Raw genomic sequence first — 115,105 nt, forward strand, 5'->3', positions numbered from 1 at the left:
TCTGCGCTTGAATCCTTCGGTGTGAGAGCCTGGATTCTACCGGTGGCTGGCTCTCTGCCTCTCGTTTCAAGCGTTGCGCTTATTCTATGAATTCAGGGGTCTATTGGCGCCGCCATACCTTTCACAAACCAAATACATCCTTAAAACAATTCCCGCTAAAGCCCATACAAGTTCAGAACAAAACAATTCATATAATTACTTTGCGTTATCTAAAACATAACAAATCATTCTTAAAAACTGTTATTTCTTACAGCTGCAACATCACCAAAACCCTCCAAAATCAATAACAGCCCTGGCCAAACAAGCCATTGACCAGGACAAACCAAAAACCCGACATAACACTAAAGCCCAACAAAACGAAAAGGATATTAAAAATGGAAAAGCGGACAGGTAAAATCAAAAGTTTCAATATTGAATATTCCCCTGTAGGCTCCGAGTATACAGCCATTGTAACTCCAGACAGCGGAGGCTCGGACATAACAATAATAGGACACAACCTTAATGCATCATATAAGCCAGGAGATAACGTAACTTATCTCACCACGACCGACCCGCAGGGAAACCATTACTACACATTAAAATTTTGATGACTTAACGTGAAATTCAAACTGACGCACAGCATATTGCGTTACATACGCCACTGGAGGCCTGACGCGTTGTTGACGCAGCGTTCCAGCTTTAGAATACGATCTGAAAGACAACGATTAAGTGAGGATTTTCTGCTCCAGCCTGCCGCTCATTGGCATACATCGGGCAACCAGCGGCAAACTGTTTTTCGACTCACTTCCAGGCACCGGCCATACCAAAGGCCACTTCAAATGCGAGTTCGCAGAAAAGGGCATCCCTCCCTTTACCGCGACAGGAACCTTTGACGTGACGGGGCCCGTATACCAAAAGACACTCCCGCATGATGGCTGAACTCCCCTGGCCGGAGGTGAGTCGTCCCATGGACGCCTCACCTCCCAGGCCATAGCAACCGCTGGGCTCTAGCACGGGCTCTCCAGCACTGTTCAAAATCCAACAGCCGTTCAACACAGGTGTATTTTTTTGGCATAAGTGGCCCTTTGGTTAAAACCAAATCCCCCACAAAAACGCCCCGCTGCTCTTGGCATGCTTTCTGCTCTATCCCTGCCAGAGATTGACTATACGAATAGAAACTCGCCTCCACTCGTAGCCAATCACAGGGAATGCACAATTGAAGTTGATCTCAAGGCCTCTGCCTCCACTCGCCTCCCACTCGTTTAAAACCGCCAGCGCCCTGACCTTGATCCTCGCCACCCAATGGGCCCACGCCGAGGATTCACGCCTACAGACCGTGACGGTGCAAGCCAGCAAGATCACCGCCAGCGAAGAAGCCCAGCTCAAGCTCGACGAGGTGGCCGGCGGCGTCAGCCTGGTCAAGGCCGCCGAGGTCGAACGCGGCCGCTCGGCAACCCTGGAAGACACCCTCGCCTATCAGCCCGGCGTGTATGCGCAGTCGGCGGGTGGCAACGATGCAATCAAGATTTCCATCCGCGGCTCCGGGGCCAATACCTCGCCGGGGTATTTTCGCGAAGGCACCAAGTTCCTGTTCGACGGCCTGGCCCTGACCGGTTCCGGCGGTACGCCCTATGAGTTGCTGGAAACCCAGGGCCTGGACTACACCGAAGTGCTGCGCGGGGCCAATGCCTTCCAGTACGGCGCACTGTCGTTGGGGGGCGCGATCAATCTGGTGACCAACTCCGGCCTGACTGCGCCGGGCAATCACGCGCGCTTGGAGGCCGGCAGCTTTGGCTGGCGCAAGCAGCAACTGAGCACCGGCGGTGTGGTCGGCGATGGCGACTACTACGTCAGCCTGAGCAACTCCGAACGCGACGGTTACCAGGACTGGACCTTCACCAAGGCCAAGGGCGTGGTCACCAACTTCGGCTACCGCTTCAACCCCAAGTTGGAGACCCGCCTGTTCGTACGCTACCGCGAGGAATACCACGAAAGCTCCGGCACCCTGACCAAGGCCCAGCTCAAGCACAACTCGTCGCACACCAACCCGGTGGCCCTGGCCAGTCGCGATGATTCGACCAAGCGCGGCTCGACCTGGGTCGGCAGCAAGACCACCTATACCTTCGACGATGACGCTACCCTGGATTTTGGCCTGGTCTATCACAACTACCCGCAGGTGCTGTACCGCAAGAGCACGGTCAACCCCAACTACTGGGACTGGCGCGACCTGAACCTGTCGCTGACCTATAACCGCAGCGACCAGATCCAGGGCCATACCAGCAATACGTCCCTGAGCCTGACCAGCACCCAGCACCTGCAGGCCGGGGTCAAGACCTACAACGGCAACCCGGCCGCCAGCACCTACGGCGCCTTGCAGAAACAGGCGCGCTACACCGGCTCGTTCGACCGCGTGTTTGCCGCCGGCAATGACCTGCAACTGACCGACCGCCTGTGGCTGTCCACCGGCCTGTCGCTGAGCCAGATCAAGCGCGATATCGAGGTGCGCTACTCAGACCGCGCCAACACCTCGCCCTACCCCGACCACTATAACTACGACAGCTGGAACGTCGCGCCGCGCCTGGGCTTGCGCTACGAAATCACGCCGAACTTCCAGGTATTCGGCAACGTCAGCCGCTCTATCGACCCGCCCAGCAGTTGGTCGTCGTCGGGCTCCGGGGTGGCCAGCAACTACGCCAAGACCCTCACCGAGCAAAAGGCCAATACCGTGGAGTTTGGCGTGCGCGGCAAAGCTGGGATTTTCGACGGCAGCCTCGCGGTGTATCGCTCGTGGATCAAGGACGAACTGCTCACCGTCGAAGTGATTCCGGCCACCCGTACCACGGCGGCGGTCAACTCCACGTCCAACGCCAGCCCGACTATCCACCAGGGCATCGAAGCCGGCCTGGACACCCAGCTGTGGCAGAGCGCACGCGGTGAAACCGTCAACCTGCGCCAGGCCTATACCCTCAACGACTTCTACTACCGCAACGACGCGCGCTTTGGCGCCAACGAGCTGCCGGGGCTGCCCAAGCACGTGTACCAGGCCGAGCTGCAATACCGCCATCCCGACGGGTTCTATGCAGGGGTCAATGTGCGCTCGGTATCGAGTACCGCCGTGGACTACGCCAACACCCTGTATGCGCCCTCCTACACGATTTTCGGCGCCAAGCTGGGGTATGAGGCCCCGAGCAAGAAATGGCAGGTGTACCTGGACGTGAAAAACCTCACCGACCAGAACTACGTCACCGCCATCCAGCCGATCTATGACGCCCAGGGCAAGGACGTTGCCGCGCTGTATCCGGGGGACGGCTTTGGCGCCTTCACCGGTGTGGCGTTCAACTTCTAAGGTGGGAGCCTTGACGATGCCGATCAATCACTGGAGCAGGTTTGGCCTGCTCCTGGGGTTGCTGCTGGTGGGCGCCTGCTCGCCGGACACCCCACCGCCCAGCTCGGTGCAACGGGTGGACGGGCACCTGGACGCCCAGGGCCTGCTCAGCTACGACCCCAGCGACTACCACCAAACCCGCCAGGGCACGCCGGGAGGCACCCTGCGCATGTCAGCCGCGTTGGATACCGGCACCTTCGATGTGCATTCCAGCTACCACGGCAACGTGCAATGGCTGGCGCGCATCGTCTATGACTGCCTGCTGTATCAGGACGAGCACGGCAAAATCTCGCCCTGGCTGGCCAAGTCCTGGGACGTCTCGCAAGATGGCAAGACCTACACCTTCCACCTGCGTGACGACGTAACCTTCAGCGACGGCGAAAAATTCAATGCCGAGGCGCTGCGGGTCAACCTGGAGCATATGCGCGACCCGGCCACCAAATCACCGCTGGCGGCGGCGTACATCGCGCCCTACGTCGATGGCCGGATCATCGACGACTACACCTTTGAGGCGCACCTGCGCGAGCCTTACTCGCCGTTTTTGTATGTGCTGGCGCAGTCGTGGCTGAGCATGGTCTCGCCCAAACAGATCCGCGAAGCGCCCAGGAGCATCGCCGAGCACCCCATCGGATCCGGGCCGTTCGTACTGCAAAGCTATACCCGCGAACAAGGCGCGACCTTTAGCAAGCGCGCCGATTACCACTGGGCACCACCGGTCACCCGGCACGTCGGCCCGGCCTACCTGGACCGTATCGAGCTGAGCATCGTCCCCGAGGCCATGACCCGCTACAGCACCCTGCAATCCAAACGCTCGGACTTCACCCTGGATGCCCCGGCGCAGAATACGGCGGCGATGCGCGCCTCGCAGAACCTGGTGGTGCGCAATCGGATCCGCATGGCCAGCCCTTATCGCAGCCTCACCTTCAACACCCTGCGCTTTCCGTTCGACGATGTGCGGGTGCGCAAGGCCATCGCCCAGGCCATCGACCGTGACGGCCTGGCCTGGATCGCCGGGTTCGGTGAGTTCTTGCCCAAGAGCGACTACCTGGCGGTGAACACGCCGTTCTACGACCCGGCCTACCGCGATGTCTTGAAATACGACGTTGACGCCGCCAACCGCCAACTGGACGAAGCCGGCTGGACCCAGCGCGATGCCCAGGGCTATCGGCTCAAGGACGGCCGGCGCCTGGCGGCGCAACTGCTGGGCTTTGAAAGCCCGTCATTCCCCAGCAACGTCGCGGTTGCCGTGCAGGCGGACGTGAAGAAAGTCGGCATGCAACTGCTCATTCAGATGCTGCCCCTGGCCCAGCTCAGCGACCGCCGCACGGCGGGCAACTACGACTCCATCGGCGGCGGCTATTGGCACACCAACACCCCCGACGGCCTGTACATCCTGTACCACAGCGACTCGCGCGCCTCGCCAGGCAAAAGCGGCAACAACCTCAGCAACCTCAGCGACCCGCACCTGGACCAACTGCTCAGCGCCGCCCGCCGCGCCCATGACCCGGTGCAATTGCAGGCCCTGTACAGCGCCGCGCAACAACGCCTGACCGAAATGGTGCCGGCGGTGCCGGACTTCGAGAGCCAGGTGCTGATTGCCTATCGCACGGCGGTCAAGGGGCTGATCTTCGACACCGTGCACAACACCCCATTTTTTACCAGCGTCTGGCTGGACCAGGAGGCACCATGAAACGGCTTGCCGCTCGACTACTGGCCGGCCTGGGTGTGCTGTGGGGCGCGGCCACCCTGACCTTCGTCGCCATCCATTTCAGTGCCGGCGACCCGGTGCTGGCGATTCTCGGCGGGCCGGACGCCATCCCCACTGCGCAGCAATTGGCCCAAGTCCGCGAGGAATATGGCTTTGACCAACCGTTGTGGGTGCAATACGGGCGCTACGTGGGGCGGATCGCCCACGGTGATTTCGGTGAGTCGTACCGCTTGCGCATTCCCGTCACCGAGGCCATCGGCAAGCAAATCGGCGCCACCCTGCAACTGGCCCTGAGTGCGGCGCTGCTGGCCATCGGCCTGGCCCTGGCCAGCGCCGTGCTTACCGCCAAGCGCAATCCCTGGGTGCGCCGTGTGGCTTCGGCCAGCGAGCTGGTGTTGTCGTCATCGCCGTCATTCGTGCTGGGGATTTTGCTGTTGCTGGTGTTTTCGTTCCAGTGGCCGGTGCTGCCGCCGGCAGGCTCCAATGGCTGGCAAACCCTGGTCCTGCCGACCATCGCCCTGGCGCTGCCGATTGCCGGGATGCTCAGCCAGGTGCTGCGCCAGGAGCTGGAAGACATCCTCGAACAACCCTTTATCGCCATGGCCCGCGCCCGTGGTCTGTCGCAGACCGCCGTACGTCTGCGCCACGCGCTGCGCCATGCCCTGGTGCCGCTGGTGACCTTGTCTGGCTTCATCTTCGCCAGCCTGCTGGGCGGCGCGGTGGTCACCGAAATGCTGTTTGCCCGCCAGGGTATCGGGCGAATGATGCTCGATGCGGCCGTGGCCAAGGATGCGCCGGTGGTGCTGGGGATCACGTTGTTGGCGGCGCTGGTTTATGTGGTGGTGAACCTGGTGGTGGATGTGCTCAACGGGTTGATTGATCCACGGGTTAAATCGCGATGACGGCTGATTCACACAGGCTGTTTTATGTGGGAGTGGGCTTGTGTGGGAGTGGGCTTGCCCGCGATAGCGGAGGGTCAGTTGATAAATAGTTGACTGATACACCGTCATCGCGGGCAAGCCCTAATGCCAGTCAGTTAAGCGGATTCTGCTTTCTGTAGGAGCGAGCTTGCTCGCGAAGGACGTCAACGATAACGCGTGTTTGCTAGGTAAACGCGGCGCTCTCAAGTTCTTCGCGAGCAAGCTCGCTCCTACAAAAAGGCTTAACTGACTGGCATTAGGGCAAGCCCGCTCCCACAGGGGATCATCGACAGCTTTGAATCACTTATTTCAGATCAGGAACCGAACATGAGCCACTCCCATCTGCACACACGCTTCGCCCCGATTTTCCAGCGCATTGCCCAAGGCGCGGTGCAACGTGAGCAGGAGCGCACCCTGGCCTTCGACGCCGTCGATTGGCTGAAAACCGCAGGTTTCGGCGCCCTGCGCGTACCGCGCAGCCAGGGCGGCCTCGGCGCCAGCCTGCCGGAGCTGTTCGCCTTGCTGATTGAGCTGGGCAGCGCCGACTCAAACCTGCCACAAATCGTGCGCGCGCATTTTGGCTTCGTCGAGGGCCGGCTGGTGAGCCAGGACCCCGAGTCCCAGGCATACTGGTTGCCCAAGGTGGTCGCCGGGCAATTGTGGGGCGCGGCCATGGCCGAGCGCAGTGACACCACCAGCAACTCGGTAACCCTCAAACCCACCGCCGAAGGCTGGCAACTGGATGGCCAGAAGTATTACTGCACCGGCACCTTGTATGCCGACTGGATCGCCGTGGCCGCCGCCGACGGGGCCGACTTTATCAGCGTGGTGGTGCCCACCGATGCACCCGGCGTGACCCGCGTGGATGACTGGGACGGTTTTGGCCAGCGCCTAAGTGGCAGCGGTACTACACGCTTCGACCAGGTGACGGTGCTCGAACATCAGCTACTGCGCCGCTTCAAGCCCGACGAACTGCGGGCCGAGTCGTATATCTCGGCGTTCTACCAGTTGTTCCACCTGGCGACCCTGGCCGGGATCGCCCGCGCCGCGTTGCGCGATGCCGTCGAATTTGTCCAGGGCCGCACCCGCGCCTTCGGCATTCCCGGGCAATCCAGCCCGCGCCTGGATCCGTTGGTGCAACGGGTGATCGGCAAGCTGTCGAGCCTGTCCTATGCCGCCGACAGTCTGGTGCAGAGTACCGCGCAGGTGTTACAAACCACCCATGAGGCCGTGCTCGACGGCTCCATTAGCGAGGCACACTATGTCAACGCGGATGTGCGCACCTACCAGGCCCAGCAAGTGATCCTGCCCCTGGTGCTGGAAGCCACCAGCCTGCTGTTCGAGGTCGGCGGTGCCTCGGCCACCAGCCAGGTGCGGCGCCTCGACCGGCATTGGCGCAATGCCCGCACCCTGGCCTCGCACAACCCGGCGATCTATCGCGAACGGGCCCTGGGCGATTTCTACCTCAACGATATCAGCCCCGCTGCCGCCTGGCGCGCCGCCCAGGCACAGGCGGTGGCCGACCACCCCGAACAGGCCAGCGCTCGTGACGAAGCCAGCGCCGTCTAACTCAGGAACCTGCATGAAAAAGCATATGAGCATTGGCATGAACATCCTCGGTTTCGGCGCCCACGCGGCGGCCTGGCGGGTCGGCGAAGTACCGGCCAATGCCTACCTGGATGTGGAGTACTACCGCACTATCGCGCGCATCTGCGAACGGGGCTGCCTGGATGCGATCTTCCTCGCCGACGGCCCGGCCCTGGTGGGCGATGTGGCCACGCAACCGCTGGGCCGCCTGGAGCCGACTATCCTGCTGACCGCCGTGGCCCTGGCCACACAGCGCATCGGGGTGATCGCCACCGCCTCCAGCACCTATAACGACCCCTACAACCTGGCGCGGCGCTTTGCCTCCCTGGACCATATCAGCGGCGGCCGCGCCGCCTGGAATGTGGTGACCAACGCCACCGACGCCGCCGCGCAGAATTTCGGCCTGGCCAACCAGTTGCAGCACGAACAGCGCTATGCCCGCGCCGAAGAGTTTATCGACATCGCGTGCAAGCTCTGGGACAGCTGGGAGGACGACGCCGTCATCGGCGATGCCGTCAACGGGCGCTATGCCCACCCCGGCAAGATCCACCCCCAGGACTTTGTCGGCCAGCACTTTTCCATCAAGGGCCCGCTGAACCTGCCGCGCTCGCCCCAGGGCCGGCCGGTGCTGGTGCAGGCGGGCTCGTCGGAGGGCGGCAAGGCCCTGGGTTCGCGCTATGCCGATGCGATTTTCACCACCCAGACCAGCCTGGAAGATGGCCAGCACTTCTACCGCGACATGAAACAACGCGCCCAGCAATGGGGACGCAACCCCGAGCACCTGAAAATCATGCCGGGCCTGTCCACGGTGATCGGCAGCAGCGAGGCCGAAGCCCAGGCGCGCTTTGATCAACTCAATGCCTACCACGGCGAACAGGGCCTGATTCAACAAGTGGCCACGCGGATCGGCATTCCGGCCGAGGAACTGGCGCTGGATGCGCCACTGCCGTGGGCGCGGATCGGTGAGATCGGCACCTATGAGAAAGGCTCCCAGGGGTTTCTCGAAGCCCAGCTCAACCTGGCCCGCCGCGAAGGCCTGACCGTGCGCGAACTGTCGCGGCGCATCCTGGTCGGCCATCGCCTGCTGGTGGGCACCCCGGAACAGGTGGCCGACAGCCTGGAACACTGGTTTCTTGCAGGCGCCGCCGATGGCTTCAACATCATGCCGGACATGTTTCCTTCAGGGGTCGAGGTGTTTGTCGATGAAGTGGTGCCGCTGCTGCGCAAGCGCGGGGTATTTCGCCATGAGTACAGTGGCAGCACGTTGCGTGAGCACCTGGGGTTGCCGTACCCGCAGAGTCAGTATGCGAGGAGCCGGGCATGAGCACCTATGCAGCTCCCTGGCACTTTACCCTTGCCTTGCCGAACACCTTTCGCCCCGGCCTGTCACTGGCCTGGCTGTTCGTGCTCGGCTTGCTGATCGCGGCGCTCGTGCCGCACTGGCTGACCAGTACCGACCCACTGGCCGCCGCCGCCCGCAACGCCTACCTGCCGCCCGGCAGCAGCCATTGGCTGGGCACCGATGAAAACGGCCGCGATGTACTTGCCCGCTTGATCCACGGGGTGCGGCCTTCACTGTTGATGGGCCTGGTGTCCACGGCCATCGGCCTGGGCGCCGGGATCCTCCTCGGCCTGGCGGCCGGGCTGGGGCCGCGCCTGGTGGATGGCGCGATCATGCGCTTGATCGATGTGCTGCTGGCCTTTCCCGACTTGCTGCTGGCCCTGGTGATCATCACGTTCTGGGGCCAGGGCCTGTGGATCACCCTGATCGCGGTGGGCGTGGCAAGCATCCCACGTTTTGCACGGATGGTGCGCGCGCAGACCCTGGTGGTGCGCGATGCCCCCTACGTCGAAGCCGCCACCACCCTCGGTCGGCATCGCGCCGCCGTGGTGCTGCGGCATGTGCTGCCCAATGCGATCAAGCCGATCCTGATCCTCGCCACCATCGGTATCGGCCATAACATCATTACCGGCGCGGCATTGAGCTTTCTCGGCTTTGGCGCCTCACCGCCCGCGCCGGAATGGGGTTCGATGCTCGCCATGGGCCGCAACTACCTGGCCAATGCCTGGTGGCTGGTGGCCTGGCCGAGTGTGGCGATCATCCTGACGGTGGTGTCGATCACCGCCCTTGGCCGTGACTGGCTGGCGCGCAGCGAGGGTAAATCCCGATGAGTCCGTTAGTGGATGTACAAGACCTGCGGGTACAGTTTGGCCACACGCCGATTATCAAGGGCATCTCGTTCAGCCTGGCCGCCGGTGAATGCCTGGCGCTGGTGGGCGAGTCCGGCTCGGGCAAGACCGTCACCTCGCGCACCCTCAGCGGCCTGAGCGGCGCCGGCTCGCGGGTGCAGGCCGAGCGCCTGGCGTTTGCCGGCACCGACCTGCGCCAACTGGACGACCGCGCCTGGCAGACCCTGCGCGGTGCGCAGATCGGCTGTGTGATGCAGGACGCCCTTGGTTCCCTCGACCCGCTGCGCCCGGTAAGCCAGGAAATTGCCGAACCGCTGCGCCTGCACACGGCGCTGGACCGCCATGGGCGCCAGGCGCGGGTGATCGAGTTGCTACGCGCGGTCGGCGTGCCGCAGCCTGAGTTGCGCGCCTTGCAGTACCCCCATCAACTGTCGGGCGGCCTGCGCCAGCGCGCACTGATTGCCTCGGCGATTGCCGCCGGCCCGCGCCTGTTGATTGCCGATGAGCCGACCACGGCGCTGGACGCCACGGTGCAGGCCCAGGTCCTGGCCCTGCTGGAGTCCCTGCGCTCCCAGGCCATGGCGATGCTGGTGGTCAGCCATGACCTGGCGGTGGTGTCGCGCCTGGCCGACCGGGTGGCGGTGATGCATCACGGGGTGATTGTCGAGCAGGGTCCGGTGGAGGCGATCCTGCATGACCCGCAGCATCCCTACACCCAGTCGCTACTGCGTGCCGGGCGTGCGGTGCATTTCCAGCGCCCGGCCCTGGCGGTGCCGAAAGTGGCCAGCGTCGAGCGCTTCGACCTGCCGCTGATCGAGGCGCGCAACCTGCAAAAAACCTTTATCGGCCCCGACGGCCAGCCCCATGTCGCGGTGCACAACGCCAGCTTCAGCCTGCGGGCCGGGGAAACCCTGGGGATTGTCGGCGAGTCCGGCAGCGGCAAGACCACCCTCACCCGCATGCTGCTGGGGCTGGAACGCCCGGACGCCGGCGATGTGTGGCTTAACGGGCGGCCCTGGAGCGCACTCAACGATCAACAACGCCGCCAACTGCGCCAGCGCATCCAGGTGGTGTTCCAGGACCCGCAAAGCTCGTTCGACCCCCGCTACACCGTGGCCCGCGTGCTTAACGAGGCGTTGCAGGTGGCCGGCCTGCCACGCCGGGAATGGCCGGCGCGCACCCTGGAGTTGCTGGAGCTGGTGCGCCTGGATGCCAGCGTGCTCAACCGCCGCCCCCTGGAACTTTCCGGCGGCCAGCGCCAACGCATCGCCATTGCCCGCGCCCTGGCGCCCAACCCCCAGGTGCTGGTGTGTGACGAGCCGGTGTCGGCCCTGGATGTGTCGGTACAGGCGCAGATCCTCGCGCTGCTGGCCGACCTCAAGTCACGCCTGAAACTGGCCTGCCTGTTCATTTCCCACGACCTGGGGGTGATCAACCAGGTCAGCGAGCGGGTGCTGGTGATGAAGGACGGCGAAGTGGTGGAAAGCGGCCCTGTGCGCGAGGTGTTTGACCATCCCCAGCATGCCTACACCCGCGCCCTGCTCGATGCTATCCCGCAGATCGACCGCCCGGCCCCGGCGCCCGCACACCACTTCATTACTTACGCCATTGCCATATAAGGATGGTCATGCGCTTTTTGTCCGTGCCAGAGCTGTTCTAGCGCCTTGCTCTCTGGTATTGCATAGCAACTGTCTGCGCTTTTGAGGAGTTCACCATGATTTACCGCACACTGGGCCAGTCCGGGCTCAAGGTCAGCGCACTGACCCTGGGCACCATGATGTTTGGCGAACAGACCCACACCGAAGACTCGCTGCGCATCATCGACAAGGCCTGGGACCAGGGCATCAACTTTATCGACACCGCCGATGTCTACACCGGCGGGCGCTCGGAAGAGATTGTCGGCGAAGCCATCAGCCGCCATCGCGCCGACTGGGTCGTGGCCTCCAAAGTCGGCTTCGGCCCGCCGGACGGCCTGCCCAACCGCAGCGGCCTGAACCGCAAGCGCCTGTTCAACGCGCTGGAAGCCAGCCTCACCCGGCTCGACACCGACTACCTGGACATCTACTACCTGCACCGCGAAGACCACGACACCCCACTGGAGGTCACGGTTTCGGCGATCGGCGACCTGATCCGCCAGGGCAAGATCCGTTACTGGGGGCTGTCCAACTACCGCGGCTGGCGCATCGCCGAAGTGGTGCGCGTGGCCGAACGCCTGGGGGTCGACCGGCCAATCATCAGCCAGCCGCTGTACAACATCGTCAACCGCCAGGCCGAGGTGGAACAGATCACCGCCGCAGCCGCCTATGGCCTGGGCGTGGTGCCCTACAGCCCGCTGGCCCGTGGCGTGCTCAGTGGCAAGTACGCGCCGGACATCGCCCCCGAAGCCGGCAGCCGCGCCGCACGTCAGGACAAACGCATCCTGGAAACCGAATGGCGCGTTGAGTCGCTGCGCATTGCCCAGCAGATCCAGCAGTACACTCAGGGGCGTGGCGTGGGGATTGTGGAGTTTGCGATTGCCTGGGTTTTGAACAACCAGGCGGTCAGCTCGGCGATTGTCGGGCCGCGCACCGAAGCACAGTGGGACGCCTATACCGGCGCGCTCGGTGTGAAGATCAGTGCTGAGGATGAGGCGTTTATTGACTCACTGGTGACACCGGGGCATGCGTCGACAGCGGGGTTCAATGATGTGGGGCACTTTGTCTCCGGGCGCCTTCACCGCACCTGAGCCCCCGTGGGAGCTGGTTTGCCTGCTCCCACATCAACCCAGCGGCACATCCAGGCTGACCTTGACCCGGTCCATCACCACAATGCTGCGAAACCACTTGATATTGCGGTTCTCGTAGAACAGCGTGCGGGCCAGGGTTTCGTAGGCCTTCATGGTTTCCACCACGATCACCAGCATGAAATCCGCATCGCCGGTGACGTAGTAGCACTGCTGCACTTCAGGGATCGACATCTGCGCCTTGAGCACGTCGAGGTCTTCGATATGGGTGCGTTCGGCGTGCACCTCCACCAGGATGGTGATCGGTTTGCCCACCGCCTCCTGATTGACTACCGCCGTATTCGCGCTGATCGCCCCGCCCTGCTGCATGCGCTTGATGCGCCGCTGTACGGCGGCGGTCGACAGGTTGACCTGTTCGCCAATCACCCGCAGTGCGGTGGTGTTGTCACGCTGTAGGTGCTTGAGAATCGCGCGGTCGAAATCATCCAGGGGCGGCTGGGGGCTGGCGGGCATGCTGGAGAACCTTGGGCGTGAGAAAATTTCCCATAAGATGCCGTAAAACAGAGCAAACGTCTCACCTCAAAAGCAATATATTCCCACCTGAAATGCCCCCTCTTTTGTTTGAATCGGTTTGGCGAGGACTGTGTGTCTAAAGGTGTTGTTTTATCGGTAGCGGCCTCGGTGTTGTTTGCCGTGATGTATTACTTCACATCACTGCTCACGCCCTTGAGCGGCCTGGAAATTTTTGGTTGGCGCATGTTGCTGACCGTGCCGTGCATGACGGTGTTCATGGTGGTCAGTGGTGAGTGGCGCCAAGTGTGGGAATTGTTGCAATTGCTCGCGGGCAAGCCCCGGCTGATCGGTGGGATTGTGCTGTCGTCGGTGCTGCTGGGGGTGCAATTGTGGCTGTTTATGTGGGCGCCGCTCAATGGCCGCAGCCTGGATGTGTCCCTGGGCTACTTCCTGCTGCCGCTGACCATGGTCCTCACCGGGCGCCTGGTGTATGGCGAAAGGCTCTCGCGGCTGCAACTGATCGCGGTGGTGTTTGCGGCGATTGGCGTGCTCAATGAGCTGTACCAGGTGGGCGGTTTTTCCTGGGCGACGCTGCTGGTGATCATCGGCTACCCGATCTACTTCGTGCTGCGCAAACGCCTGGCGACCGACCACCTGGGCGGCCTATGGCTGGACATGGCGCTGATGCTGCCGGTGGCCCTGTGGTTTGTGCAAAGTGGCGAACAGGGCTTCGCCGTGCTGGATGCACACAAAGGGTTATATGGTTTGATCCCGATGCTCGGGCTGATCAGTGCTTCGGCGCTGGTGTGCTACATCATCGCCAGCCGGCTGTTGGCGTTCAGCCTGTTCGGCCTGCTCAGCTATGTGGAGCCGGTGCTGTTGCTGGGGGTGGCCTTGCTGCTGGGAGAAAGCATCGGGCCGGGTGAGTGGCTGACCTACATCCCGATCTGGCTGGCCGTGATGGTGCTGGTGTTCGAGGGGTTCAAGCACCTGGTGCGTCAACGCCGGGCTTGAGGGTACAGGAGCCGGCCAGCCAGCTCCTGTAGGGTGCGGGATCAGTCGGTGGTCAACACACCACGACGGACCTGGTCACGCTCGATGGACTCGAACAGGGCCTTGAAGTTGCCTTCGCCGAAGCCGTCATCCCCCTTGCGCTGGATAAACTCGAAGAACACCGGGCCCATCAGGGTTTCCGAGAAGATCTGCAGCAGCAGGCGCTTGTCGCCGGCCACGGACGAACCGTCCAGCAAAATACCCCGCGTCTGCAACTGCTCCACCGGTTCACCGTGGTTTGGCAGGCGGCCTTCGAGCATTTCGTAGTAGGTGTCGGGCGGCGCCGTCATAAAGCGCATGCCGATCTTCTTCAACGCGTCCCAGGTCTTGATCAGGTCGTCGGTGAGGAAGGCCACGTGCTGGATGCCTTCGCCGTTGAACTGCATCAGGAACTCTTCGATCTGGCCCGCGCCCTTGGACGACTCTTCGTTCAACGGGATGCGGATCATGCCATCGGGGGCGCTCATGGCCTTGGAGGTCAGGCCGGTGTATTCGCCCTTGATGTCGAAGTAACGCGCTTCACGGAAGTTGAACAGCTTCTCGTAGAAGTTGGCCCAATAGGCCATGCGCCCGCGGTAGACGTTGTGGGTCAGGTGGTCGATGACCTTCAGGCCGGCGCCCACCGGGTTGCGGTCCACGCCTTCGATAAACACGAAGTCGATATCGTAGATCGAGTTGCCTTCGCCGAAACGGTCGATCAGGTACAGCGGCGAGCCGCCGATGCCCTTGATGGCCGGCAGGTTCAGTTCCATCGGGCCGGTTTCGATATGGATCGGCTGGGCGCCGAGTTCCAGGGCACGGGTGTAGGCCTGCTGCGAATCCTTGACGCGGAACGCCATGCCACACACCGACGGACCGTGCTCGGCGGCAAAGTACGAAGCGATGCTGTGGGGTTCGTTGTTGAGGATCAGGTTGATCGCGCCCTGGCGGTACAGGTGCACGTTTTTCGAGCGGTGGCTCGCAACCTTGGTGAAGCCCATGATCTCGAAGATCGGCTCCAGGGTGCCCGGGGTCGGCGATGCGAATTCGATAAATTCAAAGCCCATCAGGCCCATTGGGTTTTCGTATAGATCTGCCATGATTTGGCGCCTCATCATCTTTTTAGAATTAAGTAAATTAATTGCCAGCAAGGATGAGGTAGGCCGGTGGCGCACAGGAAATGCCCCGCACGCTGCGGGCGAGGAAGTCACCGTAGATGAGTTGGAACCCGAGTAGCTTCATGGTTGGATCGGTCTCTTACGGGCGTCTCTGGCGGACGAGGCCTGCATGGAAACAGGCGCTTATTCTTGTATGCGTAAATTGATTCTACACAGCGTAAACCACTTTGTCCGTATTCCTTATCAAATCCCTATGCCCGGGCGGGCGCAAGGGGTTTGTTGCACAGGTAGATGCCCAGCAGGATCAGCACCGCGCCGCCGAACATCGGCGTGTTGAGTTGCTCGCCTAGCAGCAATGCGCCACAGACCACCGCCGTCAGTGGGTTGAGGGCAATAAACACCCCGGCCCGGGTCGCCCCGATACGCCGGATGCCGTCGTAATAACCGATGTAGGCCAGGGCCGAGCCCAGGACCCCGAGGTAAAGCAGACCCAGCAGATGGGGCCAGTGGATGGCCCCCAGCGCCTGCACCGTCAGCCTGCCCGTCACCACGGTGGCGAGGCACAGCATCAAGGTGCCCAGCAGCACCGACCAGGTCACCGTCTGCAAGGGGCCAAGGCTGTGGTTCAACTCACGGGAACCCAGGGAATACACGCCCCAACTCAGCACACAGCCGAAAATCAACAGGTCGCCGACCCATGCATCCGCCCTGCCCTGCAACAGCCACGGGTCGCGGCTGACAATCACGCCCGCAGCGCCAGCCAGGCACAGGACGATCCCCAGCAGCTTGCTGCGCCCCAGCCGCTCCTTGTACAGCCAACATGACGCCAGGCCGATCACCGCCGGGTTGAGGGCCACGATCAGCGAGGCGCGTGAAGCGTTGATAAAGTGCAGGCCATAGAAGAAACACAGGTTGTAGAAAAAGATCCCGAAAAACCCCAGCAGCAGCAACCGCGCCATCTGCGCAGGTGCGGGACAGGCCAGGGGGATACGCGCAAAGGCCATGAACAGCAGCAATGCCAGGCTGGCCAGGACAAAGCGCAGGCTCGCCGTCAGCAACGGATCCAGGTCCGCCGCGAGGAATCGGCCGGCAACAAAAGTACCGCCCCAGAGCATGGTCACGGCCGCCAGCTTGGCGTAGGTCAGGCGGTCGCCGGCAAGTACAAGGGTTGAGCTGGGCATAAGGATCCTGAGTATTGAAGAGGCGGTTTGGCGTATTCTTTTCCTAATGCCCAGTCATCGTAAAATGAGTAAAACCTCATGACCCTCACCCAATTGGAAATCTTTTCGCTGGTGGCGCAACTGCACGGGTTCACCAGCGCTGCCCAGCGCCTGGGCATCAGCCAGTCAGCGGTGTCCCACGCCATCAAGTCGCTGGAGCAGGAACTGGGGGTGGAACTGTTCCGCCGCCAGCAGTCACCGGTCGAACTCAGTGATATCGGCCAGCAACTGCTGCTGCGCGCGCGGGCAATGCTCGGGCTGGCCAACACCTTGCAACAGGAAGCGGCCGATGCCCGGGGCATGAAAAGCGGGACCTTGCGCATCGGCTCCTTCGGGCCAACCGCATCCATTCGCCTGTTGCCCAGGATCCTCGACCCCTTTCGCCAGGCCCATCCGGGGATCGAAGTGCATGTGGACGAGGGCCCTGATCGCCAGGTGCTGCAATGGCTCGACGAGCGGCGCATTGACGTGGGCTTTGTGGTGTTGGAACAGGAGCGCTTCGACACAGTTGCGCTGTTCGAGGACCAGATGGTCGCCCTGCTGCCCCTGGGCCATGCCCTCGCCCACCAGGCCAGCGTGACACTCAAGGAGCTGTGCCACGACCCGTTTATCCTGACCGAGGCGGGCTCTTCGGAGTTGGTGGAGCGGTTATTCCACAGCGCCCGGCTCAAGCCCAACGTGCGCTACCGCTGCTCGCAACTGCTCAGCACCCTGGACACCGTCAGCCGGGGCGCAGGCGTGAGTGTGGTGGCCCAGGCTTCGCTGCCGCAGGACAGCCAGCTGCGCTACGTGCAACGGCCCTTATCGCCCAACGTGCCACGGCAGATCGGCTTGGCGGTGCTGGACCGTCGCCAGTCCTCGCCGGCGACCCTGGCGTTTATCCAGATGGCGCAGCAACTCTCCCCTTTATAAAACCAACGCCTACTGGGGGCTGAGCGGCGCTTCATGGTTGCGGGCGTGGCCGTGATCGTCCAGGGTGGTGAAGTGCACCCGCGCCTCGCCCGGCCCACTGCCCGGCGCCCCATGCAGGGTCACGATAGCGCTGGATCGGGGAGCCAACATGGGCGGGTCATCATTGCGGTACTGACGCCCTTCGATCCCCAGTACAACGCTGGCCAGGCTCACATGATAGGCACTGGGGTTTTGCACCTGCAGGGTGACGTCCTTGAGCACACGCCACTGCAGGCCCTGGGCGGCGGCCTCCGCCCGCCCTGGCGACAGCGGCGGACGCAGGAACAGTTTGATCCGGCTGCGGAAAGCGAGCTGCAACGCATGGCTCGTGTCCGCTGCGGGCCGGATACCCAGCACGTTGAGCCAATACACCTGCTCCACATCCGACTGCGCCGCCGGCCCATGGTAGGCCACTCGCAGCGCCTGGCCTTGGCCGGCGTCCATGCGCAGGATCGGCGGGGTCACCGTGAACGGTACGTCACTGTCTTCAGGGCGGGCCCGGGGATCGCCCGCATCAATCCACACCTGCACCAGCCGTGGGCTGTCCGCCTCATTTGTCAGGTTGACCGTGACCTGCTCCGAGGTGGCCGGGTAAATGATACGGGTCCGGTCAATCACGATTTCACCCCGTGCGCCCCACGCCAGGCCTACACCCAGTATTGCCAGCGCCAGACGCATCCAGGCGCTGCTCATCGGTAGCTCAAGGTGAAGGTAGCCAGGCCATTGGCCGTGCCAGGGCGTACGGCGGGTTCGGTCTGGATGTAACGGGCCGTCAGCGGAATCAGGAAACTGCCATTGCCCGTGCTGCCGGCCTGCCACTGGTTGGGGTTGCCGATGGCGTTGGCGTCCGCGCCATAGCTCACTACGGTGCTGCCGTGGAGCAGTTGCAAGGCGATGCCGGAGGCGGTGGAATCCCCGGTCAGGGTCAGACGGTCACTGCGGTTGGCCGGCTGGGTCTGGTCGGTCACTGTCACCAGTACATCCTGCTGGCCCCCTGTCCCGCCCGCGCACTGCAGTTGAATATCGCGGGTGGCGCTGCCGGCGATACTGCCCACTCCCCCCCTGAACTCGGTCACGGCCACAGGGCCCAGATTGATCGGGACCGAGGGCGTGGCGACCGAGCAGGTGGGTTTCAGGGGTGGCCCGACAGCGATCGTGCCGAAGGTGAATAAATGCGCTGCATTGAAATCGGGGTGAACTCTGAACTGCGCGAACGGCCGCGAGAATATCGGCCCACCCTGGACCGCGCCGGTCACGAAGAACACCACGCGCACGCGTACGCCCCAGGTGGCAAGGCCAGGGCGCATCGGCCCGCGCAGGTTCGAGATGCCCTGGTTGATAAACTTCCACTCCCCGCCGTCACGGTCCTGTGCCATCACGCCAAATCCCACGCCTGGCGTGCCCGTGGCAAAAATCGGCAGCGATAACCCGGAATGGCCAAAGTACTTGCCGGTAAAACCCATGTTATTGGGCACGCTCATGTACGACCAATGATCAGAAAGAACGCCAACCCCGTAGGAGCAACTCAGGGCGTTGGGGGAGTCGAGCACATACCCCTGGGGGTTGCCCAACACCTGCCCCATCTGCGGGTTGGCCGGCACACTGATGGGCTCAATGGAAAGCACCACGGGAGGTGCCGGGCTACACCGGGCATTGGCTTGTACGTCACATGCCGACACCACGCCGACGATCATCAACGTTGCCAGCAGCGCACAGCGCTTGGGTACGTGGCCAGGCCGGGTCGTCGGGTTCATCGCGCCGTGACCTCCCGACCGGGTGCCATGCCCACGCATTGGCCCTGCAACAGATCGGCCCGGGTCTGGCGTCGGGCCGCCTGGGGCGGTAAGCGGTAGTGGATATAACAACGGTCGGCGGCCGTCTCGCTCCATTTGACGGTGAGCGTACCGCGCTCGGCGATACCCCTGACAAACGCTTTACTGGCCTGGCCAATGACCCCGACTTCGCCACCCTGCTCATCGAACACCTGGGCGGCGAATGGCAGTGGCTGGCCGTTTTCCCGCAGGGCCTTGACCACCACCGCACGGCCGGCCACCGTGGCGAACCGCAGGCGCGCCAACGCCCCGGAGGTGGGCACAATACGTTGCGTCGTCTCCTGCAGCTCTACGTCATAAGCGCTGCCCGCAGGATCGACCCCCACGGTATTGGGCTGGAATGCCCTGAGCGAAGGCACCACGGCATAGCCCTGGCGATCCACCCGCAGGTGGTTGCCATTGCTCAAGCGTGCGCCCTGCGCATGGGGGACATGTACCAGGGCGGCGGCTTCGCCAAGGTAGTGAGAGAACGTCAGGCCCTCTTCGTGGAGCACCATCCCACCGTCGGCGCTGAACGACCATTGGCTGCTGTCCTGGCTCTGGCCATAGCCTAGCCGCAGGGCCGCCGTGCTGGCGTTGTACCCGGCATACCCGTTGAAACTGCCCTGGGCGGCCCCTGGGGTTGCAGCGCGGCTGCCGGTGAGGCCGTAGTTGAGCGTCGCGTCGTCATCGAGCATGCCGCTGATGCCGACTTGCTGCTGGCTGCCGCGGCTGTCACCGGTACTGCGGCTGAGGCTGCTGCTCAGGCTGGGGGCGCGTGCGCTACTGCCCACGGGCATGGACAATGTGACCATCAGGCGGTTATCGACTTGGCCGGCGTTGTGTGAGCGGGCAAAGAAGAGCGAATCGCTGTCCTCCTGGTGGCTGGCCGCGTGGGCCGCTTCGACCCGCGAGCGCTGTGCGCTGAGGCTCCAGTTGAGTGTGCGCCAGGTCGCGCCGTAACTCAGATTGAAGGCGGTTTCCTGGCTCAGGCGCGGGCCCCAATATTGGGTAGAGCTGACATAGAACCCCAGCGTGCCCTGCCCCAGTTGCTGGCTGACGGTGAGGTCGACACGCTGCTTTTGCCGGGCGTAAATGCTCGCGTTCTGGCCTTGGCGGCCCAACTGGCGCACGTTGATGGCATCTGTCAGGTTCAGGTAGCCCTGCGTGGAAAAACGATAAGCACCCAAGACCAGGTGAGTCCCCGATTGCGCCAGGTGTTTGTTGTAGCCCACCCCTATATTCTGCCCCGACAGCTCTCCACTCCCTGGCACCTGCGTGCGCGAAGTCGTAGTGTCCAGGGAAAATGCGCCCACGCCTGTATTCAGGGCCAACCCGGTTTTGCCCTGGGCGTAGCCCTGGGAAACACTGGCGCCGCCATACAGCGTCAGATCGTCCAGCACACCCTGCTGCAGGGTGCCCTGGAACGCCAGGGGCGCCTGGCCCTCCACGCCCTGTTGGCGGACCTCGCCAAGCGCCAGGCTGTAGCGGCTCGCGCCATGGCGCAGCAGCTGCGGCGCCACCGAGAAAGGCACGCTGTAGCTGTATTGGCGGCCATCGACCTCCCGCACCGTGACCCTCAGGTCGCCGCCACCTGTGGGGTACAAGTCAGTGATGACAAAGGGCCCGGGCGCCACTGTAGTCTCGTAGATCGTATAGCCGTCCTGGCTGACCGTGACCGTGGCATTGCTGTCGGCGATGCCCCGCACCGCCGGGGCATAGCCTTGTTGCGATGGCGCAAGCATTTGCTCATCGGTGCCCAGGCTGATCCCCCGCATGCGAGCGCTTTCCAGGATCTGGCCACTGCTGAAGCTGTCGCCCAGGGTCAGGCGCGAATGCCAGGCACCCAGGCTGCGCTGCACGTAGGTCGCGGTATTCTGATAGCGCTCGGCACCGCGCCTGGAATCCCAGGACTGCGCGCCTTGGTGACGCAGGCGCCAACTGCCCAGGTTGATGCCACTGTTAAGCCCCAGGTACCCACGGTCTGCGCCGCTGCCCGCCGTCATGGTCGAGGCGCTGAAGTTGTAGCTGAGCAAACCGGCATCGATCCCCTCATCCCACTGGGACGGATCGACGCCATCACGGGCCGCCGGCGTCAGGTACACCTGTGGCACGCTGAGGGCCAATTGCAGGGCACCGGGATCAACGGTGCTGGAGGCCATGGGGATCCATTGCGCCAAGTCCCCGCACATTGGGCCGGGGGCCACGGGCAGGCCAGCCGGCCGGTCGCCGTCGACCTTGTCCTGGGCCACGCCCAGGCGGGCCAGTAGCGGCCAGTCCAGGCAAGGGACCACAGCGTCCTGGCCGGGCAGCCCGATGAAATCCAGGGCATGGCGCCCGGCCGGCTGGCCATTGACCAACACATCGACGCGATACTTGCCGGGAGCCAGGCTGTCGTGGCGGTTGAATCGGGAAATATCGACACCCGGTGCAAGGCCACTGGAAAAGGCTTCCAGGTCGAAGGTCACCGACGACGCCAACGCCTCGGGGCAAAAAAACGCCGTAACGATCTGGCTGGCAGCCACAAGGCCGGGAAGGTACAGGGCTGGCAGGGGGAAATACCTGCGCATCCAGATTTGCATGTAAAAAAACATAAGTCAGGTTTCGTATCGCTAGAGAGGTGCCCGTTGGGGTGCCGAGAAACCACCGAAATCGTCGATGTACTGGAACTGCACCTGGGCATCGTCAGGCACCGTCTGCATCAATGGCGGCAAGGCCAGATCCAGGCTGGCGTAGGGTGCAACCATGCCTTGCTGGTCGGTCAGGATCCGTGCGGCTTCCGCCTGGGGCCCCATGGCCAATGCCACTTCATGAAACGTCACATGGAAAGGCGACGGATTGAATACCCGCAGCACCGCCTGTTTACCGGTACGCAAGGTCCAGGTCAGTTGACCCGGCGCGTCCTGGGGATTGCCCGCCAAGCCATGGGGCCGGAAAAACACCTTGGTGCGAATGCGAAAGGCAAAACGCAAGCGGTTCTGGCTGTCTTCGGCGGTGGTCACGCCTGGCTTCTGGCCTTCGGGCGGCACCTCCAGCACATTCAGCCAAAACAGCGACTCCTTGTCGGCGGGCAGCGGCTGCTGGGTGTAGGCCAGGCGTATGGCCTGGCTCTTGCCCGGATCCAGGCGGAACACCGGCGGGCTGATACTGAACGGCACATCGCTGTGTTCGGCTGCCAGCCGGGTATCACCATCATCCATCCAGACCTGGACCAGGCGTGCGGCTTGCCGGTCATCGTTGGTGACCTGCACGGTGATTTCCCGGCGCGGCTGCGGGTAGACCTGGCGTGTGCCGCTGATGACCACCCCCGCCTGCACCTGCCCGACGGCCAGGCACAGGCAGAGCGCAACCTGAAGACGCAGCGGCAAACTAGGCATGGTCGGCACCCTCACGGGTCAGGACTGAACGTGGGTGTGGTACGCGCTCAGGGGAAAACCACTGAGTACTGCACCGCCGTACTGACCAGCCCGACCCCCGCCGCGCCGCCCGTGGCTACATACCGTGCGGCAAAGGGCAATGTCGCCAGGCCTGCGGTGACGGTGGCCGTGGTCGACGCATGCCCCGTGCGCAAGTCCAGCGGCTTGAGGGTGGCGCCGTCGATAATCTGCACTTCCACTTTGGCGGCGGCGGTTTTCGACGCCGTGTTCCGCAAATTGCCCGTCGCGGGGTTGATGGCTGGGCTGGTGCTTTCATACAACACCGCGACCTTGGTCGCATCCGCGCAACTGGCACCACCGCCCACATAGATGAAGAAAGGTTTCGAGCTGGCGGTTGCACCGTCGCTCGCCAGGGCGCTGGCTTGCACCTTGTCCAGGACCACCGGGAAGTTCGCACCCGAACCTGCGACACCGCCGGTTCCACCGCTGATCGTGCAGGTAGTGCCGGTGATTTCACCGGTCAGGGTGATGGTGCCATCTGCCGCAATAGCCAGGGGGGCGATAAAACCGCTAGCAAGCAGCAGGACACTCATCAATAAATTGCTTTTCATGACACAGGTTTTCCTAAGTGTTAAGTAGATGCCCATCCAAATGACAGGCAGGAACAAGCCCACCCGCAGGATTCGGGCTTGCTGACACAAAAAGTTTTCAGGTCTTGAATCGTCGCCTCTTCCCGAGGCGGCGAACGGTTCCGGGCACAGGACCGCTGATACTCTTATTAGGGCCGCCATCAATCCAGACAATAACGCAATGGACCAGGCGGTTTTTAATCGTCAAAATATGTTGCAAAGTTTGGCAAGGTTAAAAAACATCCACAACTAGCTAAGTGGCTAGGTCAGCCCACCGAAACAGGCTTATTTCCCATAGGCCAACTATCATGCTGATATCCGACGCATCGCCTGTAATCGTTGCCAGGCGCCTCCCTTATTCCGCTACAGGCTGCGCACATGCCACTGACCCTCAAAGGCCCGCGAAAACGCGTCGCCCGCAACTTGATCACCGCATTGTGCGGGCTGTTGCCGATTTTGCTCGGGGTGCTGATCCTCCACCTGCAGGCCGAACGGACCCTGGAACAAAGCACCGCGCAGACGGCCGTCGAGGCCGTGCGCCAGTTTGACCTGATGCTCGACAACACCGCCCTCGCCGCCCAGGCGCTGCTCCCCCTGGCGGGCAAGGACTGCGACAGCACCGCGCAACTGGCGCTGCGCGAGCAGGTCACCCGCCGGCCCTTTGTCCGTGCGACCACCTTGTCGTGGAAAAAAACCATTTATTGCAGCTCGCTGTTCGGCAGCACCTACGTGTCACCGGTCAACCCTGACGACTACGTCAACGGTCGCCTGTGGTTGATGAATGGCAACCCCGTCACCCCCGATACCGCCCTGCTGGTGTATCGCCTCGTTGAGGGTGACAAGGCCGCGTTTGCTTCGATTGACGGCTACCACCTGACCAACGCCCTGCGCCTGATCAGCCGTTACGCCGACCTGGTGTTGCAGGTCGGCCCCAACTGGCTGGGCAGCGATGGGAAGGTCCAACAGAGTGCCACCCCGGTGTTTGCCGTAGCCCACCAGCACCTCGCCTCCCAGCGCTATGCCTACAGCGTGGAAGCCGGCATGCCCGAGGGTGAAGTCTGGCGCTATATGGAAGCGCGCTACCCGGCGCTGTTCAGCCTGGTGGTGTTTTTCGGCGTATTGGCAGGGGTGTTGACGCACTGGTTGCAAAAGCGCTCGTCGGCGCCCACCCATGAACTGCAACGGGCGCTGGATGCCAACGAGTTTGTGCCGTACTACCAACCGGTGGTACGCGGCGACAGCCTGCAATGGGCCGGCTGTGAAGTGTTGATGCGCTGGAACCACCCGAAGGAGGGCCTGGTACGCCCGGATCTGTTTATCCCCCTGGCCGAGCACTGCGGCCTGATCGTGCCAATGACCCGGGCCTTGATGCGCCAGACGGCCACCCAACTGGCCCCCCATGCCGGGCGCCTTGGCGGCAACTTTCACGTGGGCATCAACATCACGGCCAGGCATTGCCAGGACTTGGCGCTGGTCCAAGACTGCCGCGAATTCCTTGCCGCCTTCACCCCGGGCCAGGTCCTGTTGACCCTGGAGCTGACCGAGCGCGAATTGATCGAACCCACCGACGTGGCCCGCCAGCTCTTTCAGGCCCTGCACGAACTGGGGGTGCTGATTGCCATTGATGACTTCGGCACCGGCCACTCCAGCCTGGCTTATTTGCGCAACTTCAACGTTGACTACTTGAAGATTGATCAAAGCTTTGTCGCGATGATCGGGGTCGATGCATTATCGCGGCATATACTCGACAGCATCATTGAACTGTCAGCCAAGCTTGACTTGGGCATCGTCGCAGAGGGCGTGGAAACACAAGAGCAGCGCGATTATCTGGCGGCGCAAGGCGTGGACTTTTTGCAGGGCTACCTGTTTGGTCGCCCGCAGCCTTTTGACGCGTTCATTAAATCTTTTCACAGCCATTGAATGGCCATCTAGCGCCACAATGAAATATTGTTATTTATACAAAAGACATGATTTACTCGTGGCTCATTAACTACTACAATTTTTCCTGCCTGCGCTGAATCGGCAGGAGAGCCACTTTTACCGAGTCACGCTGAGGCTCTTGGCTTATAGCTTTGTTTGCAGTTGGTATCAGCCAAATACACTATTGGAGTAAATATTTTGTCCAGACTCGCCGAATTTCGTGCAGCAGAAAAAGCCCTTCAAGAGCAGCTCGCCCAGCTGGAATCCCTGAAGAACGACGCTGGCCTGAAGAAAGAAATCGAATTTGAAGAAAAACTTCAAGGCCTGATGAAAACCTACGGTAAGAGCCTGCGCGACATCATTTCCATCCTTGATCCAAACCCAGGCAAATCGGGGATCCAGGTAGCGCCCGCCCCCAAAACCCGCCGTGCCCGCGTAGTCAAGGTGTATCACAACCCGCACACCGGTGAACTGATTGAAACCAAGGGCGGTAACCACCGCGGCTTGAAGGCCTGGAAAGAACAGTATGGCGCAGCCACTGTAGATTCCTGGCTTCGCGGCTAATACCAGCGCACTAATAAAAAACCCCGCAGACGCGGGGCTTTTTTTTGTTTTGGTGCCTGGGTTTGAAACCCCGGCGCTCGCGAAAGTGAACTTTGCAATACATTCCACTGGGCACACATTTGACCACCGGGCACTGAGTGCCAATGCCTTATAGTTGTGCACTGTTCATCACGCAGCCAAGCCAGGCATCTAGCCTTTGCTCATCAAAGTTTCAAGCTTGCGCGTACCGCGCGGACTTCTTCCTTGCTCGACTCATAAGCATCAGCTTGTCCGGCGTATGAAAAAACATAGGCCTTATTCACATCAACAGCACCCACCAGTGTTTGCGAAAGCACATGCCGGCCGTTCTCGGTAACGACACAGGTAGTTTCCAGCGCCTCAAGACGACTTAAGGTGGTCGAGTGCATCTTGTTGCAGACACTTTGATAACCACTGCGGGCAAAGTCCTTCTGGATGGACTTGCGCATCTCCAGCAGCACACCTTGCAGATTGACCACATGCCCAGGTTCGATCGGTGTCCCCGTCAGCTCCATGACCATTAGCGTCTCGCCGTTTTCATTGTTCTTTATCGCACGCTGGCGAGAGACCGGCGACGGCGTGGCCGGTGCATCGGCATCCGGCACCACTTCCTCCACCTGCCAGCCGCTGGGCCAATGAATTTCGGGATCTGCCGCCCAAACAGCAGTGCTGCCCAAGATCAGGCACAAGGTGCTCAACAACGCTTTGTTCGATCGGCTCATTGCGAAAAACACTCGAAGTTCAAGCCGCAAAGTTTGAGCCTGGGCACAGGATGCTCGCAAGGCCCGTGTGAGTTTTTCATTTGGCGCGGCCTGCGCGGCTTGCGTATCATGGCCCGGCTGCACGGATACCTGTCAGCCGCAAGCCAAAGGCACCGCTCAAGTCACGAGCGGCGCCTGCCCCATTTTTTCTGGAGGGCCCATGAGCCTGCACGAATTGAACAACTTCCCGGGCGTCACCGCCCAACCCGACACCGCCACGGCGAACTTCGTGTTCAACCACACCATGCTGCGGGTCAAGGACATCACCAAGTCCCTGGACTTCTACACCCGCGTCCTGGGGTTTTCCCTGGTTGAGAAACGCGACTTCCCGGAAGCCGAATTCAGCCTGTACTTCCTTGCCCTGGTCGATAAGGCGCAGATCCCGGCCGATGCCGCTGCGCGTACCCAGTGGATGAAGTCGATCCCCGGCATCCTGGAACTGACCCATAACCACGGCAGCGAAAACGATGCCGACTTCGCCTACCACAACGGCAACACCGACCCGCGCGGTTTTGGCCATATCTGCATTTCGGTGCCGGATATCGTCGCGGCCTGCGAGCGGTTTGAAGCGTTGGGTTGTGACTTCCAGAAACGCCTGACGGATGGGCGCATGAAAAGCCTGGCGTTTATCAAGGACCCGGATGCGTACTGGGTCGAGATCATCCAGCCAGCGCCGCTGTAAGCGGGCCGGGTGACGCGCAGCGTCATGGGAGGCATTCCCACGCAGAGCGTGGGAATGATCAGCATCGGGCCTTACGCCCGGATCAGGTGATCAAAAGCACTCAGGGAAGCCTTGGCGCCCTCGCCCACCGCAATCACAATCTGCTTGTACGGCACCGTGGTTACGTCACCGGCGGCAAACACGCCGGGCAGTGATGTCTCGCCACGGGCATCGACAATGATCTCGCCACGGGGCGACAGCTCCACGGTGCCTTTGAGCCAATCGGTGTTGGGCAGCAAACCGATCTGCACAAAGATACCTTCCAGGTCGATGGTCTTGAACTCGCCGGTATCGCGGTCCTTATAGGCCAGGCCGGTGACTTTCTGGCCATCGCCTTTCACTTCACTGGTCAACGCACTGGTAATCACGTCAACGTTCGGCAGGCTGTAGAGCTTGCGCTGCAACACCGCGTCGGCGCGCAACTTGCTGTCGAACTCCAGCAAGGTCACGTGGCTGACAATACCGGCCAGGTCGATGGCCGCTTCAACGCCGGAGTTACCGCCGCCGATCACCGCCACGCGCTTGCCCTTGAACAGCGGGCCGTCGCAGTGCGGGCAGAAGCATACGCCCTTGGCCTTGTATTCCTGCTCGCCCGGCACACCCATTTCGCGCCAGCGCGCACCGGTGGCCAGGATCACGGTCTTGGACTTGAGGGTCGCACCGCTTTCAAAGCGAATTTCGTGCAGCTCGCCGGGATTTTTCGCCGGGACCAGGCTGCTGGCGCGCTGCAGGTTCATGATGTCCACGTCGTACTGACGCACGTGGGCTTCCAGGGCGCCGGCCAGTTTCGGGCCTTCGGTTTCCTGTACCGAGATAAAGTTCTCGATGGACATGGTGTCCAGCACTTGCCCACCAAAACGCTCGGCGGCCACACCGGTGCGGATACCTTTGCGTGCGGCATAGATCGCAGCCGCCGAACCGGCCGGGCCACCCCCGACAACCAGTACATCGAAGGCGTCCTTGGCGCTGATTTTCTCGGCGGCTTTTTCGATACCGCTGGTATCGAGCTTGGCGAGGATCTCTTCCAGGCCCATGCGGCCCTGGCCGAAGTTCACGCCGTTGAGGTAGACGCTGGGCACCGCCATGACCTGGCGCTCGTCGACTTCAGCCTGGAACAGTGCGCCATCGATAGCAACGTGGCGGATGTTCGGGTTGAGCACGGCCATCAGGTTCAGTGCCTGGACCACGTCCGGGCAGTTCTGGCAGGACAGCGAGAAGTAAGTCTCGAAGCTGAACTCACCTTTAAGGCTACGGATCTGTTCAATCACTTCGACACTGGCCTTCGACGGGTGGCCACCGACTTGCAGCAGGGCCAGCACCAACGAAGTGAATTCATGCCCCATGGGGATGCCGGCAAAACGCAGGCTGATATCGGCACCCGGGCGGTTGATGGAGAACGACGGCTTGCGCCCATCATTGCCATCGGTTTTCAGGGTAATCAGCGTGGAGAGGCTGGTTACGTCCTGCAAAAGACCAAGCATTTCCTGGGATTTCGCACCGTCGTCGAGGGAGGCGACGATCTCGATCGGCTGGGTGACCCGTTCCAGGTATGACTTCAACTGAGCTTTAAGATTGGCGTCCAACATACGGGCGATTTCCTATTTCAAATCAATTCGGTAAAAAAAAACGCCCGAGCGAATCTCGCCCGGGCGTTTTTGAGGGCGGTGCGGCTTACTTAAGGTGCGGTCATCCGCCCTTGATACTTCACAGGCTTAGATCTTGCCGACCAGGTCCAGGGACGGAGCCAGGGTAGCCTCGCCTTCTTTCCACTTGGCTGGGCACACTTCGCCCGGGTGGGCAGCGACGTACTGGGCCGCCTTGATTTTGCGCAGCAGCTCGGAAGCGTCACGGCCAACGCCGCCATCGTTCAGCTCAACGATCTTGATCAGGCCTTCCGGGTTGATCACGAAGGTGCCACGGTCTGCCAGGCCAGCTTCTTCGATCAGCACGTCGAAGTTGCGCGAGATGGTCAGGGTTGGGTCGCCGATCATGGTGTACTGGATCTTGCCGATGGCTGGCGAGGTGTTGTGCCAGGCAGCGTGGGCAAAGTGGGTGTCGGTGGAAACGCTGTAGATCTCGACGCCCAGTTTCTGGAATTCGGCGTAGTTGTCAGCCAGGTCTTCCAGTTCGGTAGGGCAAACAAAAGTGAAGTCGGCTGGGTAGAAGAACACGACAGACCACTTGCCTTTCAGGTCAGCGTCCGACACGTCTACGAAGTTGCCGTTTTTGTAAGCGGTGGCTTTGAACGGTTTTACTTGGCTGTTGATGATAGGCATCGTTGACTCTCCGTCAGGGGTTAGTAAGTTGATGGGTGAATCCTACCCAGTCTCATCGTCGATGGCTCATTGGCAAACCTGATGCTGCCGATTGGTTTTGGCTATCAACCGACTGTATTAATAGAAGAAATCCTAAAGCAGCGGGTCGCGGGCCTGAGTCATGCCAAGAAAGGGCGTCGCTTCAACATAGCGCATGGCGGACTTCATGTCCTTCCAGCCGACATACGTCATCAACGACTTCAAATCCCAGCCGCTGCGATAGGCCCAGGTGGCAAAGCCCCGGCGCAGGGAGTGGCTGGTGTATTGCTCGGCGGCAATGCCTGCCCGCTGCAGCGCCTGGCGCAGCAGCGGGATCACGCTGTTGGCATGCAACCCCTCCTCGCCCAGGTTGCCCCAGCGGTCGATCCCGCGAAACAGCGGGCCGCGCACCAGGGCCGAGGCACTCAGCCATTCGCTATAGGCCTGCACCGGGCACAGGCGCAGCAGCGCCGGGGTTTGGTAGGTCTGGCCGAGGTTTTCGCGGTCGCTCTTGCTGCGCGGCAGGTACAGGGTGATGCCCGCGCCCGGCACCGCCTGCACATGCTCGATCTGCAAACGGCACAGCTCATCGCTGCGAAAGCCGCGCCAAAAGCCCAGCAGGATCAAGGCCGTGTCGCGCTTGGCACGCAGCCAGCGCGGTCGATCGCCCTCTGCCCGCGCCTGCTCGGCTTCGCGCTCAAGCCAGCCCACCACCTGCTCCAGATGCTGGAGCTGCAAGGGTTCGGCCTGTTTTTCCTGGGCCGGGTGCAAGGCGCGGATGCCCTTGAGCACCTTGCGCACTACCGGCGCCTTGGTCGGATCGGGAAAACCCTGGCTGGTGTGCCATTGCGCCAGCGCCGAAAGCCGCAGTTTCAGCGTATTGACCGCGAGCACCCCGGCATAGGCCACTAGGTATCGCGCCACGCTGTCACTGGTGGCCGGCAGGAAACCACCCCAGATCACTTCAAAGTGCTCGATGGCGGCGCGATAGCTACGGCGAGTGTTATCGCGGGTGGCGGCGTTCAGGTAACGGTCTAGCTCACTCATACCGCGATCGCTGGCAAGGGGGTGGTGTACGGATCATAGGGCTGGATCTGCGCCAAAGGGGTCTTCACACGGGATAATACGCCAATACCCCATCTGTTTAATCATGATTTTCAACGTATTTTAGTTCGTGATACAGTACGTAAATACATAATACATACCACAGTACTAAATCGACGGAGACGCCATGGCTCGCGGCGGCATCAACAAAGCAGTAGTTCAAACGGCACGCCTGGCAATCCTCGCCCGCGGCGAAAACCCCAGCATCGACGCCGTGCGCATCGAGATGGGCAATACCGGCTCGAAAACCACCATCCACCGCTATCTGAAGGAGCTGGACGAGAGCGAAACCCGCCTCAGCATTACCGAAGCGCCGCTCGACGACGAGTTGGGCGAACTGGTGGCGCGCCTGGCCCAACGCCTGAAAGAGAAGGCCCAGGAGCCCATCGACCTGGCCCTGGCGCAGTTCGAGCAACAGAAAAGCGCCCTGCTCGCCCAGGTAGAGGCACTTACCGCAGCCCACAGCCAACTCCAGCAGCAATTTGATATCCAGGGCGCAGCCCTGGCAGAAGAAAGCGCCGCCCTGCAAACCGCCAGCACCAGCCTGCAGACCGAGCAAACCCGCAACGCCGGGCTCAGCCAGGCGTGCAGCGACTACGAGCTACGGCTCTCGGACAAGGACGAACAGATTCGTTCGCTGGAAGAAAAGCACCTGCACGCCCGCGAGGCCCTTGAGCACTATCGCAATGCCATCAAGGACCAGCGCGAGCAGGAGCAGCGCCGCCATGAAGGCCAGTTGCAACAGTTGCAGGCCGAATTGCGCCAGGCCCAGCAGAGCGCCATGGTGCGCCAGGACGAGATCACCCAACTGCATCGCGACAATGAGCGGCTATTGATTGAACACCGGGTTAAGGCGAAGGAATTGACTGCCCTGCAGGAGCAAAGCCGTAAGGATCAGGCCCAGCAACTCAAGCTGAGCGAACAATTGAGCCTGATTGATAGCGAACGCACCCTGCTCCAGGAGCGTCTGCGGGTTGCCGTGCAGGACAGCCAGTCACGTCAGGACGCACTGACAACACAGCAGCACGCCCACAAAGCCGTGGAACTGGACCTGATCAAGGCCCAGGCCACCATCGAGGCGCTGCGCCTGGCTGGCGTCGTTGCAACGGCGCCAGAGGCAACAGCCAACCCCTGATCAGCCAGCCACTGGCGTGCGCATGGTGACGAACTCTTCCGCCGCCGTCGGGTGCACGCCGATGGTCTCGTCGAAATGCTGCTTGGTCGCCCCCGCCTTGAGGGCGATCGCCAGGCCCTGGATGATCTCGCCCGCATCTGGCCCGACCATGTGACAACCCAGCACCTTGTCGGTGTCGGCATCGACCACCAGCTTCATCAGCGTACGCTCCTGGCACTCGGTCAGGGTCAGCTTCATCGGCCGGAAACGGCTTTCAAAGACCTGCACGTTATGCCCATCGGCCCGGGCCTGCTCTTCGCTCAGGCCCACGGTGCCGATATTCGGCAAGCTGAACACCGCCGTCGGGATCATCGCGTAGTCCACCGGGCGGTATTGCTCAGGCTGGAACAGGCGCCGCGCCACGGCCATGCCTTCAGCCAAGGCCACGGGCGTCAGCTGCACGCGCCCAATCACATCACCAATGGCCAGGATCGACGACTCGGCAGTCTGGTACAGCTCGTCAACCTCGACAAAGCCACGCGTGTCCAGCTTGACCCCGGTGTGTTCCAGGCCCAGGTTGTCCAGCATCGGACGCCGGCCGGTGGCATAGAACACGCAATCGGCTTCCAGTACACGACCGTCTTTCAGGGTGGCCTTGAGGCTGCCATCGGCCTGCTTGTCGATGCGTGCGATATCGGCGTTGAATTGCAGGTCCAGGCCGCGCTTGGTCAGCTCTTCCTGCAAGTGCTTGCGCACCGCGCCATCGAAGCCACGCAGGAACAGGTCGCCGCGATACAGCAACGAAGTCTGTGCACCCAGGCCATGGAAAATCCCGGCAAACTCCACCGCGATATAACCGCCACCCACCACCAGCACACGCTTGGGCAGTTCTTTAAGGAAGAACGCCTCATTGGAGCCAATGGCGTGCTCATGCCCGGGAATCTCGGGGATCTGCGGCCAGCCGCCAGTGGCGATCAGGATGTGCTTGGCGGTGAAGCGCTGGCCATTGATCTCGACCTCGTGGGGCCCGGTCAGGCGCGCATGGCCCTCATGCAGGGTCACACCACTGTTGACCAGCAAGTTGCGGTAGATACCGTTGAGGCGATTGATCTCGCGGTCCTTGTTGGCGATCAGTGTCGCCCAATCAAAGTCCGCCTCGCCCAGGGACCAGCCAAAACCGCTGGCCTGCTCGAAGTCTTCGGCAAAGTGTGCGCCATAGACCAGCAGTTTTTTCGGCACACACCCCACATTGACACACGTCCCGCCCAGGTAGCGGCTTTCCGCCACGGCCACCTTCGCGCCAAACCCTGCGGCAAAGCGTGCCGCCCGTACGCCACCAGAACCGGCGCCAATCACATAAAGATCAAAATCGTAGGCCATTTCACTCTCCTCGGCAGGGCATCAGAATACCCGCTTGTAGCCAAAAAACCAGAAAGCCACCCGAAGGTGGCTTTCTGGAGACTCAACAGACCAAGCTTGAATCAATAAGCCTTGCCAGTCTTGTAGAAGTGTTCGTAGCAGAAGTTGGTCGCCTCGATGTAGCCTTCAGCGCCACCACAGTCAAAACGACGCCCCTTGAATTTGTAGGCAATGACGCAACCGTCCTTGGCCTGCTTCAACAAAGCGTCGGTAATCTGGATTTCACCGCCCTTGCCTGGCTCGGTTTCTTCGATCAGCTTGAAGATATCCGGGGTCAGGATATAGCGACCGATGATCGCCAGGTTCGACGGGGCATCTTCCGGCGCCGGCTTCTCGACCATGTCGCGCACGCGAATCAGGCCATCGCCAATGTCGTCGCCAGCGATCACGCCGTACTTGTTGGTTTCCGAAGGGTCGACTTCCTGCACCGCAACGATGGTGCAGCGGTATTTCTGGTAGAGCTTGACCATCTGGGTCAAGACGCCGTCGCCTTCCAGGTTCACGCACAGGTCGTCCGCCAGGACCACGGCAAACGGCTCGTCGCCGATCAATGGGCGACCGGTGAGGATGGCATGGCCCAGGCCTTTCATCTGGGTTTGACGGGTGTAGGAGAACGAGCACTCGTCGAGCAACTTGCGGATACCGACCAGGTATTTTTCCTTATCGGTGCCCTTGATCTGGTTTTCCAGCTCATAGCTGATGTCGAAGTGGTCTTCCAGGGCGCGTTTGCCGCGCCCGGTCACGATGGAGATTTCGTTCAGGCCGGCATCCAGTGCCTCTTCGACGCCGTACTGGATCAGTGGCTTGTTTACCACCGGCAGCATTTCTTTAGGCATGGCCTTGGTCGCTGGCAGGAAGCGAGTACCGTAACCGGCTGCTGGGAACAAGCATTTCTTGATCATAAAAGTCCTTAATAAGGGCTGTGCGTACGAAATTCGGCGCAGTCTAATCAGGCCGCAGCCACCTTACAATGGGCGCTGCTGGCATTGCGATGTCAACATAGAGAAAAAATCTCGATGTAAGTTCCGCCCACGTTCAAACAAGCACGCCCAACGGCTCCGGGAAATATCCAGGGCGCCCCGGTTTCAAAGGGCCACATCCTTTTTAGCACGCTTTATGGGGTTCGGCACTGACCTGCAACAACTTGCGCGCCCCCATGGCATTTGGCGCTATCATTGCCTGCTTGAACCAGACCACGAGATTGTTAATCGATGTCAGAACCCAAAGGCGTAAACGGCTACCTGATCACCAAGCGAGCAGACGGCTGGCACCTGATCAATTTTCACGGCGACAGCGTCGCCGGGGTATTCGCGACCGAAAGCCAGGCGATTGCGGTCGCTGAAGTGTTTGTAGACGAAGCCGGTCACGCGTCGAGCAAAAGGCCCAAGGGCAAATAAGCCCCCGCGATTGCCCATGCATGAAGGCCCCGATGATCGGGGCTTTTTTGTGCCCCCCCTACCCGCCATCACCTTGGCGCTAACGTCGCGCAGCGCGCCGGGAGAACGAAAAAGTTCATTCCCTGGCCGATACGTTAGTTGCCTAAACGCAATAAATACGCGTGCCTTCCACAAATTTTAGTCCTACGCTTACAACAGCCTTTACTCCCTCCCTCAAGCCATATGTAGCCCAATTCTTACGGCTGCTTCTCAAGTTTTGGCAAATTGCCACAACTTTCCTATGCACTTCAGTATTACAAGACTACACAACCAAGAGAACCGGACGACTTTCTTACAAAAAGCGCTAGCCCAATAATTGCACCGCCTCGAACGTGCTCCTCAATTGCAATACACGTAATTGAAAAAATTGGACTGCACTGAACTCGATTGAGTTTTCTGCAAGCCACCCTTGAGGTAATAGAGCTGACTGGCTGGCCCTTTCCGGCCTGCCAGGCGGTCAGGGGCGGCGCAATAAAAAGTAGCGCCCCAAGTCGCAAGTTTCGATACCTGATAGGAGGAGAAAGCCAAACCGCTGAAACCTGGACACTGAACGGCACTTACCATAATCGCTTATTTAATAAGTCCTTCGCACTATTGCGAGCGGACGCCTAAATGACCTTTATCATGTGGACATCTGCAAATGAAAAACAAATTTAAAACCGCACTATTAACTATCGGGTTGTTCGCAGGCTCGATCGGCGCTGCGCATGCAGCAGATGGAACAATTACATTCTTGGGGTCTGTCCACTCGGGCGCGTGCTCTATCAAGCCTGAGTCCGTAGATCAAAGCGTTCACCTTGGCGCGATCGCAAAACATCAATTGCAGACCGGAGGTAAATCTGAAGCCCGACGCGTCCTGATAGAACTTGAAGGCTGCGATTTGACCGGCCTTACCGATAACACCGTGACCACTACGTTCACCGGTGCGCCCTCCAGTGTGGTTCCAGGTGCACTGGGCACTGTAGGCAGCGCGGGTGGCATTGGCATCATGATGACCCATGGCAGCCAGCCCATTGAACTGGGTGTCGCAACAACCCCGCAAGCCATTTCCGTCGGTGATAACACACTGGAGTTTGGCGCGTATGTGCAAGGCGCCGCCACCGGCACGATTGAGCCTGGCGATTTCAGCGCGGTCACCAACTTCACCTTGGCCTATCAGTAAGTACCGCCCCCCGCCACTTCAGGTGGCGGGGGACGCTGGCGGGAGATACAGGTGAAAACAATTATAAGTTTCGCCGTCACCTCTTCATTGATGTTGTTCATCAGCCCCTGGGTGGCCGCAGATACCCCAGCGCAAGGCGATGGGCTCGTCACACTGGGAGGAGAAATCATTGACTCGGCTTGCGGGCTGGAGCTGGTCAGTGCCGATCAAACCATCGAGATGCGCCCCGAACCCATAGGCCGGCTGTTACGCAATGCCATAGGAGACCCCCATCCCTTCCAGTTGCGCCTGGTCAATTGTTCGCTGACTCGCCCTGACCCATCACGCCCGGATGTAAACCTGCCTGATTGGCAGCACCTGCAAGTGACCTTTGACGGCCCTCGCGACAGGGACGGTCGCTCGTTTGCGGCTTTTGGCGGCTCGCAGGGGGTAGCCCTGCATATCTGGGATGCCGCCGGCCAGGAGAGCGTCCCGGGTGAACCGATGCCCCTGCTTCCATTGGTCGAAGGCGACATGACACTTCACTACACGCTTCGCCTGGTAGGCAACGGGCTGCCGCTGATGCCTGGTGCTCACGGTGCCGCCGTGCGGTTCAAGTTGGAATACTTTTGAACATTGATGAGTTGCTTTTTCATGTTGAATACGTCGAAGGTCAAATATGCGCTGCGTCCCAGCCTGTTCAGCGGGTTGATGTCACTGGCTGGTACGGCCATGAGCGCCGGGGATATCGAGTTCAATACTGACGTTCTTGATCTGAATGATCGCACCAATATTGACTTGTCTCAGTTTGCGCGCAGCGGCTTCATTCTGCCTGGCACCTACTCGATGGTCGTGCAGATAAACGCCCAGCCGACTGCCGAACAATCGGTGGCGTTCTACCCCCCGGACCATGATCCCAAAGGCAGCCAGGCTTGTTTATCCCCTGAGCTCGTGGAACAACTGGGCCTCAAGGCATCCAGCACGGCAAAACTCACCTGGTGGAAAAACGGGCAGTGCCTGGATATCCAGGGGTTGCCTGGCATGGAGGTCAGTGGCGACCTGGCCACCTCCACCCTGAATATCAACCTCCCCCAGGCCTATCTCGAATACAGCGACATCAACTGGGACCCGCCCTCGCGTTGGGATGAGGGCGTGCCGGGGCTGTTGGTCGACTACAGCCTTACCGCGCAGTCCAACTATCAAAAGGACGGCGGCAACCGCAATAACCTCAGCGGCAACGGCACGCTCGGGGCCAATGCCGGGGCCTGGCGCCTCAGGGCAGACTGGCAGGGACGTTTCGAGCGCGCCAATGAGGGTGTCGCCAAGGACCGCAAGCTGGACTGGACCCGCTACTACGCCTACCGCGCAATCCCTGCGCTGAAGGCGCGCCTGGTGGTGGGCGAGAACTACCTGTATTCGGACCTGTTCGACAGCTTCCGCTTTACCGGCGCCGCGCTCAATTCCGATGAAAGCCAGCTGCCACCCAACTTGCGTGGCTATGCCCCGGAAGTCGTCGGGGTGGCCAAGACCAATGCACGGGTCGTGGTCAGCCAGCAAGGGCGCGTGCTGTATGAAACCCTGGTAGCGGCAGGCCCCTTTCGCATCCAGGACCTTAATGACGCCGTGTCGGGCACGCTGGATGTGCGGGTGGAAGAACAGGACGGTACGGTGCACAGCTTCCAGATTGATACCGCAGGCGTCCCTTACCTGACGCGCCCCGGGCATGTGCGTTACAAGCTGGCGACGGGGCAACCGTCCAACCTGCAGTACGGCGCCGAGGGTGACGTGTTCGCGACCGGCGAGTTCTCCTGGGGGGTCAGCAATGGCTGGTCGCTGTTTGGCGGCGGGATCACGGATAACAACTACCGCGCGCTGTCCGTCGGCGCCGGTCGTGACCTGCTGGCGTTCGGCGCCCTCTCGCTGGACGTTACACAATCCCAGGCCAGCGTGTGGAACGAGAGGCTCTCGGGCAAATCCTACCGCCTCCAATACTCCAAGCACTTTGAACAGTACGACAGCCAAATCACCTTCGCCGGCTACCGGTTTTCCGAAAGGAATTTCCTGAGCATGAGTGAATACCTCAATGCCCGGCACTACGGTTTGAACGGCGAGCTCGGCGGGCGCGGGGGATACAACGAGAACGGCGAGCCCATTGATGATGTGAGGCCGATCGGCGGCAACAAAGCCCTGTATACCGCGACGGTAAACAAGCAGTTTCGCGACCTGGGCACCACCGTCTACGCCAGCTATAACAAACAAACGTACTGGGATCGGCCACAGACCCAGCGCTGGAACATGTCGGTGTCACGCTACTTTAATGTGGGCAACGTGAAAAACATGAGCCTGTCCCTGAATGTCTTCCGCACTCAGGAATACAACTATAAGGATAACGGCGCGGCGCTGACGGTCAGCCTGCCATTGGGGCGCACCGGCACACTGTCGCTGGATGCCTATCAGGGCGCAGGCGATAACAGTTTTTCAACGCGCTTCAGCGATCGCCTGGATGCGCGCAATAGCTACCAACTGCGGGCCAGTGACAACTCAGCCAGCGGCTATCTGAGCCATATGGGGGACCAGGCCGATATCGACCTGAGCGCCAGCCAGCAAACCGGCAACAGTAGCCTCAGTGTGTCGGCGCGGGGCGGTGGCACGCTTACCTCCCACGGTGCCGCGCTGCACCGCACCCATAGCACGGGCGGAACCCGCCTGATGGTCGATACCGGCGGCGTACCCGATGTGCCTGTACGCGGTTACGGCGCGCCCACCCGCAGCAACGCCTTCGGCAAGGCGGTTATCGCCGATATCAGCAGCTACCAGCGTACGGCCGCCAGCATTGACCTGGAGAGCCTGCCGAGCAATGTCGAAGCCACTCAATCGGTGACGCAACTGACCTTGACCGAAGGGGCGATCGGTTACCGATCACTGGACGTGATTGCCGGTGAAAAAGCCATGGCCGTGCTGCGCCTGGACGATGGCAACTCACCCCCCTTCGGCGCGACGGTCAAGAACATGAAACAGCAGGACACCGGCATTGTGAATGACGACGGCAATGTCTATCTGAGCGGCATACAGGCCGGCGGGCAAATGCTTGTCAGTTGGGGAGGTGTCGAACAATGCGTCCTCACGCTCCCTGTCACGTTGCCCGCGGACGGTTTGACCGATGCCCTGCAATTGAGCTGCCGCAAGACAGCCACCGATCAATCCCTGCCCGTGCCAGCGGTGCTGACCGGGACGCCTACCGAGACGGAGAACCCATCCTCATGACGCTGAACACGCGCCTCACCCTCCAGGCATTTGCCGTGGTGGCAGTCGGCTTGAGCCATAGCGCATACGCCGCTGTCGGCCTGGATCGTACCCGAGTGATTTTTGATGGTGGCAAAGATGCCACCAGCGTCAACATCACAAATAACAACACCCAGTTACCGTATTTGGCGCAGGGCTGGATTGAGGATGAAGCGGGCACAAAAATCACCACGCCCCTGATCGTGCTCCCGCCGGTTCAACGCCTGGAGCCGGGCAAACAAAGCCAGGTCAAGGTCCAGGCGCTGCCGGCGGCCAAATCGCTGCCGCAGGATCGCGAGACGGTCTACTACTTCAACTTGAGGGAAATCCCGCCGCGCAGCGACAAGTCCAACACCCTGCAAATTGCCCTGCAGACCCGGATCAAACTGTTCTACCGACCGCAAGCCATTGCCCCAAGCCAGCAAGACTTGTCCACCCCCTGGCAGGAAAAGCTGACCCTGACCCGCAAAGGCCCCCACTACCAGGTAAACAACCCGACGCCTTACTACGTGACCCTGGTGGATGCGCGCAGCAGCAAGGACGGTAAAACCGTGCCGGGCTTCGAGCCCTTGATGGTGCCGCCCAAAGGCGCGCTGACGCTGGGGCCATCGGCCGAGACACTCGGCACAACGCCCTATTTATCCTACGTCAATGATTACGGTGGGCGCCCACTGCTGGCCTTCACCTGCAGTGGCGAGACCTGCAAGGTCAACGCACAAGCGGCACCGCCCAATGAGTAGCGCCTGCTGCGGGAGAACATCATGAAGTTGCATACGGTGAAGATCTTGGGCGGCTTGTTGCTGGCCTGTGTGGGAGGCGTACACGCCGAGGATGATATCGAGGGCATGAATGGCCTGCTGAACATCAGCGGGGCCATGCATGAAACCCCTTGCAGCCTGGAGATGGCCTCGCTGCATCAAACCATTGACCTGGGTGCGGTCTCGACCAGCCAGCTGCAACGCCCCGGCGACCAGGCAACCGCGGTGGCTTTCCAGCTGCGGTTCAGCGATTGCCATCGCACCGCAGGCGGCATCCGCAGCGAACGTACGGGGAACCTGGCGTGGAGTGCCTTTCAACCGGTGCTGTCGGTGGCCTTTGTCGCCCCCGCCGATGCCGACGATCCACGGCTGGTCAAAGTGCAGGGCATCACCGGGATGGGCCTGCGCCTGACCGATGCCCTGGGCCGCGATGTACAGCTGGGCTCACGGGGCGAACCACTGTTTTTGGCCTTGGGCAGCAGTACCCGCACGTGGCATGTGCAGCCTACGCGCACCTCGGCGCCGCTGACCAGCGGGGCATTTCGCGCCGTGGTGGATTTCAGGCTCAATTATGATTAAGGGTAAAGCAATGGCTAAGGCAACCGGCGCACAGGCCATTCTGGCTGGCAGCCTGCTGTGGGCGGTCAGCCAGGGAGTGGCGGCCGATACCAATCTGATCATCCGGGCGCAAATCATCGCCCCTCCGCCGTGTGTCATTAACAGCGGGAGCACGCTCGATGTGCCTTTTGGCAATGACCTTCTGACATCACGGGTTGACGGGGTCAACTACCGTCGAGACGTGCCTTATACCGTGACATGCGACTCGCCCTTCAGCAACGCCATGACCCTGGAACTCAAGGGCACCGCCGCTGCGTTTGACAGTCGCGTACTGGTGACCCGCAAGACGGACCTGGGGGTAAAACTGTTCGCCAATGGCGCCGACTGGCCTCTGAATACGGCCGTGAGGTTTACCTATCCAAACTTTCCGATCGTGCAGGCGGTGCCTGTCAAGCGTGCGGGCAGCCGTCTGACAGGAGGGGCATTTGATGCCGCCGCCACCCTTGTCATCGAGTACCAATGAAGAGGAGCGATCCATGACCTGTTGGCAGCAGCGAGCATTGTTCGCCTTGTGTTCCATCGGCCTTTGCAGCAGTGCGTCGGCCAACCTGACCTTCAGCGGAACACTGAACGAACCGCCACCCTGCACGATTGATGCAGGTAACACCATTGAAGTGGATTTTGGGGATGTCGGGGTCAAGCGGGTCGACGGTGTGAAATACCGTCGAGGGGTCGGCTACACCATCAGTTGTGCCCCCGCCACACTGCCATGGGTACTGAGGCTGAGTGTCAACGGCACGCCCACGGGCTTTGACGCCGCCGCCCTGCAAACCAGTGTGCCTGCGCTGGGCATTCGGCTCTTGCAGAATGACCAACCGTTTCTACTCAACACGCCACTGGACATCACCCTGTCGTCGCCACCGGCCCTGGAGGTGGTGCCCGTCAAACAGCCGGGGGCCACCCTGCCCCCCGCAAGGTTTACGGCGGTGGCCACGCTGTTGGCCGAATACGAGTAGGAGATCCGTCCATGGGACATGAAATGATGCATAAAGGATGGCCAAGGGCCGGGCTGGCCTTGCTGCTCAGCGTCGGCCTGATCCCCAAGGGGCTGGCGGCAGACAACCTGCGCATAAAGGGCAACCTGGTTGAAGAAGCCTGCACTATCCGCCCCGGCGACGAGGCAATCACCCTGGAACTCTGGGACCTGACCAGCAAGCACCTGTATATCAACACGCGCTCCCAGGGCAAGGGTTTCAAGCTGCACCTGGAAGATTGCAACACCACGGTCGGCAACACCGTCACCATCACCTTCGGCGGCCGGGAAAACCCGGCGCTGCCCGGGCTGCTTGCGCTGGATGCCGGGAGTGGCGCCTCGGGTATTGGCGTGGGCATCGAGACACCGGGCAATAAGCCTTTGCCGCTCAATACCGTCAGCGACGAACAGGTGTTGAGTGATGGCAGCAATGTCATCGAGCTCAAGGCCTACGTCCAGGGTGAGCCGAATGCCATCCGGGATCAGACCATTGGCCATGGTCCCTACACCGTGACCTCCACTTTTACGCTGGATTATCCGTAATTCATCCGCTCAAAAACCAAACTCACAGGCTTTCAGGTCAGCCAGGTTTGCACGGACTGTTTGTTCGCTGGCCTGGCCCTGCCTACAGAAGCAACGAGAGATCAAAATGAAACGACTCTTTGGAGCCATTGGGCTTCTCCTGTTGATCAGCGTTAGTACGACCGCACGGGCTGTCGATTGTCGGGTCAATGGCGGTGAGTGGGCGCGTGTCACCCATCTGACCGTCCCCGTAGAAGTGCGACTCGATACAGATCGCGTGAGGATTCTGATGGAGGGCGCTCGGCTCGAATGCCGATTTACCGCAGGAGCAGGCCCGGTTTGGGGTGAGGACTACTGGGAAACCGGGAATGCCTCAGGGACGCCTTGGACATCCGGCCCCAAATTCACCGCCGAAAGGAGCGGCTTGCGCATCAATGGCGCGTTCCTCAATACCCCGGTCCCGGCGGGTATACGGGTGGCGACCATGCCCAACAACGGGGTCGGCTACCCGATCAATATCACCCCCTACATCCTGGTGCGTAACGATCCAACCAACCCAATCGACGTGCGGACAGGCGACACCCTCGGCCTGTTACGCCTCACCAGTTCAAATAATTTCGACGCCACCCGGCCGCAACTCACGGTCACGTATACGGCGGCCAACAACTTCACCATCTCCCCGTCAACCTGCACGATCAACAATAACAACCCGATCGAGATCAACTTCGGCGATGTACACCAAAGGGCTATCGGCACCGATCCGCTGACCACCACCATCCGCCGAGACCGCAGGCTCACCTACGCCTGCCCGGACCCGGGGATTACCACGCCGATAACCATTACCTACAAAGGCATCCCATCGTCGTTCAACGCCAATCTGCTGGTGATGAGCAACCCGGATGTCGGCACCGCACTCGTGCGGGGTGGAGCGCCAGTCCAGGTCGGTGGCGCCTTCCTGTCCCGTATCACCAATAGCGTGGGAGGCGACGATGTGACGTTCACCCTGGTCCGGCGAGCCGGCTCCCTGCCTACCCCGGGACCCGTAAGCGGCAGCGGCGTGCTGGTGATGGGCGTGCCGTGACACACCCTGGAGGCCAAGGCGCAAGCCATCTTGTGCGTACCGTCACAGGCGCGCCAGGTGGCAGTTCGTTATACTCTTGCGCCAACGCCCCACGACTGTGTCAGCGCCCCTCCAACCCCTACGACGACGACTCAATTCATGAACAAGATCCTGGCACTGACTTCGCTGCTGGCCCTCGCGGGCTGCACCACCACTTCCGACATTTACCTGAAAAACGGCGAACAAGGCCTGACCATCGATTGCTCAGGCGAGGCCAACTCCTGGGCCAGTTGCTATGAAAAAGCCGATGCCTCCTGCGCCGGCACCGGTTACCGCATCGTGGGGACCGAAGGCACGCCGGCCCTGAAGGAAAGCGACAAGACCCTGGGCGCCGATGTGGGTAACTTCAAGGGCCGCAGTGTGGTGGTGGTCTGCAAATAGCCCAGGCGGCTACATGTGGATCTCGGCGAACTTGATGCCAAGGCTGCGAATGGTGTCGATCAGATCATCGAGCTTCTCAAAGGATTCGACCTCGTCCTGGTCATCCACCAGGAAAAAGCTGCGCCCGCCGCTTTTCTTGAAAAAAACAATCCATTCCCCCGAATTGGCTGGATTTTGGATCACATGGGTCGCAGAGATGTGACCCTCTGCATGCCGTTCTCTGACGCATTCACGTTTCATACTTGGTTTTCCAGAATGACAATGCCGCGCAAACCCGGGGTTTGCGCGGCATTTTTTGTGGTCAACCCATAGTTTAACGGATGCCTTGGCCAATCAGTACGCCATCGACCGTTTGCCCATACAGATTCACACCGTCATTGGCGTGGAACTTGATGCGGGTTTTCTCCACCGAGCCGTCCACCAGACGCGGATCCTGCGGGCGCTCGTGGCGGTTGACGTAGGCCGCGACGTCCCAGGCCTGCTGGTCGGTCAAGCTACCGGCCTTGCCCAGCGGCATGTTGTGCTTGATAAAAGAGGCCGCCGTGTTGATCCGGTGCATGCCGGCGCCCCAGTTGTAGGAGTCCTTGCCCCACAGCGGTGGCATCACGTAGCTGTCGCCTACCTTCTGCCCCTGCCCTTCGGCACCATGGCACACCGCACACTGTGCCTTGTACACCTGGGCCCCCTGCGCCAGGTTGTAGCCTTTGGCCGGTGGCGGCACCTCGGGGTAGCCACGCCCCGGCAGTTCCACGCCCAATGGCGCCTTGCTCGCCAGCCAGTAGGCATACACCGACAGCGCGGTAATCTCATGGCTATCTGCCGCTGGTGGCGTGCCACCGTTCATGCTGAACTGGAAACAGCCCTGCAGGCGCTCGGCGAACGTGTTGACCTTGTCATTCTTCTTTCGATAGGCCGGGTACATCGGGTACGCCCCCCACAGCGGCGCCGAATTGGCCAGGCGCCCCTGATCCAGGTGGCAATTACTGCAATTGAGGCCATTGCCGACAAACTGCGGGGCCAGGCGCTTGGTGTCGACGAACAACGCATAGCCTTGCATCACCAGCTTGCCGTAGGCGTTGTCGGGCAGTTCGCTTTCCTGGGGCGGCTGGAACGCCGTGGCGACGGGAACGGCCGCCGGCACCTGCAATTGCGACTGATCTTCCATGGCAATCGGAGCGGCCAACACCGGCCCGCCGATCAACACGGCCAGCATGGGTGCAAATGACAGGTTCTTCATGGCTTGACCTCCTGGCCAGGCAAGGCGGCGAAGTAGCTGGCAATCCCCTGCACTTCATCATCCGTCAGGGATTTGGCCACATGCCCCATCAGGTCATTGGGATCATTGTGCCGGGTGCCACTGCGCCAGGCGTTGAGCTGGGCGGCCAGGTAGGCGGCAGACTGCCCGGACAGCGGCGGGAACACTTCGCCAACGCCGACACCTGACGGGCCATGGCAGCTGACACACGCAGGAATCGACCGCTCCCAGGCGCCTTGCAGCGCAAGCTTTTCGGCAGGGTTGGTGGGGGTAGCGCTGCGATGGCCGGCTTGCACGGCCGGCGCCGGCATCGCCGCCAGTGTCTGGGTCACCGCCGCGATTTCTTCCTCGGTCAGCGCCTTGGCCAGCGATGTCATCACCGGGTGGCTGCGCGCGCCACTTTGGAAGTCATGCAGTTGCTTGCTCAGGTAGGCCGCCGACAACCCCGCCAGCCGCGGGAAACCCGCAGCGGCCAACCCCAGGCCATCGGCGCCATGGCACGCCATGCACGCCGCCGCGCCAGGCTGCGCGCCCCCTTCACTGAATACCTTTTTGCCTTCCAGCGCCTGCGCGCTGCCGAGCATGAGCAGCAGGGCGCCACCCATCAACACTCTCTCCACAGACATCATCACGACTCCATTTTTATAGTTATATGCTTAGACCTACAATGCATAAGCATACAAATGGTAGGGTAATGAGCTGACAGTCACAACCGCCGCGTAGGAAATTTCAGGCAATAAAAAGCCCGGCACTGCAAGCGCAGGCCGAGCTTTTCGATCGGAGTTGATCGCGTATGAATGGCGCGTGGACTCAGCCGGAAATACAGTCTTCCGCAGCTTTCTTCACGTCACCCGGACGGATCGGCACATTGGACATGCTCTCGTAGAGCTTGATGCTGCTCCCGCTGGAACGGTCTTCAATCTCGAAAATAGCCGATGGGTCAGCCGAGAATTTTTGCGGCACAATCACGCGCACGCCTTCCTTATGGGGCTCGATCTGCGACGGACGCCGGGTCGACGACAGTTTCTGCACCACACAGGCCGCGTATTCCTGCGGTTTTTTCCCGGAGATGACCGCCAGGGTTGGCGGTGTCTGCTTGATGTCCGACACCGAAGCACATCCACCTATTGCCAGGGCCAGAACCAATACACTCCACTTCATACAAAACCTCCGATAAAGATCCTACGACAGCGGAGATGGTATTTTTCTCCCGCCCACGTAGGATTTATCCCTGATATATCGGTAAATAACTGTTTTAAATTGTCGAAGACGTCGACGACGACCCGATAATAAACGTGCTGGGGCTGATAAACTCCATCTTAACCTACGTATCGTTCTGATTTTTCAGAAAAAGCCCTTCTGGAGACACCCCCATGAAATTCATCCACCAGCGTGAACACTTGAACGAAGGGGACATTGTTGTCATTGAATGCTCGCAAACCTGCAATATCCGCCTGATGAGCGATGCGAATTTTCGCAGTTTCAAAAATGGCGGTCGCCACACCTATCACGGTGGCGCATTCGACACGTTCCCGGCCAAGATCACCGCCCCCAGCACCGGGTTCTGGAACATTACCCTGGATGTGGTGACGCGCCGTGCCATCAGCGTTACCCGCAAGCCGGCCTTGTCCCATAAAATCCGCATTGTCCGCCGCACCAGCAGCAAACTCAGCTGATTGCGCCGCCTTACGCCACAGGAATGCCCGTGAACCAGACCACTAAATACGTCATCAAATACAAACTCAACGGCGAACGCCGTTTTGAATTTGCCCAGTTGCAGTCGGCCAGCACTGAAGAAGCCCAAGCAGCCTTGGCGAAAATCCACGAGGCCAGTGACCAAATCACTGAAATCACCGTGAGCAAGGCCCTGTAAACCCTCACCAGCAGCGGAGTGATTGTGCAACATGGACCCGCATTCCACCGGCGACCTGTTCAGCGACGAGGCCCTGCAACAACCGGCCCGTCGCGAGCAAATCGGCGAACAATCCTACGTCCTCAGGGGCTATGCCCTGCCCTGGCTTGAGCGTGTCTTGCCCGAGTTGCGCGCGGTCCTGGCCCAGTCCCCCTTCCGCCATATGGTCACCCCCGGGGGCTTTACCATGTCGGCGGCCCTAAGCAGTTGTGGCGAGCTGGGCTGGACCACCACCACCCAGGGCTATCGCTACAGCCCGCTTGACCCCGAACGCCAGCAACCCTGGCCGGGCATGCCGCCCATACTGCGCGAGCTGGCGATCGATGCTGCCAGCGCCGCAGGCTTCGACGCCTTTGCGCCCGACGCCTGCCTGATCAACCGCTATGTACCGGGCGCCCGGATGTCGCTGCACCAGGACAAGAACGAGCGCAACTACAATGCCCCCGTGGTTTCAGTGTCCCTGGGGCTGCCGGCGGTGTTTCTGTTTGGCGGCCATCAGCGCAGTGACAAGACGCAGAAAATCTCGTTGTTCCATGGCGACGTGGCGGTCTGGGGCGGCGTCGATCGCCTGCGCTACCATGGCGTGCAGCCGATCAAGCCAGGCGTGCACCCGCGCATGGGGCCGCAACGGATCAACCTGACGTTTCGCACGGCCGGCTGACCCGGTGAATTCAACCGCAAGCAACGGAGTGTCCGGGCGGGCGCCGATGATTATCCTGGCCACTGATCCATTGCCGAGCGACTGCCATGAGCACTGAAGATGATCTGCGCTGGGCGGCCATTGTCGCCCGTGACGCCACGGCCGACCTGAGCTTCGTCTACGGGGTCAAGACCACGGGTGTGTATTGCCGCCCCAGCAGCAGCGCACGCCAGCCGCTGCGCAAAAACGTCGAGTTTTTCGACACGCCGCAGCAAGCCGAAGCCGCCGGTTACCGCCCCAATAAGCGCACCTCGGCCGACCAGACCCAGGTTGCGCAACGCCATTCGCACCTGGTCGCCGCCGCCTGCCGCCATATCGAACAGGCCCAGGCCTTGCCCTCCCTGGAAGACCTGGCCAACGGCGCCGGCCTGAGCCCGTTCCACTTCCACCGGGTGTTCAAGACCCTGACCGGGCTGACGCCCCGGGGCTATGCCCGCGCCCATCGCTCGCGCAAGGTCAGGGCCCACCTGCAGGACAATCAGTCGGTAACCGATGCGCTGTACGACGCCGGTTTCAACTCCAACAGCCGCTTTTATGCGTCCGCCGACCAGTTGCTGGGCATGAAGCCTAGCGACTACAAGGCCGGTGGCACCCATAACGATATTCACTTTGCCGTCGGCGAGTGTTCCCTGGGGGCGATTCTGGTAGCGCAGAGCAATCGCGGGGTGTGCGCGATCCTCCTGGGGGATGACCCGGACCGGTTGGTGCGCGACCTGCAGGACCAGTTCCCGCAGGCCAATGTGATCGGCGCCGACCCCGGTTTTGAACAATTGATTGCCCAGGTGGTGGGGTTTATCGAAGCACCCGCCCTGGGCCTGGACCTGCCCCTGGACCTGCGCGGCACGGCCTTCCAGGAACGGGTCTGGCAGGCGCTGCGGGAAATCCCGGTGGGCAGCACCGCCAGCTATGCCGAGATTGCCCAGCGCATCGGCGCGCCCAGTGCCTTTCGCGCCGTCGCCCAGGCGTGCGGCGCCAATCGCCTGGCCGTGGCGATTCCCTGTCACCGTGTGGTGCGCAGCGATGGCCATCTGTCGGGCTACCGCTGGGGCGTGGAGCGCAAGCAGCAGTTGCTCCAGCGCGAGGGTCGTACCCCGCCTGAACAGGCGCCGGTGTCCACTGAATAAAACAGGCTGGCCTTGCCCCGGCGGCCTCTGTTAAAAGTGCCGGGCAGCCCTTCCTGAGCGTTACACCCTGGAGAAGCGATCCATGAGCACCTGGCCAGACACCCGTATTCTTGACCTGTTGGGCATTGAACTGCCGATCATCCAGGCGCCCATGGCTGGCAGCACCAGCCCGCAGATGGTGATTGCCGCAAGCCAGGCCGGCGCCCTGGGCTCCATGCCGGCGGCCACCTTGAGCCTCGAACAACTGCGCCAGGCGCTGAGCACCATTCGCCAGGCCAGTACCGGACCGTTGAACGTCAATTTCTTCTGCCATCAGCCGCCGGCCCCCAACCCCGAGCATGATCGCCAGTGGAAAGCTCTGCTGGAGCCCTACTACCGTGAGCTGGGTGCCGACTTTGAGGCGCCCACGCCGGTTTCCAACCGCGCACCGTTCGACAATGCCAGTTGCGAAGTGGTGGAAGAGTTGCGCCCCGAAGTGGTCAGTTTCCACTTTGGCCTGCCGGAAAAAGCGCTGCTGGAGCGGGTCAAGGCCACCGGGGCGAAAGTGTTGTCGTCCGCCACCACCGTCGAAGAGGCGATCTGGCTGGAGCAGCACGGCTGCGATGCCATCATCGCCATGGGTTATGAAGCCGGGGGGCATCGCGGGATGTTTCTCAGCGAGCGCCTTAGCAGCCAGATCGGGACCATGGCCCTGGTGCCGCAGATCGTCGATGCGGTCAGCGTGCCGGTGATCGCCGCCGGCGGGATTGGCGATGCGCGGGGGATCGTCGCCGCCCTCGCCCTCGGCGCTTCAGCGGTGCAGATCGGCACTGCCTACCTGTTCACGCCCGAAGCCACTATCACGCCCTCCCACCACCAGGCCTTGCACAGCGCCCAGGCCAGCGAGACGGCCCTGACCAATCTGTTTACTGGGCGCCCGGCGCGCGGGATTGTCAACCGGCTGATGCGCGAGGTTGGGCCAATCAATCCAACGGCGCCGGCCTTCCCCCTGGCCGGCGGTGCCTTGATGCCTCTGCGCGCCAGGGATGAAGCAGGCTTCAGCAGCCTGTGGGCAGGCCAGGCCGTTGGCCTGAAGCACGCCCTGTCAACGGCGCAACTGACACGCCAACTGGCCGCGCAAGCGTACGCCCAGTTGACCCGGCAACCGGCCTAGAGTGGCACCGGCTCGGCGGTTTCAAGCCCGCTGAGCCGGCGTTCATGTGCCGGGCTGAGCACCATGAAACGCTGCTGCCGCAAGGCGCTGATACCGTACACAATTCGTGCAAACAGCTCGTTGCTGTCTTCATACGGCTGGCAGGTCATGATCAAGGCAAACAACCCCTCGGCCTGGCGCGCCACCTGCATTCCACGGATAAACTCCAGGCCGATGGCGAACAGGGGCTGGCCGCTGGTGATCGACAACTGTTCATAATCGGCATGCTGCAGATGATGGACCTGGCGCTCCTTGCCCTTGGCCAGGGCAGCATGCAATGGGTCCAACACGGCCCTCAGGCACAGATCGAGGCTGGCCTGGTTACCCGAGGCATAGCGTTCGATCTCTGTCTTGAGCAGCCCCCGCCAGTGTTCATCCTCTTGGCCCGCGCGGGTGGCGATCCAGTCGACACAATCGACCACCGCGTTTTGTGTCACCGCGATCGGGCTGTCCACCCCCACCTGCAACGCATCCAGGTGCAGCAACGCACTGCGCACCAGCCCCGCCTCTTCAGCGACCACGCCGTCCATGAGTTCGCGGTAACCTTCCATCGCCTCTGCGCGCCAGGCCTGTAAAAAGCCCAGCAGTTGAACGCGCAAGTCCCCAATATTGCTCACCCCGATGCTGGCGCGCAGTATCTGCTCTGGCTCGCTGATCAAACCGTTGAGCGTGCTGACCTGCATCAGCAGTTCGTCCTGATTGAACGCACCCGGACCGCCTTCGGTGACACTTGAGCCGAGCGCGGGCACGGAGGTGCGCTGTCGGAAAACCCCCGTCCACAATCGCGACAATTGGCTTTCCAGCAAGGGGATAAACCGTGAAGGCAAAGAGATAAGGCGATAGTTGCCTGTATTGAAAAAATGCCCCCAACTGATGCCCAAAGGAAACATTGCATCAATCTCATAGCTGGCCCTGGCAAGATGCTCGTACCCTTTGCACACCACCAGCTTGTCTTGCAGTGGCAGCAGCGAGCGCAGCTGCTCTTGCCAACTGTCAAAGGAGCCAAAGTAGGCACGCCCTTGGGCCTCGGAGTCCAGCCGGGACATGGCCATATCCAAGACCGCCGCATCCCCCCGGTTCCTGAGAGACAACGCAAAATGCCCGCGCGGTCGGTCATCGTGGGGCTCGGCAAAAATCAATACGCCGATCGCCTGGATGTCCCAGGACTTGTTCTGCAAATAGTCCGCACACTGTTTCGATAGCACATAACTTGAGGTGCTTGAATCTTGAAGCGCACTGCGCAGTGCCGAGAGGTTGAAACCCTCGCGCAATGTTTTTTCCAGCCGATCACGCAGTTCGCGCAACTCTTCAGGGCTGCCCATAAACAGATCGGACTCACTCTCCAGTTCCAACTTGAAGGGCAGGTCCGCAGAGGAGTGCCGGGTCAGCAACGGAACAAAGGTTTTGGCGGCCTGGGTCGATTGCTTCAAGACCAGCCGCAGTTTTCTCCTGACTAAAGTGATATCCGCCCCCAAGTCAACCAGCCCCAGCAGCACCCCCAACTTGCACTCCTGTACATAAGCCGCGTAGTCCGCAGGGCGGTCGGCCTGTTGCCCAAGCCAGTAACTGGTACTGGCGTCGCCTATATTGGCCAACAACCGTGCAGCGCCGGCCAGCATCAGCCCGCCAACCCCCGTCAAGGTGCCGACAGCAGCAATCACCAGGCCGGCGACCGCTCGCAAGGCCGACCTGAACAGTTGGGTCCGTGCCCTTCGGCGTTCTTCGTTGGAAGAAAACACCACGTAATTCATCTGCTGCTTGATTTCATCAATGGCCACTTGCAGCAAGGCACTGTTGATATCGGCTGTCTCGCGAAACGACACCGGCTCAGGCGGATGGCGGCGGTAATGGTAGCCATAGCGGTTCTTCCGGGGATAAAAGTCGCTGCGGGTGATACTGGTTTTTTCCGGGAACGGAAGATGCTGCGCCATGAACGCCACCAATGCGTCACTGGGCTGGCCGGCTGCGGTACTCGGCTCCCACGTCACCCATGTCAGTTCTTCCATGTTCAGTGATACCAGCAAGGCCTTTTGCGAGCTGTGCTTGAGCACATAGACATTGGGTATGACTTTGCCGTGAAACAACAACAGCCGGGGTTTGAGTTCACCATGCAAAAAAGCAAATGCGCACTCTCGTAACACAGGGTCTTTCTCGTTGTCATCGGCCAGGAACCGACCGACCCTGACCCTGGCCAACGCAGTGCAGGTGTCACTGAATAACTGCTTGTACTCAACGCCATTAAACAGGTTGTTGATATCGGCGAAGAACTCGCTCAACAGGCTATCCCTCAACCCATCCAGTGCTTTTACTTCGGCCGCCGACAGTGCCTGGTTGCGCAGTTGCACGGAGGCGACGGTCTCCTGCAAAAAAGCAATGCGCTGAGGCTCGCCCACCAGGATCTGGTTAAATGAGAAGTAGCGGTATCGAGGCGGAACATACGCAGTGAAATGCGGCGAATAGACCGCATGCCCCACTTGGTACTTGTACCTGAACGCCGTCTGGACCCTGAAGTCCTGCTGGGTGGCCACCGGCAATCCTGACTTCGCCAGGCTGCGGTCGATCAGTGTCTTGACATAGCTGCTGGTCAATTCCCCCACCCCAAGCCCCGCCAACAATGCATCCCATTTTTGCCAGGACTTGGTGGCCACCGGAAGGGATCTGCCGGAGATAAAGTCTTCAGTCCACTGCGCCATCTCAAAGGGCAGCAGACGAATGTCGACGGCCATCTGCGTGGCATCGCACCTGAAGAACCAGCTGTTTTCCTGGTCTCTGGCCGGGCGGACAACGCCGTCCTGATTCAACATGCCGTAGGTCAACCACGGGCAACGGTAGCTGAGGTAGATCCCCACGTAATACCACCAGCGGTCCCGTGGCCAGAACGCTGGCGGAACCTTGATCACATACCTTATGCGCGAACCACCCGGGCTATTGTTGATCGTGACGTCCACAACCTGATCCGCCTCGATGTTATCGCCAGGCAACGGTAAAGGCTTGCGCACCCAACGTGGGTAGATCCCGATGTCGACATCCAACACCGGTTCTTTGAAGCGCTTGAGCCATAGGCTGTTTTGGGCGGCGTTTGCGGAATAACTGAAATGGTCCCCACTCCTGACCCCTATGTGCATGCCTGGCCACTGCCCACTGATCATTTTTGGCCATTTGCTGGCCCCCCGTTCGCTCGGCGTCACCTCAAACCAGATCTCTGCCAGCAAGCGCTTGCTCACGCCCCACACCGATAGCAGCACCACTTCTGTCTTGAGCACCGCCCTGTCCGGCAATCCCAGATGATGCCTGAGCATATCGTCCGCACTGCGTTGGCCGGCGATGCGGATACTGCCCAAAAAAAACCGCGTGGGTGTCAATTCCTGGGCCAGGGCGCCATAAAACTCAGGCATCTGCACGCTCGCCTTCACATTGCTTTCCCGTTGCCCCTTGCCATAAAAGCTGCGCCAGGGGTAACGATCCGTGAGGATGTGCCACAAAGGCACCTCCTCGCGCACCACAATAAGCGGCGAACTGTCATCAGCATCCCACTCATCAAATATCCTGAACTCCACCGGTAACATTGAGCGGGTGTTGATCAGTTGCTTGGCACTGGGCTCAAGCGTTGAAGCATCCAGCACACGTTCAAGCCAGTTTCGGACGTAGGCTTCACTGTTCCATCGTTCATCTGCCTGACTGTCTATGTAGGCGTATTCCTTTTCCATGCCCTTGTTCCTTCAGAGTCCTGTCACCGTCACGATTGGCGACGACAACGGCGAACTATCAGGGCTTGCACCGCGCCTGGCTGTAGGGGCCGTTTGGCAAGCGCGTGGAGAAAGGTCAGCCCGAGCCCCCCCACAAATCCCCAGGCAGGCCTGGGCCGTTGATTTTCCTTGCCATTTTTTCGCTATATACCTATACATACAGCGCCTGCCCCCAGAGCGCCGCTCCCGTGTCGGGCGTCTCGATCCCCACCTTTCATGCGGAGCCGTTCCTGATGTTCAGTCCCTCTCGCTTTATCCCAACGTGCCTGGCCACGCTGGTGACCCTGTTCGCCGCCACGCAGGCCCTGGCCGACGAAGTGCAAGTGGCGGTCGCCGCCAACTTCACCGCCCCTATCCAGGCCATCGCCGCCGACTTCAAAAAAGACACCGGGCACACCCTGGTCGCCGCCTACGGGGCCACCGGGCAGTTCTATACCCAGATCAAGAACGGCGCGCCGTTTGAGGTGTTCCTCAGCGCCGACGACACCACCCCACAAAAGCTCGAAAGCGAAGGTGATACGGTCAAGGGCTCGCGCTTTACCTATGCCGTGGGCACCCTGGCGTTGTGGTCGGCCAAGGACGGTTATGTGGATACCCAGGGCGCGGTGCTGGCGAAAAATCAATACCAGCATTTGTCCATCGCCAACCCGAAAGCCGCCCCCTACGGCCTCGCCGCCACCCAGGTGCTGGCCAAACTGGGCCTGGCCGAACAGGTCAAGGGCAAGCTGGTGGAAGGCCAGAACATCACCCAGGCCTATCAGTTTGTGTCCACCGGCAATGCCGAGTTGGGGTTTGTCGCCTTGTCGCAGATCTATAAAGACGGCAAAGTCAGCAGCGGCTCGGCGTGGATCGTTCCCGGCCAGATGCATGACCCGATCAAACAGGACGCGGTAATCCTCAACAAAGGCAAGGACAACCCGGCTGCCAAGGCACTGGTTGACTACCTCAAGGGGCCAAAAGCCGCCGCCATTATCAAATCCTACGGTTATCAACTGTAAATGCCGCTATCGAGTGCCGACTTCTCCGCCATCTGGCTGACCCTGAAACTGGCGTCGCTGACCACGGCGATCCTGCTGGTCATCGGCACTCCGATTGCCCTGTGGCTGTCGCGCACCCGCTCCTGGTGGCGCGGCCCCATCGGCGCAATCGTGGCCCTGCCGCTGGTGCTGCCACCCACGGTGATTGGCTTCTACCTGCTGCTGACCATGGGCCCCCATGGTTACCTTGGGCAGTTCACCCAATGGCTGGGCCTGGGCACCCTGACCTTCAGCTTCGCCGGCCTGGTGATTGGCTCGGTGATCTATTCCATGCCGTTTGTGGTGCAACCGTTGCAGAACGCGTTCTCGGCCATCGGCAGTCGTCCCCTGGAAGTCGCCGCCACGCTGCGGGCCAATCCCTGGGATACCTTTTTCACGGTGATCCTGCCCCTGGCCCGCCCCGGGTTTATCACCGCCTCGATCCTCGGTTTTGCCCATACCGTGGGCGAGTTTGGCGTGGTGCTGATGATCGGCGGCAATATCCCCGACAAGACCCGGGTGGTCTCGGTGCAGATCTACGACCACGTCGAAGCCATGGAATACGCCCAGGCCCACTGGCTGGCCGGGGCCATGGTGGTGTTTTCTTTCCTGGTGTTGCTGGCGCTCTACTCCAGCCGTAAAACCAAAGCGGGCTGGAGCTGATGTCGATGATCGAGGTGCGCCTACAACTGCAGTATTCCGGGTTTGCCCTGGACGTGGACCTGAAGCTGCCGGGGCGTGGCGTCACCGCGCTCTACGGGCACTCGGGCTCGGGCAAGACCACCTGCCTGCGCTGCATCGCCGGGCTGGAGCGGGCCGGCGAGGGTTTTGTGCACATCAACGAGCAGGTCTGGCAAGACAGCCGCAACGGCGTGTTTGTGCCGCCGCACAAACGCGCCTTGGGCTATGTGTTTCAAGAGGCCAGCCTGTTTCCCCACCTGTCGGTGCTGGCCAACCTGGCGTTCGGCCTCAAGCGTATCCCCAGGGCCCAGCGCCGCGTGGACATGGCCCAGGCCACACAACTGCTGGGCATCGGCCACCTGCTCGATCGCCACCCCCAGCACCTGTCCGGCGGTGAACGCCAGCGCGTCGGCATCGCCCGCGCCCTGCTCACCAGCCCGCAGTTGCTCCTGATGGACGAGCCCCTGGCCGCCCTCGACAGCCAGCGCAAAAGCGAAATCCTGCCGTACCTGGAGCGCCTGCACGACCAACTGGAAATCCCGGTGCTGTACGTCAGCCATGCCCAGGATGAAGTGGCGCGCCTGGCCGATCACATTGTGTTGCTCAGCGAAGGCCGGGCCCTGGCCAGCGGCCCGATCGGCGAAACCCTGGCGCGGCTCGACCTGCCGCTGGCCCTGGGCGACGATGCCGGCGTGGTGATCGACGGCACGGTCAGCGGCCACGACGCCCACTATCAATTGCTGACCCTGCAACTGCCCGACAGCCCCCTGCAAATGCGCGTGGCCCACACGGCGCTGGCCCCGGGCCAACACTTGCGGTTCAAGGTGCGCGCCCGGGATGTCAGCCTCAGCCTGCAACCCGGGGCGCACAGCAGTATCCTCAACTGCTTGCCCGTGACCGTGACCCAGGAGATCCCCGCCGATAACAGCGCCCATGTGCTGGTGCGGCTCGACGCGGCAGGCACGCCGTTGCTGGCGCGGGTCACCCGTTACTCGCGGGACCAGTTGCATGTGCATCCCGGCCAGGTGCTGTGGGCGCAGATCAAGGCAGTTGCGGTACTGGCGTAGGAAAAATCACCGAACTACGCTAGGCTGGCAATCCTTTCCAACCGCAGGACGACCGCCGACGTGAACAACTAAGCCTTCCAACATGTAAATGCAACGAGCCGCCTGGCGCGCTTGTTGGCTTGTGCCACATTGTTCTGGAGGTGCTGATGACTGACGTCAACCGGCTGCCTGTACTTGTTTCCTTGCATCACGTGGGTTTCCAGTTCGCCAATGGCGAGATTTTGCTGGAAGACCTCAACCTGTCTATCGATCACACCCCGACCGGGATTGTCGGCCGTAATGGCATGGGCAAAAGCGTCTTGGCGCGTTTGCTGGCCGGCGTGCTTGCGCCGTCTTACGGCGTTATCAAAGCCTCGGCCCGTATCGCCTATGTCCCACAAACCCTTGCGCTGTTACCGGGGCAGACCGTGGCCCAGGCCAGCGGCTGCGCCGAGACCCTGGCGGCCCTGGAGCGCCTGGCCAGGGGCGACGCACAGGCTGAAGACCTGGAACTGATCGATGATCACTGGGACCTGGCCGAACGCCTGCGCCAGGCCCTGGACGGCGCCGGCCTGGCCGAGATCAGCCCCGCTCAACCCGCCGAACAGCTCAGCGGCGGCCAACTGGCCAGGGTCGCCCTGATTGGCGCCCTGCTGGGTGCGCCGCAGTTGCTGATTCTCGACGAACCCACCAACCACCTCGACAGCGCCGGCCGCGACTGGCTGTTGGCGACCCTCGCCACCTGGCGCGGCGGCCTGGTGGTGGTCAGCCATGACCGGCGCCTGCTCAATACCCTGGGCCGGATCATCGAACTGTCCCCCCTCGGGGCCCGGCTCTATGGCGGCAACTATGATGATTACCGTGCCCAGCGTGACGCCCAGCAACACGCCGCCCAGGCTGCCTTGGAGCATGCCCGGCTGGATCGCCGGCGCGAGCACCAGCGCCTGAAAAAAGACCTCGACAGCTTCCAGCGCCACGCCGCAAGCGCCCGTAAACATGCCGAGACGGCCAACGTCGATGCCTTCACCAAGTCCCGGTGGAAAGGTGCCGCCAACGAAATCGTCAGCCACGTGCGCAGCGCCCATGTGCAGCACAAACACGCCCTGAATGAACGCGTGCGCTCGGCCCACGAACGGGTGGTGGACGAAACACCAACCTTCCTCGCCTTACCCGGCACACCTCTGCCCGCAGGTCGCCAGGTGATGACCCTGGTCGACAGCCAGTTGCCCTGGCTCGACCCCTGCGCGCCGAGCACCTTTCTCAACGCCAGCCTGTGTGGCCCGGTCCGGGTCGCCATCAAGGGCCCGAACGGCTGCGGCAAGTCCACCTTGCTCAAGCTGCTGGCGGGCCAATGGCAACCCATCAGCGGCGAATGCACGGTGCATGTGCCCTGCGCCTACCTCGACCAACAGTTGACGCTGCTCGATGACCGGCAATCGATCGTCGAACAACTCAAACTGATGGGCACTCCCCTGGCCGAAGCCGAGCTGCGCACGCGCCTGGCCCTGTTGCAACTGGACGCCTTGCGCGTGACCCAGCCCGTCGGCCAGCTCAGCGGCGGCGAGCGGTTGAAGGCGGCCATGGCCCTTGCCTTATGGCGCAAGACCCCGGCGCAACTGCTGCTTCTGGACGAACCCACCAACCACCTGGACCTGGAGTCCGTCATGGCCTTTGAACAGGCCTTGCAAGGGTTTGCCGGCGCGCTGCTGGCCGTCTCCCATGACGCAGCGTTTCTCCAGGCGCTCAAGCCGACTCACGTGCTGACGTGGGCGGCCACGGGGTGGCGGCTGGAGGTCAATTGAAAGCGGTGCGCCAAGTCATTGCAGTCGCCGCAAAAGCGTCCTACGGTAGTGGCCGGATAATTGCCTTGAGGAACCTTTCGCCGTGCTGCCCTCCTCCCTTAAACCCACGGTCAATACAGCCCTGCAGCACCAGCACAAATGGCGCGGTCGCGTCGGATTGACCTTGGTCGCCAGCCTCTCGGTGCTGGCCGGCATGACCGACGCCATCGGTTTTATGGCCAGTGGCGATTTTGTCTCGTTCATGAGCGGCAACACCACGCGCCTGGCCGTGGCGATCAGTGAGGGCGACCTGGGGCTGACCGGTCGTCTCACGCTGTTGGTGGCGACCTTTATCCTGGGCAACGCGCTGGGTGTGATCATCAGCCGTGTCAGCAAGCGCCATGCGCTGCCGCTGTTGTTGTGCATCGCCACGCTGTTGTGTGGGGCGGCAGCGTGGCCGATGGCCGAACCGTTGCCGGCAGTGCTGGCGGCGATCATTGCCATGGGCATGCTCAATGCGGCGGTGGAACAGGTCAATGGTTTGCCCGTGGGGCTGACTTACGTGACCGGGGCGCTGTCGCGTTTCGGTCGGGGGCTGGGGCGCTGGATGCTGGGGGAACGCCGTAATGGCTGGCGGGTGCAGTTGATTCCCTGGGCCGGGATGTTTGTCGGCGCGGTGATCGGCGCCTTGCTGGAGCATCAGCTGGGGATCAGGGCCCTGCTGGTCAGCGGCCTGCTGTCGGCGCTGCTGGGCCTGGCGTCCCTGAAGATTCCGCGGCGTTGGCACTTGGGGTATATGCCACGCTGAAAAGATGCCCGCCCGACATTCAGGCCTCGACATCCATGTGCTGGTAAAGAGCCATAAAGTCGGGCGAGCGCTGGCATATTAAGGCAAAGCCGGCGGTGTGTCCGCCGGGGTATTTCTGAAGAAATATGCTGAAACAACTTACAGGCAGGTCGCCGCTGCGGCCAGGCGGCGTTTGGCCGCGAAATTATCGGCGGCGGCGTAGTAACTGACGGTGGTGCTGCTACCGGTACTGCGTACATCGACAAAGTAGTCACCGCTAGTGGTGTAGACCGTATGGTCCCCGCCTGGCGCCGGCTCCATAAAACCACCGGCATCGACACCGAACACCGCCTCGTCCTGCCAGCCGAACTGGATGCACTGGGCCACGACCAACGCGGCCTTGTCTGACGCCAGGGTTTTATAGGGCGCGCCAGCGCGTGCATCTTTCATCTTCGCCCCTGCGCAACCGGCCAGCGCCGCCAGGACCAACGCACCTATCACCACCTTCCGCATGCCATCGCCTCCTTGAAAAAAACGCGACTGTAGCACTGCCTACCACAACCAGCGAAACAGATAGAACAGCGCCATGCTCGACAGCACCGTGGTCAACACACTACGGGTCCAGAACATCAAGGCCACGGCACAGACACCGGCCAGCAGGTAGGGGTTGGTGGGGCTCAGGTTGAGCCTGTGCTCGGCCAGGAAAATGATCGGCCCGCAAATCGCCGTCAACATGCCGGGCACCGCAAAACCGAGAAACTCCCGGGCGCCGCGGTTCAGGCGCACCGGCAAGCGCGGTTCAAGAAACAGGTAACGGTTGAAAAACACCGCCAGGCCCATGCCGATAATCATCACAAAAATCATCGCTGCCCCACTCCCAAGCGTTTGCAGGCATACCCTGCACTCATCCCCAACAACCCCGACACCACCACCGCCGATTCCCAGTGCCAGTAGCTGAGCAACACCGAAAACAGCAGGGCCACCGCCACACACACCACCGTCGGCACATCCCGCACCACCGGGGTGATCAAGGCGATAAAGGTCGCGGCGATGGAAAATTCCAGGCCCAGTTGATCGAGGTTGGGGATGCTCTTGCCGAGCACGATGCCGGCCAGGGTAAAGAGGTTCCAGGCCACGTAGAACGTCAGGCCCACGCCCAGGGCATACCAGCGGTTGAAGGTCTGGCGATCATATTGGCTGACCAGGGCGAAGAACTCATCCGTCAGCAAAAAGCCCAGACTCATGCGCCACCGCGCCGGCAGGGGCGACAGGGTGCTGCGCATATGCATGCCATACAGCAGGTGTTGGGAGGTCAGCAGCAAGGTGGTGAGTAAAATGGCGATCAGGCTCGCGCCGCTCTTGACCATGCCAATCGCCACCAACTGCGCGGCACCGGCAAACACAATGGCCGACAGGCCCTGGCTTTGCAGGGGGGTGAACTGGGCGTCAATCGCCAGGGAGCCGGCCAACAGGCCCCACGGGGCACAGGCCAGCGACAGCGGAATGATCGCAATCGCGCCACGGGCGAAAGCGTAATGCGGCAAGGCAGTAGGCATCGAGCACACTCATCAACAGACAGTCGACAAGCATGGCAGCGCGGATGGGGGTTTGTCTTGAACGATCTTGCTACGGGCAATACCCCAACACCGGGATGGGATATTGCCCATAGCGATTACTTCTGCAACGCAACCGCCGCCCTATCGATCAGCCCAGCCACCTCGACGGCCCTGGAGGCCAGCGACGCGTGGCTGGCGTCCAGCTTGAGGATTTCCCGGGCCTTGAGGCGCTCGGCCATGCGCACCTGGTTATCGGGGTGGATCATATGATCCTGGGTGGACACTTGATACCAGGACGGTTTGTGCTTCCAGGCCGGGTTGCTGACCTCGTTGCCAAAGGTGCTGGCCAGAGGGGCTTTCTGGGTGACCCCCATGACGTTGCCTTCTGACTCCGGCAGGTCCTGGCAGAAGCTTTCATGGAACAGCTCGGGCTTGACCCACAGGTAGCCATCGCTGTCGGGCACCAGGTTGGGGGCAGCCTTGGGTAGGTGCACCTGAGTGATTGCGCCAGGGCTTTCCCCTTCATCGGGCGCAAACGCGGCAATGAACACCAGGCCCTGCACGTTGGGCTCATTGCCCGCCTGGCTGATGACCGCACCGCCATAGGAGTGCCCGACCAACAGGACAGGCCCCTTGATCTGAGCCACCATCTTGCGTGTGCGCTCGGCGTCCTCGGCCAGTGAGGTCAAGGGCATTTCAACCGCGTGCAAATCGGTGTAGCCCTTTTTATGCAGCTCAACAATCACACGGCTCCAATGCGCAGCACCACCCCAAAAGCCATGCACTAAAACAATTGCCGGTTTATTGCTCATTCGATTATTTCCTGTGTAGTGAACAAGAAGGCCTCACGGTAATTGCCGCTCATAACCGCAGCCGCGCTCAGTGTCAGCGCATCAGGTGCTCGCGTCATCCAGCAGTCGCCGAACGGTCACAGGTTTTTATCAAGCCAGCTTGACGGACACCCGCTCGACCGCATCCCGGGCCTCACGCAATTCATGGGCATCCTGGTTAAGACGGTGGATGGTGTTGAGCAGGCGCTGACGCAGCACTTCATCGCTGAGTTTTTCGACGGCGCGCATCAAGTCGAAGGCCGCGGTTTCGTTGTTGTCCGCGACAGAATCTAGGGTCTTGCGCAGATTGCGAGTGGCACGGGTCACACGGTTACTTCCTTTATCACCAATGGCGGGCACTTTAGGACAGTTGTGTTTCATTTTAATTTCAAGCACTTGCCACAGAACCCCGGTACCTTGTCACAAGTCAATCAAACGTCGAATACGCGCCCCACGGAGACTGTCCTTGATGCTTGCCGCCCTCGCCATCTTCCTGTTCACCATCGTCCTGGTCATCTGGCAACCCAAGGGCCTGGGCGTAGGCTGGAGTGCCTCCATGGGCGCGATCCTTGCCTTGGCTTGCGGCGTCATCAGCCTGGCGGACATCCCCGTGGTGTGGCAGATCATCTGGAATGCCACCGGTACCTTCGTCGCCCTGATCATCATCAGCCTGATCCTCGACGAGGCCGGCTTTTTCGCCTGGGCCGCGTTGCATGTGGCGCGCTGGGGGCGCGGCCGTGGCCGCCGGCTGTTTGCCTATATGGTGCTGCTGGGGGCGCTGGTCTCGGCGCTGTTCGCCAATGACGGGGCGGCCCTGATCCTCACGCCGATTGTCATGTCGATGCTCCTGGCGCTGCGTTTTTCACCCGCCACCACCCTGGCCTTCGTGATGGGCGCGGGGTTTATCGCCGACACCGCCAGCCTGCCGCTGGTGGTGTCCAACCTGGTGAATATCGTCTCGGCAGACTACTTCAATATCGGCTTCAACCAGTACGCGGCGGTGATGGTGCCCGTCAACCTCGTCAGCGTCGCCGCCACCCTGGCGGTACTGCTGTGGTTCTTTCGCCGTGATATCCCGCAACACTACGACCCCGCCGACCTGCCCGAGCCGGCCAGCGCCATTCATGACCCGGCCACCTTCCACGCGGCCTGGTGGGTGCTGGGCATCCTGCTGGTAGGCTGCTTTGCCCTCGAACCCCTGGGCATTCCCATCAGCGCCATCTCGGCCGCTTGCGCCCTGCTCCTGCTGGTGATCGCCGCCAAGGGCCACAAGATTTCCACACGCAAGGTGCTCAAGGAAGCGCCCTGGCAGATCGTGATTTTCTCCCTGGGCATGTACCTGGTGGTGTATGGCCTGCGCAACGCCGGCCTGACCACGTACCTGGCCACCTGGCTCAACACCTTCGCCGACTACGGCGTGTGGGGCGCCGCCCTGGGCACCGGGTTGCTGACGGCGCTGCTGTCTTCGGCGATGAACAACCTGCCGACCGTACTGATCGGCGCGCTGTCGATCGAGGCCAGCCATGCCGTGGGCGTGGTCAAGGAGGCGATGATCTACGCCAATGTGATCGGCAGCGACCTGGGGCCGAAAATCACCCCTATCGGCAGCCTGGCGACGTTGCTCTGGCTGCATATCCTGGCGCGTAAGGGCATCCGTATTACGTGGGGGTATTACTTCAAGGTCGGCATCATCCTGACTTTGCCGGTGCTGCTGATCACCCTGGCCGCACTGGCCCTGCGTCTGAGCCTTTAACGGAGAGTTATCATGAAAATCCTGTTCATCTGCACTGCCAACAGCTGCCGCAGCATCCTCAGCGAAGCCCTGTTCAACCACCTGGCCCCGCCAGGGTTCCATGCCATCAGCGCCGGGAGCTTTCCCAAGGGCCAGGTCCTGCCACGCAGCCTGAGTACATTGCAGGCCGCGGGCATCAGCACCGACGGTTTGTACAGCAAGGGCAATGAGGCCTTTGCAGACAGCCCACCCGACATTGTGATCAGCGTGTGCGACAAAGCCGCCCAGGAAGCCTGCCCGGTGTACTTTGGCCCGGCAATCAAGGCGCATTGGGGGCTGGAGGATCCGTCGGACCGACACGGCGACGAGGCGCAGATTGACGCCGCCTTCCAGGCCACCCTGCAGATCATCGAAACCCGCTGCCGGGCGCTGTTCGACCTCCCGTTCAGCCACCTCGATGCGGCACAGATCAAGGCTGAGCTGGATCGTATTGGCTTGTTATAAGCGGAGAATGTCATGACCACCCTGCCCAACCTCGACCTCACATTGAGCACCCCACTCCACGCTGACACCGCACAACGGCCACGGATTCTCCTGCTCTATGGTTCCAACCGTACGCGCTCTTTCAGCCGACTCCTGGTGGAAGAAGCGGCGCGAGTGCTTCAGCATCTAGGCGCCGAGACACGGATCTTCAACCCCGCCGGCCTGCCAATGCCGGACGCTGCTCCAAACGATCACCCCAAGGTCCAGGAACTACTGGCCTTGATGCAATGGTCCGAAGGCCAGGTGTGGTGCTCACCGGAACGGCACGGCTCGATGTCAGCAGTGTTCAAGGCGCAAATCGACTGGGTACCCCTGGCACTGGGTGCCATCCGCCCAACCCAGGGCAAGACCCTGGCGGTGATGCAAGTCTGCGGCGGTTCGCAGTCTTTCAACACTGTCAACCAACTGCGCGTCCTGGGGCGCTGGATGCGTATGCTGACCATCCCCAACCAGTCATCTGTGCCCAAGGCCTTTATGGAGTTCGACGATCAGGACCGGATGAAACCTTCAGCCCTTTATGATCGCGTGGTGGATGTCATGGAAGAGTTGGTCAAGTTCACCCTGCTGGTGCGTGAGCATCCGGAACTGGTGCAGCGCTATTCTGAGCGCAAGGAAGATGCTCAGGCGCTCTCTGACCGGGTCAATCAACGGTCGATCTGAACGCAGGTAAACGCGTATGCTTTGCTGCACCCGCCGCCACTGAGCCCACCCCATGAGTTCCCCGCACCACGCCTGGCTGGGCCATTACGAAATCAGCAGCACCACTTGCAACGGCCTGATCTTTGCCCGCCATAGCCACGATGAATGCGTGATTGGCGTCAACTTGGTGGGCGCCGAACAAGTGTGGCTGGACCGCCGTACCTTCGAGGCCGGGCCGGGCAGTATCACCCTGTACAATCCTGGCCAGATCCAGGGCGGCGGCGCGGCCGAGGGGGCGCCCTGGCACTTTGTCAGCTTGTACGCCGAAGCCGACCGCCTGGCCACCGACCTGGGGCTGGCGCACCTGGAGTTTGATCGCGCGCTGTGCTTTGCCCCCGCTCTGGCGACGCAACTGGCGCACGCCGCCAAGGGCGCGCTGAGCGCCGACCCACTGGTGCGCGGGCTGAACGAAGATGCCCTGGTGTTGCTGCTGGGCGAGGTGGTCAGGCTCAGTGGTGTGCGCCTGCCGGGTGGCGCCAGCGCCGGGTCACCGATCGTTACCCGAGCCCAGGAACTGCTCGCCGCACAATTGCATCAGGGCGTGGCGCTGGACGTCTTGGGTGAGGAATTGGGCCTGTCGAAATTCCATGTATTGCGCACCTTTCAGAAAGAAACCGGCCTGAGCCCCCGCCAGTGGGCCATGCAACTGCGCACCCGCCGCGCACAAGGCTTGCTACGCAGCGGTCTGGGCGCTGCCGAGGTCGCCCATGACCTGGGTTTTGCCGACCAGAGCCATCTCAATCGGCACTTCCGTGCGGCCTATGGCATTACCCCTGGCCGCTATCAGAGCGCAATCCGGTCCAAGACAGCTCGGTACACCCAGCCTCAGACTGACCTGTAGGAGTTACAGGTTAATTGTGGGGGTAGTGATGTTGACGATCTTTTTTTCCGCACTGGTATTCGGTTTTGTGTTTTGCCTGTCCCCTGGTGCGGTGCTGGCAGAAACCCTGCGCCGTGGCCTGTTGCACGGGTTCACCCCGGCGTTTCTGGTGCAAATAGGCTCGCTGGTGGGCGATGCGACCTGGGCGGTGATCGGCCTGACCGGCATGGCCCTGCTGATCCAGCACGAAACGGTACGCGTACCGCTGACCGCCATTTGCGCGCTGTACCTGGCCTGGCTCGGCCTGCGCAGCCTGCTGGATGCCTGGCGCCTGCCGAAACCCGACAGCGCCCCGGCCAGCACCGGGCGCAATGCGCTGATGGTCGGGGCCGCCATCTCGTTGGCCAACCCGAAGAACATCGTGTACTGGGGCGCCTTGGGCAGCGCCCTGTCAGGCATCGTCGGCGCCACCCCGAGCCATGGCCAGACCCTGATGTTCTTCGCCGGTTTTATGTTGGCGTCGATCCTGTCGTGTTTTTTGATTGCGGGGTTGGTGAATATCTTGCGAAAGAACGCCTCGGCAACTTGGCAGCGGGTCAGTCATAGTGCCTGCGGGTTGGTATTGATCTATCTGGCATTACTGACCACTTATAGTCTTTAAACTTATATATTGAATAACACCAATCTGAATGAAGTCTGAACGGGCCACAAACAAGTTCATTATTGATTGACATCCCCTACCTGCCTGAGTAGATTGCCCGTGCCTGCAACTCGGGCCTTTTTTCAACCTCACAAAAGAAGCCAATGGACACAGTATCTAGTCGCTGTCCTTCCCCCGTGAATGCAGGGGTCGGGCGCCAAACCCAGAGTAAAGACGGGACTCGCCTTCCAGGCCGGGTAAGCTACGCTAGAGCTTGATGCTCCAACGTGACTGCCTTGCGCCGGCGCCAGTCCGGTCCCGAGGTGTGTTATGAAGTTCCAGACCCTTGTTCTACCTGATGTACGCACGCTGGCCTCGGCCCTGCGCGCCAAGCTGTGCCGTGGTTCCCTGGGCGTTGCCCCCGTGCGCACGGCCTGTGTCTCCCCCTCCCCGCGTATCAACCCGGCGCATCTCCAGGCCCACTGGCGCCTGTGCCCCACCAGCGGCCATCTGGTCCAGCAATGGGACCACGCCGACCCTCAAGATCCGCAGAGACGGAACGTTTCCAGCCTGCTTGCCCAAGCACGCCTGCTATTGAGCGTTCGCGCGGCATAAGCTGGCTGGAAACAGCAATTTCCTGATTATTGGTCAATTAATTAACTGGCGTTCCTTGCGAACTAAGCCAGCCGTAGTTTTCTGCGCGCCCGTTAATTAACTCGCCTCTTTAAAGTTATTAGAACCCATCGCAAAAACTGCGACTCGGCATGCCCGTGCCCGCCTGTTTTCCAGGCAAGTAATGAGTATGTCGACAGGAGTAAAAACTATGAGCGCCGTAAAAACCACGCAGCAACCAACCCAGAACACCAGCGACAGCAAACTGTCGATGCGGGCCGCCCGTGAAGCGCAAAACGGCCTGGCGGCCACCCTGGCCAACGTCCGGGCGACCAAGGACGGCCTGACCGAACTGGATGCCTGCGCCCGCCTGCAACGCGAAGGCTATAACGAGGTGGCCCACGACAAGCCGCCCCATGCGGTGGTGCAGTTCCTCCAGGCCCTGAACAACCCGTTTATCTATGTGCTGCTGACCCTGGCGGTGATCAGCTTTGTCACCGACTACTGGCTCCCCTTGCGCGCCGGCGAAGAAGTGGACCTGACCAAGGTCATTATCATCATGACCATGGTCGCCCTGAGCAGCCTGTTGCGTTTCTGGCAGGAACACCGCTCGGCCAAATCCGCCGAAGCCCTCAAGGCCATGGTGCGGACCACCGCCACGGTGCTGCGCCGCGAGCAGGTCGGCGCCAAGCCCACCCTGCGCGAAGTGCCGATGCGCGACCTGGTGGCCGGCGATATCGTGCAGCTGTCGGCCGGCGACATGATCCCGGCCGATATCCGCCTGATTGAGTCCCGTGACTTGTTTATCAGCCAGGCCGTGCTGACCGGTGAAGCCTTGCCGGTGGAGAAGTACGACACCCTGGGCGATGTCACGCAAAAATCCGCCACGCTTCAAGCCGCCGACCAGAGCAACCTGCTGGACCTGCCCAATATCTGCTTTATGGGCACCAACGTCGTCAGCGGCCGTGCCCAGGCCGTGGTGGTGGCGACCGGGCCCCGCACCTATTTCGGTTCGCTGGCCAAGGCCATCGTCGGCTCCCGGGTGCAGACCGCCTTCGACCGTGGGGTGAACAGCGTCAGCTGGCTGCTGATCCGCTTTATGCTGGTGATGGTGCCTATCGTGTTTTTCCTCAATGGCTTTTCCAAGGGCGACTGGGGCGACGCGTTCCTGTTTGCCCTGGCGGTGGCCGTGGGCCTGACCCCGGAAATGCTGCCGATGATCGTCAGCGCCAACCTGGCCAAGGGCGCGAACGCCATGGCCAAGCGCAAAGTGGTGGTCAAGCGCCTCAATGCAATCCAGAACTTCGGTTCGATGGACGTGCTGTGCACCGACAAGACCGGCACCCTGACCCAAGACAAAATCATCCTGGAACACCACGTCAACGCCTTCGGCCAGCGGGACGACCAGGTGCTGTCCCTGGCCTGGCTCAACAGCCATCACCAAAGCGGCATGAAGAACCTGATGGATCAGGCGGTGCTCGCGTTCTCCCAGCACAACCCCAAGTTCCAGGTGCCGTTTGCCTACAGCAAGGTGGATGAACTGCCCTTCGACTTTGTCCGTCGGCGCCTGTCGATTGTGGTCAAGGACAACCACGGCGATCACCTGCTGGTGTGCAAGGGGGCCGTGGAAGAAATGCTCGGCATTGCCACCCATGTAATGGAAGGCGATAGCGCCGTGGCCCTGGACGAGGGGCGTCGCCAGGCGTTGCTGCGCACCGCCAACGAGTTCAACGAGGACGGTTTCCGCGTGCTGGTGGTGGCCACCCGCAACATTCCCAAGGCCCTGGCGCGCCAGCAATACACCCCCACCGATGAACGCAACCTGGTGATCCACGGCTTCCTGACCTTCCTCGATCCGCCAAAGGAAACCGCCGGCCCGGCGATTGCTGCACTGCAAGAGATCGGGGTCGCGGTCAAAGTGCTGACCGGCGATAACGCCGTGGTCACCCGCACCATCTGCCGCCAGGTCGGCCTGGAACCCGGCGAGCCGCTGCTGGGCGTGGATATCGAAGCCATGGACGATGCCACCCTCAAGCAGCAGGTCGAGCAACGCACGGTGTTCGCCAAGCTGACCCCGCTGCAAAAGTCCCGGGTGCTCAAGGCTTTGCAGGCCAATGGTCACACCGTGGGTTTCCTCGGCGACGGCATCAACGATGCCCCTGCCCTGCGCGATGCCGACGTCGGTATCTCGGTGGACAGCGCGACTGATATTGCCAAGGAGTCGGCCGACATCATCCTCCTGGAAAAGAGCCTGATGGTTCTCGAAGAAGGTGTGCTCAAAGGCCGCGAGACCTTCGGCAATATCATGAAGTACCTGAACATGACGGCCAGCTCCAACTTCGGCAACGTGTTCTCGGTGCTGGTGGCCAGTGCGTTCATTCCCTTCATGCCGATGCTGGCGATCCACTTGCTGCTGCAAAACCTGATGTACGACATCTCCCAGCTGGCCCTGCCGTGGGACAAGATGGACAAGGAGTACCTGGCCAAGCCGCGCAAGTGGGACGCGCAAAATATCGGGCGCTTTATGATCTGGATCGGGCCGACCTCGTCGATCTTCGACATCACCACCTTTGCCCTGATGTGGTACGTGTTCTCGGCCAATAGTGTGGAAATGCAGACCTTGTTCCAGTCCGGCTGGTTTGTCGAAGGGCTGCTCTCCCAGACCCTGGTGGTACACATGCTGCGCACCCGCAAGATCCCGTTCTTCCAGAGCACGGCCGCCTGGCCGGTGTTGCTGATGACCAGCCTGGTCATTGCACTGGGGATCTATGTGCCCTTCTCGCCCCTGGGCACGCTGGTGGGCCTGCAACCGTTGCCGTGGGCTTACTTCCCTTGGCTGGTCGGCACCCTGCTCGCCTACTGCTGCGTGGCGCAGCTGATGAAGACGATCTACATCCGCCGCTTCAAGCAGTGGTACTAAGTGCTTTTTCGTGTGGTTGTGGCGAACGGGCGTGCCCGCTCGCCACAACGTCTCACCGAACCCTCTGTCAATTTGGAGCATGAGCCCATGCACAAACACACCCTCCTTTCGGCCTTCGCGTGGCTACCGGCGTCGCGGCAACGGGCGCTGCGCCGCAACCTGGTCTTTATCGGCGCCACCCTGGTGCTCGGCCTGCTGTCCAAGGCCTTCGCCGCTGGCGGTGCCTATACCGTGGACGATGGCGCAATCAACGCCCCCGGCGAATGCAATGTCGACGGTAGCTACACAGGCTCAACCGCGCGCTCCGCCCTCTCTGGCGCCTGTACATCCCGCGCCATGCCCAACCTGCAATGGGGCGCGGCCATCGAGAACGACCCCGACCAGACCCAGCTCAGCCCACAACTCAAGGGGGCATTGTGGGCCTGGCAGGATGCGGGCGTGGAGATCGCCTGGGCAGCGGCGGCGCATATCGCGATGGATCGCCGACACCCCTTCGACGGCGCCGACCTGGGCCTGCCGCTGAGCTGGCAACCGTTTGAAACCCTGCGCTTGAACCTCAATGCCGGCTGGGCCCATGCCTATGACGATGGCGAACGCAATCACCGGCTGACCTGGGGCACAGGCCTGGAATACCGCGTGGCAGGTTGCCTGACCCTGCTGGCTGAACGTTACGGCCAGCAACACGGCGACCAGGCCTGGCAGGCCGGACCGCGCGTGCACCTGGGGAAACAGGTGGATGTGGACCTGGTGGTCGGGCGCAACCTGGCAGGAGACCGCGACCACTGGCTGACGACGGGGGCTACCCTGCGGTTCTGAAAGACAGGATGGAAACCAAAGAGCCGAACCCCGGTGGTATTGCTGGCATTGATGTTGGCTGACCCACCGCTATCGCAGCCTCGCTAAAGCTCGACAGCTCCCACAGGGTTTATCGGTGTTTGCCGGATCTGCGTGCCTTAACGCTGGCGCCCTCCAGCGAACACGCTATGCCAGTTGGCCCAAAATAATGTGGGAGCTGTCTCGCCCTGCGAGGCTGCGATGGCGGCGGCACTGTTGGCATTGAGGCTGGCTGAACCACCGCTATCGCAGCCTCGCTGGGGCTCGACAGCTCCCACAGGGTTTCTCGGTGTTTGCCGGATCTGCGTGCCTTAACGCTGGCGTCCTACAGCGAACACGGTATGCCAACTGGCCCAAAATAATGTGGGAGCTGTCGAGCCCCGGCGAGGCTGCGATGGCGGCGGCACTGTTGGCATTGAGGCTGGCTGAACCACCGCTATCGCAGCCTCGCTAAAGCTCGACAGCTCCCACAGGGTTTATCGGTGTTTGCCGGAGCTGTGTGCCTTAACGCTGGCGCCCTATAGCGAACACGGTATGCCAGCTGGCCCAAAATAATGTGGGAGCTGTCGAGCCCCGGCGAGGCTGCGATGGCGGCGGCACTGTTGGCATTGAGGCTGGCTGAACCACCGCTATCGCAGCCTCGCTAAAGCTCGACAGCTCCCACAGGGTTTATCGGTGTTTGCCGGAGCTGTGTGCCTTAACACTGGCGCCCTATAGCGAACACGGTATGCCAGCTGGTCCAAAATAATGTGGGAGCTGTCGAGCCCCGGCGAGGCTGCGATGGCGGCGGCACTGTTGGCATTGAGGCTGGCTGAACCACCGCTATCGCAGCCTCGCCGGGGCTCGACAGCTCCCACAGTGATCCCGGGTAATCAGGCCGGTTTGGCTTGCTGTTCAAGGTGCAGTTGCAACTCAGGCTTAATACCCAGCGCGCCCGCCAGTTCGTCCAGGTAGTCGCGCTCGGCCTCTTGCTGATCATCTACCAGCAGGACGCTGGCCAGGTAGACTTCGGCCGCTACCGCCGGGTCACTGGCATACTCGGCAAAATCCGACACATCCAATGGCTTGGCGACTTGTGCATCAAGCCATTGCTGCAAGTCCGGATCGTCGGTATGACGCCCGAGTTCCTGGGAGATCAACGCCTGCTCTTTTTCGTCGATCCGTCCATCCACCTTGGCCGCCGCGATCAATGCACACAGCACCGCGTGGCTATGGGCCTCGACATCGGCACCGGAGAGTTGATCAACCGTCTGCAACGCCTGTTGCGGCGCCGAGGCCTGTTGCTGCTGCCAGGCCTGGTACGCCTGGAACGCCATCATCCCCAGCGATGCCAGGGCCGCGTAGTTGCTGGCGCCTGAGCGCGTCGGGGTCGAGCCGCCGGCTGGCGCACCACCGAGCATCCCGCCAAGGCCACCGAGCAGATCGCCCAGGCCACCACTGCCCGACGTCGAGCCGCCAGCACCACCGCCCCGCAGCAAGCCACCGAGCAAACCGCCCAACCCACCGAGCCCTCCCGCTCCGCCCTGAGGTGCCGCCGAACCGCCTTGCGGCTTGATCGCCGCCTGTAGCAGTTGTCCCAGTAGATCGCTGGTGTTCATGGTATTGCCCTCCTGTGGGCTGTGCTCCAGACCCGCAACAATAGTCGCTGGCGCCTATAACGCCAACACCCGCCGGCAAGCGGTTTTTTATCGACCGGCCTGGGCCTCAACAAATCCGGCACAACCCTGTAACGGCCGTGAGAATTCTTCAGATTAACCACCATCCCATAGGTTTAAGGTCTGGCGCGGGGCTTGTAGCCCGGCAAGCTCGCGGCATAGGCCAGCGCCTGCTCACGGGAGCCAAAGGAGGCCAATCGATCATCCTTGGTACACACGCGCCACGGGCCGCTATTGACCCGGACAATGTCATAGCCATTGAGCTGCATCTTGTTCAACAGGGGAACGCTCATAGTCATCTCTCCTCTAGAGATAAGCCACGGGTTGCCCGGTCCACCATACGCCCGATCCAGGCCTTGTGGCTTACCGAACGTCGCTGACTGCCCCTGGAGCACTTCACGCTCCGGCACGTCTTTTCCGTGCCTTGCCCAGGCTCAACAAGCCGCCGCCAAGGCGCGGACAATCAAGCTGCGGTTCAACCAGCCTTTTTATGGTAAAAACAGGGGCATCACGTGAACACACAAACCCTTTCCCCTGATAGCAATGGAGGCTTCATGAAACTGGTTGGCATGCTGGACTCGCCCTACGTACGCCGCGTGGCGATTGCCCTGGATCTGTATGGGGTGGATTTTGAGCAGCAATCGCTCTCAGTGTTCAGCACCTTCGACGAATTTGCCAGGATCAACCCGGTGGTCAAGGCCCCGACACTGGTGCTCGACGATGGGACGGTGCTGATGGACTCCAGCCTGATCCTGGATTACTTCGAGGCCCTGGCGCCGGCCGATAAAAAGCTGCTGCCCCAGACCGCCGTCGCCCGCGCACGGGACCTGCAACTGATCGGCCTGGCCTTGTCCGCCTGTGACAAGAGCGTGCAGATTTACTATGAACACAACCTGCGGCCCGCAGAGAAGCTGCATGAACCGTGGCTCGAGCGCGTAACCGGGCAACTGCTGGCCGCCTATTCGGGCCTGGAAAAACGCTTGGCCAACGCGCCAGGCGAGTCCCTGACCCAGGCGTCGCTCAGCATCGCGGTGGCCTGGTCCTTTACCCAGTACGCCGTACCCTCGGTGGTCAAGGCCGAGGACTTTCCCAACCTGCAACGCCACGCCCGGTTGGCCGAGCAACACCCGGCGTTCGGCAAATACCCTATCCAATAGGCAGCAGCGCCACACCTGGCACGTCATGACCACCGCCTATGAGCAATCCCTGGTGCGGTAGGCACCTCAGAACTTGGTCACCACGCCCATGCGCAACGTACGCCCCGGCGCCGGCATAAAGCTTTGGGCCAATGGGTCCAGGTAATAGCGATCCGTCAGGTTTTGCAGCGACACGTTGACCTGGGTGTGGTCCTGCCATTTGTAGTTGAGGAACAGATCAAACAGCGCCACTTCGCGATAGACCAGCTGCGGCGTGGTGGCGCCGGTCTGCCAGAGCTTGTCGGCGGTGACGGTCGGGCCCGAGGTATAGGTCAAGCGCCCGCCGACTGTCAGCGTCTGGTCAAAGAAGCGCAACCCCGTGGTCAGGTTGCCGGCCACCCGTGGCGGGTTCTGGGTGTTGGTGTACGAGCCCATGAAACTGCCCGGTGTGCAGTTGGGGGTGGCGCCAAGGTCCCGATAGGGGTTGGAGCTGGCCCGCAGGCGCGCGGCGAAGGCCGAGTCGCAGGTTTCGGTCTTTAAATAGTAGGTCGCGGACAAGTCGGTAAATACCCGCCCGGCGTCGTAGTTCGATTGCAGCTCCAGGCCACTGGTCTTGAAGCTGTCGGTATTGCTGAAATTCATCAGGCCCATCTTGCCTGGGCTCGGGTCGTAATAGCGGGTGATGTAGTTTTTGATGGTGTTATTGAAATACGCCAGCTTGATCGACGCCGAGTCGTTGGCGGCCAGCAGGCCTTTTTGCATCGTGCTCGCACCGATTTCCCAGTGACTGGAGCGCTCGGGCTTGAGCCCCTTGCCGGGCAGGGTCTGCAACGTCCCCAGGCTGCTCTCGAACAATGACGGCATGCGCAGGCCCTGGGTGTACGAGGCATAGATAAAGGTGTCTGGCGCCAGTTCTAAATTGACGCCGAAGGCCGGCGAAAATGCCCCCGCGCTGTCGCTTTGCTTCTTGGCGTAGGTGTAGCCGGTCACGACCTCGCCCACCTGGGCCGGGAAGACGCGTGTGCCCGTCCCGCCATAGTCGTTGTAGGGCGTGCCTTCAAACGGAAAATTGGTATTGCCGAAGACAATCCCATTGTTCAACCGCGGGTCCGTGGCGTCGGTGTACTGCCCGTTCTGGTCGGGAAACCACATCATGAAGTCGTAGCGTCCAGGCTTGATCACGTTCACGTAGCGCGCTTCGCGCTCCTCGCGCTGCGCCGTCGAATGCATCATATGATCCTGGGTGCGGTAATACAGGTAGCGCCCGCCGCCCCACAGCGTCAGCTCGTCGACCGGCTTGTACTCCAGCTTGCCGTTGAGGCTGAACTCCTGGCGCGAACCGTCACGCAGGCCGCGATTGGCGTTGATATCGTGCTGGGTGGTGACCACGCCCTTTTGCGGGCGCAGCTCCTCGACCTGGAACCCGCCGCCCAGGTCCAGCTTGAAATCGCCGTGATCGGTCACAAAGCGCGAGGTGTTGGCCAACTCGCCGCCGATACGCCGGTCAGCCTGGCGCGTCCAGTTGCGGTCCGAGCGGTAGGCCTGGGAGCTCGGCGCCAGCACCGAGGTCAACTGGCTGGTCTTGGCATCGGTCATCCACAGGCTGGCCGTCAGGTCCACCAGCATATTGCCCGTCGGCAGGTAGTGATAGCGGGCGGTGTAGGTGTCGATCTGGGTGCGGCCACGCGGGTACTGGTAGATGCCACCGGTGCCGAACCGGAAGATGTCCGACGGCATGATCTCGCCCATGCGCCCATCGTAGCGGCTGTAGCCTAGGTCGAAGGTGTGGTCGTCGGCCGGGCGCAGGGTGGTCTTGAGCAGGAGCGATTCGGTTTGCGCCGAAGAGTTGAGCACCTCTTCGCCGGCGTTGTAGGTGGTGGCCACCGTCATGTCTTCGCGACCATAGCGGTCAAAGGTGCGATAGCGATCCTGGCCGTGCTTGCCGGAGAAATAGTTGCCCTGGTTGCGGTGGGCATAGGCGGCCACCACATCAAACAGGTCATGGGTATAGGCAAACGCCGCACTGCCCGACTCTGCGTCGGAACCGAACAGGCCGCCACGGTTCCGGTGCGGCTCGGCGTACAGGCTCTCGGTGGCCGAATGGCGGTTGCGCGAGGCCGGCGCGACACCGTTGTTCCACAGGTCGCCCTTCAAGCGCAGGCCCACATTCTGGCCATCACGCAGGATGTCATCCACACCCAGGGTGCGGATCGCCACTGTGCCGCCGATGGCGCTGGAGGTCAGGCTGGGGCCCTTGTCGATGGACACGTCGCTGATCAGGTCGGGGTCGATGTAACTGCGCTGTTGCGTGCCCGCATAGCCGCGATAGACATCCAGCGCCTGTTGCGAACCGTCGACCGTGACCGCGACCCGGCTTTGCCCCTGGATCCCGCGGATATTCACATCCAGGCCACCGCCATTACGGCTGTCGCCCACCTGCACCCCGGGCTGGCCCTTGAGCAGGTCACCGGCGGAGATCACGCCAAAGCGCTGCACGTCTTCGTTGGAGATGTACACCGACGAACGTGGCGCCGAGTAGACCGCTTTCTTCTCAAGGTCATCGCCGATGACTTTCTGCGACGGCAACACCAGCGCGCTGGTTGCCGGATGCAGTTCAAAACTGCCATCGGCCTGGCGCTGGAAAGCCAGGCCCGTGCCCGCCAATAACCGCGCCAGGCCGGCTTCGGTGCTGAAGTCGCCGTGCAGGCCGTTGCTGCGCTTGCCCGCCGTGAGCGTCGCACTGCCGGCCAGGCTGATACCCGCCTGCACGCCGAAACGCGAGAGCGCCTGGTCCAGGGGGCCGGCCTCGATACTGTAGGGCTGGGCGAACACCGCCGGGCTGTACAGCGGTTGCAGGCTGAGTAACAACAGACCCAATGTGCGGGTGCGCAAGACACTTGCGGGAGAAATCATGCAGGGCTCCTAGAGGTGAAGGCCCACCTGTTTCGGTGGGTTATACCTAGAGGCCAAGCGAGTCTGGAAAAACGACGGGGGGAAGGTAAAAAAATGTTCAGACCGGCACCACAGTCACCCAATAACGGGTGCGCCGCTCGATGCGCACCGGCAAGGCATGGGCAACCAACGCCAACGCGGCATCGGTATCGTCGAGCTGGAAGCTACCGGTCACGCGCAATGCGGCGATCTGCTCGCTGCAACGCAAGATACCCGCACGGTAGCGGGACAGCTCGGCCAGCAGCACATCCAGGCGCATGCGCTCGGCGGGCAGAATCCCGCGCAGCCAGGCCTGGGCCAGCAATCCATCGGTTGGCCGTGGCGCCCCCACACCCTGGCGATCCACTTGGGCCTGCCACCCCGCCGCCACGGATACCGGTGCCGGGTGGCGCGGCGAGCTCACCTCGACCAGGCCGCGCAACACGGTAATCCACGTGCCCTGCTGGTCATGACGCACCAGCAGGTTGGCCTCCTGGCTGCGCAGCAGCGCATCCGGCGTGAGCAGTTGCAACGGGCGCGACTCACCCCGTGCATCCAGCGCCACCTCGCCCTCGATCAACTGCACGCTGCGCAGTTGCGCACTGAGGTCCAGGCTGACGGCGCTGGCAGTGTTCAGCCACAAAGAGCTGCCATCGGCCAGGGTCCAGTGGCGGCGCTCGCCGGTGGCGGTGCGGTACGTGGCAAAGGCGGCGCGCACCAGGGTCGATTCCATCCCCTGCCAGGACAGACCACCGAGCAGGCCCAGCCCCAACAAGCACTTGAGCACCTGCCGACGCCGCGCCGAGTCAGCCCCGGCCGCCTCCAAGGCCTGCCGCGCAGTGACATCCGCCAACAGCTTGGCCCCGGGTTGGAGCAGCAGCGGCAAGCTGGCGACACGTTGCCAGGCATATTCATGTTCGGCGCTCGCCTGGCGCCATTGCTGCAACGCCTGCTGATCGGCCGGGCTCATCACTCCAGACTGCAAACGCACGAGCCAAGCGATGGCCGTCTCGCGGACTGGCGGTGCAACGGCGGCGCCATTCATTCAAACCGGCTCGCGTAGCACACGCTGAAGGCCTTGCTCATCGCCCGCTGCACCTGGGCCACGCTCAAGCTCAGTTGTGTGGCGATCTGCGGATACGTCAAGCCATCGAGCTGGGACAGAAAGAAGATCTGGCGCACCGGCCTCGACAGCCCCACCAGCAGCGAATCGAGCTGCAGCAGGGTTTCGATCATCAGGTAACGGGTTTCGGGCGACGGCTCCTCGCCTTCCGGGCGGGCGGCGAGCGCCTCAAGGTAGGCCCGCTCAATGGCCTGGCGCCGCCAGCGGTTGATCAGCAAGCCATTGGCGATCGCGGCCAGAAACGCCATGGGCTGGCGCAACTCCCGCACATCCTGCTGCGTGCGCAACACCCGGATAAACGTGTCGTGCGCCAGGTCCTCGGCATCGGCGCGATGCCCCAGGCGCCGCTGCAACCAGCCGCGCAACCAGGGGTGATGACGGGTGTAGAGGTGTTCGACGGGCGAGACGAGACTGTCGTCGTACATGTCAGGTCCAATGAGTAGTTAATGATAATACTTCTCATTTTAGTGTCCGGACCTGACGCTTGTACAGCCTCTACTGTTGCCACGTTCCCCCATAGGCAATACCGCGTTCATTCCCACGGGATTATTTTTCCCACGCCGCCTTGGGCATCAGCAAGCCATGATTGCCGTTGTACGCCGCGCGCGCAGGCGATTCCCAGCCCTGCAGTAGCGCCTCGTCGAGCCGGTAGATTTCTACGCCCAACGGGCGGCACACCGTCAGCGGGTCCTCGGCATCCGGGCCCCACATCGGCAACGACAGATCGCCGCCCGGGCAGGTAGACAAGGCGCACAGCAAGTCGATCTCGGCAAAGAACTCCAGATAATCGCCCTGCCTGGCCGGGCACGCCTTCATGAAATACAGGTCGTCGTGATTCAGGCCGGTGCATTGGAAGATATTCAACACATCGTGCACATCAAACTCGGTCAGGCCGTGGGGCAATACGGCGCGGGTCAGGTTGGAGTGGCAATGGTGGTGGAAGTCCTCGCCGGTGAGCATCTTGTTCACGTAAGGGTCGCAGCGCGTGCCCAACAAGTCATGCAGGCGCCCGCCGTGCTCGTCGATGCCGTAGCCGGCCAGGCTGTCATCGGTGATGGTCACCATGGGCCGCAGGAACGGCAGGTTCGACCATAAACGGTCATAGGTGCTGACATGGGCGCCTTGCAACTGGCGGGTCCGGGCCGCCCACAGGCGCTCGCGTGGGTCATTGGCATTCCAGACGTTGAAGTCACCAACCTGCGGGCCCACCGGGGTGGTCACACGGAACACATGGCCTGCCGGCACTTTCCAGGCGCGGCCGGTGCGGATCGGCACTTCAAACTGCTCGACCAGGGTGCGCCCGGCCACGGACTCGCGCACGCGATCGTAAAACGCCTGGTCGACCTGCAAGGCGGCACCCTTGCTGACTTGGTAGGCGGCGGGATAGTCCTTGTACATGGCGGGGTGCTCCGTGGCAGGATTTTGCAAGACCATACAACGTGGCATGTGGCGTGCGCCATGCACACAACCCGAAGTGGGAGGGCTTTTGTGGGAGCGGGCGTGCCCGCGATGGCGGTGTGTCAGTCAATTAGTTTTAACCTGACACACTGCTATCGCGGGCAAGCCCGCTCCCACAAGGGGATCTGCGTTGTTAGCTGAACTCGCCAGAAACCTGCGACCACAGGCTGACCTTCTGCCCGCGCTGCTTGAAAAACTCGATCTCGCGCTTGATCCCCGAACTCAAGTCCCAGCCCGGCAGATCGAGGATGATCAATTCTTCCATCATCTCCATAAACAGCACATCCACCGGTGCCCACAGCTTGCCGATGGTTGCGCTGTCCTTGCCTTCAAAGGCCAGGTTGATCGGGTGCGACATGGACACCTGGCTGAACACGGCATGACCCGACGCGATGATCGTGGCGGCCACCTGGTTGCACCGGATAAAGCGCTCGTGGGTGACGTTCGCATCGGCGTGGCTGTAGGGGCAGGCCAGAAAGATCTTTCTCATTGTTACCTCAGGGCAATGCAAGGGCACGCGCCCTTGCGGTGATTAAACAGTTGCCGTCATACCGCCTGGGCAGCGGTCACACCGGGGGTGTCGGCCTCTTCGCGCTCGCGTTCCTGCGCTTCGTAACGCTGGGCGGCAGGCACGGAGATCTTGATCGCAATCGCCACCGCAAGCAGGCCGCCAAACAGCTTGGCCAGCAGGATCGGCATGATCAGCGTCGGTTGGAAGTTCGCGGTAAAGGCCAGGTGATCGCCAATGGTGGCCTGGGCGCAGACACCCAGGGCCACGCACAGGACCTTGTCCCGGGCATTCATCTTCTTGAACAGGTGGTAGACCGCGATGATGTTGGCAAACACCATGATAAATGCCGCCGCGCCATCGGCCGACAGCCCGATGTGCCTGCCCAGCACTTCCATGGGTTTCTTGCAGTAGCGGTTGAACAGGTAGCAGATCGGGAACGTACCGGCGAGCATGATGCCGATATAGCCGGCAATCTCGATGGCGCGGAACAGCTCCTTCTCGTCAGCGAACATCGGGTCGAAGCCCCACACCCCGAAGTTTTTCATGAAGAACCCGGTGAAGTGCTCGACGATGGCCAGCGCCAGGACGATCTTGATAAAGGCATCCATCAATTTACCGAACACCAGGAACCCGGCCACCATCCACGCCGCCCGGTAGCGCAGGCCGGCAGCCAGCAGGAAGCAGAACACAAACAGTGGCGCGAGCAAGCGCACGCAATCGACAAAATCCAGGCTCAGGTAATGCAGGGCCGGCGAAGTGGTGGACACGATGTCGCGCACCGGCAGGTTGAAGGCGGTGATCATCATCAGCGACGCCAGCACCGCAAACGGGATGCTGATCAAACCGGCCATGGCCCCCAGCGCCAGGTACTTGTGGTCCTTGCGTTCGAGCATCATCAGGCCGACCGGGATCAGGTAGACAATGGTCGCGCCAGAGGTGTAGCCGACGATCATGGCAGTGATCCACATGTCGCGGTTCGCCGCCAGGGCATCGGCAAGCTGGTAGCCGCCCATGTCCACGGCGATGATCGACAGCGCCGCAATCGACACGTCCGACCCCATCGCGCCGAAGTACGGCCCCAGGGCGACCTCGATGAATTTAGATAGGTACGGGATCGCCACCATGATCCCCGCCTGCGCCAGGAACACCGGGCCAATGGAGTGGATGCCGTTGACAAACTCCTTGCCCAGGCCGCTGTCCGGCTTGATCACGGATGCAAACGCGCCAACCACCGCGCCGATCATGATCAGGTAAATAACGTAGTTGCCGAATTCCGCCATTGCTTTCGCTCCATCTGTACTGAATCAATTGTTGTTGTAGGAGTACGCCCCAGTTCGGTCGCTCCATTGGCCAAACGCGTTTTACAGCCCCATTTGCGGCGCTTTCACACCCTATTACTAACCACTTCCCATGCCAATCGTGTGTTTTATGTGGTTTTGCCGGTTAAACACAGTGGAATCGGTCAATTCTATTGCGTAATCTCTAGCCACACCGTTCAAGGCTGCGCACTCTATGGCCGTGAACGACAAACGCCAATACCAAGTTCACGCCACCTGCGCTGGCGCTCAAGCGCCCCAACACGCACTGCTGCGGCATCATTTGAGTGCCTCGGTAACAGCGCTGCGCACCGGTGGCGCACTCACGTAGCATTAAGAGGATGATTGCCCATGCGCCCCAATGAACGACGCCAACATATCCTTGAACTGCTACGCCAGCGTGAACGCATCTCGGTCGACGAGTTGGCACGCACTCTCGGCACTTCGCAAGAGACCATTCGCCGCGATCTCACGGCCCTGGCCGAAGACGGCCAGGTCACCAAGTTCCATGGCGGTGCCTCGCTGCCCCCCAGCGGTGAACACGAGAACGCCTTCCAGACCCGGATGAATGAGTTCTCTGCGCAAAAACGTGCAGTGGCGCGCTTCGCCGCCGGGCTCTATGCGCCGGGCGACAGCCTGCTGATCGATACCGGCACCACTACCCTGTTCTTTGCCCGTGAACTGGCCAGGCTCAATCGCATCACGGTGATCACCAACTCCTTGTTGATCGCTGCCGCCATTGGCGCCAGCGGTAATCGCGTGTTCATGATCGGCGGCGAATACCGCCCCGAATCGGAACAGAATATCGGCGCCCTGGCCATGGAGCAGATCGCCCGCTTCAACGCCGAGCATGCCGTGGTCACCATTGGTGCCCTGAACAGCGACGGCGCCTTCGACTTCTCCATCGAAGAGGCGGAAATCACCCGCGCCATGATTGCCCGTACGCGCTACCTCACGGTGATTGCCGACTCCTCGAAGATGGGCAAGCACGCGCTGTTCCAGGTGTTCCCGTTGCAGCGCATCGACCGTCTGATCATCGACCGCAAACCCCTGGGCGAACTGGCCAAGGCCCTGGCCGAGGCCCAGGTTGAAGTCCTGGAAGCCCCCGCCCTGACCCGGCCCGAGTGGTAACCGTCAGCGCCAGTCGCGGCAACGCGTCACCGCTTCGCTGAACGTAGCCTGCCACTGCTGGGCCTGCGCGGCACTGACTTTCGGGTGAAAGCTGGTGCTGGTGTTACGCGGTGGCTTGAGGGCCACGCCCAGGCCTTTGGCCGCCAGCGCTGCGCAGCCGAACGCGGTCAATTCATCAAAGCGCTGGGTCACGATGCAACGCTGCAGGGCATCGGCGAGGAACTGCGCGAAATACGGGCTGCGCGCCAGGCCGCCATCGATGGACAGGTGATCGGTGACGCTGAGAAACCCGTCCATGGCCGTGATCACTTCCACACTGCGCAACGCCACGCCTTCGAGCACCGCCTGGCACATATCCTGGCGCGTGGTGCCGCCATTCATGCCAACCCACAGGGCCGCCGCGCTGCGGTCCCAATGGGGGCAGGCCAGCCCGGACAGCGCCGGCACAAACGCCAGTTGGCGACCAATGGCCGGGGGTTCGTCGAACGCCGCCAGTTCCGAAAAATCGCTGAACAAGCCAAGCCGCCCGGCCCACTCCACCGCCGCGCTGGCATCGTAGACGCCACCGTCCATGGCGTAAGTGGGTTTGCCCTCGATCTGCCAGGCAATGGTTGCCAGCAGGCCTTTTTCCGGGGCGCGGATGATCTGCTCGCCGGTCAAGGTCAGGGCAAACGCCCCGGTGCCGTAGGTGATCTTGGCGTCGCCCTCATTGCGGCAACCATGGCCGTAGAGCGAGGCTTGCTGGTCGACAATCGAGGCGGTGATCGGTGTGGCGCCGATCTCGCCAAAGTACCCGACGGTGTCGCGGATTTCCGGCAGGGTTTCCATCGGTACGCCAAACAGCTCGCAGAGCTGGCTGTCCCACTGCCCGGTCGCCAGGTTCATCAGCGAGGTGCGTGACGCGGTGGTGACATCGGTGGCAAAGACCCCGCTCAGGCGGTCGAGAAAGTACGCATCGGTGGTGCCCAGGCGCAGCCGCCCGGCGCGCAATGCGCTCTGTGCGGCCGGCAGGTTGCGCACGATCCACGCCAGCTTGCTCGCCGAAAAATACGGGTCCAGGGGCAACCCGGCAAGCTCCAGGGTCAGGGCTTCGCCGCCGTCGCCGCGCAACTGGGCGATCTCGGCCGACGTGCGATTGTCCTGCCAGACGATCACCGGGGACAACGGCTCGCCGGTCTGGGCATCCCACGCCAGGCAACTCTCGCCCTGGTTGGCAAGGCCGATGGCGTCCACATGGCCGGTGGCCTCCAGGCAGCGCTGCAGGTTATTGAGCAATTCCAGTGGATCGTGCTCCACCCAACCGGGATGGGGATGGTGTTGCTGATGGCGCAGCGAAAGCTGGATATCAGCTGACCCATTGTCACTCACCACCAACACACGGGTGCTGGTGGTGCCTTGATCGAGCGCGGCAATCCGCATGTTAAAGACTCCTCGGCAGGTCTTGTTCTTGGCCGACAAAGTCGACTTCCAGTTGCTGTACGCCCTGGGGCAGGTTCAGGCTGGCGATGGGTATCAATATCCGCCGCTCGGGCAGCGAACTGCCGGCGCGCGCCCAGATTTCCTCGCCATCGGCCCGTACCACCAGGCGGCCTTTCACCCCACGGCTGACCCGCAATTGCAGGTGTTGCAGACCTGCCACAGTAGACGGGTTCAGGCGTTGCGGCACGCAGAGCTTCACGTCGCCCTTGCAGGCAATCTCGATGCCCGGCGCGGCAGGCGGCAATTGCCCCAGCAGGTCGCGGGCGATCATCGTAGCGATCTTATGGCCTTCGCGAAACGACCAACCTGCCGTCTCGACGGGACGCAGCAGATTCCCCGCCGCAAAGTACACAGGATCGGAACAACGCCCGTATTGATCGATATGCGGGCCGCCACTGTTCGGGTCCAGGCGCAACTCGCTCAAGCGCACCAGGCTCGATTCCGGGATGAACTGGCCGGTGAGCAGTACGCCGTCACAATCGAAAGTCTGCGTCTGCCCATCGGCCAGGCGCACCGTCGCGCCCTCCACCCGCCCGGTGCCATGGATTTCCAGGAGCTGCGCGCCAAAATGCATCGGTACGCCACGCAGCCGTGGGTACAGCGACAGTGGCCAACGCGCCGTGGCCCGCGGGTTGGCCTCGATCATCGCCACCGGCCGGATCCCGGCGCGCCGGCAACTCATGACCGCCGACAGGCTGACCAGCTCGGTGCCGACGATCAACGGGCGTTCAAAGGGCTTGAGGTGCTCCAGGTACAGGTAGGACTGGAACGCGCCGGTATTGATCACCCCCAGCGGGCGATCGCCGCCCAGCAGGCGCGCCGAGCGCGGCGTTTCCCGGGCCCCGGTGGCGATCAGCACCCGCCGCGCCTGGATCACCTGGGCACCCTCCGGGCTGACCACCTCCAGGCGCCCGCCCGGGCCCATCTGCGTCACCGCGTGCTTGACGCGGATCTGCACCCCGGCCTTCAACGCCTGCGCGACGTTTTTGCGCGCATACGCCGGCCCCGTGTAGACCCGGCCGTATTCGCGCAACCCAAAGGGCGGGTGCCCACAATGGCGTGGGATCCCACCCGCCTCGGGCTCACGCTCGATCACCACCACCGTGCCAACGCCCAGCTTGCGCAAGGTGATCGCCGCCGACAGCCCCGACGGCCCGCCACCAATAATCGCGACATCAATGTTTTCGACTTCAATGGGCTGCATGACAAACACCTGTTGCAAGGGGAACCGCCAGATGACCCGCGCTCAGCTCAGCCACCCGCGCCCCACAATAAAACCCCTGGCAGCGCCCCATGCAGGCCCGCGTGCGGCGCTTCAAGCCGCCGAGGTCGCCGGGCGGCAATGCGCTGGCCAAGGCATTCTGGATTTCCCGCTGGGTCACCATTTCACAGTGGCAGACGATTTCGCCGTAGCCCGGGCGCTGGTAATCGCGCGGCAAATGTTCGGCGAGGTTGGGTAGCGTGGGCCATTGCAGGCTGGGCTCAGGGACCGGCGTGTGCTCGCGCTGATAGAGGCTGAACACGTGCCGGGCAATGCCCAGCGCCGCCGTCAGGCCGGTGGAGCGGATGCCGCCGACGCTGATCCAGTTCTTGCCTTCGACCCGCTGCACCCGGTACTCCTTCTTCTCCGTGGCCGGGCGCAGCGCGGCATAGGTGGCGGTGACCGGCATGCCGTCGAGCGCAGGAATCCGTTCGACGGCAGCGTCCACCAGTTGGCGCAGCACGTCGCTGTCGAGCCTTGCGTGCAGGCGGTCGTCCTGTTCTTCGGCGGTCGGCCCCACCAACAGGTTGCCGTACACCGTGCGGGTCAGCACGATGCCCTTGGTGCGTTCATTGGGCACCGGCAGGATGATATTGCCCAGATAGCGCGCGGCCGCCTTGTCGAACACCACGAACTGACCTTTGCGCGGGTGAATGGAGAAGCTCGATGCGCCCAGTAACTGTTGCTCCAGCACATCACCGAACAACCCGGCGCAGTTGATGATCGTACGACCACGGATAAACCCGTTGGTGGTCTCCAGGGCCCAGAGTTCGCCATCGAAATACCCGCCGTTGACCTCGGTATTGAAGCGCACCTGCGCCCCATTCATCAGCGCCTGGAGCAGGTAGCCCAGGGGCGCCGACCACGGGTCGATCAGGAACTCGCCGGGCACCTCGACCGCGCCCAGGGCGGTGTGGGCCAGGTTCGGCTCCAGGGCGCGCACCCGCTCGCGGCCGATCAGGCTGACATCGGCCACCCCGTTGGCGTGCGCCTGCTCGACGATGCCTTGCAGCTTGCCCAGGTCCTCGTCATTCCAGGCCACCACCATCGCGCCGGTCTTGAGCAGCGGCAGTGCCATCTGCTGATGAATCTGCAGGTACTCCTGGTAGCCATCCTTCATGCATTGCAGCTCCAGGCTGCCGGTGGGCGCATCGAAGCCGGTGTGCAGGATCGCGCTGTTGCCTTTGCTCGCCCCAGACAGGATATCCGGGCTTTTTTCCAGCAACAGCACCCGCGCCCCCTCCAGGGTAAAGCGCCGGACCATCGCGCATCCCACCACGCCACCGCCCACAACGATGACGTCGTAGATACCGCTCTGATTCGGGAAGGGTTTTGTCATGATCAAGCCTATGGGTGAAGTGAGCGCCTGTATTGCCATGGGTGGGTGCAGGGCATATGCCACTGACCGAATCGGGGTTGGAATGACCGATTGACCATGGCAGTTCACTCACGCCTCAAGGGGGCGGCGGCAGGACACACCGCTGTAGCCATGCAGATGCCTAATATTTATTGGCACCCAGGCTTTAAACATAACGTGGAAAGATTGACCGGTCCGTTGCGCACAAAGCGGATTCTGTCAAAAAGACGTTACTGTGAATTTGGCAACAGGCATAAAAATAGCTACTAGAATACACAAATACTTATAACTACGTTACTTTTAAACACACTTAGACCTAGCCCACCCCAATTTTTAAGGCCATGTTGCGCTTAACCGGCGCCGCTCAGTCATAAAACCAAACAAAATTGACCGATATCAAACATTAACCACATAAAAACCGCTTATTGACGACGTGGAGCCGTCTTTCTTCGCCCTCCTGGATAAAGACGTCGAAAGGGCCGGCCCAGGCCGGCTAGCCGACATATGAGGTAAATCACCAACGGCCAAAGCAAGGGAATCAACTTGAGGGAAAGCGCTACACAAGGCTAACGCCACGGTAGCTGTTCGCACCCGGGCCCATTCTTGAACCTTCAGGTGACAGACTTTATGCACACTATTGCCCATCTCCATAGCGCGCAACGCCAACCGCTGCTTCCACTCAACACGCCCCCGCTGCAAACGCTTTCGCGACAAACCCGCAACGCCCCTGCCACGGCGCCAGCCGAGCCGGCCCAAAGCGCCCGCGAAAAAGGCGATCACACGTTGGCCATGGCGTATCACTCGGCCCTGCTCCAGGCCGCCCGGCAAGAGACCCCTGTCACTATCAGCCCTATCCCCCCCGACTCCACATTCGGCCAATGGTGGGAGCAGTTGCGGCACGCCTTCAAATCGCCAGAAGTCCGGCAATGGATTAAAGAAAAAGGCATCAATACCCAGTCGTTCAAACTCAATCCGGCATCCGGCAGCCTCTCTTTTACGCTCCAGCACCACCTTGATCCCACACAGAAGCGCCACACTATCGGGCAAGACGACCCTCACTGGGCTGCGATCAGCGCGCCTGTCCTCCAGGCCGGGCAAGTCATTGCTGCGGGTAACGCCGATATGACCTTCACCCCGCCAGCCACCGATCTCGACGAGCCGGTTCCGTATGAGGTGGTCGGGGGCTTTTATACAGAACCCCGGGGCCTTAGAGGCCCTGCGCTGCACCAGCAGGCTGCGCAAATCGACCGAAACCAGGGCTTTACAAAACTTGACCCGAACACCTCAGCCGGTTTGATCAAAGCGCGCAGCGAAGGCGAACTCCAGAACCAGAGAGCCGCGGTGGGCGATATTTACAACCGGTACAACGCCAGCGCCAGCCTGCGTCATCTGGCAAGCGCAGTAAAAACGGACAGCGAGGATGTGGGACACATCAAGGATGAATTGAAAAGGACCAGGATCGATCTGGACGTCGACAGTACCTACCAGCCAGACAACACTGGCCAATCGGGCACTGTCAGCCTGCTGCAATTGCTGGAGGACCATGGCTGGGATATCCCCAGTACTGACGAACAACTGCTGAACCTGGCAACCGCCCTCTCCACTGCGCAGCCCAAGGCTCCCGCCCATGGCAACCTGGGCGGCGCCCTGTCCTGGCCCGTCCCCCTTGACCCGGGCAGCCAGGAACAGCTCAGGCAAGACCTGCGCACGGGTAAAGTCGGCGATATCGCGTTGGGCCCGTTTGACAGCGTCCTGGCGTATCTCCTGAACAACCGGCCCCTTACGCCTGAGGAACAGCGTAACCCGCGACCGTTGATCGACAGCTTGCTCAAGTCACCCAGGGGCGAGGCGCTGGGCCAGGCCCTCCAGGCCACCTTCGAGGCGCGCGCCATCAAAGGTAGTGCGGCCGACTGGCTGCTGGCCGCCTTGAGTGTGGGGAGCAACAAGAATGAGGCTGGGGATAGGGCCAATATTGAAGGTTATCAATTGTTCTCATCTGATAATCAAGGCAAGTCCGCATCAACGGTCCTCCAGGAGGTGACCGATCACCTGACCGTCCCCGGCAAGACCCCAGCCCCGGTTGCATCGGTACACGCCCACCTGATGCTCGCCAGCCGGGCCCCGGAATTCCTGGTCAAGGGTGTGCCCGAGCAGGTGGTCATCGGCACCCACAGCTGGGTCAGCTTTGCCACCGCCGTCGCCCGTATCGAAGCCAAAGCGCCCGGGGCGACGGCGGCGATGAGTTATGCGCACGTCATGCTCGAAGGCAGCATTGCACCGATCACCGATGACGAACGGCGCATTGAATATGCCGCCCAGAACCAAGCCATCAAGCACTGGGCGGTTGCCAACGGCATGGCCCCTCCAACGACCGACGCGGCCATGACGGCGGTGCGCAAGGCCTTCGATGCGCAAATCAGCGAGCTCAGAGAGGCGGCTGAAACGCAAATAGGGGATCTGCCATCAGCCAAGGCCATGGCGCTGGAACAGTTGAAAAAAGCCCTGCCGGACATGGACCCGGCACTGTTTGAAAAAAAATGCATCACCTCGACGCCCTCCAGCAGGCACTTTCCTGGACCTTATTCGATCCTGGATCTGTACAGGGATGGCCGAGGTCTGCGCGCAGCACCCGACTCGTCCGATGAATGGAAGGAGACAACAAATCAGTTTTTTAACGCGATTACTGCCGGACTCATCCCGACGAAAACGGCTGGCGCTCCTGCAGCCTGGGTCTCTTCAGAGGCGGCAATAAAAATTGACGATGTCCTGGCCACCCTTCAAACACTGCCGGGCCCGCAAGAGCCATTCGACAAGGCCTTTACGGATTACTCCAACGCCGTCACAAAAACGACGTCTGCGCAGATCAAACACCTTATTTCCAAACTGCCGCTGGAAGATCGGAAAAATCTCGAGTTTGGTGAAATCACCATCCGCAAGGAAAGTGACTACTACAAAGAGGACCGTGTCCGGCGGGTTGCCCCGGGAGCCCTGCTGGTTGAGACCAAGCGCGGCGGCAACGTCATGACCTATGAAATCGACCGGTCGAAGGGCACCATCACCCAGCGCCCGGGCCAGACTTATGATGAGACCCGTCCAAGCGGCGGCTTTTCCCCTGCCCCGGGTAAGTTATATGACGTGATCAAGCCTACGGGGCAGTATGCCGCCGGGATCACGGATGAACACCAAGGTGCGCAAGGCACGCCTGACAGCTTTGGCAGTGCCAGGACCCGCTATATCGTGGATGCCGTGATCAAGGACATGGATCTGCCGGAGGTGAAAAAGTACGCCCAGGGAGCCACGACGTTTGATACTGAAGTCCCCACCTATAAGAAAATCGAAGAGTTTGTACTCAACCTGATCCCGCTCAGGTCAGCGATCACCAAGTTCATCGCCGGCGACGTTCCCGGCGGCATTGCCGACCTGGCCTTCGATATCTTTGGGTTCGCGGTCGGCCTGGGGGCCGCCGCCAAGGGGGCGAAGGCTTTATCCGCCGGGGCTTCGGCATTGGCCAAGGTCGGGCATGGCGTGAAGATCCTCGGCCGGGCGGCGGTGGGTGCGCTAAACCCCTTGAGCGGTATTGATGACCTCGTGCGCCAAGGGGGCATTGCCGCCTATAAGGGGGTCAAGCAACTGCGCGGCTCCTACCGGAGTGTCAACCTGCTTGAACTGGCAAAAAGACCCGATATCGCTGAAGGCACATTCAAGGCACTCAACAGCCCAAAGCGCAATGGAATCCTGGCCAAGTTCGACGAGGCCACACAACGGTGGTACGCCTTCAATCCGCGTACCCAACAAGCGTTCGGCAAAGCGCTGGAGGACTTCTCCGTCGCCCCTCTCCAGTCAACCGACCTCAATCGTTTGCCACCCCTGGGCAGCGATGATGTGACCCGGGCCGCCAGTCAGCAGCACGGCTTGGCAGCCAGCGGTACGTTCACGGCGGGGCAAGAGATTGTCGAGGGCAATGCCGTCCTCTTTCAGGGCAATTGGCATCAGTACGATGCCGTGAAGAAACGCGCCTTCGGCCCCCCGCTGAAGGATTTCAAACCAAGCCGGGTAGCGGCCAGTGGCGAGATAAGGCCGGTGGACGCCGATCTGGTGGGTTATGAATCCAGACACGTAGCGCCGGACGAACTGTCAACCAAGGGGTTACAAGGCAATGTGTATGTAGGCCGAAGTAAAAAAGAATATGTAAAGGTCGACGGGATACTCTATGAATCCCAGGTGAAGGATGGCCAGCGTATCATCCGGCATCCCGCCCGCGCCGCGCCCGATATACCGGTCAGGGACCTGGGCGCTGCCGGATGGGAGCCCACCTCCAGGTCCGCACGCCTGCCGGGGGGCGCGGGAAATGCGCCAACGCCGTGGAAACTCGGCGACACGACCTACGTAGTGCCGATGGACGATATCAAAACGGCCAGTCATGCAAAGTCCCCCTTTGCCCTCAATTACAAGGGCGTAGACCAGAGCGTCACCTTCGACAGTTCAGTCGGTGCCTGGAAAGCCACCAACCTCTCGACGGGTGTAGAGGGGAGCAGCCATACGTATTTCTGGCGAAGCGGCAAAGGCAAATGGCAGCAGGGAACGCTCAAAGAACTTAAACAAGCCAAGCAAGCCGACGCCCACAGATTCCAGTTTGTTGATGTCCCCGCTGCGGCAAGCGTAAGTCTGCCCAAAGATCTAAAGCCGATCCCCACAGAACTTCATTATTTTTGGGCCGGTCAGGATATCCCGCCCCATCTGGTCGAAAACATGGCCCACAATGCAGTCAAAGCATCGGGGTATAAATCCATCCTGCATGTCGATGCGGATAACCCAGCCGTTTTCCAGAAAATCAAAAGTGACCTGGCGCGCAAAGCCCCAGGCCTGAACGTGGCAAACCTCAATGACGACGAGGTTTTCAAACAATTTAAAAACAGTGATATGTACAGCTTCTTTCGCAAAGGACAAGGGCAAAACCTGGCGGCTGCCTCGGACGTCGCACGTTATCCGATAATGGACAAATACGGGGGGGCCTATCTCGACACCGATGACATCATTCAAGCCGATGTCGGCAGTGACATATTGCAGGCGGGGTCGAATGACATCCTCCTCAACAGGCCGATTCTCCATAAACTTACCGGTTACAGACCGTTCTACAACACCAGCAGCTTTGCAACACAGCCTGGTAACCCGTTGCTTAAAGAAATGTCTGCCCAGATGCACAAAAAATTTGCCGACAACAAGGCCTATTTCGCCGCCAATCGGCCCAAGGCCGCCAGGGGCGCCGATGGCCAGATCCAATACACCCCTGAATTCGAAGCCTATGAGCGCAAGATCTTCGAGACGGTGGGTCCCAACCTGTTTAATGACGTCTTAAAGTCAAAACGACCTGATATGTATGATCTGGGCTTCGACAAACTTGCCAAAAAATATGAGTTTGTCGGTAAGAAATTTGTCCCCTCCGGGCCACTCACGGATGTCAACGCCGACTTACGTCAATACTACGAAAGCAAAGGGATTACGCCGCCAGCTCTCCTGGGCCTGAACGTTCAGAAAGCGAAGAAGCACTACATACCGCTTTTCCACCAGTTCAACGTCAAGATCGGTGCCGAGCATTCGTGGCTCACTGCCTGAGCGAATCGCAGCGGTGACACCGTTGGCCCCCGGATCGCAGTTGCGATGCGGGGCCAACGGTCCGTGCGTAGACCTCAATACCCCGCCACCACCCATCGCACCTTCAGCAACGCCCCACGCAGGGCGTTTTTTTCCACCGAGCCCAACGCCAGGCGAATCGCATGGGGCACCTGCGCTGACACCGAAAACGGCTCGGCCGTGGACACCGAAATATGCTCGCGCGCCAGCGCCATGGTGATCTGATCCGCCCGGGCCTCTTCGCCCAGTGGCAGCCACAAAAAGTACGACGCGGGATGGGCAATGTAATCCAGCCCGGCCAACACCTGCGCCGCCAACGCCTGCCGGGTCTTGGCGTCCGTGCGCTTTTGCGCCTCCAGTTGCAGCACCGTGCCATCGTCGACCCAGCCTGCGGCAATGGCCGTCATCACCCCTGGCGCATTCCACACAGTGGCCATGATTGTGCGCTCCAACGCCGGCACCCATGCCAGCGGCGCGGCGACGAAACCCACGCGCAGGCCGGTGGCGACACTCTTCGACAGGCCGCCCACATACACTGTGCGCTCAGGGGCCAATTGCGCCAGCGGTGCCGGCGCCTGCTCGGCGAGGAAGGCGTAGGCGGCGTCTTCGATCAGGATCAGCTCATGCTCACGGGCGATGCGCACCAGTTGCTCGCGCTGTTCGATGCCCAGCACCCAACCCAGCGGATTGTGCAAGGTCGGCATGCAGTACAGCGCCCGCACCGGCCGGCGGCGACACAACTGTTGCAGCGCCGCAAGATCAGGGCCAGTCGGTGTGACCGGGATCGCGGCGATTTCCAGGTGCAAGGTCTCGGCCAGCACCTTGAAACCGGAATAGGTCAACGCATCCACCGCAATCACATCGCCCGGCTTGAGCAAGGCCATCATCACCACCGCCAAGCCGTGCTGCGCACCGCTGACCATCAGCACCTGCTCGGCCGCGACACTCAAGCCACGGTGCAGCAGATGCCGGGCCATGGCCGCCCGTTCATGGGCGCGCCCGGCATGGGGCTGGTAACGCAGCAACGCTTCCAGGTCGCCGGACAACGCCAACTGGCGCAAGGCCGTGCGCAGCAGGTCGGCCTGGCCCGGTAACGACGGGTAGTTGAAATTCAGGTCGAGCATGCCCGCCGCCACCGCCATCTGGCCACTGCCCTGCCCGGGTGCCAGGGCGATTTCCCGCACAAAGGTGCCACGCCCGGTCTCGCCGCTGACCAGGCCCATGGCCTCCAGCTCGCTATACACCCGGCTGGCCGTGGCCAGGGCCAGGCCATGGCTGGCTGCCAGTTGCCGGTGGGTGGGCAGGCGGGTGCCGGGCACCAGGGTGCCAGCCCGGATATCCCGGGCAAAGGTATCCACCAACGACTTGTAACGGGCACGGGGCATGGGCGATGTATCCATGACAATTTTTTGATTGCCCCAATCTTCAGCCCTAGGATGCCCGCAACGCAACCCTCCCCCTACGAGTGCCCCCTGCATGGAACAGACCTCCCGGATGATCACCCCCGAACACAGCCGCAGCGGCTGGATCAATGGCTTGATCGGCGTGCTGATTTTCAGCGGCTCGTTGCCCGCCACGCGCCTGGCGGTGCTGGAATTTGCACCGGTGTTTCTCACCGTGGCCAGGGCCAGTATCGCCGCAGTGCTGGGCCTGAGCCTGTTGTGGCTGTTCCGGGAAAAACGCCCGGCGCGCCACCAGTGGGGGCCGTTGCTGATTGTCGCCCTGGGGGTGGTGATCGGCTTCCCGCTGCTCACCGCCCTGGCCTTGCAGTACGTGACTTCGGCCCATTCCATCGTGTTTATCGGCTTGCTGCCCCTGGCCACGGCGGTGTTCGGCGTACTGCGCGGCGGCGAGCGGCCGCGCCCGGTGTTCTGGCTGTTTTCGATCCTCGGCAGCCTGTTGGTGATGGGCTACGCCCTGGCCCAGGGCCTGAGCGCCGCGCCCGCCGGTGATGGGCTGATGCTGTTGGCGGTGCTGGTGTGCGGGCTGGGGTATGCCGAAGGGGCCACGCTGTCACGCAGCCTTGGCGGCTGGCAGGTGATCTGCTGGGCGCTGGTGATATCGCTGCCGGTGGTGGCGCCGTTGACCTTGCTGCTGGCCCCCGCCTCCTTCGCCGGGATCAGCCTGCCAGCCTGGTTGAGCCTGGGTTACGTGGCGCTGTTCAGCATGTTGATCGGCTTTGTGTTCTGGTACCGCGGGCTGGCCCAGGGCGGCATCGCGGCGGTCGGCCAATTGCAATTGCTGCAACCGTTTTTCGGCCTGGCGCTGGCGGCCGGCCTGCTGCATGAACAGGTGAGCCTGGGCATGCTGGCGGTGACTGGCGCGGTGATTGCCTGCGTGGCCGGAGCGAAGAAGTTTGCGCGTTAGGGGCGTAGGCCTTTAGGCTCGTGGATTGGCCCAAGAACAATAAGGATCCACGATGCCCACCCCTTCCCTGCAAGACACCACCGCGCCAGATGGCGTCTGTTACGGCTGCGGCCCGGGCAATGCCCATGGGCTGCAGATCAAGAGCCGCTGGGATGCGGACGGCGTGCATATCGTCGCCGAGCACCTGCCCGACGCCCAGTACTGCGGCTGGCCCGACCTGGTCTACGGCGGCCTGATCGCCATGCTGGTCGATTGCCATTCCAACTGGACCGCCATGGCCTACCACTACCGCGCCGAGCAGCGCGAACCGGGTGAGTTGCCGCGTATCGACTGCGTGACCGGCAACCTGGGGATCAAGTTCATCAAGCCCACCCCCATGGGCGTGCCACTGACCCTGCGCGCCAGGGTCGAGGGCGAGGTCGGGCGCAAGAGCCGCGTGGTTTGCGAGGTGTATGCAGGCGATGTGCTGACGGCGATTGGCGACTCGATCTTCGTGCGTGTCGATACCGGGCAACTGGCGGCGACGGCCCATGGCCGACCTGCCTGAGAATGGTCTACATTCAACGCCACGTGCCGAAAAAAGGAACCTGACGATGACGCGCCTGACCGCCAAAGACTTTGCCCCCGAACTGCTGGAACTCTACGACGGCTATGCCCACGGCAAGATCAACCGTCGCGAGTTTCTCGACCGTGCGGCCCTGTTCACCTTTGGCGGCCTGACCGCCTCGGCGCTGCTGGCCTCCCTGAGCCCCAACTACGCCCTGGCCGAACAGGTGAAGTTCACCGACCCAGACATCGTTGCCGACTACGTCACCTACCCTTCGCCCAAGGGCAACGGCCAGGTGCGTGGTTACCTGGTGCGTCCGGCAAAGGCCAGCGGCAAGCTCCCGGCGGTGGTGGTGGTCCACGAAAACCGTGGGCTCAACCCCTATATCGAAGATGTCGCGCGGCGCCTGGGCAAGGCCGGGTTTATCGCCCTGGCACCCGATGGCCTGACCTCGGTGGGCGGCTATCCCGGCAATGATGAAAAAGGCGTGGCACTGCAACAGACCGTCGATCCGACCAAGCTGATGAATGACTTCTTTGCCGCCATTGAGTGGCTGATGAACCATGACGCCAGCACCGGCAAGGTGGGCATCACCGGCTTCTGCTATGGCGCAGGCGTGACCAATGCGGCGGCCGTGGCCTACCCGGAACTGGGCGCGGCGGTGTCGTTCTATGGACGCCAACCCGAGGCCAAGGACGTACCGAAGATCAAGGCACCGATCATGTTGCATTTCGGCGAGTTGGACACGCGGATCAACGAAGGCTGGCCGGCCTATGAGGCGGCGTTGAAGGCCGCTGGCACGACCTATGAAGCGTATATCTACAAAGGGGCCAACCACGGCTTCCACAACGACTCGACCCCGCGCTACGACGATGCTGCGGCGAACCTGGCCTGGGAGCGTACCTTGGGCTGGTTCCGTAAATACCTCGTGTAATTGCGGCGGGCTGGCAGGTGATGCTGGGTTTATGGACGCCATCGCGGGCAAGCCCGCTCCCACAAGGGATCTTTGTCGGACACACATTTGCGCTGCATCCCAAATCAAATGTGGGAGCTGGCTTGCCTGCGATGGCGTCCGAGAAGCCACCGTCACCAGCAAGCCAGGCGCCTACAGGTTCGTCACCTGCTCCAGCAGCCATTGCTTGAACGCCAGCATTGCCGGGGTTTCAGCGCGTGACTGCAGGCGCGTCAGCCAGTAGCTGCCGGTGCTGATGCCGATATCAAAGGGCTGGCGGATCACGTCCTGGGCCAACTGCCGCGAGAACATCATCGCCGGTGCCAATGCTACGCCACTGCCCTGCAACGCCGCTTCCATCATTGCCAGGGACGAGTCAAACACGATACTGCGCGGCACCAGGGTGTCGGCGGGCAAGCCTGCGGCCTGGAACCAGAGGTTCCATTCATCCGCCCGGTAAGAGCGCAATAGCGTGTGTTTCAACACATCACCCGGGCCATGCAACTGGCGGGCAATCGCCGGCACGCACAACACCCTCAGCGGTGCCGCCAGCAACTCACAGGCGTGGGTGCCATGCCAGGCGCCAGCGCCAAAGCGGATCGCATAATCCAGGCCCTCGGCCGCCACATCCACGCGGTTGTTATGGGTCGACAGGCGCAAGTCGATAAACGGGTAGCGCGCCTGGAAATCCGCCAGGCGCGGCAGCAGCCAGCCCACCGCAAACGTGCCCACAGCCCCCACCGTCAGCACTTCTCGGTAATGCCCGGCCTGGAACTGGCCGAGGGTCTGGGCGATGCGGTCGAAGGACTCGCGCAGCACCGGCAACAGCGTCTCCCCTTCGCGGGTGAGCATCAGGCCACGGGGCAGGCGCTTGAACAGGGTGACGTTGAGTTGGGCCTCCAGGCTCTTGACCTGGTGACTGATCGCCGCCTGGGTCACACACAGTTCGATGGCCGCCCGGGTAAAACTCAAATGCCGGGCAGATGCCTCGAAGGCGCGCAGTGCGTTAAGGGGCAGATGGGAACGCAACATGGTTTAAGCCCAAATTTTTCTAATGACTGGTGCGAGATATCATCGGTTGTCCAGGGCCGGAAAACTGCCTATCTTGGCCACGCCTGCGCAGGCCGCGAGACACCCGATCATCCTCATGGAAGCGACCTCATCATGTACCAACACGTGCGCAACGTCACGATTCTCAGCCTATTGATCGGCGCCGGCAACTGCATGGCCGCCGACAATCTGCGCCAGGTGGTGGACGCCACCGTCAAGCCGCTGATGCAGCAACAGGCCATTCCCGGCCTGGCAGTCGCCATCGTGCAGGACGGCAAGGCCCGATACTTTAACTACGGTATCGCCGCCAAGGACAGCCAGCAGCCCGTCAGCGAAAACACCCTGTTCGAGATCGGCTCGGTGAGCAAGACCTTCGCCGCGACCCTGGCCGGTTATGCCCAGGCCACCGGCAAGCTCAAGCTCTCTGCCCCAGCCAGCGACTACTTGCCAGCCTTGCGCGGCAGCCTGTTCGATCACATCAGCGTGCTCCAACTGGGCACCTACACCGCAGGCGGGCTGCCGTTGCAGTTCCCCAGCGAGGCGGACAATGCCCAGCAGATGATCGGCTACTTCCAGCACTGGAAAACCGCTTTCGCCCCCGGCACCCAGCGCCAATACTCCAACCCCAGCCTGGGCTTGTTCGGCTATCTGGCGGCGCACAGCCTGCAGCAACCTTTCGACGTGGCAATGGAACAGACCCTGCTGCCCAAGCTCGGCCTCAAGCACACCTATCTCACGGTGCCCAAGGCCCAGATGGGCCTGTATGCCCAGGGCTACGACAAGGCCGACAAGCCGGTGCGCGTCAGCCCAGGGGCGTTGGACAGCGAAGCCTACGGGGTGAAGACCAGCCCGGCGGACCTGGCTCGCTACATGGCGCTGAACATGCACCCGACGTCGCTGGAGCAGTCGCTACAACAGGCGATTGCCGCCACGCACACGGGTTATTACACGGTCGAAGGCACCACCCAAGGGCTTGGCTGGGAGATGTACGCCTACCCGCTGAGTGTTGACGCCTTGGTCGACGGCAATTCGACACCCATGGCCATGGAGCCGCACCCGGTCAAATGGCTGACACCCGCCCAGCCGCTGCGCGCCAATACCCTGGTGAACAAGACGGGCTCGACCGGCGGCTTTGGCGCCTATATCGCTTATGTACCGAGCAGAGGCATCGGCGTAGTGATCCTGGCAAACAAGAACTACCCCAATGCCGAGCGGGTGAAAGCGGCCCATAGAATCTTGCAGGCGATGGAGCAATAGCTCACCTTTTTTGAACCCGGCATAGTTCCAATGTGGGAGCGGGCTTGATCTTCAGGCCGCCAGGCCTTTGCCGGCCCGTTCCAGATTGCGCCACAACCAGGGCGGCAACACCTCCGGGTCGAGGCTGTCGATCAGGTTCTTCAGGCCCAACCCCAACTCCGTATCCCCCTCGATCACCAGCCGCCGACGGAAGAACAAGGTGTCCGGGTCTTCCTGGCGGCTGGCCAATAACAGGAACTCGCGCCAGTTACCGCTGATGGTCACCTGGGCCTCGGCCCGCTCGGCAATGCGCAGTCCTTCGCGGCCCAGGGTCAGGTACCAGCGCAAGCCCAGGTCGGGAATGCGCAGGCACATCCAGCGCCCGCGCAGCAGTTCAAAGCCGCCATCGCGCAAGGGCTCGGCCAGGCAGCGATTCAGCGCCTGTTGCAAGGCCAGGCGTTGCACCACAAAGGGCACCTTGCGCATCAGCGGCAGTAAGCGGTCGGCGCCCTTGAGCAGCCATTGCTTGCGATTCAGCACAGCCCCACCTCCTCGACCCGCAACATCCCGGCCTGGCCATGCCAGTAGCCATTGCAGCCTTCGACAAACACCGGCGGTGTGGCGCCCTGGCGCACCCGGTCAAAGGCTTCGACGATGCCCACCATGCCTTGCGCCCGTGGGCTCAGGCGCAACAAGTCAGCGCCGCAACTGACCAATCCCGGGTAGTCGGCCAGCAGGTTGGTGACATCCGCCGACATGGTCTGGATGCCATTTAACGTGAACAGTGCCTGCCCCTCCTGACTGGTCAAGGCCATGCCATCGGGGTAGTTGAGGCAGCAGAACTGGCAGTCATCCTTGGGCCGGTTTTGCGCCCGCGCCGTAAAGCAGCGGGCCGAATAGGCCAGGGGCAGATGCCCATAGGCGAAGACTTCGACTTGCGGCAACGGCCGGCCCAGTTCCTGCACCTGCTCCAGCACATCGCCAATCAGCGTGGCCGAGCATTCCACCGGCGGCACCCAGCGCATCATCCCCGCATCCAGCAACTGCACGAGGGCGTGGCCGTTATACAGGTTCAAGGCCGGGCCGCCGACAAAGGGCAACTTGCGCTCGGCAAGCAGTTGCACGGCGCCCATATCATTGGCTTCCACCAGCACCTCGCCGTTGTCACACAGGCGGCGCAGGCTCGACAGCTCCGACGCGGCCTCGATCAGGGTCAGGCTCGACAGCACGATTTGCGCCTGACCCGCCGACTGCAATTCGCGGCCCAGGCCCAACCACTGGTCGAGGTTGAACGCGCGGCGCTTGGAGCACACGGTTTCCCCCAGGTAGATCACATCCAGCGGCAGGCTGGCCATCTCGCTGTAGAACTGCCCCAGTTGTTGCTTATCCCAATAAAACAGCACCGGTCCCAGGCTGAGTTTCATGTGCGGTTCCTCATTGCCACGAACGATGGTAGGCGCCCAGGGTGGTCTGGCTGCCTTCGGATAGACCGGCCAGCACGCTGCGCCACTGGTCCTTGACCACAAAACGCTGTGGCGCGCTGCGGTGGGCATCCAGCGCGGCGCGCCAGACCCCGGTGACTTGCTCGACATACGCCGGGCTGCGCTGGCGGCCTTCGATTTTTACCGCTTCGACGCCCATGGCGATCAACTCGGGGATCAGGTCCAGGGTGTCGAGGCTGGTGGGTTCTTCGAGGGCATGGAAGCGCTTGCCATCGACCATGAAACGGCCCTTGCACAGGGTCGGGTAGCCCGCCGGTTCGTCCGGGGTGTAGCGGTCGATCAGCACTTCGCTCAGGCGCGCACTCAGGCCGTCGGCGTCTTCGCTCCAGCGCACCGCCTTGGCTGGCGAGCACACGCCGCACAGGTTCGGCGATTCGCCGGTAATGTACGAAGACAGGTGGCAACGGCCCTCGGCCATGATGCACAGGCTGCCGAAACCGAAGACCTCGATCGGCACCGAACTGCTGGCAGCCACCTGCTTGACCTGGGCCAGGGACAGCACCCGAGGCAGCACCGCACGGCGGATACCGTAGCGCTCGGCATAGAACTGCAAGGCCGCCGCATGGGTCGCAGAGCCCTGTACCGAGAGGTGCAAGGCCATTTGCGGATGGCGGTGACTGGCGTATTGCAGCACCCCCGGATCGCCGGCGATCAGCGCATCCACGCCATGGTCGGCAGCGCGGTCCACCGCCCGTTGCCAGCGCTCCCAGCCCTTGGGCTGCGGGTAGGTATTGACCGCCACATACAGCTTGCGCTGGTGCTGCCGGATATGGGCGACGGCGCCGTCGAACTGCTTGTCGTCCATGTTCAGCCCGGCAAAATGCCGGGCGTTGGTGTCATCGCGAAACCCCACATACACCGCATCGGCACCTTGGCGCACGGCGGCTTTAAGCGCAGGCAGATTGCCTGCCGGGCAGACCAGTTGCATGGTTGATCCTCATCAAAAAATTCATCACCAACACCGCATATCCCTTGTGGGAGCGGGCTTGTGTGGGAGCGGGCTTGCTCGCGATTACGGTGTGTCAGGCAATTTAAATGTTGACTGATCAGCCGCTATCGCGAGCAAGCCCGTTCCCACATTGACCATCACCACCATCGGCACCACCGGCAGCTACTGCATCAGTTCGGCAAAAGACACGAACCGCACCAGCCCGCCCTTCTCCACCACCTGTTCACGTTCCACAATCGCCAGGCCATCGGCCCAGCAGGCGGCGCTCAACATCGCCGAGCTTTGCCGTGGGTGCAGGCAGACCCGCGCCTGGCCATCGATGCCCGGAGTCAAGCGGGCGCGCAGGTATTGGCGACGACGGTTGCGCTGGGTCCAGGCAAAGTCGGCCGGCAGTAGCATCGGCACCGACGTGACCTCAGTCACACCCTGGGCACGCAACAGAAACGGCCGCACCACCACCAACGCGGTAATCAGCGCCGCCGAAGGGTTGCCGGGCAAGCCGATCCACGGCTTGCCGGCGACATCGCCAAACGCCAGGGGTTTGCCCGGCTGGATCGCCAGGCGCCAGAAATCAACGCGGCCCAGTTCCTTGATCGCCTGCTTGAGGTGATCTTCCTCGCCCACCGACACCCCGCCGGAGGTCAGCAGCAGGTCGCATTCCGAGGACGCCAGGCTCAATGCATCGCGGCTGACGGCCAATTCGTCGGCCATCACCCCATAGTCATGCACCTCCACGCCCCAGCCTTGCAGCAGTGCGGCCAGGCAGTGGCGATTGCTGTTGTAGATCTGCCCCGGCGCCAGGTGATCGCCCGGCTCGCGCAGTTCATCACCACTGCTCAGCAGGCACACCCGCAGCGGTCGATAGACCTTGACCTGGGCCAGCCCGGCGGCCGCCAGCAGGCCAAGCTCCTGGGCGCGCAGGCGCTTGCCTGCCGGCAGTAACAGAGCGCCCTGGGTCACCTCTTCACCTTGCTTGCGCACATGCTCGCCGGTGCGCATCGGCGGGCACCAGATACGTTGGCCGTAGACCCGGCAACGCTCCTGGGGCACCACGGTGTCGGCCCCGGCCGGCAAGGGTGCGCCGGTGAAAATGCGCATGGTCTGCCCGCTGCCCAGCGCCGTGGCCGCATCCTCGCCAGCGGCGATGCGCCCGGCCAGGCGCAGGTAGCCGCCCTCGGCCGGCAGGTCGGCGGCGCACAGCGCGTAGCCGTCCATGGCGCTGTTGTCCCAGGCCGGCAGGTTGACCGGGGAAAAGATATCGCTGGCCAACACCCGGCCCAGGGCCTGGGCGGTTTTCACCTGTTGGGTGGATGGGGGTGGCGGTGCCTGGGCCAACAGGCGTTCGATGGCCTCATCCACCGGGATCAGTTCGCCGCTTTCACACACCGATGTGCTCATGGCCGTGCCTCACAGGGCTGTAGCGCTTGCACGGCCTGGGGCTTGAGGTGCGGGGCGAAATTGCACGGCCCGGTGCGGCTGTCCAGTTGCCCCAGGAGGATCTGGTCCCAGCCGGTGCGGCAGGCGCCGGGCGAACCGGGCATGCAACACACCAGCACGCCGTTGCTCATGCCGGCCAGGGCCCGCGATTGCAGGGTCGACATGCCGATCTCTTGCAGGGACACCTGGCGAAACAGCTCGCCAAAGCCTTCGACATGCTTGTCCAGCAAGGGCAGCACCGCTTGCGGGGTGTTGTCGCGCGCGGTGAAGCCGGTGCCGCCGGTGGTGAGGATCACCTGCACCTGGGGGTCGGCGATCCACTGCGAAATGCGTGCGCGGATCTGGTAAATGTCGTCCACCACCAGGGCCCGGTCGATCAATGCGTGCCCGGCCCCTTGCACGCGCTCGCACAGGGTTTGCCCGGAGGTGTCGCTGTCAAAATTGCGCGTATCGCTGATAGTCAGTACGGCGATATTCAGGGAGACAAAATTGCGTTGAGTCAGGTGTGCCATGGTGAAAATCCCGGGATAAATGAGCAATGGCCCCAGCCTGCACCGCAAAGGCCGGCGGGCCTATTCCTCCGAGGAGGTACCTCTAGGCGGCTTCAGGGCGCCAGGCGGCAGCGCTGCCAGGTGCCGTCGTGCCGCCGGTAATCGAGGCGGTCGTGCAGGCGGTCGGGGCGGCCTTGCCAGAACTCCACGCGCTCGGGTTGCAGGCAATAGCCGCCCCACTCTGCCGGGCGCGGCGGCGGTTGCCCGGCAAAGCGCTGGGTGACCTCGCGCAGGCGCCCTTCCAGCTCGGCGCGATGGGCCAGGGGCTGGCTTTGCAATGAGGCCCAGGCCCCCACCTGGCTGGCCAGGGGGCGTGAATTGAAGTACTCGTCGGACAGCTGCGGCGCCAGGCGCACGACCGTGCCTTCGATGCGCACCTGGCGTTCCAGGCCCGGCCAGAAAAAGGTCATGGCGGCGCTGGGATTGCTCGCCAGCTCCTGGCCCTTGGCACTCTGGTAGTGGCCGAAGAAGGTAAAGCCCTCGGCGCCAAAGCCCTTGAGCAAGAGGATCCGACAATGGGCGCGGCCCTGGGCATCGACCGTGGCCAGGGCCATGCTGTTGGCCTCCACCGGCGCCACTTCGGTCTTGCGCGCCTGCTCCAGCCACTGGCCGAACAGAACGAGAGGGTCGTCCTGTACCAGGTCATCGCGCAAACCGTACAGGGTGTAGTTGCGGCGCATCTGCGCCAGGGAAAGGGGCATGGGGCGAACCTCCGGTCAGTTCGCCACAGTCTGATCAGCCGACGGCCTGCGCACCTTGATCGCGATCAACTGCGCGCCGCGGCATGGGGTCGCAGCCCGGCTACTTGAGCCCCAGGCGCCGCGCCAGTTTGTGCAGGTTGCTGGAGTCCAGGCCGAGCATGCGCGCAGCGCTGGCCCAGTTATCGCCGGACAGGCTCAACGCCTGGCGCACCTTCTGGCGCTGGCAGTCATCCACCGCATCGCTCAAGCTCTGGAACGCCGGCGCCGGCACTTCAGGCACAGGGGCCTGGGCCAAGGTGGCGCTGTCGAGATCCAGCAGCTCGGCTTCCAGGGTCATGATCTGGTTGCGATTGCCGCCACGGCTCAACTGCTTGAGGGCAGCGCGGCTGATCACATGTTCCAGCTCGCGCACATTGCCCGGCCAGGCATAACCAAGCAGGGCCTGCTCCGCCGCCGGTGACAGGCGCAAGCCGCGCAGGCCCAGGCGCGCGCGGTTGAGCTCCAGGAAGTGCCCGGCCAGCAGCAGCACATCGTGGCCGCGCTCGCGCAGCGCCGGGATCGGCACCGGGTACACCGACAGCCGGTGGTACAGGTCGGCGCGAAACAGCCCTTGGCGAATGCTCTCGGGCAGGTGGCGGTTGGTGGCAGCGATGATCCGCACATCCACATGCAATGGCTTGTCGGCGCCCAGGCGCTGGATCTCACCGTTCTGCAAGGTACGCAGCAGTTTGGCCTGCACACTCAGCGGCAGCTCGCCCACTTCATCGAGAAACAACGTGCCGCCGTTGGCCGCATCAAAACGCCCGGCGCGGTCGCTGGTGGCGCCGGAAAACGCGCCTTTGACATGCCCGAACAACTCACTCTCGGCCAACGACTCCGGCAGCGCCGCGCAGTTGACCTGCACCAGCGGCTTTTTACTGCGCCGCGACAGGCGATGCAGGCGGCGGGCGAACAGCTCCTTGCCCACCCCGGTTTCGCCAAGCAGCAGCACCGGCAGATCTGAGCCGGCGAGTACATCCAGTTCGTTGAGCAGTTGATGCAGCACCGGGCTCTGGCCGAGGATTTCGCCGTCTTCGACGCTGGGCGAGCCCGCCACCGGCTCGCTGCGCGACAGGCGCAGGCTGCGGTTTTCCTGCTCCAGCCGCGTGACCCGCACCGCGGCTTCGATCTGCAAGGTGCAGCGCTTGAGTTGCTCGCGGGCATTGGCATCGAAGGTCCCGGCATGCAGCGCATCCAGGGTAATCGCGCCCCAGGGCCGGCCTTCGACGAACAGGCTCACGCCCATGCAGTCATGCACGGGCAGCGGTTCGCCGACCTGGGTATCGAGTAACCCGTCATACGGGTCCGGCAGGCGGCTGTCGGGCTCGAACCAGGTCGGCTCGCGGGACGCCATGATCGCCGCCAGCCGCGGGTGCTGGGCAATCAAAAAACGCCGGCCGAGGGCCTCATGCACCAGCCCCACCGTGGCCACCGGGCGCAGGCTGTCGTCGCCATCCAGACGCAACAGGCCCACGGCGCCGCTATGGAAATATTCGCGCAGGGTTTGCACCAGGCGTTGCAGGCGCACCGCGTTGGGCAATTCGACAATCAGATCGGCCGACAGACTTTCACGCAACATGGTCATTACTACCCTTGGATGGTCGGTTCTACCGTGCAGCATCAGGGTGATCCTGACCACTACAAAAAATTAATCGCTTTTTTTCAATGACTTGTCGATGGCACAAGGCATGCAATCACCGGCCTATCTGTTCACTTGATGAGGAAACCCGATGAACGCCATCGTCCCGGACAGCCTGCCCCAGGCGCAACTGATCGAGCATTTGCTGCAGCGTTACCATGCCCGCCACCGCGAGCAACTGCCGGAACTGATCCGCCTGGCCAGCCGTGTGGAGCAGGTCCACGGCCATCACCTGGCCTGCCCCAATGGCCTGGCCGACCTGCTGCGGGATATCGAACAGGAACTGGAGGGCCATATGCTCAAGGAGGAACAGGTGCTGTTCCCGATGCTGCAAATGGGCATGGGCCCCCAGGCCGCGCCGCCGATCCAGGTCATGCGCTTTGAACACGAGCAACATAATCAGGCCCTGGAGCAGTTGCTGGCGCTGACCAATCACATCCAGCCGCCCAACGACGCGTGCAATACCTGGCGCGCCCTGTATCAAGGGCTGGAAGTGTTTCATGGGGACTTGCTGGAGCATATTCATCTGGAAAACGACGTGTTGTTTGTACGTGCGCTAACAGCCTAACCCTCCCAAGGAGCGAGCTTGCTCGCTCCACAGGGGGTCAGCGCAGCATCAGCTTGGCCAGGATCACGATCAGCACCATATGCCCAAGGATGCTGCGACGGATCCACACTGCCCGCAACGGGCTCAGGCGCTTTTGCGTCAGCCAGTACGCCAGCAACAGGTAATGCCCGATGATGCTCAGCGCCAATACGATCTTCAGGCTCAACAGCGCGGAAAAATGACTGGCCCAGGGCGCGCCCAGCACGCCGCGGTAGTGCCAGGCCAGGCCGATGCCCGCGCCATACAACAGCAGCACCACGCCATGCAGCACCTGCCGCGAACGCCGGGCAATGGCTTGCTCGCTGGTGAACTGCGCCGACCAGGCCAGTTCTTCGCGGGCGCGGTGCCAGATAAAAACCTCGAAGAACAGCGTGCCGATAAAGGCGATGGCCGCCAATAGATGCACAATCAATAACCACGAATAGAGCATTGCCGTTCTCCTAGCCCGGATGGCCGTCAACCCGCGCGCGCCACAGCATTGGGGCATAGCGCCATAGATACAGGCCCAAGCCCAGGGTCCAGCACAGGCCCGCCAGCCACAGCGCGGCATACGGCCAGACCAGCACCAACAGCACCCGGCTCAGGCAGGCCAGGTTCAACAGCGCAAAAGCCAGGGGCATGCCCTTGGGTGGCGTCAGCGGCCGGCCGGTATGGCCCAGGCTGACCCGGGCGATCATCGCCAGGATCAACCCGCCCATCGCCCCCACCGTCAGCGCATGCACCGCCAGGCTCGGGTTCAGCGGCGCGCCGAAATGCCACAGCGCCATGCCCAGGCAGGCCACGGCCAGCCAGGCATAGGCCAGGTGCAGCGACCACAGCAGCGGCACGCGCCACAAGCCACGGTCGTGCCAACGTACCAGGCGCAGCAGATGACCGAGCCCCAGCAAGCCAAACAGCAGGCCCACCCACAGGCTGGCGGTTAATGCCAGGCCGCTGGCGTACAACAGCGCCACCCCTGCCGAGCCGCCCAGCAACAGGTGATCCAGCCACGGCCAGGGCTTCACCGCCTCGGTGCGCCCCAGGCCACGCTGGGTGAAAAACGGAATCACCCGGCCACCGATCAACCCCATCATCGCCGCCACCAGCCACAACCCGCTCAACACCGCCTGGCGCTGCCAGCCTTCATCTGCGCGCAGCAAGCCATACAGGGACAGGCCATCGGCCAGGGTCAACAGCAGCAGGACCAGCACAATCGGGTAGTTGCGTTGTTGCCGCACTTTCCACAGGGTCCAGCCCATCAGCCCGGCGACCGCCAGAGGAAAGCTCAGCTCCAGCACAGCCAGCAGCGGCCACGGCAGGTTGAACAGCCAGGCCAGGCGTGCGGCCAGCCATACCCCGGCCAGCACCGCCAGGGGCATGCCGCTGATGCCGGGGCGGCCGGTCCAGGTCTGCACCGCCGTCAGCAGGAACCCGCCGATGATTGCCAGGGCAAAACCGAACAGCAGCTCATGGCGATGCCACGCCAGCCAACCACCCGCCGGCTGCCAGCCCGCATCGCCGGCCAGGGCCAGCAGCCACAGGGGAATCGCCAGCAGCGCCAACAGGCAGCCACCGAGGAAAAATGGCCGGAAAGCCAGGCGAAACAACGGGGTAATCGACATAGCCTTGCGTCGATCCAGCACTTGCATACCACCACTCCTCAAGTCATTGCCGGCCCGATCATCCGGGATTGCCCGCGTCCGGCCCTTGTCGCAGATCAAGCAGGGCTTCTGGGCGGCGCAATATCCTGGGGGGCCGTTGCAGAAATAGCGTTGCAAGGGCCGGGCCGCCCCCCCTGTGGGAGCTGGCTTGCCTGCGATGCAAACACCTCGGTCTAGCGGTTAAACCGCAGCGATGCCATCGCAGGCAAGCCAGCTCCCACAGGGGATTGGCGTTGCCTATGAGGGTTTAAATGACCATTAGAGGGTTAAAAGAACCCTTAAAGGCGAGGTCATTTTGACCCTTAAGGCGCTACAGCCCAGGCTTTACACGGCCCGCGCCTTGGCCCAGCTCTTGCTCTACCCGGTTATCCCTTATTACTGCCCCCACGGAGTCACCATGAAAAAAGTCATCCAGCCCCTGGCCTGGTTCGTGATCCTCGGTTCGATGATGGCAGCGGCCAGTGGCCTGTCGTTGTGGCTTGTATGATCCCGTCCCTGACCTGCTCCAAGGATGCACCCCGGGTTTTGCACCGCGTGCATCATCAGATCCTGCGCAGCCATCACCTGTTCGAGCCGCTCAACGAAGAGCAGATGGATGAGTTGATGGCCAGCAGTCAGTTGCTGAGTGTCGACAAGGGCGAGCCGCTGTTTCGCCAAGGCGAGCCGGCCGATGGCTTTTACTTTGTGATTGCCGGCGCGGTGAAGATCTATCGCCTGACCCCGGACGGCCAGGAAAAGGTCTTTGAAGTGATCGGCGAGCGGCAGACCTTCGCCGAGGCGATGATGCTGATGGACACCCCCAACTACGTGGCCTGCGCCGAGGCGGTGTGCCCCACACAGTTGTATCGCCTGTCCAACGCCACGTATATGCGCCTGCTCCACACCAACAGCCGCCTGACCTTCGCCCTGCTGGGCAAGCTGTGTGTGCGTCTGCACCAGCGGGTCAACGAGATCGAGACCCTGTCCCTGAAAAACGCCACCCACCGCGTGGTGCGCTACCTGCTGACGCAACGGGTGCGCCTGCACAGTGCCGACAGTTCGTTCGAGCTGCCCATGGCCAAGCAGTTGATCGCCGGGCACCTGTCGATCCAGCCGGAGACGTTCTCGCGGATCATCCGCCGGCTGATCGATGAAAAAATCATCACCCAGGACGGTCGCCAGATCGCTATTCTCGACCGCCTGCGCCTGGAGCAATTTGAATGAGCGCGGTGCGGGTCTGCCTGTACTGCCAGCATGCCAACCCGCCGACGCACGCCGCCTGCGAACGCTGCGCCATGCCCCTGCCCGCTTCCACCGCCAGCCTTGAGGCGCGGCGGCTCAAGCGCTTCCAATGGTTCTGCCTGGGGCTGGCCGTGTTCTGCATCACGATGTTCTTCTGGCTGCCCCGGGACTTCTACTGATCTTCGGTCAACTGCCGGTACAGCTGCGGCAAGCGTAGCGGCAGTTGCTCCGGCTGACGGATCAGGGTGTAGCCGTGGGCGCCGAACATGTACGGCAGGTAGTCCGCAGCCTGTTTGTCGATGGTGATGCAGAACGGCACCAGGCCCTGGCGCCGCGCTTCTAGCACGGCCTGGCGGGTGTCCTCCACGCCATAGCGGCCCTCGTACAGGTCCAGGTCGTTGGGCTTGCCATCGGTCACAATCAACAGCAGTTTGCGCCGTTGTTTACAGGCGCCCAGGGTCTGGGTGGCCTGGCGGATAGCGGCGCCCATGCGTGTGTAGTAACCCGGTTTCAGGCCCTGGATGCAGCCACGGGTGTGGTCGTCGTAGGGTTGCTGGAATGACTTGAGCTGTTGCAGGCGCACCTGCTGGCGACGCAGGGACGAAAAACCATACAAGGCAAATGCATCGCCCAGGCCCGCCAGGCTCTCGCCAAACAGCAGCAGGCTGTCGCGGATCACGTCGATGACCTTTTGCGTATCGTTCAAATGGGCGTCGGTGGACATCGACAAATCGGCCAGCAGCAAACAGGCCAAGTCACGCCGGGTGCGGCGCTGCTCCTTGAACAGGCCGCGCTCGGCGCATGCGCCGTGTTGGCGCTCGACATGAAAATCCAGCCATGCCTGCAGGTCCAGTTCCGCGCCCTGGGGTTGTTGGCGTAGCCATTGGCGGTCGGTGCGCAGTTGCTGGAACTGGCGACGTAACCGCGCAGCCTGGGGCCGCAGGCGCGCCGGCAGCGGCTGGGGCGCGCTGTGGCGGGGTTGCATCAGTTGCAGGTTGACGAAGTTGGCTTGCAGGCATTGCTGGCGGTAGTCCCATTCGGGCAGCTTGATGCCGTCGCCCAGGGGGATATCGTCGACGTCGGCCGGGGGCAGATCCAGGTGCAACTTGAGCCCGCCGCTCTTGCGCACGCGCTGGCGCGACAGGCTCAACTGGTCGAGGTCTTCGGCGACCCGCGCGGCCTCTTCGTCTTCGGAGTCATCGGCCCAACGGTCCAGATCGACATGCTCGGTCCAACTGAACAGGTTTTCCAGGCGCACCACCAACAGGCCGCCGTCGCGGCTATTGTCGTCGACCCGGTTGGCCTGCTTGGGCGCGCCCTGTTGTTCGCCGGGGCGGGTTGCCAGGTCGTCGCCCTCGTCGTCCTGGTCTGCGGCCTGCGGGCTGTGCAGGTGCAAGGGCGGATACAGCCACAGCGGCAACGGCCAGGCGGCGCGCTCGCTGCGGGGTAACTGGCGGATGCTGCCGGGTTCGCGCAGGGCCTGGCGCAAGGCCTTTTCCACGGCGGCTTCGGCGGGGTTGAGGATGGCGGGATCGGGGCGCAATTGCAGGTGGGCCTCCACCAGGCGCTGATAGCTGGGGAGCATGGCCGGGTAGCGCTGCAACAGTTGCCAGGTCCAGCGCTGGTTGTCCCGGGCCCAGTGGGTCATCGGCCCGGCGTGCGCGGCCAGCAGCGCCAGCCAGCGGTACAGCTCCAGGTTCAGGGCCACCGTGGGAAACACCGCCAGGCTGGCCGGCAGGCGCAGGCGATGACCATCGCACGAGGCCAGCGGCGCCTGGCGGCAGGTGCCGGCGATGCGCATCAACAGGTTGCGCCGCAGCAGCAGGTCGCGCTCGCTGGCGGCTTCCACCGCTATCCCGTGGGCGCCGCCCAGGGCGCGGAACAACAGGGCCAGACTGCGCTGGCGGTCGGCCAGATCGACCCGCGCCTCGGGGAAGTCGGCACTGGCGCGGCGCGTGATAAAGCGGTGCCAGACACTGCCGACCCACTCTTCCAACTCAAGGGTAAAGGCCATGTGAAGTGCTCCAGACGTAAAACGGCCCGCAGTACCTGCCGGGCCGCCCTCTTGGGGATTAACGTTGACCGCTCAAGCTGTCACGGGCACGGCAGAGTCCAAGCCCTTGCCCCGCTGCCGGAAGCTCCACAGGTAGCAGAGCAGGCCCAGCAGGAACACCACGCCACTGGCCAGTCGTGCCCAGAACAGCAGGGCCAGGTGGTCCATGGTGGCCATGAACGGCAGCGCCACACCGTCCACCTGCCAGCGTTGCAACCAGACCTGCACGGCACCGGCGGCGGTGAGGAACAGGGTGATCATCACCATCGACAGGACCATCATCCAGAAGCCCCAGATCTCCAAAGTTTGCGAGCGTGCATCCGGTGCTTCACCGATACCGCGCAGGCGGGGCATGGCGTAGCTGATCAGGGTCATGACGATCATGGCGTAGGCGCCGAAGAACGCCAGGTGGCCGTGGGCGGCGGTCAGTTGGGTACCGTGGGTATAGAAGTTGACCGGTGCCAGAGTATGGAGGAAGCCCCAGACCCCGGCGCCGAAGAACGCGGTGACCGTGGTGCCCTTGGCCCACAACGTGGCCGCCCGGTTCGGGTGCTGGCGCCGGCGCTGTTTGACCATGGTGAAGGCAAACATCACCATCGCCAGGAACGGCAGGGGCTCCAGGGCCGAGAAGATCGAACCGACCCACAACCACACCTCGGGCGCACCGATCCAGAAGAAGTGGTGGCCGGTGCCGATGATCCCGGTGATCAGGGCCATGGCGATGATCACGTACAACCATTTTTCCACGACCTCACGGTCGACGCCGGTGACCTTGATCAGCACAAAGGCGAGCATCGAGCCCATGATCAGCTCCCACACGCCTTCGACCCAAAGATGCACCACCCACCACCAGTAGAATTTGTCCCGCGCCAGGTTGCCGGGGTTGTAGAACGAGAACAGGAAGAACACCGCCAGGCCAATCAGCCCGGTCATCATCACCATGCTCACCGTGGTCTTGCGGCCCTTGAGCAGGGTCATGCCGATGTTGTAGAGAAAGCCCAGGCACACGACCACGATGCCCATCTTGGTGATGGTCGGCTGCTCGAGGAATTCACGGCCCATGGTCGGCAGCAGTTCGTTGTGGGTCAACTTGGCCAGGGCCGCATAGGGCACCAGCAAGTAGCCGAGGATGGTCAACACGCCGGCGGCGGCAAACACCCAAAACAACAGGATCGCCAGCTTGGGGCTGTGCAATTCGCGGTCGGCCTCCTCCGGCACCAGGTAGTAGGCGGCGCCCATAAACCCGAACAGCAGCCAGACGATCAGCAGGTTGGTGTGGACCATCCGCGCCACGTTGAAGGGGATCAGCGGGAACAGGAAGTCGCCGACCACGTATTGCAGGCCCATGATCAAACCGAACAGCACCTGGCCCAGGAACAGGATCAGGGCGAATACAAAGTAGGGTTTGGCCACGGCCTGGGATTGGAATTTCAGATATGGATTGACGGTACGCATCCCTCAGCCCTCCTTGTTTGGCGGCCAGCCGTTGGTGTTGATCTTCGAGCTCCATTTGAGGAACTCGGCCATATCGTCCACCTCCTGGTCGCTGAGGTTGAATTGCGGCATCGCGCGCCGGCCGGGCACGCCCAAGGGTTGCATCTTCATCCAGGCGTGCAGGAATGGCTTGAACGCTTCCTCGCCACCCCGGCGGTTGAACACATTGCCCAGCTCCGGCGCAAAGTACGCGCCCTCGCCCAGCAAGGTGTGGCAGCCAACGCAGTTATTGCGCTCCCAGACGCCCTTGCCGCGCACTACGGATTCGGTGAGTAGCTCCTGATTACTGCGAGAGGGAAAGGTTTGTTCGGTGTGGTAGGTCAGGGCCAGGAAGATCAGGAAGAAGAACACGCTTCCTCCAAAGTAGATATTCCTGGCCATGCCCTTGGTGAAGGTCTCTGACATGGTCGCTTCCTCATTGCTTGGCAGGGACCATGATAGAAAGCCGGGGGGTAAAACCTGCTTGATGGCGATCAAGAAATGCCGATGGTTTTGCTCAGGTATTGGGGTTGGGGTACAGCCTGCGCGTACCCCTGTCGTCAGGCTTCAGCGGTGCGCAACAGCACAAGCGCCAATCGCTGGAGAAGCTGACAGACCAGTGCCCCCGTCAGCCTTCCCCAACCTTGAGCCGCTGGATCTGTGGCGTACCCGTAGATGAGCCATTCTTGCGCGGGTCAATGACGCTCAGCATTACCCTGTCGCTGGTGATGAATACCGGCCGTGACTTGCCTTGATCTTGCGGGTCATTGGAAAAAGCCCCTTTAAACTCGACAGATCGGCGTTGCTCGGGTGAGCCGCCGTTCAAGGTCAGCTTCAGATCCCCGGAGGGGGTCACATGCCAGTCCGAGATTTCGGCGTCGGTGTAGTCCAGTTGAACGGAGCTGCCCTCCGGGTCGTCAATATGAACGCTGCCTGACCCCTTGTTGATGATGTAAGTATTGCTACCGCCTTCACCGATCACCCGGGCCCCACCATTGATAACGACGACATCAGCCCCCTTGCCTGTGCGGGCAATGTCCTCGCGGCCATTGAGGGTCAGTAAATTATTCTGGTCGTCACCTTGAACATAACTTTCGCCGTTCTTCACAGTGGTTACATTGGAAAAGTTCTGCACACTGGCGATTTTTTTCACCCCCAAGGTATTGGAATTTTCGGTTTTTACCGAGACGGTGGAGTCTTTTAGATTAATGACATGCCCTACGTAGCTGGCACTTTCTTTCTTCCCAGCGTCGTCGCGTGGCGAACTTAACTCTCCAGAAAAAACCAGGGTATTACGTCCCTCTCCACCCTCCAGGGATATTTGTCTGGGACTGAAAGTTTTGTCTCCGGTCTTCTCGACCTCACGCGCCCGCTCCAGTGTCTGGCGCGCATCGGCATTCATGACCACCGTATCGTCAGCGCGCCCGCCACTGACAACCTTTTTGCCGGCTCCCAGCAGGAAGACGTTGGGTTTGTTTTCCACCCCTCTTACATAATCGTCCCCACCCCCCAGGTCCCATAACGTGGCTTTTCCATCACCCAACTCGCCTTCAACCTGTTTGACCGGTTTGCCGTTCAATGATGCATAGCTTTCATCCACGCCTACCTGGTCATTGCCATCGTGGACGGTCACCGACGGAACCTTGCCGGGTATTGGAATCAGATTCAGCAGCCAGGTGACCGGCGAAAACCAGACTCTGGGTGTCAGTGGGACGTTGCCGTCCACTTGCTTGACCTCAACCTGCGACGAACCGTAGACCACCCGTTCAAAGTTGTGCTTTCCATCACCGCTCAGGAACGCTTTATAGCGACTTTGGCGTTGCTCATCGATTTCGTTGGTGTATTGGGTTTGCAAGTAAGGCTTGAGCACATCAAATCCGGGCTCCAGGCCCAGGAACGCCCTCACCCCGGTGACGGCCTTTTGTTCGCCAGTCAGCGGTGTGACCTTATCCAGGTCTTCCACGCTACGAACAGAGTGGTAAATCATTTGGCTCATCATGAGCGTCCCTGCCACGGCCAGGCCTATCGGCCCTGCCGAGGTCGCCCCCATCATGAATGCGGCGCCCAACGTTACCGAGGTTGCAGCGTTGGCCACCGAAAACGCACCGTCAACATAGTGATCCTGGGCTTCAGTACCGCTGCTTTTACTGGCTTTTTTAAACGAATCGACAGCACTGTAGATATCAAAGGGCAGGCTGATCGCCGTGCCCGCCCCCGTGCCGACCTTGCCAATCAGTTGCCCAACACTCGACGCTTTAAATCCCATGATCGAAGGTGCAGCCTTTTGAATGACACTTTGCCCCAACTTGTTGAGCGACGCCCCAATCGCGTCCCCGCCATATTGGGCCGCGACAGCGCCCAAACTGATACTGCCTTGAGTCACGTCTCCCTTCTGAAACGACTCAATCGCGCTGCGCAGCCCCTGAAATGTACTGAATGCCTGGAAGCCCAAGCCGGCAGCCCGCGTTTTTCCAAACTTGTCCACGCCACCTGAATCAAAGAAATTCGCAGGCATCGGTTGTTTAGTGCGAACCATCTCTTGAATCTGAGCAGAAACTTTGTGCACTTGCTGCATCTGTTTTTCAAAGTTGTCAGGCATCTTTGAAACTTCGGTACTGGGGATCAGCGGTCCAGCGGACGGCTCACGATGAATCGCAATTTCAAAGAACAGCTTGGTTGCCTGGTCATTGAGCCGCACATCACCGGAACCGGACCATGCCTTGAAACGCGCAAAATCAATTTGCAGGTTAGTGGCCAACAGCTTGCCATTCGGGTCACCTGCCGGCTGGGTTTCTATCGGCTTGCCGTGGATATTGATGCCCATTTTGTAGAGATCGACGCGACTGATATCCAGGGTGCCGATACGTATCGGCGGCTGGCTATCATCGAGAGCCTGAAGGCGCTGCACTTCCCCCGTCTTGCTGATGACCGTGGGTGTACCCAACGTGGCCAGAGGCGCACCCGCCTGGTTTGGGGCAAACAACTGGCGATCGCGCTGCATTTGTCTATCGATGTACGGAAAACCAGGAGGCGGGGTTGCTTCAGCGAGGGTGCGCACTAATTTTTGCTCAAGCCCCTGCATGCTGCCAATGTACGGGGAGCCCGGGTACTGTTTTATAAAGCCCTGAACAGTTTTCAATGAGTCGAAAGTGGCGTGATACTGGGCCATGCCTTTTTTGGCATGTATGTTGTCCACACTTTCCAGAACATTTTGATAAACCGCAGCTTCCATACCCACAATGGGCTTTGAGTGTTTTCTAAAATCAGCCGAGGAAGGTAGGCGTGTACTATCAACTACTTTTATCGTATCAAGATCGGCCAAGGGGGCATTATAGGCCAGTTGCACCCGGGTGGATGTCGGTCCAATTCCAGAAATATGGTCTGGTTTGAATACGCTGAACCTGTACTTGGGGTTATCCAAATCGTTGTTGTATGGCACAATTAATTTTTTCAGATCGGGATCGGTAAAGATTTTCTTCATTGCGCTTTCAAATGCCTTGGCAGAAGAAGACCTGACCAAGCCAATATTGGGGTCGGCGTAGTAATAGGTCCGTTTACCGTCCGCTCCCGCCGTCACCCCTGCCGATATACGATGCCCCTTGGCCGAGATAAGCAACGTCGTTGGGGCGGGGGCTTTTAGGATCTGCGATACAATCGTCTTGTAAGACCCGAGCCTGTCAGTGGCCGGATCATGTGCCTTGTCGGCATACCCGGCGTACTTCTGGGCCCTGGCGATCACAGCAAAAAACGCTTGAGATTCAGGCGTGTCGGAAGAAGCAAGCGCCTGGTATATATTGCCCAAAAAAATATCAGCCTTGCCCTCTCTTGTCGCCAGGGACAGGAGGTGTGTTATGCCCGCACACTCTCCGCTGCTCGATTGGTTAATCATAGCGAGATAGTAACTTTGCGGCATGGGCGTCAACTTAGTTTCTTTACCCGATACCAATTCGGAAAATACCGAAACCCTTTCTTGAGTCATTATAATCGTGCGTCTTTCCGCCAAGTGCTTCAGCATGCCTAATTGCTCATCAGTCACACCTGGCTTTAATGCCATTTTATAAAACTGGGAACTACTCATCGAATCTGAATAACCAGCAGGCAGAGGCACTGACCCCGGTGAGTTATACCCTCGCATATACGCCTCTCGGCCCTGACCCTGTTTGACAGCTTCTACTTTTGAAAAAAAATCATCTGCACTGCCCATTTCAGGAACCGCCATCGCCGGTGTATCCCTACGTACACGGTGCCTCTCTGGCACATCGTTGTGCGTCGACAGTTGCCCCTGTGCGGGTTTTTCATGGGACGTTGGATGGCGGTTTTGAGCTGGGTCATTGGGTCTAACAAACGACAGAGTATTGGGCAGGGACGGCAGGCGCATAATCACTCCAGCTAACAGGTTGGGTTTGCTCAATATCCTTTTATTTGAAGGGCTCCTAAG

General features: G+C 61.7%; 102 protein-coding genes and 1 pseudogene. 53 read left to right on the plus strand and 50 right to left on the minus strand.

Features of this window, described 5'->3' with window-relative positions; genetic code table 11:
- The first annotated feature begins 1,195 nt into the window (after positions 1 to 1,195).
- From AO268_RS08080 to AO268_RS08115, 8 genes are all read left to right on the plus strand, one after another.
- Positions 1,196 to 3,325, plus strand: a complete 2,130-nt coding sequence (locus AO268_RS08080; protein WP_257154354.1) for a TonB-dependent receptor family protein — start codon at positions 1,196 to 1,198, stop codon at positions 3,323 to 3,325.
- 16 nt (positions 3,326 to 3,341) lie between these two features.
- Positions 3,342 to 5,054 (plus strand): ABC transporter substrate-binding protein, encoded by a 1,713-nt coding sequence (locus tag AO268_RS08085; protein ID WP_099168375.1) that lies wholly within the window; start codon positions 3,342 to 3,344, stop codon positions 5,052 to 5,054.
- Positions 5,051 to 5,974, plus strand: a complete 924-nt coding sequence (locus AO268_RS08090) for an ABC transporter permease (protein ID WP_099168376.1) — start codon at positions 5,051 to 5,053, stop codon at positions 5,972 to 5,974. The genes AO268_RS08085 and AO268_RS08090 overlap by 4 nt, the downstream gene beginning before the upstream one ends.
- Positions 5,975 to 6,319: 345 nt before the next feature.
- Positions 6,320 to 7,561 (plus strand): acyl-CoA dehydrogenase family protein, encoded by a 1,242-nt coding sequence (locus AO268_RS08095; protein ID WP_099168377.1) that lies wholly within the window; start codon positions 6,320 to 6,322, stop codon positions 7,559 to 7,561.
- Positions 7,562 to 7,574: 13 nt separating this feature from the next.
- Positions 7,575 to 8,903 (plus strand): LLM class flavin-dependent oxidoreductase, encoded by a 1,329-nt coding sequence (locus AO268_RS08100; RefSeq protein WP_099168378.1) that lies wholly within the window; start codon positions 7,575 to 7,577, stop codon positions 8,901 to 8,903.
- Positions 8,900 to 9,751, plus strand: coding sequence for an ABC transporter permease (locus tag AO268_RS08105; protein ID WP_099168379.1), 852 nt, complete (start codon positions 8,900 to 8,902; stop codon positions 9,749 to 9,751). Before AO268_RS08100 ends, AO268_RS08105 begins: the two co-directional genes overlap by 4 nt.
- Positions 9,748 to 11,388 carry a dipeptide ABC transporter ATP-binding protein gene (locus tag AO268_RS08110; RefSeq protein ID WP_099168380.1) on the plus strand — a complete coding sequence of 547 codons (1,641 nt, stop codon included), beginning with the start codon at positions 9,748 to 9,750 and terminating at the stop codon, positions 11,386 to 11,388. Before AO268_RS08105 ends, AO268_RS08110 begins: the two co-directional genes overlap by 4 nt.
- Before the next feature lie 95 nt (positions 11,389 to 11,483).
- Positions 11,484 to 12,494, plus strand: coding sequence for an aldo/keto reductase (locus tag AO268_RS08115; RefSeq protein WP_076960800.1), 1,011 nt, complete (start codon positions 11,484 to 11,486; stop codon positions 12,492 to 12,494).
- 33 nt (positions 12,495 to 12,527) lie between these two features.
- On the opposite strand, the gene AO268_RS08120 is transcribed toward AO268_RS08115, so the two are convergent.
- Complete coding sequence (locus AO268_RS08120; protein WP_076960799.1) at positions 12,528 to 13,004, minus strand: Lrp/AsnC family transcriptional regulator; 477 nt, start codon at positions 13,002 to 13,004, stop codon at positions 12,528 to 12,530.
- A 132-nt stretch (positions 13,005 to 13,136) separates the two neighbouring features.
- Here AO268_RS08120 and rarD point away from each other — a divergent pair, with 132 nt between their 5' ends.
- On the plus strand, positions 13,137 to 14,018 hold the full coding sequence (gene rarD, locus AO268_RS08125) for an EamA family transporter RarD (protein ID WP_099168381.1): 882 nt from the start codon (positions 13,137 to 13,139) through the stop codon (positions 14,016 to 14,018).
- Positions 14,019 to 14,059: 41 nt separating this feature from the next.
- Here rarD and hppD read toward each other — a convergent pair whose 3' ends face one another.
- Complete coding sequence (gene hppD, locus AO268_RS08130; RefSeq protein ID WP_076960798.1) at positions 14,060 to 15,136, minus strand: 4-hydroxyphenylpyruvate dioxygenase; 1,077 nt, start codon at positions 15,134 to 15,136, stop codon at positions 14,060 to 14,062.
- Between the two features lie 269 nt (positions 15,137 to 15,405).
- Positions 15,406 to 16,335, minus strand: a complete 930-nt coding sequence (locus AO268_RS08135; protein WP_076960797.1) for a DMT family transporter — start codon at positions 16,333 to 16,335, stop codon at positions 15,406 to 15,408.
- Between the two features lie 78 nt (positions 16,336 to 16,413).
- Between AO268_RS08135 and AO268_RS08140 the strand changes: the two genes are divergently transcribed.
- Entirely contained in the window at positions 16,414 to 17,286 is an 873-nt protein-coding gene (locus tag AO268_RS08140; protein ID WP_099168382.1) for a LysR family transcriptional regulator, read from the plus strand.
- A 9-nt stretch (positions 17,287 to 17,295) separates the two neighbouring features.
- Here AO268_RS08140 and AO268_RS08145 read toward each other — a convergent pair whose 3' ends face one another.
- The 5 genes from AO268_RS08145 to AO268_RS08165 are packed head-to-tail and all read right to left on the minus strand — an operon-like array spanning position 17,296 to position 23,124.
- Complete coding sequence (locus AO268_RS08145; protein ID WP_099168383.1) at positions 17,296 to 18,018, minus strand: fimbrial biogenesis chaperone; 723 nt, start codon at positions 18,016 to 18,018, stop codon at positions 17,296 to 17,298.
- A complete protein-coding gene (locus AO268_RS08150) occupies positions 18,015 to 19,079 on the minus strand; it encodes a fimbrial protein (protein ID WP_176561349.1) in 1,065 nt (354 codons plus the stop codon). The genes AO268_RS08145 and AO268_RS08150 overlap by 4 nt, the downstream gene beginning before the upstream one ends.
- Complete coding sequence (locus AO268_RS08155) at positions 19,076 to 21,718, minus strand: fimbria/pilus outer membrane usher protein (protein WP_176561350.1); 2,643 nt, start codon at positions 21,716 to 21,718, stop codon at positions 19,076 to 19,078. The genes AO268_RS08150 and AO268_RS08155 overlap by 4 nt, the downstream gene beginning before the upstream one ends.
- A 30-nt stretch (positions 21,719 to 21,748) precedes the next feature.
- A complete protein-coding gene (locus AO268_RS08160; RefSeq protein ID WP_099168386.1) occupies positions 21,749 to 22,513 on the minus strand; it encodes a fimbrial biogenesis chaperone in 765 nt (254 codons plus the stop codon).
- A 47-nt stretch (positions 22,514 to 22,560) separates the two neighbouring features.
- Complete coding sequence (locus AO268_RS08165; protein WP_076960793.1) at positions 22,561 to 23,124, minus strand: fimbrial protein; 564 nt, start codon at positions 23,122 to 23,124, stop codon at positions 22,561 to 22,563.
- Between the two features lie 396 nt (positions 23,125 to 23,520).
- Between AO268_RS08165 and AO268_RS08170 the strand changes: the two genes are divergently transcribed.
- A complete protein-coding gene (locus tag AO268_RS08170; protein WP_099168387.1) occupies positions 23,521 to 25,062 on the plus strand; it encodes an EAL domain-containing protein in 1,542 nt (513 codons plus the stop codon).
- 198 nt (positions 25,063 to 25,260) lie between these two features.
- A complete protein-coding gene (locus AO268_RS08175) occupies positions 25,261 to 25,626 on the plus strand; it encodes a histone-like nucleoid-structuring protein, MvaT/MvaU family (protein WP_076960791.1) in 366 nt (121 codons plus the stop codon).
- A 203-nt stretch (positions 25,627 to 25,829) separates the two neighbouring features.
- Here the strand turns inward: AO268_RS08175 and AO268_RS08180 are convergent, their stop codons facing one another.
- On the minus strand, positions 25,830 to 26,366 hold the full coding sequence (locus AO268_RS08180) for a DUF4946 domain-containing protein (RefSeq protein ID WP_099168434.1): 537 nt from the start codon (positions 26,364 to 26,366) through the stop codon (positions 25,830 to 25,832).
- A gap of 199 nt (positions 26,367 to 26,565) precedes the next feature.
- Here AO268_RS08180 and gloA point away from each other — a divergent pair, with 199 nt between their 5' ends.
- Entirely contained in the window at positions 26,566 to 27,087 is a 522-nt protein-coding gene (gloA, locus tag AO268_RS08185; protein ID WP_099168388.1) for a lactoylglutathione lyase, read from the plus strand.
- Positions 27,088 to 27,158: 71 nt separating this feature from the next.
- On the opposite strand, the gene ahpF is transcribed toward gloA, so the two are convergent.
- The 3 genes from ahpF to AO268_RS08200 form a co-directional block, all read right to left on the minus strand.
- Entirely contained in the window at positions 27,159 to 28,712 is a 1,554-nt protein-coding gene (gene ahpF / locus AO268_RS08190) for an alkyl hydroperoxide reductase subunit F (RefSeq protein ID WP_099168389.1), read from the minus strand.
- Between the two features lie 126 nt (positions 28,713 to 28,838).
- A complete protein-coding gene (ahpC, locus tag AO268_RS08195; protein WP_076960788.1) occupies positions 28,839 to 29,402 on the minus strand; it encodes an alkyl hydroperoxide reductase subunit C in 564 nt (187 codons plus the stop codon).
- Positions 29,403 to 29,534: 132 nt separating this feature from the next.
- Positions 29,535 to 30,467, minus strand: coding sequence for a site-specific integrase (locus AO268_RS08200; RefSeq protein WP_099168390.1), 933 nt, complete (start codon positions 30,465 to 30,467; stop codon positions 29,535 to 29,537).
- Between the two features lie 184 nt (positions 30,468 to 30,651).
- Here AO268_RS08200 and AO268_RS08205 point away from each other — a divergent pair, with 184 nt between their 5' ends.
- Complete coding sequence (locus tag AO268_RS08205) at positions 30,652 to 31,659, plus strand: DNA-binding protein (protein WP_099168391.1); 1,008 nt, start codon at positions 30,652 to 30,654, stop codon at positions 31,657 to 31,659.
- Here AO268_RS08205 and gorA read toward each other — a convergent pair whose 3' ends face one another.
- On the minus strand, positions 31,660 to 33,018 hold the full coding sequence (gorA, locus tag AO268_RS08210; protein WP_099168392.1) for a glutathione-disulfide reductase: 1,359 nt from the start codon (positions 33,016 to 33,018) through the stop codon (positions 31,660 to 31,662).
- Between the two features lie 101 nt (positions 33,019 to 33,119).
- A complete protein-coding gene (galU, locus tag AO268_RS08215) occupies positions 33,120 to 33,959 on the minus strand; it encodes a UTP--glucose-1-phosphate uridylyltransferase GalU (RefSeq protein WP_029294645.1) in 840 nt (279 codons plus the stop codon).
- 309 nt (positions 33,960 to 34,268) lie between these two features.
- On the opposite strand from galU, the gene AO268_RS08220 reads away from it, so the two are divergent.
- From AO268_RS08220 to AO268_RS08270, 11 genes are all read left to right on the plus strand, one after another.
- Positions 34,269 to 34,454, plus strand: coding sequence for a hypothetical protein (locus AO268_RS08220; protein ID WP_076960784.1), 186 nt, complete (start codon positions 34,269 to 34,271; stop codon positions 34,452 to 34,454).
- A gap of 679 nt (positions 34,455 to 35,133) precedes the next feature.
- The gene (locus tag AO268_RS08225; protein WP_076960783.1) at positions 35,134 to 35,655 is read left to right on the plus strand and encodes a fimbrial protein; all 522 of its coding nucleotides are present in this window, start codon (positions 35,134 to 35,136) and stop codon (positions 35,653 to 35,655) included.
- A gap of 51 nt (positions 35,656 to 35,706) precedes the next feature.
- A complete protein-coding gene (locus tag AO268_RS08230; protein WP_076960782.1) occupies positions 35,707 to 36,267 on the plus strand; it encodes a fimbrial protein in 561 nt (186 codons plus the stop codon).
- A gap of 21 nt (positions 36,268 to 36,288) precedes the next feature.
- Positions 36,289 to 38,898, plus strand: a complete 2,610-nt coding sequence (locus tag AO268_RS08235; protein WP_176561351.1) for an outer membrane usher protein — start codon at positions 36,289 to 36,291, stop codon at positions 38,896 to 38,898.
- The gene (locus AO268_RS08240) at positions 38,895 to 39,656 is read left to right on the plus strand and encodes a fimbria/pilus periplasmic chaperone (RefSeq protein ID WP_076960781.1); all 762 of its coding nucleotides are present in this window, start codon (positions 38,895 to 38,897) and stop codon (positions 39,654 to 39,656) included. The genes AO268_RS08235 and AO268_RS08240 overlap by 4 nt, the downstream gene beginning before the upstream one ends.
- A gap of 21 nt (positions 39,657 to 39,677) precedes the next feature.
- On the plus strand, positions 39,678 to 40,253 hold the full coding sequence (locus tag AO268_RS08245; RefSeq protein WP_076960780.1) for a fimbrial protein: 576 nt from the start codon (positions 39,678 to 39,680) through the stop codon (positions 40,251 to 40,253).
- Between the two features lie 10 nt (positions 40,254 to 40,263).
- Complete coding sequence (locus AO268_RS08250; protein ID WP_076960779.1) at positions 40,264 to 40,755, plus strand: fimbrial protein; 492 nt, start codon at positions 40,264 to 40,266, stop codon at positions 40,753 to 40,755.
- Positions 40,756 to 40,768: 13 nt separating this feature from the next.
- Complete coding sequence (locus AO268_RS08255) at positions 40,769 to 41,248, plus strand: fimbrial protein (RefSeq protein ID WP_076960778.1); 480 nt, start codon at positions 40,769 to 40,771, stop codon at positions 41,246 to 41,248.
- An 11-nt stretch (positions 41,249 to 41,259) separates the two neighbouring features.
- Entirely contained in the window at positions 41,260 to 41,808 is a 549-nt protein-coding gene (locus AO268_RS08260; RefSeq protein ID WP_076960777.1) for a fimbrial protein, read from the plus strand.
- 106 nt (positions 41,809 to 41,914) lie between these two features.
- The gene (locus AO268_RS08265) at positions 41,915 to 42,868 is read left to right on the plus strand and encodes a fimbrial protein (protein WP_076960776.1); all 954 of its coding nucleotides are present in this window, start codon (positions 41,915 to 41,917) and stop codon (positions 42,866 to 42,868) included.
- Positions 42,869 to 43,006: 138 nt separating this feature from the next.
- Complete coding sequence (locus AO268_RS08270; RefSeq protein ID WP_076960775.1) at positions 43,007 to 43,288, plus strand: hypothetical protein; 282 nt, start codon at positions 43,007 to 43,009, stop codon at positions 43,286 to 43,288.
- Positions 43,289 to 43,297: 9 nt separating this feature from the next.
- Here AO268_RS08270 and AO268_RS08275 read toward each other — a convergent pair whose 3' ends face one another.
- The 4 genes from AO268_RS08275 to AO268_RS08290 form a co-directional block, all read right to left on the minus strand.
- Positions 43,298 to 43,528, minus strand: coding sequence for a hypothetical protein (locus AO268_RS08275; protein ID WP_076960774.1), 231 nt, complete (start codon positions 43,526 to 43,528; stop codon positions 43,298 to 43,300).
- 73 nt (positions 43,529 to 43,601) lie between these two features.
- Complete coding sequence (locus AO268_RS08280; RefSeq protein ID WP_076960773.1) at positions 43,602 to 44,525, minus strand: c-type cytochrome; 924 nt, start codon at positions 44,523 to 44,525, stop codon at positions 43,602 to 43,604.
- A complete protein-coding gene (locus AO268_RS08285; RefSeq protein WP_099168393.1) occupies positions 44,522 to 45,172 on the minus strand; it encodes a c-type cytochrome in 651 nt (216 codons plus the stop codon). The genes AO268_RS08280 and AO268_RS08285 overlap by 4 nt, the downstream gene beginning before the upstream one ends.
- A 181-nt stretch (positions 45,173 to 45,353) precedes the next feature.
- The gene (locus tag AO268_RS08290; protein ID WP_029294633.1) at positions 45,354 to 45,704 is read right to left on the minus strand and encodes a hypothetical protein; all 351 of its coding nucleotides are present in this window, start codon (positions 45,702 to 45,704) and stop codon (positions 45,354 to 45,356) included.
- Positions 45,705 to 45,916: 212 nt separating this feature from the next.
- Here AO268_RS08290 and AO268_RS08295 point away from each other — a divergent pair, with 212 nt between their 5' ends.
- From AO268_RS08295 to AO268_RS08315, 5 genes are all read left to right on the plus strand, one after another.
- Positions 45,917 to 46,219, plus strand: coding sequence for a DUF1883 domain-containing protein (locus AO268_RS08295; RefSeq protein ID WP_034105160.1), 303 nt, complete (start codon positions 45,917 to 45,919; stop codon positions 46,217 to 46,219).
- 29 nt (positions 46,220 to 46,248) lie between these two features.
- Positions 46,249 to 46,416: a hypothetical protein gene (locus AO268_RS32670; RefSeq protein ID WP_162493895.1), complete on the plus strand. Its 168-nt coding sequence runs from the start codon at positions 46,249 to 46,251 to the stop codon at positions 46,414 to 46,416.
- A 31-nt stretch (positions 46,417 to 46,447) separates the two neighbouring features.
- The gene (gene alkB, locus AO268_RS08305) at positions 46,448 to 47,116 is read left to right on the plus strand and encodes a DNA oxidative demethylase AlkB (RefSeq protein WP_099168394.1); all 669 of its coding nucleotides are present in this window, start codon (positions 46,448 to 46,450) and stop codon (positions 47,114 to 47,116) included.
- Between the two features lie 86 nt (positions 47,117 to 47,202).
- On the plus strand, positions 47,203 to 48,279 hold the full coding sequence (gene ada / locus AO268_RS08310) for a bifunctional DNA-binding transcriptional regulator/O6-methylguanine-DNA methyltransferase Ada (RefSeq protein WP_099168395.1): 1,077 nt from the start codon (positions 47,203 to 47,205) through the stop codon (positions 48,277 to 48,279).
- Between the two features lie 82 nt (positions 48,280 to 48,361).
- Positions 48,362 to 49,432, plus strand: a complete 1,071-nt coding sequence (locus tag AO268_RS08315) for an NAD(P)H-dependent flavin oxidoreductase (protein ID WP_099168396.1) — start codon at positions 48,362 to 48,364, stop codon at positions 49,430 to 49,432.
- Here AO268_RS08315 and AO268_RS08320 read toward each other — a convergent pair.
- Positions 49,429 to 53,178: a hypothetical protein gene (locus AO268_RS08320; RefSeq protein WP_099168397.1), complete on the minus strand. Its 3,750-nt coding sequence runs from the start codon at positions 53,176 to 53,178 to the stop codon at positions 49,429 to 49,431. The genes AO268_RS08315 and AO268_RS08320 overlap by 4 nt on opposite strands.
- Before the next feature lie 272 nt (positions 53,179 to 53,450).
- Here AO268_RS08320 and modA point away from each other — a divergent pair, with 272 nt between their 5' ends.
- From modA to AO268_RS08345, 5 genes are all read left to right on the plus strand, one after another.
- Positions 53,451 to 54,215, plus strand: a complete 765-nt coding sequence (modA, locus tag AO268_RS08325; protein ID WP_076961125.1) for a molybdate ABC transporter substrate-binding protein — start codon at positions 53,451 to 53,453, stop codon at positions 54,213 to 54,215.
- Positions 54,216 to 54,896, plus strand: coding sequence for a molybdate ABC transporter permease subunit (gene modB, locus AO268_RS08330; RefSeq protein ID WP_038441011.1), 681 nt, complete (start codon positions 54,216 to 54,218; stop codon positions 54,894 to 54,896).
- Positions 54,897 to 54,901: 5 nt separating this feature from the next.
- Entirely contained in the window at positions 54,902 to 55,981 is a 1,080-nt protein-coding gene (modC, locus tag AO268_RS08335; RefSeq protein ID WP_099168436.1) for a molybdenum ABC transporter ATP-binding protein, read from the plus strand.
- Positions 55,982 to 56,127: 146 nt separating this feature from the next.
- Positions 56,128 to 57,762 (plus strand): ABC-F family ATP-binding cassette domain-containing protein, encoded by a 1,635-nt coding sequence (locus AO268_RS08340; RefSeq protein WP_099168398.1) that lies wholly within the window; start codon positions 56,128 to 56,130, stop codon positions 57,760 to 57,762.
- An 82-nt stretch (positions 57,763 to 57,844) separates the two neighbouring features.
- Positions 57,845 to 58,549: a YoaK family protein gene (locus AO268_RS08345; RefSeq protein WP_076960766.1), complete on the plus strand. Its 705-nt coding sequence runs from the start codon at positions 57,845 to 57,847 to the stop codon at positions 58,547 to 58,549.
- A gap of 138 nt (positions 58,550 to 58,687) precedes the next feature.
- Here the strand turns inward: AO268_RS08345 and AO268_RS08350 are convergent, their stop codons facing one another.
- The 5 genes from AO268_RS08350 to AO268_RS08370 form a co-directional block, all read right to left on the minus strand.
- On the minus strand, positions 58,688 to 59,041 hold the full coding sequence (locus tag AO268_RS08350) for a hypothetical protein (protein WP_099168399.1): 354 nt from the start codon (positions 59,039 to 59,041) through the stop codon (positions 58,688 to 58,690).
- Between the two features lie 39 nt (positions 59,042 to 59,080).
- Complete coding sequence (locus tag AO268_RS08355) at positions 59,081 to 59,392, minus strand: AzlD domain-containing protein (RefSeq protein ID WP_076960764.1); 312 nt, start codon at positions 59,390 to 59,392, stop codon at positions 59,081 to 59,083.
- Complete coding sequence (locus AO268_RS08360) at positions 59,389 to 60,084, minus strand: AzlC family ABC transporter permease (protein ID WP_076960763.1); 696 nt, start codon at positions 60,082 to 60,084, stop codon at positions 59,389 to 59,391. The genes AO268_RS08355 and AO268_RS08360 overlap by 4 nt, the downstream gene beginning before the upstream one ends.
- A 116-nt stretch (positions 60,085 to 60,200) precedes the next feature.
- Complete coding sequence (locus AO268_RS08365; protein WP_076960762.1) at positions 60,201 to 60,896, minus strand: alpha/beta hydrolase; 696 nt, start codon at positions 60,894 to 60,896, stop codon at positions 60,201 to 60,203.
- Positions 60,897 to 61,025: 129 nt separating this feature from the next.
- On the minus strand, positions 61,026 to 61,241 hold the full coding sequence (locus AO268_RS08370; RefSeq protein ID WP_003212603.1) for a hypothetical protein: 216 nt from the start codon (positions 61,239 to 61,241) through the stop codon (positions 61,026 to 61,028).
- 142 nt (positions 61,242 to 61,383) lie between these two features.
- Between AO268_RS08370 and AO268_RS08375 the strand changes: the two genes are divergently transcribed.
- The 8 genes from AO268_RS08375 (at position 61,384) to AO268_RS08410 (ending at position 69,696) form a co-directional block, all read left to right on the plus strand.
- Positions 61,384 to 62,667 carry an arsenic transporter gene (locus AO268_RS08375; RefSeq protein ID WP_099168400.1) on the plus strand — a complete coding sequence of 428 codons (1,284 nt, stop codon included), beginning with the start codon at positions 61,384 to 61,386 and terminating at the stop codon, positions 62,665 to 62,667.
- A gap of 12 nt (positions 62,668 to 62,679) precedes the next feature.
- Complete coding sequence (locus AO268_RS08380; protein ID WP_099168401.1) at positions 62,680 to 63,150, plus strand: arsenate reductase ArsC; 471 nt, start codon at positions 62,680 to 62,682, stop codon at positions 63,148 to 63,150.
- Between the two features lie 12 nt (positions 63,151 to 63,162).
- Positions 63,163 to 63,849, plus strand: a complete 687-nt coding sequence (arsH, locus tag AO268_RS08385) for an arsenical resistance protein ArsH (RefSeq protein ID WP_099168402.1) — start codon at positions 63,163 to 63,165, stop codon at positions 63,847 to 63,849.
- A gap of 52 nt (positions 63,850 to 63,901) precedes the next feature.
- Positions 63,902 to 64,729 carry an AraC family transcriptional regulator gene (locus tag AO268_RS08390; RefSeq protein WP_099168403.1) on the plus strand — a complete coding sequence of 276 codons (828 nt, stop codon included), beginning with the start codon at positions 63,902 to 63,904 and terminating at the stop codon, positions 64,727 to 64,729.
- A gap of 28 nt (positions 64,730 to 64,757) precedes the next feature.
- On the plus strand, positions 64,758 to 65,369 hold the full coding sequence (locus tag AO268_RS08395) for a LysE family transporter (protein ID WP_099168404.1): 612 nt from the start codon (positions 64,758 to 64,760) through the stop codon (positions 65,367 to 65,369).
- 309 nt (positions 65,370 to 65,678) lie between these two features.
- A complete protein-coding gene (locus tag AO268_RS08400) occupies positions 65,679 to 65,963 on the plus strand; it encodes a hypothetical protein (protein ID WP_099168405.1) in 285 nt (94 codons plus the stop codon).
- Between the two features lie 208 nt (positions 65,964 to 66,171).
- Positions 66,172 to 68,880, plus strand: a complete 2,709-nt coding sequence (gene mgtA / locus AO268_RS08405; protein WP_257154355.1) for a magnesium-translocating P-type ATPase — start codon at positions 66,172 to 66,174, stop codon at positions 68,878 to 68,880.
- A gap of 87 nt (positions 68,881 to 68,967) precedes the next feature.
- The gene (locus AO268_RS08410; RefSeq protein WP_099168407.1) at positions 68,968 to 69,696 is read left to right on the plus strand and encodes a hypothetical protein; all 729 of its coding nucleotides are present in this window, start codon (positions 68,968 to 68,970) and stop codon (positions 69,694 to 69,696) included.
- Positions 69,697 to 70,586: 890 nt separating this feature from the next.
- Here AO268_RS08410 and AO268_RS08415 read toward each other — a convergent pair.
- Positions 70,587 to 71,312: a tellurite resistance TerB family protein gene (locus AO268_RS08415; RefSeq protein WP_099168408.1), complete on the minus strand. Its 726-nt coding sequence runs from the start codon at positions 71,310 to 71,312 to the stop codon at positions 70,587 to 70,589.
- A gap of 173 nt (positions 71,313 to 71,485) precedes the next feature.
- On the minus strand, positions 71,486 to 71,662 hold the full coding sequence (locus tag AO268_RS08420) for a DUF2188 domain-containing protein (protein WP_099168409.1): 177 nt from the start codon (positions 71,660 to 71,662) through the stop codon (positions 71,486 to 71,488).
- Between the two features lie 261 nt (positions 71,663 to 71,923).
- Between AO268_RS08420 and AO268_RS08425 the strand changes: the two genes are divergently transcribed.
- On the plus strand, positions 71,924 to 72,526 hold the full coding sequence (locus AO268_RS08425) for a glutathione S-transferase family protein (RefSeq protein WP_099168410.1): 603 nt from the start codon (positions 71,924 to 71,926) through the stop codon (positions 72,524 to 72,526).
- A gap of 66 nt (positions 72,527 to 72,592) precedes the next feature.
- Here the strand turns inward: AO268_RS08425 and AO268_RS08430 are convergent, their stop codons facing one another.
- From AO268_RS08430 to eutH, 6 genes are all read right to left on the minus strand, one after another.
- Positions 72,593 to 75,418, minus strand: coding sequence for a TonB-dependent receptor (locus tag AO268_RS08430; RefSeq protein WP_099168411.1), 2,826 nt, complete (start codon positions 75,416 to 75,418; stop codon positions 72,593 to 72,595).
- Between the two features lie 97 nt (positions 75,419 to 75,515).
- A complete protein-coding gene (locus AO268_RS08435) occupies positions 75,516 to 76,481 on the minus strand; it encodes a FecR domain-containing protein (RefSeq protein ID WP_099168412.1) in 966 nt (321 codons plus the stop codon).
- Positions 76,478 to 76,984 carry a sigma-70 family RNA polymerase sigma factor gene (locus tag AO268_RS08440; RefSeq protein WP_076960752.1) on the minus strand — a complete coding sequence of 169 codons (507 nt, stop codon included), beginning with the start codon at positions 76,982 to 76,984 and terminating at the stop codon, positions 76,478 to 76,480. The genes AO268_RS08435 and AO268_RS08440 overlap by 4 nt, the downstream gene beginning before the upstream one ends.
- Positions 76,985 to 77,105: 121 nt before the next feature.
- On the minus strand, positions 77,106 to 77,957 hold the full coding sequence (locus AO268_RS08445) for an urea carboxylase-associated family protein (protein ID WP_076960751.1): 852 nt from the start codon (positions 77,955 to 77,957) through the stop codon (positions 77,106 to 77,108).
- 193 nt (positions 77,958 to 78,150) lie between these two features.
- Positions 78,151 to 78,507, minus strand: coding sequence for a DUF1937 family protein (locus AO268_RS08450; RefSeq protein ID WP_099168413.1), 357 nt, complete (start codon positions 78,505 to 78,507; stop codon positions 78,151 to 78,153).
- Between the two features lie 56 nt (positions 78,508 to 78,563).
- The gene (gene eutH, locus AO268_RS08455; RefSeq protein ID WP_099168414.1) at positions 78,564 to 79,808 is read right to left on the minus strand and encodes an ethanolamine utilization protein EutH; all 1,245 of its coding nucleotides are present in this window, start codon (positions 79,806 to 79,808) and stop codon (positions 78,564 to 78,566) included.
- Positions 79,809 to 80,195: 387 nt separating this feature from the next.
- On the opposite strand from eutH, the gene AO268_RS08460 reads away from it, so the two are divergent.
- A complete protein-coding gene (locus tag AO268_RS08460) occupies positions 80,196 to 80,975 on the plus strand; it encodes a DeoR/GlpR family DNA-binding transcription regulator (RefSeq protein WP_076960748.1) in 780 nt (259 codons plus the stop codon).
- Positions 80,976 to 80,978: 3 nt separating this feature from the next.
- On the opposite strand, the gene AO268_RS08465 is transcribed toward AO268_RS08460, so the two are convergent.
- The 3 genes from AO268_RS08465 to AO268_RS08475 are packed head-to-tail and all read right to left on the minus strand — an operon-like array spanning position 80,979 to position 85,054.
- Positions 80,979 to 82,394 (minus strand): glycerol kinase, encoded by a 1,416-nt coding sequence (locus AO268_RS08465; protein WP_099168415.1) that lies wholly within the window; start codon positions 82,392 to 82,394, stop codon positions 80,979 to 80,981.
- A gap of 1 nt (position 82,395) precedes the next feature.
- Complete coding sequence (locus AO268_RS08470; protein WP_099168416.1) at positions 82,396 to 83,658, minus strand: NAD(P)/FAD-dependent oxidoreductase; 1,263 nt, start codon at positions 83,656 to 83,658, stop codon at positions 82,396 to 82,398.
- The gene (locus AO268_RS08475) at positions 83,645 to 85,054 is read right to left on the minus strand and encodes an NAD(P)/FAD-dependent oxidoreductase (RefSeq protein ID WP_099168417.1); all 1,410 of its coding nucleotides are present in this window, start codon (positions 85,052 to 85,054) and stop codon (positions 83,645 to 83,647) included. The genes AO268_RS08470 and AO268_RS08475 overlap by 14 nt, the downstream gene beginning before the upstream one ends.
- Before the next feature lie 645 nt (positions 85,055 to 85,699).
- Between AO268_RS08475 and AO268_RS08480 the strand changes: the two genes are divergently transcribed.
- Complete coding sequence (locus tag AO268_RS08480; RefSeq protein WP_099168437.1) at positions 85,700 to 90,685, plus strand: glycosyltransferase; 4,986 nt, start codon at positions 85,700 to 85,702, stop codon at positions 90,683 to 90,685.
- A gap of 74 nt (positions 90,686 to 90,759) precedes the next feature.
- Here AO268_RS08480 and AO268_RS08485 read toward each other — a convergent pair whose 3' ends face one another.
- Positions 90,760 to 92,088, minus strand: a complete 1,329-nt coding sequence (locus tag AO268_RS08485) for an aminotransferase-like domain-containing protein (RefSeq protein WP_099168418.1) — start codon at positions 92,086 to 92,088, stop codon at positions 90,760 to 90,762.
- A gap of 91 nt (positions 92,089 to 92,179) precedes the next feature.
- Here AO268_RS08485 and AO268_RS08490 point away from each other — a divergent pair, with 91 nt between their 5' ends.
- The 3 genes from AO268_RS08490 to yghX are packed head-to-tail and all read left to right on the plus strand — an operon-like array spanning position 92,180 to position 94,551.
- Positions 92,180 to 93,070, plus strand: coding sequence for a DMT family transporter (locus AO268_RS08490; RefSeq protein ID WP_099168419.1), 891 nt, complete (start codon positions 92,180 to 92,182; stop codon positions 93,068 to 93,070).
- 52 nt (positions 93,071 to 93,122) lie between these two features.
- Entirely contained in the window at positions 93,123 to 93,617 is a 495-nt protein-coding gene (locus AO268_RS08495; RefSeq protein ID WP_076960742.1) for a PaaI family thioesterase, read from the plus strand.
- Between the two features lie 46 nt (positions 93,618 to 93,663).
- Positions 93,664 to 94,551 (plus strand): YghX family hydrolase, encoded by an 888-nt coding sequence (gene yghX / locus AO268_RS08500; RefSeq protein WP_099168420.1) that lies wholly within the window; start codon positions 93,664 to 93,666, stop codon positions 94,549 to 94,551.
- Positions 94,552 to 94,722: 171 nt separating this feature from the next.
- On the opposite strand, the gene AO268_RS08505 is transcribed toward yghX, so the two are convergent.
- Positions 94,723 to 95,601, minus strand: a complete 879-nt coding sequence (locus tag AO268_RS08505) for a LysR family transcriptional regulator (protein ID WP_099168421.1) — start codon at positions 95,599 to 95,601, stop codon at positions 94,723 to 94,725.
- A gap of 132 nt (positions 95,602 to 95,733) precedes the next feature.
- Here AO268_RS08505 and ampC point away from each other — a divergent pair, with 132 nt between their 5' ends.
- Positions 95,734 to 96,876, plus strand: a complete 1,143-nt coding sequence (gene ampC / locus AO268_RS08510; protein ID WP_099168422.1) for a class C beta-lactamase — start codon at positions 95,734 to 95,736, stop codon at positions 96,874 to 96,876.
- A gap of 51 nt (positions 96,877 to 96,927) precedes the next feature.
- Here ampC and ubiT read toward each other — a convergent pair whose 3' ends face one another.
- From ubiT to norR, 7 genes are all read right to left on the minus strand, one after another.
- Positions 96,928 to 97,395 (minus strand): ubiquinone anaerobic biosynthesis accessory factor UbiT, encoded by a 468-nt coding sequence (ubiT, locus tag AO268_RS08515; protein ID WP_076960739.1) that lies wholly within the window; start codon positions 97,393 to 97,395, stop codon positions 96,928 to 96,930.
- Complete coding sequence (locus tag AO268_RS08520) at positions 97,389 to 98,279, minus strand: U32 family peptidase (RefSeq protein WP_076960738.1); 891 nt, start codon at positions 98,277 to 98,279, stop codon at positions 97,389 to 97,391. Before AO268_RS08520 ends, ubiT begins: the two co-directional genes overlap by 7 nt.
- A gap of 10 nt (positions 98,280 to 98,289) precedes the next feature.
- The gene (ubiU, locus tag AO268_RS08525) at positions 98,290 to 99,285 is read right to left on the minus strand and encodes a ubiquinone anaerobic biosynthesis protein UbiU (protein WP_099168423.1); all 996 of its coding nucleotides are present in this window, start codon (positions 99,283 to 99,285) and stop codon (positions 98,290 to 98,292) included.
- 183 nt (positions 99,286 to 99,468) lie between these two features.
- Positions 99,469 to 100,704, minus strand: coding sequence for a molybdopterin molybdotransferase MoeA (locus AO268_RS08530; RefSeq protein WP_099168424.1), 1,236 nt, complete (start codon positions 100,702 to 100,704; stop codon positions 99,469 to 99,471).
- Positions 100,701 to 101,255, minus strand: a complete 555-nt coding sequence (gene moaB / locus AO268_RS08535) for a molybdenum cofactor biosynthesis protein B (RefSeq protein WP_099168425.1) — start codon at positions 101,253 to 101,255, stop codon at positions 100,701 to 100,703. Before moaB ends, AO268_RS08530 begins: the two co-directional genes overlap by 4 nt.
- A 92-nt stretch (positions 101,256 to 101,347) precedes the next feature.
- Entirely contained in the window at positions 101,348 to 101,995 is a 648-nt protein-coding gene (gene pdxH, locus AO268_RS08540) for a pyridoxamine 5'-phosphate oxidase (protein ID WP_076960734.1), read from the minus strand.
- 100 nt (positions 101,996 to 102,095) lie between these two features.
- A complete protein-coding gene (gene norR / locus AO268_RS08545; protein ID WP_099168438.1) occupies positions 102,096 to 103,613 on the minus strand; it encodes a nitric oxide reductase transcriptional regulator NorR in 1,518 nt (505 codons plus the stop codon).
- A 178-nt stretch (positions 103,614 to 103,791) separates the two neighbouring features.
- Between norR and AO268_RS08550 the strand changes: the two are divergent.
- Positions 103,792 to 104,241 (plus strand): annotated as a pseudogene (locus tag AO268_RS08550) (hemerythrin domain-containing protein); the annotation flags it as partial.
- A gap of 37 nt (positions 104,242 to 104,278) precedes the next feature.
- Here the strand turns inward: AO268_RS08550 and AO268_RS08555 are convergent.
- Positions 104,279 to 104,710 carry a hypothetical protein gene (locus tag AO268_RS08555; protein WP_076960732.1) on the minus strand — a complete coding sequence of 144 codons (432 nt, stop codon included), beginning with the start codon at positions 104,708 to 104,710 and terminating at the stop codon, positions 104,279 to 104,281.
- 10 nt (positions 104,711 to 104,720) lie between these two features.
- A complete protein-coding gene (locus AO268_RS08560; protein WP_076960731.1) occupies positions 104,721 to 105,908 on the minus strand; it encodes an NnrS family protein in 1,188 nt (395 codons plus the stop codon).
- 495 nt (positions 105,909 to 106,403) lie between these two features.
- Here AO268_RS08560 and AO268_RS08570 point away from each other — a divergent pair, with 495 nt between their 5' ends.
- Together AO268_RS08570 and AO268_RS08575 are read left to right on the plus strand one after the other, a co-directional pair.
- Positions 106,404 to 107,123: a Crp/Fnr family transcriptional regulator gene (locus AO268_RS08570; RefSeq protein WP_099168428.1), complete on the plus strand. Its 720-nt coding sequence runs from the start codon at positions 106,404 to 106,406 to the stop codon at positions 107,121 to 107,123.
- A complete protein-coding gene (locus tag AO268_RS08575; protein WP_099168429.1) occupies positions 107,120 to 107,320 on the plus strand; it encodes a protein DnrP in 201 nt (66 codons plus the stop codon). The genes AO268_RS08570 and AO268_RS08575 overlap by 4 nt, the downstream gene beginning before the upstream one ends.
- On the opposite strand, the gene AO268_RS08580 is transcribed toward AO268_RS08575, so the two are convergent.
- The 4 genes from AO268_RS08580 to AO268_RS08595 form a co-directional block, all read right to left on the minus strand.
- Positions 107,314 to 109,155 carry a nitric oxide reductase activation protein NorD gene (locus tag AO268_RS08580; RefSeq protein ID WP_099168430.1) on the minus strand — a complete coding sequence of 614 codons (1,842 nt, stop codon included), beginning with the start codon at positions 109,153 to 109,155 and terminating at the stop codon, positions 107,314 to 107,316. The genes AO268_RS08575 and AO268_RS08580 overlap by 7 nt on opposite strands.
- A gap of 72 nt (positions 109,156 to 109,227) precedes the next feature.
- Positions 109,228 to 110,649 carry a cbb3-type cytochrome c oxidase subunit I gene (locus AO268_RS08585; RefSeq protein WP_076960726.1) on the minus strand — a complete coding sequence of 474 codons (1,422 nt, stop codon included), beginning with the start codon at positions 110,647 to 110,649 and terminating at the stop codon, positions 109,228 to 109,230.
- Positions 110,650 to 110,652: 3 nt separating this feature from the next.
- Positions 110,653 to 111,093: a c-type cytochrome gene (locus tag AO268_RS08590; RefSeq protein ID WP_029294425.1), complete on the minus strand. Its 441-nt coding sequence runs from the start codon at positions 111,091 to 111,093 to the stop codon at positions 110,653 to 110,655.
- A gap of 202 nt (positions 111,094 to 111,295) precedes the next feature.
- Complete coding sequence (locus AO268_RS08595; RefSeq protein WP_141562799.1) at positions 111,296 to 115,045, minus strand: hypothetical protein; 3,750 nt, start codon at positions 115,043 to 115,045, stop codon at positions 111,296 to 111,298.
- Between the last annotated feature and the right edge of the window lie 60 nt (positions 115,046 to 115,105).

The organism is Pseudomonas sp. ICMP 8385, from assembly GCF_002699915.1.
Taxonomy (GTDB): Bacteria; Pseudomonadota; Gammaproteobacteria; order Pseudomonadales; family Pseudomonadaceae; genus Aquipseudomonas; species Aquipseudomonas gessardii.

Excerpts from the sequence above, each read along its gene's own strand:
- AO268_RS08085 (WP_099168375.1), top strand. The coding sequence starts at position 3,342 with ATGCCGATCAATCACTGGAGCAGGTTTGGCCTGCTCCTGGGGTTGCTG.
- AO268_RS08090 (WP_099168376.1), top strand. The coding sequence starts at position 5,051 with ATGAAACGGCTTGCCGCTCGACTACTGGCCGGCCTGGGTGTGCTGTGG.
- AO268_RS08095 (WP_099168377.1), top strand. The coding sequence starts at position 6,320 with ATGAGCCACTCCCATCTGCACACACGCTTCGCCCCGATTTTCCAGCGC.
- AO268_RS08100 (WP_099168378.1), top strand. The coding sequence starts at position 7,575 with ATGAAAAAGCATATGAGCATTGGCATGAACATCCTCGGTTTCGGCGCC.
- AO268_RS08105 (WP_099168379.1), top strand. The coding sequence starts at position 8,900 with ATGAGCACCTATGCAGCTCCCTGGCACTTTACCCTTGCCTTGCCGAAC.
- AO268_RS08110 (WP_099168380.1), top strand. The coding sequence starts at position 9,748 with ATGAGTCCGTTAGTGGATGTACAAGACCTGCGGGTACAGTTTGGCCAC.
- AO268_RS08115 (WP_076960800.1), top strand. The coding sequence starts at position 11,484 with ATGATTTACCGCACACTGGGCCAGTCCGGGCTCAAGGTCAGCGCACTG.
- AO268_RS08120 (WP_076960799.1), bottom strand. The coding sequence starts at position 13,004 with ATGCCCGCCAGCCCCCAGCCGCCCCTGGATGATTTCGACCGCGCGATT.
- hppD (WP_076960798.1), bottom strand. The coding sequence starts at position 15,136 with ATGGCAGATCTATACGAAAACCCAATGGGCCTGATGGGCTTTGAATTT.
- AO268_RS08135 (WP_076960797.1), bottom strand. The coding sequence starts at position 16,335 with ATGCCCAGCTCAACCCTTGTACTTGCCGGCGACCGCCTGACCTACGCC.
- AO268_RS08140 (WP_099168382.1), top strand. The coding sequence starts at position 16,414 with ATGACCCTCACCCAATTGGAAATCTTTTCGCTGGTGGCGCAACTGCAC.
- AO268_RS08145 (WP_099168383.1), bottom strand. The coding sequence starts at position 18,018 with ATGAGCAGCGCCTGGATGCGTCTGGCGCTGGCAATACTGGGTGTAGGC.
- AO268_RS08150 (WP_176561349.1), bottom strand. The coding sequence starts at position 19,079 with ATGAACCCGACGACCCGGCCTGGCCACGTACCCAAGCGCTGTGCGCTG.
- AO268_RS08155 (WP_176561350.1), bottom strand. The coding sequence starts at position 21,718 with ATGCAAATCTGGATGCGCAGGTATTTCCCCCTGCCAGCCCTGTACCTT.
- AO268_RS08160 (WP_099168386.1), bottom strand. The coding sequence starts at position 22,513 with ATGCCTAGTTTGCCGCTGCGTCTTCAGGTTGCGCTCTGCCTGTGCCTG.
- AO268_RS08165 (WP_076960793.1), bottom strand. The coding sequence starts at position 23,124 with ATGAAAAGCAATTTATTGATGAGTGTCCTGCTGCTTGCTAGCGGTTTT.
- AO268_RS08170 (WP_099168387.1), top strand. The coding sequence starts at position 23,521 with ATGCCACTGACCCTCAAAGGCCCGCGAAAACGCGTCGCCCGCAACTTG.
- AO268_RS08180 (WP_099168434.1), bottom strand. The coding sequence starts at position 26,366 with ATGAGCCGATCGAACAAAGCGTTGTTGAGCACCTTGTGCCTGATCTTG.
- gloA (WP_099168388.1), top strand. The coding sequence starts at position 26,566 with ATGAGCCTGCACGAATTGAACAACTTCCCGGGCGTCACCGCCCAACCC.
- ahpF (WP_099168389.1), bottom strand. The coding sequence starts at position 28,712 with ATGTTGGACGCCAATCTTAAAGCTCAGTTGAAGTCATACCTGGAACGG.
- ahpC (WP_076960788.1), bottom strand. The coding sequence starts at position 29,402 with ATGCCTATCATCAACAGCCAAGTAAAACCGTTCAAAGCCACCGCTTAC.
- AO268_RS08200 (WP_099168390.1), bottom strand. The coding sequence starts at position 30,467 with ATGAGTGAGCTAGACCGTTACCTGAACGCCGCCACCCGCGATAACACT.
- AO268_RS08205 (WP_099168391.1), top strand. The coding sequence starts at position 30,652 with ATGGCTCGCGGCGGCATCAACAAAGCAGTAGTTCAAACGGCACGCCTG.
- gorA (WP_099168392.1), bottom strand. The coding sequence starts at position 33,018 with ATGGCCTACGATTTTGATCTTTATGTGATTGGCGCCGGTTCTGGTGGC.
- galU (WP_029294645.1), bottom strand. The coding sequence starts at position 33,959 with ATGATCAAGAAATGCTTGTTCCCAGCAGCCGGTTACGGTACTCGCTTC.
- AO268_RS08220 (WP_076960784.1), top strand. The coding sequence starts at position 34,269 with ATGTCAGAACCCAAAGGCGTAAACGGCTACCTGATCACCAAGCGAGCA.
- AO268_RS08225 (WP_076960783.1), top strand. The coding sequence starts at position 35,134 with ATGAAAAACAAATTTAAAACCGCACTATTAACTATCGGGTTGTTCGCA.
- AO268_RS08235 (WP_176561351.1), top strand. The coding sequence starts at position 36,289 with ATGTTGAATACGTCGAAGGTCAAATATGCGCTGCGTCCCAGCCTGTTC.
- AO268_RS08240 (WP_076960781.1), top strand. The coding sequence starts at position 38,895 with ATGACGCTGAACACGCGCCTCACCCTCCAGGCATTTGCCGTGGTGGCA.
- AO268_RS08245 (WP_076960780.1), top strand. The coding sequence starts at position 39,678 with ATGAAGTTGCATACGGTGAAGATCTTGGGCGGCTTGTTGCTGGCCTGT.
- AO268_RS08250 (WP_076960779.1), top strand. The coding sequence starts at position 40,264 with ATGGCTAAGGCAACCGGCGCACAGGCCATTCTGGCTGGCAGCCTGCTG.
- AO268_RS08255 (WP_076960778.1), top strand. The coding sequence starts at position 40,769 with ATGACCTGTTGGCAGCAGCGAGCATTGTTCGCCTTGTGTTCCATCGGC.
- AO268_RS08260 (WP_076960777.1), top strand. The coding sequence starts at position 41,260 with ATGGGACATGAAATGATGCATAAAGGATGGCCAAGGGCCGGGCTGGCC.
- AO268_RS08265 (WP_076960776.1), top strand. The coding sequence starts at position 41,915 with ATGAAACGACTCTTTGGAGCCATTGGGCTTCTCCTGTTGATCAGCGTT.
- AO268_RS08270 (WP_076960775.1), top strand. The coding sequence starts at position 43,007 with ATGAACAAGATCCTGGCACTGACTTCGCTGCTGGCCCTCGCGGGCTGC.
- AO268_RS08275 (WP_076960774.1), bottom strand. The coding sequence starts at position 43,528 with ATGAAACGTGAATGCGTCAGAGAACGGCATGCAGAGGGTCACATCTCT.
- AO268_RS08280 (WP_076960773.1), bottom strand. The coding sequence starts at position 44,525 with ATGAAGAACCTGTCATTTGCACCCATGCTGGCCGTGTTGATCGGCGGG.
- AO268_RS08285 (WP_099168393.1), bottom strand. The coding sequence starts at position 45,172 with ATGATGTCTGTGGAGAGAGTGTTGATGGGTGGCGCCCTGCTGCTCATG.
- AO268_RS08290 (WP_029294633.1), bottom strand. The coding sequence starts at position 45,704 with ATGAAGTGGAGTGTATTGGTTCTGGCCCTGGCAATAGGTGGATGTGCT.
- AO268_RS08295 (WP_034105160.1), top strand. The coding sequence starts at position 45,917 with ATGAAATTCATCCACCAGCGTGAACACTTGAACGAAGGGGACATTGTT.
- alkB (WP_099168394.1), top strand. The coding sequence starts at position 46,448 with ATGGACCCGCATTCCACCGGCGACCTGTTCAGCGACGAGGCCCTGCAA.
- ada (WP_099168395.1), top strand. The coding sequence starts at position 47,203 with ATGAGCACTGAAGATGATCTGCGCTGGGCGGCCATTGTCGCCCGTGAC.
- AO268_RS08315 (WP_099168396.1), top strand. The coding sequence starts at position 48,362 with ATGAGCACCTGGCCAGACACCCGTATTCTTGACCTGTTGGGCATTGAA.
- AO268_RS08320 (WP_099168397.1), bottom strand. The coding sequence starts at position 53,178 with ATGGAAAAGGAATACGCCTACATAGACAGTCAGGCAGATGAACGATGG.
- modA (WP_076961125.1), top strand. The coding sequence starts at position 53,451 with ATGTTCAGTCCCTCTCGCTTTATCCCAACGTGCCTGGCCACGCTGGTG.
- modB (WP_038441011.1), top strand. The coding sequence starts at position 54,216 with ATGCCGCTATCGAGTGCCGACTTCTCCGCCATCTGGCTGACCCTGAAA.
- modC (WP_099168436.1), top strand. The coding sequence starts at position 54,902 with ATGATCGAGGTGCGCCTACAACTGCAGTATTCCGGGTTTGCCCTGGAC.
- AO268_RS08340 (WP_099168398.1), top strand. The coding sequence starts at position 56,128 with ATGACTGACGTCAACCGGCTGCCTGTACTTGTTTCCTTGCATCACGTG.
- AO268_RS08350 (WP_099168399.1), bottom strand. The coding sequence starts at position 59,041 with ATGCGGAAGGTGGTGATAGGTGCGTTGGTCCTGGCGGCGCTGGCCGGT.
- AO268_RS08355 (WP_076960764.1), bottom strand. The coding sequence starts at position 59,392 with ATGATTTTTGTGATGATTATCGGCATGGGCCTGGCGGTGTTTTTCAAC.
- AO268_RS08360 (WP_076960763.1), bottom strand. The coding sequence starts at position 60,084 with ATGCCTACTGCCTTGCCGCATTACGCTTTCGCCCGTGGCGCGATTGCG.
- AO268_RS08365 (WP_076960762.1), bottom strand. The coding sequence starts at position 60,896 with ATGAGCAATAAACCGGCAATTGTTTTAGTGCATGGCTTTTGGGGTGGT.
- AO268_RS08375 (WP_099168400.1), top strand. The coding sequence starts at position 61,384 with ATGCTTGCCGCCCTCGCCATCTTCCTGTTCACCATCGTCCTGGTCATC.
- AO268_RS08380 (WP_099168401.1), top strand. The coding sequence starts at position 62,680 with ATGAAAATCCTGTTCATCTGCACTGCCAACAGCTGCCGCAGCATCCTC.
- arsH (WP_099168402.1), top strand. The coding sequence starts at position 63,163 with ATGACCACCCTGCCCAACCTCGACCTCACATTGAGCACCCCACTCCAC.
- AO268_RS08390 (WP_099168403.1), top strand. The coding sequence starts at position 63,902 with ATGAGTTCCCCGCACCACGCCTGGCTGGGCCATTACGAAATCAGCAGC.
- AO268_RS08395 (WP_099168404.1), top strand. The coding sequence starts at position 64,758 with ATGTTGACGATCTTTTTTTCCGCACTGGTATTCGGTTTTGTGTTTTGC.
- AO268_RS08400 (WP_099168405.1), top strand. The coding sequence starts at position 65,679 with ATGAAGTTCCAGACCCTTGTTCTACCTGATGTACGCACGCTGGCCTCG.
- mgtA (WP_257154355.1), top strand. The coding sequence starts at position 66,172 with ATGAGCGCCGTAAAAACCACGCAGCAACCAACCCAGAACACCAGCGAC.
- AO268_RS08410 (WP_099168407.1), top strand. The coding sequence starts at position 68,968 with ATGCACAAACACACCCTCCTTTCGGCCTTCGCGTGGCTACCGGCGTCG.
- AO268_RS08415 (WP_099168408.1), bottom strand. The coding sequence starts at position 71,312 with ATGAACACCAGCGATCTACTGGGACAACTGCTACAGGCGGCGATCAAG.
- AO268_RS08420 (WP_099168409.1), bottom strand. The coding sequence starts at position 71,662 with ATGAGCGTTCCCCTGTTGAACAAGATGCAGCTCAATGGCTATGACATT.
- AO268_RS08425 (WP_099168410.1), top strand. The coding sequence starts at position 71,924 with ATGAAACTGGTTGGCATGCTGGACTCGCCCTACGTACGCCGCGTGGCG.
- AO268_RS08430 (WP_099168411.1), bottom strand. The coding sequence starts at position 75,418 with ATGATTTCTCCCGCAAGTGTCTTGCGCACCCGCACATTGGGTCTGTTG.
- AO268_RS08435 (WP_099168412.1), bottom strand. The coding sequence starts at position 76,481 with ATGAATGGCGCCGCCGTTGCACCGCCAGTCCGCGAGACGGCCATCGCT.
- AO268_RS08440 (WP_076960752.1), bottom strand. The coding sequence starts at position 76,984 with ATGTACGACGACAGTCTCGTCTCGCCCGTCGAACACCTCTACACCCGT.
- AO268_RS08445 (WP_076960751.1), bottom strand. The coding sequence starts at position 77,957 with ATGTACAAGGACTATCCCGCCGCCTACCAAGTCAGCAAGGGTGCCGCC.
- AO268_RS08450 (WP_099168413.1), bottom strand. The coding sequence starts at position 78,507 with ATGAGAAAGATCTTTCTGGCCTGCCCCTACAGCCACGCCGATGCGAAC.
- eutH (WP_099168414.1), bottom strand. The coding sequence starts at position 79,808 with ATGGCGGAATTCGGCAACTACGTTATTTACCTGATCATGATCGGCGCG.
- AO268_RS08460 (WP_076960748.1), top strand. The coding sequence starts at position 80,196 with ATGCGCCCCAATGAACGACGCCAACATATCCTTGAACTGCTACGCCAG.
- AO268_RS08465 (WP_099168415.1), bottom strand. The coding sequence starts at position 82,394 with ATGCGGATTGCCGCGCTCGATCAAGGCACCACCAGCACCCGTGTGTTG.
- AO268_RS08470 (WP_099168416.1), bottom strand. The coding sequence starts at position 83,658 with ATGCAGCCCATTGAAGTCGAAAACATTGATGTCGCGATTATTGGTGGC.
- AO268_RS08475 (WP_099168417.1), bottom strand. The coding sequence starts at position 85,054 with ATGACAAAACCCTTCCCGAATCAGAGCGGTATCTACGACGTCATCGTT.
- AO268_RS08480 (WP_099168437.1), top strand. The coding sequence starts at position 85,700 with ATGCACACTATTGCCCATCTCCATAGCGCGCAACGCCAACCGCTGCTT.
- AO268_RS08485 (WP_099168418.1), bottom strand. The coding sequence starts at position 92,088 with ATGCCCCGTGCCCGTTACAAGTCGTTGGTGGATACCTTTGCCCGGGAT.
- AO268_RS08490 (WP_099168419.1), top strand. The coding sequence starts at position 92,180 with ATGGAACAGACCTCCCGGATGATCACCCCCGAACACAGCCGCAGCGGC.
- AO268_RS08495 (WP_076960742.1), top strand. The coding sequence starts at position 93,123 with ATGCCCACCCCTTCCCTGCAAGACACCACCGCGCCAGATGGCGTCTGT.
- yghX (WP_099168420.1), top strand. The coding sequence starts at position 93,664 with ATGACGCGCCTGACCGCCAAAGACTTTGCCCCCGAACTGCTGGAACTC.
- AO268_RS08505 (WP_099168421.1), bottom strand. The coding sequence starts at position 95,601 with ATGTTGCGTTCCCATCTGCCCCTTAACGCACTGCGCGCCTTCGAGGCA.
- ampC (WP_099168422.1), top strand. The coding sequence starts at position 95,734 with ATGTACCAACACGTGCGCAACGTCACGATTCTCAGCCTATTGATCGGC.
- AO268_RS08520 (WP_076960738.1), bottom strand. The coding sequence starts at position 98,279 with ATGAAACTCAGCCTGGGACCGGTGCTGTTTTATTGGGATAAGCAACAA.
- ubiU (WP_099168423.1), bottom strand. The coding sequence starts at position 99,285 with ATGCAACTGGTCTGCCCGGCAGGCAATCTGCCTGCGCTTAAAGCCGCC.
- AO268_RS08530 (WP_099168424.1), bottom strand. The coding sequence starts at position 100,704 with ATGAGCACATCGGTGTGTGAAAGCGGCGAACTGATCCCGGTGGATGAG.
- moaB (WP_099168425.1), bottom strand. The coding sequence starts at position 101,255 with ATGGCACACCTGACTCAACGCAATTTTGTCTCCCTGAATATCGCCGTA.
- pdxH (WP_076960734.1), bottom strand. The coding sequence starts at position 101,995 with ATGCCCCTTTCCCTGGCGCAGATGCGCCGCAACTACACCCTGTACGGT.
- norR (WP_099168438.1), bottom strand. The coding sequence starts at position 103,613 with ATGTTGCGTGAAAGTCTGTCGGCCGATCTGATTGTCGAATTGCCCAAC.
- AO268_RS08555 (WP_076960732.1), bottom strand. The coding sequence starts at position 104,710 with ATGCTCTATTCGTGGTTATTGATTGTGCATCTATTGGCGGCCATCGCC.
- AO268_RS08560 (WP_076960731.1), bottom strand. The coding sequence starts at position 105,908 with ATGCAAGTGCTGGATCGACGCAAGGCTATGTCGATTACCCCGTTGTTT.
- AO268_RS08570 (WP_099168428.1), top strand. The coding sequence starts at position 106,404 with ATGATCCCGTCCCTGACCTGCTCCAAGGATGCACCCCGGGTTTTGCAC.
- AO268_RS08575 (WP_099168429.1), top strand. The coding sequence starts at position 107,120 with ATGAGCGCGGTGCGGGTCTGCCTGTACTGCCAGCATGCCAACCCGCCG.
- AO268_RS08580 (WP_099168430.1), bottom strand. The coding sequence starts at position 109,155 with ATGGCCTTTACCCTTGAGTTGGAAGAGTGGGTCGGCAGTGTCTGGCAC.
- AO268_RS08585 (WP_076960726.1), bottom strand. The coding sequence starts at position 110,649 with ATGCGTACCGTCAATCCATATCTGAAATTCCAATCCCAGGCCGTGGCC.
- AO268_RS08590 (WP_029294425.1), bottom strand. The coding sequence starts at position 111,093 with ATGTCAGAGACCTTCACCAAGGGCATGGCCAGGAATATCTACTTTGGA.
- AO268_RS08595 (WP_141562799.1), bottom strand. The coding sequence starts at position 115,045 with ATGCGCCTGCCGTCCCTGCCCAATACTCTGTCGTTTGTTAGACCCAAT.